This window comes from Stenotrophomonas sp. YJH_SMC_19, from assembly GCF_059367915.1.
Map to the genome: position 1 here is coordinate 452530 of NZ_JCAFRI010000001.1, position 93084 is coordinate 545613.

Sequence of the window (93084 nt, forward strand, 5' to 3'; positions counted from 1 at the left end):
GCTCGCGCCCGGTGTGCGACAGCAGCCACTCGATGGATGCCTCGTCGATCGCCAGGCCGCGTCGCAGCGCGCGTTCGCGCAGCACCGCTGCCCGCCCCTCCTCATCCAGCGGCTGCAGCAGCACGCGCACGCACTGGCCCAGCCGTGAACGCAGGTCCGGCAGCACCAGGCCCAGCGCTTCCGGGGCCTTCTGCGCCGTGTACAGCACGGTCACGCCTGCAGCGCGCGCGCGGTTGTGGAAATCGAACAGCGCGATCTCGTCGTCGCGGTTGCCGGCAACCTCGTCCAGGCCGTCCAGCGCCACCAGCTCACGCGCCTCCAGCCCATCCAGCGCCGCACGCACGCGGCCGGCGGCACTGGCCAGCGGCACATAGGTCGGCAGGCGCCCTGCCTGCTCGGCGCTGGAACACATCGCCAGCGCCTGGTGGGTCTTGCCCGTGCCCGCCGCACCTTCCAGGTAGACCCAATCGTGGCTGGCACCCACCGCGATCGCGCGCAGCTGCGCCAGCGCACCATCCGGCGCGCCGATGAAGGTCTCCAGGCGCTGGTCCCGCGGGTAATGCAGGGCCAGCGGCAGTTGCGGCACACCCATCACTTCAGGTCGGGGCCTTTTTCGTTCGGAACGATGATATGGGGCGCATCGACCACGCCGTCAAGCACGATTGCCGGCTTCTCGCCCACGTACAGCTCGCTCTGGCGGTAACGCTGGTGCGCGTAGCGCAGCAGCACGTTGGTCACCGCCGCCACCGGCAGCGCCAGCAGCATGCCGAGGAAGCCGAACAGCTGGCCGCCGGCCATCACCGCGAAGATCACCGCCACCGGGTGCAGGCCGATCTTGTCGCCGACGATGCGTGGGGTCAGTACGTAGCTCTCCAGCAGCTGGCCCACGGTGAACACCACGCCGACCAGGATCAGCAGCTTCAGGTCGAAGCCCTGTGCCTGCACCAGCGCGGCGATCACCGCCATCAGCACGCCGGTGGTCGCTCCCAGGTATGGGATGAAACTGATCAGACCGGCAATCAGGCCGATCAGCAGGCCCAGCTTGAGGCCGACCAGCGACAGGCCGCCGGCATAGATCACGCCCAGTGCCAGCATCACCAGGAACTGGCCGCGGATGAACGCACCCAGCACCTCGTTGGACTCACGCGCCAACGCGCTGATGGTGCCAATGTGGTTGCGCGGAATCACCGAGGCCACGCGCTCGACCAGCTTGTCCCAATCACGCAGGAAGTAGAACGCCAGGATCGGCAGCAGCAGGATGTTGACCACCCAGGTCACCATCGCGAAGCCGGAGCGCGAGACGTAGCCCATGAACGTGGTGGCGAAGCCGCCGGCCTGCTGCCAGTGGCTGCGCACCCATTCGATCAGGCGGTCCGGGTCCAGCCACTGCATCACTTCCAGGCCGGTCTTCTGCTCGAACCAGGGAATCCCCTTCTCCATCAGCCACGCCTGTGCCTGCGGGGCAACCGCGATCAGGGTGGTGATCTGGCGCTCGATCATCGGTACCAGCACCAGCAGCAGCGCCACGATCACCAGCACCATCGCCGCGAACACCAGCACCACGCCGGTCATGCGCGAGCGACCGGTGGCCTCGATGCGGTCCACCAGCGGGTCACCCAGCCAGGCCAGCGCCAGCGCCAGCACGAACGGGGTCAGGATCGGCGCCAGCAGCCACACCACCCAGCCGATCAGGCCGGCGAACAGGATGTATTTCAGGCGGCGCAGGAACTGCGCGATTTCCGCTTCCGGGGTCAGAGTCATCGCAGGCGGTACTCGTTGCTGACCGGGGCGGCCACCGGAGTACCGGTGGTGTCGTCGATCGGAGCGGGCAGGGCCGGCAGCGGAGCGCTCGGCGCCAGCACGCCGTTGTCGCCCAGCATGCGGTTGAAGCCGGCCAGGCCGGTGGTCATCTCCAGGTTCAGCTCCAGCTGGCCAGCCGAGGCATGCAGGGGGGTGACATTGCGCACCACCGGCACCTCGCGCAGGCCGGCGGCCAGACGCAGGTAGTCGTCGGCGCTGTTGATGCCGGTGACCACCACACGGTAGGTCCCGGCCTGGCCGACGGCGGCGCCGGCCTTGGCATAGCGTTTGACCAGCGCATCGGCGGCGCCGTCGGCACCGGCCGCCATCGCGCGCATGGCGTTGGCGTCCTTGCTGGTCCACTTGTTCAGTTCACGGCCGTTGTCGACGAACACCCAGTCCGCCTGCCAGCCGCCATTGGCGCGGTACAACTTGCCGATCAGCTGCATCGGCGGCGAGTAGCGCGAGGAGGCACGGGCCACGGCGGCACTGTCCTGGCGCCAGATCGCACCCGCCAGCGCCTGTTCAGCGGCGCCACCACTGGGCAGGCCCAGCTTGTAGCCGCGCTCGATGGCGCGGTTCAGCAACGGCCGGGCGGCGTTGGCCTGCTGCACGCTGACCAGGCGCGGGCCACTGCCATCGTCGACGGCCAGCCACAGCACCGGCTTCGGTCGCGGCTGCGGCCACAGCGGCAGGCCCAGCGCCGACACCAGCGAGTCGACATCATCCTCGCGGAAGCGGGCCACCAGCAGGGTACGGAAGCTGGGGGCGCCACTGGCGCCCACGCTCTGGTCCTGCTTGTAGTCGTAGCTGGCCACGTAGTCCTTGGCGTTGCGCAGCGCCTGCACCACGCCGGGGCGGGACATCACGCTGCGGTCGCCGGACAGCTTGCCCAGTACCACGCTCAGGGCGCGGGCCAGGGCGCCGTTGCGATCGGCCTCGGCTTGGCTGTTGACGGGCACTTCGGCCTCGTACGCGCCACTGGCGGTGGCGACATCACCCTCGGTGCGAAGGCCGCTCTGGGCCATCGTGGCCACCGGCAGGCTCAGCGCAAGGAGCAGGGTCAGAATCAGGCTGCGGCGCATCAGGACATCCATTGGCTCGACGTATCCGGGGGAATTGTTGCCCGAATACGGCCTTTGCGCCAATGCGGCCTGTTAAAATCGCCCGTTCAACCCCTGCCAGCGCCGACGCCCGTGACCAACACCCCGTCTTCCGCCCCCTCCCCCCTCACCTATCGTGACGCGGGGGTCGACATCGACGCCGGCAATGCGCTGGTCGAGCGGATCAAGCCCCTGGTCAAGCGCAGCTTCCGCCCGGAAGTGATGGGCGGCCTGGGTGGCTTCGGTGCCCTGTTCGACCTGTCCAACAAGTACCGCGAGCCGGTGCTGGTGTCGGGTACCGACGGCGTGGGCACCAAGCTGAAGCTGGCCCACCAGCTGAACCGCCACGATACGATCGGCATCGACCTGGTCGCCATGTGCGTGAACGACGTGCTGGTGCAGGGCGCCGAACCGCTGTTCTTCCTGGACTACTTCGCCACCGGCAAGCTGGACATCGACACCGCCGCAGCGGTCGTGGGCGGCATCGCCAACGGCTGCACCGAGGCCGGCTGTGCGCTGATCGGCGGCGAAACCGCTGAAATGCCCGACATGTACGCCCCCGGCGAATACGACCTGGCCGGCTTCACGGTCGCCGCGGTGGAGAAGAGCGAGCTGAAGGACGGCGCCAGCGTGGCCGCCGGCGACGTGCTGATCGGCATCGCCTCCTCCGGCCCGCACTCCAACGGCTACTCGCTGGTGCGCCGCATCTACGACCGCGCCGGTCGCCCGGCCGATCTGGAGCTGGAAGGCGGCGTGAAGCTGGTCGATGCGCTGATGGCACCGACCCGCCTCTATGTGAAGCCGATCCTGTCGCTGCTGAAGTCGCACGGCGAGGCCATCCATGGCATGGCCCACATCACCGGCGGCGGCCTGACCGAGAACATCATCCGCGTAGTGCCCGACGGCCTCGGCCTGGACATCCAGGCGTCGTCATGGGCCCTGCCGCCGGTGTTCCAGTGGCTGCAGAAGGAAGGCGCGGTGGCCGACAGCGAGATGTGGCGCACCTTCAACTGCGGCATCGGCTTCGTGCTGATCGTCGCAGCGGACCAGGTGGCTGCCGTTTCCGATGCAGTCAAGGCGCAGGGCCTGGAGCACTGGACCATCGGCCAGGTGGTCACCGCCGAAGGCGCCGAACGCGTCCACATCGGCTGACGCCGGCAACCCAGGAGCCCCGCATGGACGCAACGCCCCCTTTGTCGCCCGCCCCCGTGCCGCCGCCGCTGGCGGCGGTACCGCCGTTCAGCGCGCAGGATGCCGACCACCTGCGCATGCTGGCCATCGCACACTACGTGGTCGGTGGCCTGATCGTGCTGTTCTCGCTGATCTTCATCCTGCACATCGTGATCGGCATCGCCGCGTTGACCGGCAGCCTGCCGATGAAGTCCGGCGGCGAGCCCTCCTCGCTGGAGGAACAGCGCCTGATGGGCTGGGTGTTCACCGTTCTCGGCTGCGTCGTCGTGTTCGGTGGCATCACGCTGGGCGCGTTCGTGGCCTATGCCGGCCGCTGCCTGTCCCGCCGCCGTCGCCATCTGCTGTGCCTGATCGCGGCTGGCCTGGCCTGCCTGTTCACGCCGGTCGGCACGGTGCTGGGGGTGTTCAGCCTGATCACCCTGCTGCGCCCGCAGGTCAAGGCCGCCTTCGACCTTCCCGCCGCGACCGCATGACCGCCTCCGGCAATCCGCCGCCGCTGCCGCATCAGACCCTGGCACAGCTGCAGCTGACCAGCCATCTGCAGACACTGAGAGTGCTGTTCTACGCCTTGGCCGGTTTCCACTGGGTCGCCACAGTGGCGTTCCTCGGCCTCAGCGGCTGGGTGGCCCAGTCGCGCGGGTTGGAGGATGCCTGGATGCTGACCACGGTCTATGCGTCCATCGCCGTGCTGGCCGCCGTGCTGGGGTTCGTGCAGCTGCACACCGCGCGCCAGCTGTCACATCGCACCGGGCTGGCCTGGTGCCAGCGCGCGGCGTGGCTGGGCGTGCTGGCTGGACCATTGGGCATGGCGTTGGCCGCCTATGCCTGGGTGTTCCTGTCCAAGCCGGAGATGGCTGCGCTGTTCGACCGCGGTGATCACCTCAGTGCCTGAACCTGGCGGCAGACGCCGCGCCCTATCCTGATCGATTTCCCATGTCCGCGCCTGCCCTCCCGACGACCGCTTCGCCCACCACCCGCCGCTTCCCGGGCCCGAAGAAGTGGGCTTTCGCCGCCGTACTGGCTGTCTTCGCGATCAGCTGGATCCACCCGCTGTGGCCCACCGAGCAGGCCCTGCACAGCACGCTGACCGTGGTCGGTCTGGCCGCGCTGCTGTGGGTCGACCGCCGCGGCGGCTGGCTGGGCAACGGCGCCTTCATCGCCATCTGCGGCTTCATCGCCCTGCACTGCGTGGCGGCGCGCTGGCTGTATTCCAACGTGCCCTACGACGCCTGGGCGCAGATGCTGACCGGCTGGTCGCCGAATGCGGCCTTCGGCTGGCAGCGCAATCATTTCGACCGCCTCATCCACTTCCTGTTCGGCGTCTGCTTCACTCCCGCACTGCTGCAGCTGGCCCGTCACGCGTGGCCGGCGCTGCGCCTGGGCCAGGCCTTCACCCTGGCAGTGATGACGGTGATGTGTGCCAGCCTGGTCTACGAATGGTTCGAATGGGCCATCGCGCTGGCGCTGTCGCCGGATGCCGCCGAAGCCTACAACGGCCAGCAGGGTGACATGTGGGATGCGCATGCCGACATGCTGATGGCGACCGTCGGCAGCCTGCTGACCTGGCCTCTGATCCGCCGGAGTTCCCTGCAATGACCGCCCCAACCCGCATCGCCGTGCTCGCCTCGGGCCGCGGCAGCAACCTGCAGGCCATCCTCGACGCGATCGGCAGCGGCCGCCTGTCGGCCGCGGTGGTCGGCGTGTTCTCCGACCGCCCCGCCGCAGAGGCCCTGCTGCGTGTCGATGCCGGCCTGCGCTGGGCGCATGCACCGAAGGAATTCAGCGACCGCGCCAGCTACGAGCAGGCGCTCGGCGATGCGCTTGCCGCGGTACAGCCGGACTGGATCGTCTGTGCCGGCTACATGCGCATCCTTGGTCCGGCCTTCGTGCAGCGTTTCGATGGCCGCCTGGTCAACATCCACCCGTCGCTGCTGCCGCTGCACAAGGGCCTGGACACCCACGCGCGGGCGCTGCAGGCCGGTGACGCCGAGCATGGCGCCAGCGTGCACCTGGTGGTCCCCGAACTGGATGCCGGCGCGGTGCTGGCGCAGGCCCGCGTGCCGGTGCGGCCCGGCGATGACGCGCAGGCGCTGGCCGCACGCGTGCTTGCGGTGGAGCATCCGCTGCTGATCGCCACACTGCAGTTGCTGTGCGAGGGCCGCCTGGCTGAACGGGAGGGTCAGCCCTGGCTGGACGGTCACCCCCTGTTTAGCCCCTTGGCCCTAGATTCCGCCGGAAACCTGAACCGGTAACGCTCTTGCACACGCCCCGCTGACTGCGGGGCTGGCATCCTGCCCCCTCCCGCGGTTCCTGTCCTCCATGAAGACCACGACGCTGCTGTCCACTTCACTGCTGTTGTCGCTTGCCGTGCTTCCCGCTGTGGGCTGGGGCCAGGCGCAGCCGCCTGCGGCTTCGCCGCCGCCCACACCCGCTGCGCTGCCACCGAACGAGCCCAGTGTGCCGCTGTTGCCGGCACTGGCCTGGGAGCCGCCGCCGCTGCAGCCGTTCACCGCCACCTACCAGGCCTTCTACAAGGGCAAGGAAGCGGGTGATGCCAGCATGCAGGTCACCCACACCGGCGGCAGCCAGTGGCGCGTGGACATGCAGGTGGTCGGCCGCCGCGGCTTTGCCAGCGTGCTCGGCCTGAACATCGAGCAGAGCACGGTGTTCGAGGAGCGCAGTGGCGTCTACGCACCGCTCAGCCAGAGCACGGTGCGCAAGGGCCTGTTCCTGGGCAAGAAGGCCGTGGGCACTTACAACTGGCAGGCCGGCACCGCGCAATGGACCGGCGACGTCAAGAAGGAGCGCGCGCAGCCGATCCCGCTGCGGGCCGGCGACCAGAGCGCGCTGCTGATCAACCTGGCGATCATGCGCGATGCGCGTCCGGGCGCCACCATGCATTACCGCTACGTGGACATGGGCAAGGTCCGCGAACACGACTACCAGGCCGCGCCGCAGACCGAGAACGTCGAGGTCGGCGACCTGTCCTACAACGCGCTGCGGGTCTACCGGACCAACGGTGGCAGAAACGAAACCATTCTCTGGATCGCCAACGGTGTCCCCACCCCGGTGCGCATCCTGCAACGCGAAGACGGCGAAGACCGCGTCGACCTGCGCCTGATCGAATACCAAGGAGTCTGAGCATGAATACCCTGACCCGCCCCCTCACCTGGATCGCAGCCGCTGCCCTGACCGTGGCCAGCCTGCCGGCCATGGCCCTGGAACCGTTCAAGGCGGATTACCTGGCCAGCTACATGGGCATGCAGGCCAACGGCACCATGACCCTGGCCAGCGAAGGCAGCAACAAATGGCGCTACAGCCTGCAGGTGAAGAACCAGCTGGCCGACCTCAGCCAGAGCACGGTGTTCGAGGAAGTGCGTGGCCAGCTGCGCCCGCTCAGCAGCCAGGATCGTTCGGCACTGCTGGTGAAGAAGCGCAACGTGCAGGCCAACTACAACTGGACCAGCAACCAGGCCACCTGGACCGGCGACATCAAGCCGGACCGTGCGGGCCCCATCGCGCTGAAAGCAGGCGACATGGACGCGCTGCTGATCAACCTGGCGATCGCCCGTGACCTGGCCGCCGGCAAGCCGCTGACCTATCGCATGGTGGACGAAGGCCGGATCAAGAACATGACCTACCGCGTGATCGGCAAGGAATCGATCACCGTGGCCGGCAAGAGTTACGAGGCGACCAAGGTCTCGCGCGCCGATGGCAACAAGGAGCTGATCGCCTGGATCGTGCCGGACTTCCCGGTGCCGGCGCGCATGCTGCAGCGTGAGAGCGGCCGCGATGCGCTGGACCTGACCATCAAGGCGATGAACTGAGTGCCGGGGTCGGATCTCATCCCCTCGGGGATGGGCTCTGACCCCGGGCCCCGCGAAAAGAAAACGCCCGCTTTCGCGGGCGTTTTTCTTACTTCTTTTCCTCGGCCGCCGCCGGCTTGAACTCGGTGCGGCAGTCCACGCGGATCTGCTCACCGGTGCTGCGCCAGACAAAGGTGCGGCAATGACGGTTGCCGTCCTGGCTGTCGTTCACCGCGACCGCATAGAACGACTCGATGATCTCGTCACGCGTGACCGTGCCGTCGCCGTTCCAGTCCATGTCCTTCTGCTCGATGCCCTGGGTGATGGCGATGTTGGCGTACCAGGCATAGCCCAGCCACGCCAGCACGATCAGCACCAGGGCCAGCAGCGCCTTGCGACGCGGGCTGAACTTGCCGCGCAGGATCATGGCACGCGCCGGATGGTGGCGCCGAGCGAAGACAGCTTCTCTTCGATGTTCTCGTAGCCACGATCAAGGTGGTAGATGCGGTCGATGGTGGTATCGCCGCTGGCCATCAGGCCGGCCAGGATCAGCGAGGCCGACGCACGCAGGTCGGTCGCCATCACCGGTGCGCCGCTCAGGTGCTCGCTGCCACGCACGATGGCGGTGTGGCCTTCAACCTGGATGTCCGCCCCCAGGCGCAGCAGTTCGTTGACGTGCATGAAACGGTTCTCGAAGATCGTTTCGTTGATCACGCCCACGCCATCGGCCACGCAGTTGAGCGCCATGAACTGCGCCTGCATGTCGGTCGGGAATGCCGGGTACGGCGCGGTGGTCAGGTTGACCGCCTTCGGCCGCCTGCCCTGCATGTCCAGGGTGATGGTGTCGTCGGTGGTCTCGATCTTCGCACCGGCCTCGACCAGCTTGGACAGCACCGCGTCCATGGTGTTCGGGCGCGCACGGTTGACCGTAACCTTGCCACCGGTCATCGCTGCGGCCACCAGGAAGGTGCCGGTCTCGATGCGGTCGGGCAGCACTTCGTGGCGGCCACCGGACAGGCGCTCGACGCCCTCGATCACCAGGCGGGCGGTGCCCAGGCCTTCGATCTTCGCGCCCAGCGCGATCAGGCAGTGCGCCAGGTCGGTCACTTCCGGTTCCATCGCGCAGTTGTCGAGGACGGTGGTCCCTTCAGCCAGCACCGCGCCCATCAGCACGTTCTCGGTGCCGGTGACGCTGACCATGTCGAAGGTGAAGTGGCCACCCTTCAGGCGCTTGGCGCTGGCCTTGATGAAGCCGTTCTCGACCACGATCTCGGCGCCCAGCGCCTGCAGGCCCTTGATGTGCTGGTCGACCGGTCGCGAGCCGATCGCGCAGCCGCCCGGCAGCGACACCTCGGCGGCGCCGAAGCGGGCCAGCAGCGGGCCCAGCACCAGGATCGAGGCGCGCATGGTCTTGACCAGCTCATACGGTGCGACGTGCTGGTTGACCGGACGCGGGTCGACCACGATCGCGCTGCCGCGCGACAGCGTGCCCTGGTCGATGGTGACCTTGGCGCCCAGCTCGCCGAGCAGCTTCACCGTGGTGACCACGTCGTGCAGGTGCGGCACGTTGGTGATCTCCACCGGCGCATCGGCCAGCAGGGTCGCGCAGAGAATGGGGAGGACGGCGTTCTTGGCGCCGGAGATGCTCACTTCACCGTGCAGCGCAGCGCCGCCGGTCACAACGATCTTGGCCATGTATTCGGGATCTTCTGCGGTTCAGCCGGCTTCGGCCGGGGTCACGGTTTTCAGCGCCAGCGCGTGGATCGCGCCGCCCATCAGGTCGCCCAGGGTGGCGTACACCATGCGGTGGCGGGCCAGCGGCATCTTGCCGGCGAAGGCCTCGCAGACCACGGTCGCTTCGAAATGCACGCCGTCGTCGCCCTGCACGTCGGCGCGGGCGCCGGGCAGGCCGGTTTCGATCAGATTGCGGATGGTGTCGGCGTCCAACGGGCTTTCCTAATAAAATGTGGGTCCATTCTACTTCCGCTGCGTGGCGTCCGCATGGCCGAACCCCTGTTGCCCCCCCGTTCCGTCGACCCTGCCGGCCTGGTTGCCAGTGGCCGCCGCGTGTTCGAGATCGAGCGGCAGGCCCTGGATGCGGTGGCCGACCGCCTCGGCGAGGCCTTCCAGCAGGCCTGCCAGGCGATCCTGGCCAGCCGCGGGCGGGTGGTTGCCACCGGCATGGGCAAGTCCGGGCATATCGCGCGCAAGATCGCCGCCACCCTGGCCTCTACCGGTACGCCGGCGTTCTACGTGCACCCCGGTGAAGCCGGCCACGGCGACCTGGGCATGATCACCGAGGACGACGTCGTGCTGGCCCTGTCCTACTCGGGCGAATCGGACGAGGTGCTGATGCTGCTGCCGGTGCTCAAGCGCCAAGGCAACCTGCTGATCTCCATGACCGGCCGCCCGCAGTCCAGCCTGGCCACCGCCGCCGACATCCATCTGGATGTGAGCGTGCCGGCCGAGGCCTGCCCGCTGGCGCTGGCACCCACTTCCAGCACCACCGCCTCGCTGGCGATGGGAGATGCACTGGCCGTGGCCCTGCTCGATGCACGTGGCTTCACCGCCGATGACTTCGCCCGCTCGCACCCGGCCGGCAGCCTCGGCCGTCGCCTGCTGCTGCACATCACCGACGTCATGCACACCGGCGACGACCTGCCCAGCGTGGGCGCCGACGCCAGCCTCAGCGAGGCGCTGGTGGAAATGAGCCGCAAGCGGCTGGGCATGACCGCCGTGGTTGACGCCGACGGCGTGCTGATCGGCCTGTTCACCGATGGCGACCTGCGCCGTGCGCTGGACAGCGCGCTGGATGTGCGCACGGCGAAGATCGCCGACGTGATGACCCGCAACCCGCGCACCATCGGCGCCGACCAGCTGGCGGTCGAGGCCGCCCGCCTGATGGAGACCCACAAGATCACCGGCCTGATCGTGGTTGATGGCCAGGGCCGCGCGGTTGGCGCGCTGAACATTCATGACCTGTTGCGGGCCCGGGTGGTTTAACCGACAGTCCGTAGACCCCATTCAGTCTGTAACGCTGCACCCGCCCATAACGAGCCTGCCGCCCTGATGCCCTGGTCCCCCCTGCCCGCCTTCCCCGCCCACCTGCATGCCGCTGCGGCCCAGATCCGCCTGGCCTGCTTCGACGTGGACGGCACCCTCACCGACGGTCGGCTGTACTACGACAAGGACGGCAACGAGAGCAAGGCGTACTTCGTGCAGGATGGCCTGGGCCTGAAACTGCTGCAGCAGCACGGTATCCACCCCGTGCTGATCACCGCGCGCAACAGCCAGTCCGCGCTCAAGCGCGGCGCCGACCTCGGCATCGACACCCAGATCGCCGTGGGCGACAAGCTGGCCAGCGTGCAGGCGCTGTGTGCGCAGCACGGGATCGGCCTGGAACAGGTGGCGTTCATGGGCGATGACCTGCCCGATCTGGCGCCGCTGGGTGCGGTCGGCCTTGCGGTGGCCCCGGCCAATGCCCATCCGTGGATCGCCGAACGCGTGCATTGGCAGACCCGCGCCGAGGGTGGCCGTGGCGCCGCGCGCGAGCTGTGCGACATCCTGCTGGCCGCCCAGGGCCGCGCGGATGCGGTGCTGGCGAGGTTTGGCGCATGAACCTGCCCACCTTGAACTGGCGCACCGTGCTCGGCATCAGCCTGCTGCTGGCCGCCCTGCTGAGCAGCTGGGCGGCGCTGCGCAACCGCGACAAGGGTCCAGCCACGGGGGGCCAGGAAATCGGCGTGGATTACATCCTCCATGACTTCCAGATCGTTGCCCTGGATGAGCACGGCAAGGAATCGACCACCCTGCGCGCACCGCGGCTGGAGCGCCAGCGCGGCGACCAGACCATCAACATCGCCACCCCGCTGTTCGAGATGCCGGACAAGGATGGCAAGCACTGGACGCTGCGTGCCGAGACCGGCTGGCTCAGCGCCAAGGGCGACGAGATGAAGCTGCGCGGCAAGGTTGCCGGCGACAGCCCGGCGGGCCCGGGCGTGGTGCCGACCACCTTCCGCACCGACCACCTGGACGTGTTCCCGAAGGAGAACCGCGCCCGTACCGACGCCCTGGTGACCATGACCCGCCCGGGCATGGAACAGTCCGGCGTCGGCTTCGAAGTGGATTCGAAGAACAACACGTATCATTTCCTCAGCCAGTCCAAGGGCCGTTACACGCCCAGACGCTGATTCCGCCGCCAGCCCGCGACGTCTCCGGACAGGCGCAGGGCCGGCAGCCCCACCCTCCGCCCCCGGCCCGCCCGGCAGGCCCCCACCGGTAGAACGGACCCCGATGAAGATTCCCTTTGCCGCCGTACTCGCGCTCGGTCTTCTTGTCCCCAGCGCTGCCTTCGCCAAGTCCACCGACCGCAACGAAGACATGCACATCGATTCCGGCGCCCAGTCCGGCATGCTCACCGGCGACGGCAAGACCGTGCTGTCGCAGGGCGTGATCATCACCCAGGGCACGCTGGACCTGCGTTCGTCCGAGGCCGAGATCTACCTCAAGGACGGCGAGGCCGTGCGCGTGGTGTTCACCGGCAAGCAGGCCAAGATGAAGCAGCAGCTTGATGACGGCACCTGGATGGATGCGCTGGCTGATCGCATCGACTACGACATCAAGACCGAGATCATCACCCTGACCGGCAACTACAAGGTCACCAGCGCGCGCGGCACCAATGCCGGCCAGCGCATGGTCTACAACACCCGCACCGGCGAGATGAACTCCGGTGGTGACGGCAGCCGCGTGCGTACCGTCATCCCGCCGAAGAACAAGACCCCGGCCGCGCCTGCGGCACAGCCCAAGGCCACCACGCCGGCACAGCCGGCCGGGAGCAGGAAGTAATGCTCGTCGCCAAGGGCCTGCGCAAAAAGTACAAGCAGCGCGAAGTGGTCAAGGACTTCGGCCTGACCCTCGATGCGGGTGAAGTGGTCGGCCTGCTCGGCCCCAACGGTGCCGGCAAGACCACCTGTTTCTACATGATCGTCGGTCTGGTGGCCGCCGATGCCGGCAGCATCGTGCTCGACGGCAAGGACATCACCGGCGACCCGATGTACACCCGCGCCAAGCAGGGGGTGGGCTACCTGCCGCAGGAACCGTCGGTGTTCCGCAAGCTTACCGTGGCCGACAACATCCGCCTGGTGCTGGAACTGCGCGAGGACCTGGACTCGGCCGGCCGCGAGCGCGAATTGAACGGCCTGCTAGACGAACTGCAGCTGGGCCATGTCGCCGACCAGCTCGGCGCCAGCCTGTCCGGTGGCGAACGCCGCCGCTGCGAGATCGCCCGCGCACTGGCCGCACAACCGCGCCTGATCCTGCTCGACGAACCGTTCGCCGGTGTCGACCCGATTTCGGTCGGCGAGATCCAGCGCATCGTCACCCACCTCAAGCAGCGTGGCATCGGCGTGCTGATCACCGACCACAACGTGCGCGAGACCTTGGGTATCTGCGACCGCGCGTATATCCTCGCCGAGGGCAGCGTGCTGGCCCAGGGTTCGCCGGAGGCGATCCTGGACAACGCCGATGTACGTCGCGTCTACCTCGGGGATTCCTTCAAGCTGTGAAGCAGTCGCCGGGTCCCTTTCCTTCCTTTCGGCACAGGCATGAAGACTCGGCTGCAGACATCGTTGGGACAGCAACTGGTGCTCACGCCCCAGTTGCAGCAGGCGATCAAGCTGCTGCAGATGTCGGCCACCGAACTGGAGCTGGAGATCGCGCAGGCAGTGGAAAGCAACCCACTGCTGGACTGGGCCGACAGCAACGACAGCAGCGCCGCCAACGAAGGCAGCGATGGCAACGACAACGAAGCGCCTGCAGAGCGCAGCGATGAGGGCGACGACTGGGCGCCGACCGAACTGGACTGGACGACGACCGGCAGCGGTGGCAGCTTCGATGATGACGACGACAACGGCAGCGCTGCCGAGCGCGTAGCCGAAACCGAAACACTGGCCGACCATCTGCTGTGGCAGTTGCATCTGTCGCATCTGTCCTCGCGTGATCGCAGCATCGGTGCCGCGCTGATCGATGCACTGGACGACGATGGTTACCTGCGCGAGCCGCTGGCCACCATCGCTGAAACCCTGTTGCCGGCGATCCACGCCGACGAGGACGAGATCCTCGCCGTGCTGCATCGCATCCAGCGCTTCGATCCGGTGGGTGTGGCTGCACGCACGCTGGGCGAATGCCTGCTGCTGCAGCTGGATGTGCTGGCCGGCGACACGCCCGGCCTGCTCCTGGCGCGACAGATTGCCGCAGGACCCTTGGAACGTTTGCCGCGCAGCGGCGTCGCCGGGCTCGCCCATGAGTTGAAGCTGCCGCTGGACGAGGTCGAGACTGCCGTGGCGCTGCTGCGCTCGCTGGACCCGCGCCCGGGCACGCAGATCGCGCCGCTGTCGCAGGACACCTACGTGGTGCCGGACGTGGTGGTGTGGCGGCAGAACGGCGTATGGCGCGCAGCGCTGGCCGCGCATGCCGGGCCGAAGGTGGTGATCCACCGTGGCTACGAACAGCTGATCCGACGTTGTGGCGACGCCGATGCCGGCTACCTGCGTGCCCAGCTGCAGGAAGCGCGCTGGCTGCTGAAAGGGCTGCAGCAGCGTGGTGACACCCTGCTGCGCGTCGTGCGCAGCCTGATCCTGCAGCAGGCCGGCTTCCTCGAATTCGGCGAGCAGGCGCTGCGTCCACTGACCCTGCGCGAGATCGCCGCCGAGCTCGGCCTGCACGAATCCACGGTCTCGCGCGCGATCGCCCGCAAGCACGTGCGTACCCCGCGAGGCACCCTGCCGCTGCGCGCCTTCTTCGCTTCGGGCATCGATACCGAGAGCGGTGGCGAGGCGTCCAGCACCGCCATCCAGGCGATGATCCGGCGCCTGATCGACGACGAGAACCCGCGCAAGCCGCTTTCTGACGCCAAGCTGGCTGACCTGCTCAAATCGTCGGGAATTCCAGTAGCGCGACGCACCGTGGCGAAGTATCGTGAAGCCATGAACATTTCCGCCTCGCACGAAAGGGTCAGAATCGCTTGACGCGCCGCCGCGCCCGGCGGAGAGGTTCATTGGCACATCCGAACACAGGAGAAACCCGATGCGCATCGAAACGTTTGGCAAAGATGTCGAAGTCACCCCGGCCCTGCAGTCCTATGTTGAGGAGAAGCTGGCCCGGATCGGAAAGCACTTCGACCAGCACTGCGAAGCGCGGGTGACCCTCAAGCTGCAGAAGACCGAACACCACGTCGACGCCAGCCTCAACATTCCCGGCCAGACCCTGCACGCCGAGGCCAATGCCCAGACGATGTATGCCGCGATCGACCTGCTTGCGGACAAGCTTGACCGTCTGGTGATCAAGCACAAGGAGAAAAAACAGCAGCACGCACCGCTGCCGGTGGGCGACAATGGTGGCTGATCGCCACCGTTCCCCGCAGACATGCCCCTGACTGACCTCCTGGCGGCCGTGCAGACCCAGCTCTGCACGGCCACCGACCGTGACAGCGTCCTGCAGGCCGCCGCCGGGTTGCTGGCCTGCCGCCAGGCCAACGCCGAACAGATCTATCTGAACCTGTGCCAGCGCGAAGCGCTGGGCAGCACGGCCATCGGCCACGGCATCGCCATTCCCCACGGCCGCGCGCCAACCCTGGACCGCCCCCGCGGCGCCCTGCTGCGGTTGGCCACCCCGGTCGATTTCGGTGGCGAGGAGCCGGTGGACCTGGTGTTCGCGATGGCCGTCCCCGCCCACTACACCCACCAGCACCTGATGCTGCTGTCCGAGCTGGCCGAGCTGTTCTCGGCGCCGGACATCCGCCAGGCCCTGCGCGAAGCGGGCGATGCCCGGGCGCTGCGCGAGGCGCTGGACATGACCCCACCTGCGAGTGCCGCATGAATACCAGCATCACCGCCCGTGAACTGTTCGAACAGCAGCGCGAGCGGCTGGGACTGCGCTGGGCTGCCGGCAAGTCCGGCGAGCAGCGCGAGCTGGAGGCCGGCAACACGGTCTCGCGGCGCCCCTCGCTGGCCGGCTACCTCAATGCCATCTATCCCAACAAGGTGCAGATCCTGGGCACCGAGGAACTGTCCTGGCTGGATGCGCTGGAACCGCGCCAGCGTTGGGAGACCATCGAAAAGATCATGCAGTCGCACCCGCTGGCGCTGGTGCTGACCCGCAACCAGGCCTGCCCGGAAGACCTGCGCGCTGCAGCGGACGAATCCGGCACGCCATTGTGGCTGTCGCCCAAGCGCGGCCACGAACTGCTCAACCACCTGTCCTACCACCTCGCGCGGACGCTGGCGCCGCGGGTGATCCTGCATGGCGTGTTCATGGAGATCTATTCCATCGGCGTGCTGATCACCGGCGAAGCGGGATCCGGCAAGAGCGAACTGGCGCTGGAACTGCTCAGCCGTGGCCATCGCCTGGTGGCCGACGATGCCCCCGAATTCACCCAGATCGCGCCCGATGTACTCGATGGCACCTGCCCGGAGCTGCTGCAGGACCTGCTGGAGGTGCGCGGCCTGGGCGTGTTGAACGTGCGCGAGATGTTCGGCGACACGGCTGTAAAGAAGAACAAGTACCTTCGGCTGATCGTCCACTTGACCAAGCCGATGACCGAACCCACCCCGCATGGCTACGAGCGCCTGACCGGCGATTCGGGCACCCGCCATGTGCTGGACCTGGACGTACCGCTGATCACCCTGCCGGTGATGCCCGGCCGCAACCTGGCCGTGCTGACCGAGGCGGCCACCCGCCTGCACATCCTGCGCACCAAGGGCATCGACCCGGCAGCCATGTTCATTGCCCGTCACAGCAACCTGCTGGAACGGCGAACACCCTGATTTCCCTGCCCTTCGAAGAGCCTGTCCATGAGCACCGTCACCCCCTCCGCCCCGACCCTGATCATCGTCAGTGGCCTGTCCGGCTCGGGTAAATCCGTCGCCCTGAAGACCTTCGAGGACCAGGATTACTACTGCTCGGACAACCTGCCGATCAATCTGCTGCCCGACTTCGTGCGCAGCCTGCTGGCCAACCACGACGGCAGCGCACCACGGCGTCTGGCCGTAGGCATCGACGTTCGCGGCCAGGCCGACCTGAGCCAGCTGGGCGACTGGCGGCAGCTGGCGGCCGACGCCGGCGTGGACGTGAAGGTGCTGTTCTTCGAAGCCAGCGACGAGACGCTGCTCAAGCGCTACGCCGACACCCGCCGCCGCCATCCGCTGAGCCAGCTGGGCCTGTCGCTGCCTGAAGCCATCGCCCGCGAACGCGAGTTGACCGCACCGCTGCGCCGCGAGGCCGATGCGGTGATCGACACCAGCAGCCTCAACGTGCATCAGCTGCGGCGGCGGATCATCACCGAGTTCACGATGGACCATGCCACCGGCCTGTCGCTGCTGTTCGAATCGTTCGCCTACAAGCGCGGCGTGCCGGCCGAGGCGGACTTCGTGTTCGATGCGCGGGTGCTGCCCAATCCGCACTGGGACCCGGACCTGCGCGCGCTCAGCGGTCGCGAACCGGGTGTACGCGACTACCTGGAAGCGCAGCCGGACGTGCAGCGCTACCTGGCCCAGCTGATGGACTTCCTCGATACCTGGCTGCCGAAGCTGAGCGATGGCACCCGCAGCTATGTGACCGTGGCGTTCGGCTGCACCGGCGGCAAGCACCGGTCGGTGTTCCTGGCCGAGCGTCTGGCCCGGCATGCCCGCGAGATGGGCTGGGAAGACGTGGCGACGTACCACCGCGAACAGGATTGAGGGGGGTCGGCCGGGCTGCGCCCGGCACCCGCCGGTAGTGCCGGCCGCTGGCCGGCAACAGCAACAGCAACAGCAGAAGCGGCATTCCGTGGGATGGCGGGGCGGTGTGGGTCTGCAGGACACGCCGTGAACCCCGCTCCGCGGTCCGGCCCAGCCGCTGGCGGCTGGGCGTTCGGGCGCTTGCGAAGCAGTGCTTCGCAAGCAAAGCGCCCTCACCCCTGGGGGCTCGATGGCGCCATCCATGGCGCCAACGGTCCTGCAGACCCACACCGCCCCACCTCTGACAGATTTCTGCTGCGGGTGGGAGTCGACCCTGGTCGACACGATGGATCCACGCCTGCGTGGATGAATCGCTGTCAGGCATCGAAAAAACGGATGGGGTCGGATCTCTCTCTCAACGGAAAAGGCCTCCCCTGGGAGCAACGCTGAATACGGGACACAGTGCCCCTCTCCTGCTGCTATCGCCAATTCACCTTGACCTGTTAACGTGCAGTAATGACCTGTGGCATTCTCCTCGTAACACATCCCGGGGTCGGGACCGCCCTGCTTGACGTGGCGACCCGGCTCCTGCGGCAGTTGCCGCTGAAAACCGAAGCTTTCGAAGTACCGTTCGACGCAGACCTGGACGCCCTGCTCCCGCTCGCCTCGGCCGCCCTGCGGCGGGTTGACGGGGGTGATGGTGTGCTGATCCTGACCGACCTGTACGGCGCCAGCCCTGCCAACCTTGCCGGGCAGCTGGCCCGGCTGGGGACCCCGGTTCGCCGGGTGTCGGCGCTGAGCCTGCCGATGTTGCTGCGGGTGATGAATTATCCGGAACAGGGACTGGATCAACTGCCCGCCACAGCCGCGGCGGGTACCCGTAATGGAGTGATAGTCGACGATGCTTGAACGAGAACTCACCGTGAGCAACCGCCTGGGCCTGCATGCCCGGGCCACCGCCAAGCTGGTGCAGACCCTGGCGCCGTTCCGCTGCAACGTGACCATGGCCGCCAAAGGCCGTGAGATCAACGCCAAGAGCATCATGGGCGTGATGCTGCTGGCCGCCGGCCAGGGCACCCCGGTCACCGTGCGGATCAACGGCGAGGACGAAGCCGCCGCGATGGAGGCGGTGGTCGGCCTGTTCGAACGCCGTTTCGACGAGGACAGCTGAGCGTGCCACGCGCACGCGCCGGCCAACCCCCTTCCGGCCAGCGGCCGGTACTGCTGCTGGCCGGGCATGGTGCCGCCCGCGGCACGGCAATGGGCCGCGCCCGCGTGCGCCTGCCGCATGCACTGGAAGTGGCCGAGCAGCGCGTTGCCGCCCACCAGGTCGAGGCCGAGCTGGCGTGCCTGCATCGCGCGGTGGACGCCGCGCGCTCGGAGATGCACGAGCTGCGCCAGCGCCTGCATGGAGCGCTGAACCAGGAAGTGGGTGAGTTCCTCGACCTGCATGCGCTGCTGCTGGACGATCCCGAGCTGCTGTATGGGCTGGACGAACTGATCCGCAGCGGACCGTACAGCGCCGGCTATGCGTTGCGCCTGCAGCGCGACCGCCTGGCCAAGGTCTTCGACGGCATGGACGATGCTTACCTGAAGAGCCGCATGGACGACCTCGACCATGTGATCGGCCGCATCCATGCCTTCCTGCAGCCCGAACGCCCGCCAGCGGTGAAAGGCCTGGCCGGCGAGATCCTGGTCTGCGACAACATCGCGCCCTCCGAACTGGCACAGCTGCAGGCGCAAGGCGTGGTCGGCATCGTCACCGCCGCCGGCAGCGCGCTCTCGCACAGCGCGATCCTTGCGCGCAGCCTGCACCTGCCCTTGATCGTCAACGTGCCGCAGCTGCTCAGCCGCATCGCCGATGGCGACGTGCTGATCATCGACGGCGCCGACGGCAGCATCACCGCCAATCCACAGGCCGACAATCTGCGCGACTACCGCGCACGACTGAAGGAACACGCGCGCGAACAGCGCGAGCTCGGCCGCCTGCGCAGCAAGCCCAGCCGCACCCGCGACCAGGTCGACATTGCCCTGCTGGCCAATGCCGAGTCGCTGGAGGACGTGACCCAGGCGCATGCGCTGGGCGCCCACGGCCTGGGCCTGTACCGCACCGAATTCCTGTTCCTGCAGCGCAACGAGCTGCCGGATGAAGAAGAACAGTTCCAGACCTACCGCGATGCGGCACTGGGCATGAGCGGGCGACCGGTGACCATCCGCACCCTCGATCTGGGCGCGGACAAGGCCGACCGCACCGGCCTGACCCTGAGCAACGAAGAAAACCCGGCGCTCGGCCTTCGCGGCGTACGCCTGTCGCTGGCACGGCCGAAGGTAGCCGACACCCAGCTGCGCGCGATCCTGCGCGCCTCGGCCTACGGCAAGCTGCGGGTGCTGGTGCCGATGGTCAGCACCCGGGAGGAACTGCTGGCAGTGCGCCGCCGCATGCTCAAGCTGACCGAACAGCTGCGCGGCGAAGGCCACATGGTGTCCGACCACGTGCCACTGGGCGCGATGATCGAAGTCCCTGCTGCGGCGCTGGCGCTGGAGAGCTTCATCGACCTGGTCGATTTCCTGTCGATCGGCACCAACGACCTGGTGCAGTACCTGCTGGCGGCCGACCGCAACAATGAAGCACTGGGCGAGCTGTATTCGCCGTTGCACCCGGCGGTGCTGCGGCTGCTGCAGATGGTGATCGAGACCGGCGCGCGCCACCGCATCCCGGTGGCGGTCTGTGGCGAGATGGCCGGCGATGCGCGGATGACCCCACTGCTGCTGGCACTGGGCCTGACCGAGTTCAGCCTGCACCCGGGCACGCTGCTGGAAGTACGCCGCGCGGTCCGCGAGGCCGACCTGGCCATGCTGCGCGCGCGCGCACCGAAGCTGCTGGCCGCGCGCGACCGCCGCGCGATCGAGTGCTGGCTGGCGCTGGTGGCCGAAACGGCCTGATACCCCCCGCTCGCCGGGCATGCACGCCTGGGGTCAGATCCTTTTCCGCGGGAAAAGGGATCTGACCCCGTCTCGTTGAAGGCCAATACGTTGCCGGCCAGCGGCCGGCACTCCCGCCACCCGGCGGCTATGCGTTGAAACATCGCCTTGCGATAATGACGCGCTGAACACCCCTGTTGCCGCATCCTTGCCGGGATCGCGGCTTTTCTTATCCCCGCGGGAGCTGCGATGGCTGAAGCTGTACGCCACGACAAGACTGCGCGCCAACTGCGGATGCTGTCCGATGCACTGGACAGCGGCCGGCTGGGCCCGGTGCGTCGCCTGGTCAACACCCTGGCCCCGGCCGAGATCGGCAACCTGCTCGAATCGTTGCCGCCGGGCAAGCGCGAGGTGGTGTGGGGACTGGTTGATCCGGAAGACGACGGCGAGGTGCTGGTCCACGTCGGCGACGACGTGCGCGAAAGCCTGCTCGCGGACATGGACCCGGACGAGATCATCGCCGCGGTCGAAGACCTGGACATCGACGATCTGGCCGACCTGGTCGAAGACCTGCCGGACACGGTCATCGACGAAGTCCTCAAGTCGATGGACCGCGAGAACCGCGAGCGCCTGGAACAGGTCCTGTCCTATCCCGAGGACAGCGCCGGTCGCCTGATGAATCCGGACGTTGTGACCGTGCGCGCCGACGTCAATGTCGACGTCGTGCTGCGCTACCTGCGCCTGCGCGGTGAACTGCCCGACCACACCGACCACCTGTTCGTGGTCAGCCGCCGCCATCAGTACCTAGGCCGCGTGTCGCTGGCGGCACTGGTGACCCACGAGGACACCACCCCGATCAATCGCCTGATCGACGACGAGCAGCCAGCCATCGACGTCGGCGAGAGTGACCAGGAAGTCGCCCGCCAGTTCTCCGACCATGACTGGATCTCCGCGCCAGTGGTGGATGACAACAACATCCTGATTGGTCGCATCACCATCGATGACGTGGTCGACATCATCCGCGGCCAGGCCGAGCACCAGGCGCTGGGCGCCGCCGGTCTGGACGAGGACGAAGATCTGTTCAGCCCGGTCTGGCGCGCGATGCGCCGCCGCCTGATGTGGCTGTCGGTGAACCTGTGCACGGCCTTTCTGGCCTCCAGCGTGGTCGGCCACTTCGAAGGCACCATCGACAAACTGGTGGCGCTGGCGGTGCTGATGCCGATCGTCGCCGGCCTCGGCGGCAACGCCGGTACCCAGGTGCTGGCACTGATGGTGCGCGGCCTGGCGCTGGGCCAGGTGGGCGCCTCCAACGCCCGCACCCTGCTGTGGAAGGAAGTACGGGTCGCGCTGTTGAACGGCGTGATGCTGGGTTCGGTGCTGGGCCTGATCGTGCTCGCCTGGTTCCACTCGCCCGGGTTGTCGGCAGTGATCGCCATCGCGTTGACCTGCAACCTGTTGTTTGCTGCGTTGGCCGGCGTGCTGGTGCCGTTGACGCTGAAACGCTTCGGCTTCGACCCGGCGCTGGCCAGCGGCATCTTCCTGACCGCCGTGACCGATTCGATGGGCTTCTTCACCTTCCTCGGCCTGGCCACCCTGGTGCTGCTGCACTGACCGTCTCGAGGGTCGGATCCCCGCTGCGCGGCGCTCTGACCCGATCCCAACTGGATCCCCCATGGCAACGACAATCGAAAACTACTTCCAGCCCGGCTGGCGCGACCACCAGCACACCTGCCCGGCCTGCGAATGGAAGGGCAGCTCGCGTGCCATGGAGATGGAGCTGGACGAGGACGCCACCGAGTACGACTGCCCGGTCTGCGAGAACCCACTGCTGGTGGTCCTGCACCCGGACATTGCGCAGGTGCAGGCCGCCGCCGCCGAGGGCAATGCCGAGGCACAGGAGCAGTTGGAGATCATCGCCAGCTTCCCGCGCCCGCAGTGACGCGGCGCACGATGCCGGGCCGACGTCGGCGGACTACGATGCAGGCGATCTCGCCGCTTCGGAAAATCCCATGGTCCGTTTGCTGTCGCGCTGGCTGTCACTGCTGGCCCTTCTGATGATGAGCGGTTGCACTTCGCTGCCGGACAACGCGCGTGGCCGCTTCGAAGCACGTGCGGTGAAGGTGGACGGGCAAACGGCTTACTACCAGGTGTTCATTCCGGCCGGCGTGCAGGCCGCCGCTCCCACCCACCTTCCGGTCGTCCTGTTCCTGCACGGCTCGGGCGAGCGCGGCGCCGATGGCGTCAAGCAGACCCACGCCGGACTGGGGCCTTACCTGCGTGCGCATCCCGATTTCCCCGCCCTGGTGGTGTTCCCACAGGTGCCGGGCCACGAGGAATGGAGCGGCCGCAACAACCGTGCGGCAGTGGCCGCGCTGGACGCGACGATCGCCGAATTCGGCGCCGACCCGGCGCGGCAATACCTGACCGGCATGTCGATGGGCGGCTATGGCAGCTGGAACATCGCATTGGATGACCCACGCCGCTTTGCCGCGATCGTCCCCGTTTGCGGCGCGGTGCTCGCCCCGCGTGCGGTACGCCCGACCCTGTTCGTCGAGCAGGTCGCGCACGAAGCGGACCCGTACGCGGTGATTGCCCAGCGCCTGCAGCACACGCCGATCTGGATCTTCCACGGCGCACTGGATGACGTGGTGCCGCCGGACGACGACCGCAGACTGCATGCCGCATTCCAGCGCGCCGCCGCACGCGACGTGCGCTACACCGAATACCCGGAAGGCAACCACAATGCCTGGGACGCCACCTACGCCGACCCGGCAATGTGGGAATGGCTGTTCGCGCAGAAGCGCTGAACCGCAGCTTCTGCTGGGAAACACCTGTTGGTGGATGCCTACCGTTGGTCGGCTTGGGTATGGGTGGGTGCCGACCGTTGGTCGGCACTACCTCTCCGCTTCGGGGTAATCCATTGCCTGGTACCTCTCATCGATCTCCCATCGGCACCAGGCATACGGATACTCTCCCACGCAGCTCGCCAAGTTCGCCCTGACCGGGTTGGCGACGATGTACATCGCATGGCGAAACAGTGATTCTTCAGAACGAATGGCGTGATCGTGATAGCTCGATTGCCAGAATGGTCCTGTCCTACCCAGCATGCGGTTGATCCGCAATGCACTGCTCGATTTGAAGCGTTGCATGATGTAGTCCAGCGAGAACGCACGGATCTCCACAAGCCAATGGATGTGGTCCGGCATGACCACATAGGCAAGTGAGTGCGTCAGGCCCTCAGCATCAATGCGACGGAACACATCCATCACCTCCTGTGCCGCAGTGGCATCATCGAAGTAGCGTCGACGCTCCTGGATGACGGTGGTCAGGATGTAGGATTGTCCGATCCGGGAATGGCGGCCAAGGCGTAGGCGTGCGCGGCTCATGGGCCCAAGCGTGCGCCTGCCGCTACTCCGGTTCTATCGGGCAATCACGTCAGTACAGGTAGGCCCGGAACCATTCAATGGCTAGGCCCGCACTTCACCGCACTGACGGTTCCATGCCGACCAACGGTCGGCACCCACCGGATCGGATAAGGACAGATCAACCATGCCGACCAACGGTCGGCACCCACCGGATCGGATGAGGACAGATCAACCGTGCCGACCAACGGTCGGCACCCACCGGATCGGATGAGGACAGATCAGCCGTGCCGACCAACGGTCGGCACCCACCAGGGCAGGTCAGCCCAGCAGGGTTTCCAGCACGGCCATGCGCACGGCGACGCCGTTGGCGACCTGGCGCAGCACCCACGATTGCGGGCCGTCGGCCACCTCGTCGGTCACTTCCACGCCGCGGTTGATCGGGCCCGGGTGCAGCACCGCGGCATCCTTGCCCGCGCGCGCCAGGCGTTCGTTGGTCAGGCCGTACTGCGCGTGGTACTGCTCCAGCGACGGCACCAGGCCTTCTTCCATGCGCTCGCGCTGCAGGCGCAGCATCATCAGCGCATCGACGCCTTCCAGCATCGCGTCGAAATCATCGCCGACCACGCAGCCCTTCAGGGTCTCGTCGTCCGGCAGCAGCGACTGCGGGCCACACACGCGGATCTCGCCCACGCCCAGCGTGCGCAGCGCATGCAGGTCGGTACGGGCCACGCGCGAGTGCTTTACGTCGCCGACGATCACGACTTTCAGCTTCGAGAAATCCGGGCCCTTGGCCTGGCGCAGGGTCAGCATGTCCAGCAGGCCCTGGGTCGGGTGCGAACTGCGGCCGTCACCGGCATTGATCAGCGCGGTGCCCTCGCCTGCCGCATCGGCCAGTGCGGCCACGGCGCCGTCATCGGGGTGGCGCACCACGAAGCCGCGCACGCCCATCGCTTCCAGGTTGCGAAGCGTGTCGCAGGCGGTCTCACCCTTGCGGGTAGAGGAGGTGGAGGCGTCGAAATTCAGCACGTCCGCCCCCAGCCGCTGCGCGGCCAGCTGGAACGAACTGCGGGTGCGCGTGGACGGTTCGAAGAACAGCGTGCACACCGCCGAACCGGCCAGCACCTGGCGCTTGTTGCCGACGCGGCCCACTGCGGCATCGCGGATCTGCCCTGCGCGGTCGAGCAGCTGAAGCAGCGTTTCGCGCGGCAGGCCCTCCAGGGTCAGCAGGTGGCGCAGGCGTCCGGAGGCATCGATTTGCTGGGCGGTCATGGCGGTGTCGGGCAGTCAGGGAATGGGGGTGGCGTCGTCCGGCGACGACAGCCAGCGATCAATGATCACCGCTGCGGCGACGGCATCGAGGGCAGCCGCATCACGGCGGCGCTTGCGCCCTTCGGCGCGCTCGACGGCGAAGCGGCGTGCGGCCTCGACCGAGCTGGAACGCTCGTCGATCATCACCACCGGCAGCTTGAAGCGCTCCCGCAGCTGGCGGGCGAAGCCCTGCGCGCGCTTGCGGTTGGGCTGGTCCTGGCCGTCCAGGGTCAGCGGGTCGCCGACCACCAGGCCGTCGGGCTTCCATTCCTTGAGCAGGCGTTCGATCGCGGTCCAGTCCGGGCCGTTGCCGTGCACATCGACCACGGCCACCGCGCGCGCATGCGCGGCGAAGGCACTGCCGATGGCCACGCCGATCCGTCGCGAGCCGACATCGAAACCCAGAACGGTGCCATCACGACGGATCGCCGGGGCAGCAGAATCCGGCGCGGGCGTGATGGGCTCAGACATGGCCGCTGTAGTCGGTCAGCCGGAACAGGTCCACGCCGATGCGCGAGGCCGCACCCTGCCAGCGCTGCTCCAGCGGCAGCTGGAACACCAGCTCGGCATCGGCCGGCACGGTCAGCCAGCTGTTCTCGGACAGCTCGCTTTCCAGCTGCCCTGCGCCCCAACCGGCACAGCCGAGGGTGACCACGGCATTGGCCGGGCCTTCGCCGCGCGCCATCGCTTCGAGGATGTCGCGCGAGGTGGTCAGGTACAGGCCGTCGCCCACGGTCAGGCTGGAATCCCACGCCCGCGCGTCGTCATGGATGACGAAGCCGCGCTCGGGATGCACCGGGCCGCCGTTGAGCACCATGCGCGCCTGCAGGTCGCCATCACCGGTGGTGATGTCCATCTGTGCAAGCACTTCACCCAGCGTGTACTCGGAAGGCTGGTTGACCAGCACGCCCATCGCCCCGTTCTCGTCGTGCTGGCAGATCAGCGCGACGCTGCGGGCGAAGGTCGCGTCGAGCAGCGACGGCAGCGCGACGAGCAGGTGATCGGCAAGGGAGGTCGGCGTTACAGGCATGGCCCTATTCTACCTGCTGGGGGCGGGATGGTCGCGCGATGGCGTCGAACAGCGATGGGCTAGGATGGTGCTTTGCCATGGAAGGTCATCGATGCAGTCTTCAACGCCCCTGACCCTGCCGGCACGCAGCGCCATCGTCCTGCTTGCCCTGCTGCAGGGCCTGATGCTGTATGCCGCGCAGGAACTGTCCGACGCGTGGCCGTTCCGCGATATCGGCTGGCGCTACTGCTGGTACGCCTGGGTGCTGGCCATTCCCAGCGCGGTGGCGCTGAGCCTGGTGGAGCTGGGCCAGCGCCGCCTGTGGCTGCAGGCCGTGCTCGGCTCGACGGTGGTGCTGGCGCTGGCCGCCTGGATCGGCTGGAACCTCAATGGCGAGACCGCACTGGAATCGGGCGCGTTGCAGCTTCCGTTGACCCTGGGCATGGCCGTTGCGGTGTTCGTGGTCCTGCCCTGGTGGCAGTTCCAGCTGCAGCACGGGCACTGGCGTGCCAGTTACCCCGAGCTGTTCGAGCGCGCCTGGCAGAATGGTTTGACCCTGGCCCTGGCGGCACTGTTCACCGGGCTGACCTGGCTGCTGTTGTGGCTGTGGTCGGCGCTGTTCCAGCTGCTCGACGTGACAGTCTTCCGCGACCTGTTCCGGCAGGACGCGTTCATCGCACTGGCCACCGGCAGCCTGGCCGGGTTCGGCGTACTGATCGGGCGCACCCAGCACCGCGCCATCCAGATCACCCGCCAGGTGCTGTTCGCGATCTGCCGTGGGCTGTTGCCACTGCTCTCGTTCATCGCCGTATTGTTCGTGCTGAGCCTGCCGCTTACCGGGCTGGAACCGCTGTGGAAGACCCGCTCGGCCGCCGGCCTGCTGCTGGTGCTGTCGCTGCTGCTGGTGACGTTCACCAATGCGGTCTACCAGCAGGGGGAAGACAGCGCCCCCTACCCGCTGCTGCTGCGCCGGCTGGTTGAAGCCAGCCTGCTGGCACTGCCGGTCTACGCCGCACTGGCGCTGTACGCACTGGGGCTGCGCGTGGTGCAGTACGGCTGGACCGTGGACCGGTTCTGGGCGGTACTCGTCGCAGTGGCCGTGGCCGGCTATGCCGTGGGCTACGCGCTGGCGGTGCTGCGCCGGCAGCGCCGCTGGTTGCAGATGCTGGAGCCGGTCAACCGCTGGATGTGCTGGGCGGTGCTGGCACTGGCATTGCTGGGCAACTCGCCGCTGCTGGACCCGGTGCGGCTGACCCTGTCCAGCCAGCTGGCGCGCCTGCGTGCGGACCCGCCCGCGATCACCAGCAGTGACGTCAACGTGCTGCGTTTCGATCTTGGCCACCGCGGCGTGCGGGCGCTGCGCGAGCTGCAGCGTGATCCAGCCATCACCGCCGATGCCAACGCGCCGCAGGTGATTGCGGCTGCGCTGGCACGTACCTCACGCTGGGATGACGGCCACCGCCTCGACAAGGGGCCGCAGGACGTCGTGGCCCTGCAGCGCGCGCTGAAGCTGGCCAAGGGATCCAGCTCACCACCGGACGATTGGTGGCAGGCACTGGCCACGCGCGCGATCGATGGCGAATCCTGCGCCCAGAGCGAGCGCGACTGCCTGATCGTGCATCGCGACCTGGACGGCGATGGCACTGGCGAAGTGCTGCTGTGCGAGCTGTACACCCACCGTGGGCCGGACTGCGTGCTGTACGCACGTGGCAGGGATGCCCACTGGCGCCGGGCCGGTTCGCTGTTCGGCACCGTCAGCGGCCAGGCCGAGGCGATCAACCAGGCCCTGCGTGACGGCAAACTCACGCTCGTGCCACCGCGCTGGCCGATGCTGTCCATCGGCGGGCACCCTGCGCTGGCCATCGATCCCGAATCCGAATCCGAACCCGAATCCAACGAGCCTTCCCCATGAGCGGCTACTGCCTCATCGCCCCGGGCCATCCGGTGCACGACTACTACCACGCCAACGAGTACGGCTTCCCGCAGCGTGACGAGCGCGAGCTGTTCGAACGGCTGGTGCTGGAGATCAACCAGGCCGGCCTGAGCTGGGAAACGATCCTGAAGAAGCGCGAGGGCTTCCGCACGGCCTATGACGGCTTCGATGTGGACTGCGTGGCGGCGTACGCCGAGCAGGACATCGAGCGCCTGCTGTCGGACGCAGGCATCATCCGCAACCGGCTGAAGGTGCTGGCGGCCATCCACAACGCGCAGGTGATCCAGCAGCTGCGGGCCAGCCATGGCAGCTTCGCGGCGTGGCTGGACGCGCACCACCCGCGCAGCAAGGCCGACTGGGTGAAGCTGTTCAAGAAGACCTTCCGCTTCACCGGCGGCGAGATCACCGGCGAGTTCCTGATGAGCCTGGGCTACCTGCCCGGTGCGCATGCCGAGGACTGCCCGGTGCATGCGCGACTGCTGACGCTGTCGCCGCCGTGGCTGAGGGCCGCCGCCCGCTGATGGATATCTGCCGGGCATAGCCCGGCCTTGCCACGCGTGGGTTCCGGTAGTGCCGGCCGCTGGCCGGCAACCCCGTTGAACGGTCAAACGCCCATGTAGCGGCCGGGGCGGTGGTTGAACATCAGCACCAGGCTGAGCACCACCGCGCCGATGGCCGAGTACAGCACCTTCGACGGCGACAACACGAAGAACGCGGCCACCATCAGGCAGGCGTCGTAGGACATCTGCACCTTGCCCGCGCTCCAGCCACGGGTGCGCTGCAGGTACACCGCCAGGATGCCGATGCCGCCGAGACTGGCACGATGGCGGATGAAGAACAGGATGCCCAGGCCGGACAACGCACCGCCGACGATCGCCGAATACAGCGGGTTGATGTGCGAGAAGTCGATCCAGCGCGGCAGCAGGTCGGTCAGCACGCCACAGGCGGTGACCGCGGCGAAGGTCTTCAGGGTGAATTCCCAGCCCATGCGCCGCAGCGCCACCCAGTAGAACGGCAGGTTGACCAGCACGAACACCAGGCCGAAGTTCCAGCCCATCGCGTAGTGCAGCAGGAACGCCATGCCCGCCATGCCGCCGATCATCAGCCCGCCCTTGGCGAAGATGGCCAGGCCCAGCGAAGCCACCATCGTGGCCAGCACCATGCCTTGCACGTCCTCGGCGATCGAGTGGCGCAGCGCTTTTTCGTCGGCGGTGGTGCCGGCGCTGTCGGGCGGCGGGGTCAGCGGACCGGCGGTGACCAGATGGCCGTCAGCGTCGTCGCACGGCGCGGGGCCATGGGAGGGAAGGGACATACGGGTGGGGAACAGCAGGTGGGGAGCGGTATTAGACACGATCTGCATGACAGTTGCAGATGAAATCGTTCAGCTGAATGCGCCCCGCCCGATCTCCGGCCCGCCGCTGCTCAGCCCTTGCCGGCCAGATGGTGCGCCACCAGCGCATTGGCATGGCCATGGCCCAGCCCATGCTCACTTTTCAGGAAGCTGACCAGTTCCATGTGTTTCAGGCCCTTCTTCCCGGCCAGCAGCCCGAACCAGTGCGCCACCGGCTGCCCGTAGGTCTTCTCGATGGAGGGGAAGTACGAAGCCGGGCCCTTGGGCTTTTCAGTGCTCATGCGGAAGCTCCTTGCGTTGGATGTACCGGTACGACGAACAGGGGAGCCGGAAATCGACAGGTCCGTTCAATCCGGGAGCCGTATCATCCCGTCATGCCCCGCGAAAACCTCAACGACCTGCAGGCCTTCGTCCACGTTGCCCGCGAGGGCAGCTTCACCAAGGCCGCCGCCCAGCTGGGCGTGTCCCAGTCCGCGCTCAGCCATGCCATGCGCGGCCTGGAACAGCGCCTGGGCGTGCGCCTGCTGACCCGCACCACCCGCAGCGTGTCCACCACCGAAGCCGGTGCCCGCCTGCTCGACACCCTGGGCCCGCGCCTGGCCGAGATCGAGGACGGACTGGCCGCGCTGGCCGAATACCGTGAACGCCCGGCCGGCACCATCCGCATCAATGCCACCGGCCATGCCGCCGAGTACATCGCGTGGCCACGGCTGGCGCCGCTGCTGCAGCAGTATCCGGACCTCAAGGTGGAACTGGCCGCCGACTACGGGCTGGCCGACATCGTGGCCGAGCGCTACGACATCGGCATCCGCCTCGGCGAACGCCTGGCCCGCGACATGGTCGCCGTGCCGATCAGCCCGCCGCTGCGCATGCGCGTGGTCGGTGCACCCGGCTACTTCCGCCAGCACGTGGTCCCACGCCATCCGGACGAGCTGGCAGACCACAACTGCGTGACCCTGCGCCTGCCCACGCATGGCGGGCTGATGCCGTGGGATTTCGGCCAGGACGGCAACGAACTGAGCGTGCGCGTGAGCGGCCAGTGGACCTTCAACACCATGGGCATGACCCGCGCCGCTGCGCTGGCCGGCAGCGGATTGGCCTGGCTGCCGGAAGACCAGGTGCAGCCGATGCTGGACGACGGCCGCCTGCAGTCGGTGCTGGACGACTGGTGCCCGCACTTCGATGGCTACTACGCGTACTACCCGTCGCGCCGCCACGTCACGGTGGCGATGCGCACGGTGCTGGATGCGCTGCGCGGGCCGATGGCTGGATGAGGTGTGCGGACCAACGGTCCGCACCCACCTCGGTCCGCACCCGGTGATCAGCCCTTGGCCTGGGCCGCACGCTGTGCGTTGTAGCGCTCACCGACGATCGACACTTCATCCAGCGCCTGCGCGATGCGCTGCAGCTCCTCCGGCGCCAGCTGCAGGTCAGCCGCGCCCAGGTTCTCTTCCAGGCGGTGGATCTTGGTGGTGCCCGGAATCGGCACGATCCACGGCGCCTGCGCCAGCAGCCAGGCCAGCGCCACCTGCGCCGGGGTCGCGCCGCGTGCTGCAGCAATCGTACTGATGCGATCCACCAGCGCCTGGTTGGCGCGGCGGGCTTCCACTTCGAAGCGCGGCACGCTGTTGCGGAAATCGTTGGCGTCGAAGGTGGTGTCGGCGTTGATCGCACCGGTCAGGAAGCCACGGCCGAGCGGACTGAACGGCACGAAGCCGATGCCCAGTTCCTGCAGGGCCGGCAGCAGTTCGCGCTCCGGTTCACGCCACCACAGCGAATACTCGCTCTGCACGGCAGCCACCGGCTGCACCGCGTGCGCACGGCGCACGGTGGTGGCGCTGGCCTCGGACAGGCCGAAGTGGCCGACCTTGCCCTCGGCGATCAGGTCGCGCACGGTGCCGGCCACGTCCTCGATCGGCACGTTCGGGTCGACACGGTGCTGGTAGAACAGGTCGATATGGTCGGTGCGCAGGCGTTTGAGACTGGCTTCGGCCACGGCGCGGATGTTCTCGGGGCGGCTGTCCAGGCCGGTATCGGTGCGCGCATCCCTGAAGCCGAACTTGGTGGCGATCACCAGCTTGTCGCGGTAAGGCGCCAGAGCCTCGCCGAGCAAGTCTTCATTGGTGTACGGGCCGTACACTTCGGCGGTGTCGAAGAAGGTCACGCCGCGTTCAACGGCAGCGTGCAGCAGGGCGATGCCCTGGCTGCGCTCGACCGGCTGGCCATAGGCATGGGTCAGGCCCATGCAACCCAGGCCCAAGGCGGAAACCTTCAGGCCGCTGCGGCCGAGTTCACGTGTCTGCATCGTGGTGCTCCAGAGGGGGAACGCTGACGATACGCCTGCAGGGGCCGCCGATTGAATGGGCAGCATTGCAGTTGGTCATGACTGGAATTCATCAATCGCCAACGCGCCCGGTAGAGTCGACTGTTAGTCGACTGCTCTTTCACCGGCCGGGAAAATCCCGCGCTGCGCGCGAGAGTCGACTGACAGTCGACTCTACAGAGTCGCAGGTCACCGGATCTCGGAGATCTCCACGCCATCCAGGCCCTGTGACAGCGTGCGTGCGTCGCCGCCCTGGCTGAGCTTGATGCGCAGGCGCACTTCGTTCTGCGAATCGGCGTAACGCAGCGCGTCCTCGTAGCTGATCTCGCCGGCCTGGTACAGCTCGAACAGGCTCTGGTCGAAGGTCTTCATGCCCAGCTGGACCGAGTCCTTCATCACTTCCTTCAGCTTGTGGATCTCGCCGTCGCGGATGTAGTCCTGCACCAGCGGCGTGCCCAGCAGGATCTCCATCGCCACCTTGCGCGAGCGGCCATCGGGCGACGGCACCAGCTGCTGCGCGACCACGCCCTTGAGATTCAGCGACAGGTCCATCAGCAGCTGGTTGCGGCGGTCTTCCGGGAAGAAATTGACGATGCGGTCCATCGCCTGGTTGGCGTTGTTGGCATGCAGGGTGCACAGCACCAGGTGGCCGGTTTCGGCGAACGCGATGGCGTGGTCCATGCCTTCGCGGGTACGCACCTCACCAATCATGATCACGTCCGGCGCCTGGCGCAGGGTGTTCTTCAGCGCGGCTTCCCAGCTGTCGGTATCGATGCCGACTTCGCGCTGGGTGATGATGCAGCCCTCGTGCTTGTGCACGAATTCGATCGGATCTTCGATGGTGATGATGTGGCCGGTCGAGTTCTGGTTGCGGTAACCGATCATCGCTGCCAGCGACGTCGATTTACCGGTGCCGGTGGCGCCGACGAACAGGATGATGCCGCGCTTGGTCATCGCCAGCGTCTTGATGATCGGCGGCAGGCTCAGTTCTTCCACCGTCGGAATGCGCGTCTCGATGCGACGCAGCACCATGCCGACCTGGTTGCGCTGGTAGAAGCAGCTGACGCGGAAGCGGCCGACACCGGACAGGCCGATGGCGAAGTTGCATTCATGGGTCTTCTCGAATTCCTCGCGCTGCGCCGGAGTCATCACGTTGAGGACCAGGTCGCGGCTCTGCTGCGGCGTGAGCGGGGTCTGCGTGATCGGCGAGATCTTGCCGTTGACCTTCATCGCCGGCGGCATGCCGGCCGTGATGAACAGGTCCGAGGCGCGCTGGTGCGCCATCAGCTTGAGGAACGAAGTGAAATCGATGGTGGTCGCGGTGGTGTTCACGGCAGGCTCCCGGAAAGCGGTTTACCAGGTAACGGTCGGTGGAGGAAACAACACGGGAACAGCAGCGCACTGGCGCACGCTGCCCCGTTACTGCCCCGCCTTACTCGAACAGGCGCTTGTCCTTGGCGTACTCACGGGCCTGGTTTCGGGTGATCAGGCTGCGCTTGACCAGGTCCTGCAGGTGCTGGTCCAGGGTCATCATGCCGTACTGCTGGCCAGTCTGGATGGCCGAGTACATCTGCGCCACCTTGTCCTCGCGGATCAGGTTGCGGATGGCCGGGGTGCCGACCATGATTTCCCACGCTGCGGTACGACCGCCGCCAACCTTCTTCAGCAGCGCCTGCGAAATGACCGCGCGCAACGACTCGGACAGCATCGAGCGCACCATCGGCTTTTCGCCGGCCGGGAACACGTCGATGATGCGGTCGATGGTCTTGGCCGCCGAGCTGGTGTGCAGGGTGCCGAACACCAGGTGGCCGGTTTCCGCCGCGGTCAGTGCCAGGCGGATGGTTTCCAGGTCACGAAGTTCGCCCACCAGGATGATGTCCGGGTCCTCACGCAGCGCCGAGCGCAGTGCTTCATTGAAGCCATGCGTGTCGCGGTGCACTTCGCGCTGGTTGATCAGGCACTTCTGCGAGGTATGCACGAATTCGATCGGATCCTCGACGGTGAGGATGTGGCCGTATTCGTTCTTGTTGATGTAGTCGATCATCGCCGCCAGCGTGGTCGACTTGCCCGAACCGGTCGGGCCGGTCACCAGGATCAGGCCCTGCGGCTGCTGGATCACTTCGCGGAACAGCGGCGGGCAGGCCAGGTCCTCGAGGGTGAGCACCTCGGACGGAATGGTACGGAACACCGCACCGGCACCGCGGTTCTGGTTGAACGCGTTCACTCGGAAGCGCGCCAGCGATGGAATCTCGAAGGAGAAGTCCACTTCGAGGAATTCCTCGTAATCGCGGCGCTGCTTGTCGGACATGATGTCGTACACCAGCGCATGGACCTGCTTGTGGTCCAGGGCTGGGATGTTGATCCGGCGAACGTCGCCGTCGACGCGGATCATCGGCGGCAGGCCTGCGGACAGGTGCAGGTCGGACGCTTTGTTCTTTACGGAAAACGCCAGCAGTTCGGCGATATCCATGAGCGGCTACTCCCCAATAACGGCTTCGACTGGAAGGATCTTTCCCCGGGCGGCAGTATAGCCTCCTGATTCAACGGAACGCGTTACGTGGCCACTTCCCTGCCCCAGATCCTGAGCAACCTGCATGCCGCCGCCGAGGCCGCTGGCAGGCCCGACCCACGCCTGCTGGCGGTGTCCAAGACCCAGCCGGCCGAGGCCGTGGCCGCGCTGGCCGCGCAGGGCCAGCACGCCTTCGGCGAGAACTACGTGCAGGAAGCACTGGCCAAGATGCAGGCGCTGCAGCACCTGGCGCTGGAATGGCACCTGATCGGCCACCTGCAGTCGAACAAGGCCGAGGCCGTGGCCAGCCATTTCGACTGGGTGCAGAGCGTGGACCGCCCCAAGCTGGTGACCGCGCTGGCACGCCATCGCCCGGCCGCGCGAGGCCCGCTGAACGTGCTGATCCAGGTCAACATCGACGACGAATCCAGCAAGCATGGCTGTGCACCGGAAGAAGTGGATGCACTGGCCGCAGCGATTGCCGCCGAACCCACCCTGCGCCTGCGCGGACTGATGGCGATTCCCGCGCCATGGCCCGAAGCCGAGCGCCGTCGGGATGCATTCGTGCGCATGCGCACACTTTTCCAGTCGCTGGCTGCCCAGCACGCGCAGATCGACACGCTGTCGATGGGCATGAGCAGCGACTACGCCGAAGCCATCGCCGAGGGCGCCACCCTGGTGCGCATCGGCACCGCCCTGTTCGGCGCGCGCCCGCGCCCGGCCTGATTTTTCAAGGAGATTTCCATGGCAGCTGATTCCATCACCTTCATCGGCGGCGGCAACATGGCGCGCAGCCTGATCGCCGGCCTGATCCGCCAGGGCGTGCCGGCCGCGCACATCCACGTCGCCGAACCGGTGGCCGAACTGCGCCAGGCGCTGGCCGCCGACTTCGGCGTGCAGGTGCATGACAACGCGAGCGATGCCGCCGCGCAGGGTGGCACCTGGCTGCTGGCGGTGAAGCCGCAGGTGCTGCGCGAAGTCTGCCAGTCTCTGCAGGCGCTGGCACAGGCGAGCCGACCGCTGGTGGTGTCGATTGCCGCCGGCATCACCAGTGCGCAGCTGCAGCGTTGGCTGGGGGGCGACCTGGCAGTGGTGCGCGCGATGCCGAACACCCCTGCCCTGCTCGGCGCAGGTGTGACCGGCCTGTTCGCCACACCGTCGGTGGACATGCAGCAGCACGCGCGGGCCGAGCAGGTGCTGGCCAGTGCCGGGCGCACGGTGTGGATCGACAGCGAGGGGCTGATGGATTCAGTGACTGCCGTTTCCGGCAGCGGCCCGGCCTATGTGTTCCTGCTGGCCGAAGCGATGGAAGCGGCGGGTATTGCCCAGGGCCTGCCGGCCGACGCCGCGCGCACGCTGGTGGTGCAGACCCTGCTGGGTGCCTCGCGCATGCTGGATGAGGCTGGTGAAAGCCCGGCGGAACTGCGCCGCCGCGTGACCTCGCCCAACGGCACCACCCAGGCCGCGATCGAGAGCTTCCAGGCCGGTGGCTTCGAGGCTCTGGTGGATACGGCACTGCGCGCTGCGCAGGTGCGTGGGCAGGAACTGTCTGCGGTGAATGATTGACCCCGATGTGTGCCGACCAATGGTCGGCACCTACCATCATCCACGCATGGCGTGGATCTATTGATACCTGTCGCCGCTGGAATGCACGGTGCTCTGCTGTCTGCGGTGAATGATTGCCCCCGATGTGTGCCGACCAACGGTCGGCACCCACCATCATCCACGCATGGCGTGGATGCTCATTGCCCCAACGTCGTCATGACGAAATCGACGAAGCACTGCAACCGCGGGCGCGGTCTGCGGTCGGGCAGGTAGATCAGGTGCATCGGCCGCGGTTCGGGCAGGTAGTCGCGCAGCAGCGGCTTCAACCGCCCGGCTGCAATCTCCCCGGCCAGCAGTGCGGTCGGCTGCAGCACCAGCCCGGCTCCGGCCACGGCGGCTTCGCGCAGTGCAACACCATCATTGCAGGTCAGGCGCGCTTCCCAGTCCACCTGTTCACCGTTGGCCAGCTGCCAGCCGTGGCCACCGCGCCAGGCCAGATGGCTCAGGCAGTCATGCCCTTCCAGATCGGCGGGCGTACGCGGCGTGCCGCGCCGGCGCAGGTAGGACGGCGCCGCGCACAGGCTCATCGCATACGGTGGCAGCGGCCGCGCCACCACCTCCTGCGACGGCAGCGGCCCGACCCGGATCGCCACGTCGAAGCCGTCCTCGATCAGATCCACACGGCGGTTGCTCAGATCCAGTTCGACGTTCAGCTGCGGCTGCGCGCGCAGCAGGCCGGCGAGCTGTGGCGCCAGCACGCAGCTGCCCCAGGTGGTGGGTGCGCTGACCCGCAGCAGCCCGCGCGGTTGCACCTGCAGTCCAGCCACGTCGGCCTCGGCCTGCTGCACCTGCTCCAGCACCTGCCGGCACCCGGCCAGGTAGGCGCTGCCGGCTTCGGTCAGGCGCTGGCGGCGGGTGTTCCGTTGCAGCAACCCGGTGCCCAGGTGCGCCTCCAGCTGCTGGATGTACTTGCCGACCATCACCGCCGAGACCTGCAGCTGTTCAGCGGCCCCTGCAAAGCTGCCGCACTCGGCTACCGCGACGAAAGCCTGCATGCAGCGAAGGGTATCCATTGCTAATCCGGAGTTAGGAATCTGCAAAGCATACGCCGCTTACCTAACCCCGCTGTGACGGCGCAGACTGCGTTCACTCCCTCACGCAAGGAACGGCCATGAAGATCCTCCTCGTTGGTGCCAGCGGCACCCTCGGCCAGGCAGTCGCCCGCCAGCTCGGCCAACAGCATCAGATTCTCGCCGCCGGCCGCAACAGTGGCGAACTGCGCGTGGACCTGACCGACGACGCCAGCGTCGCCGAACTGTTCTCGCGTACCGGCCCGGTTGATGCGGTGATTTCCACCGCCGGCAAGCTGCACTTCGGTCCGCTGCAGGACATGACGCCGGCGCAGTTCAACCTCGGCCTGCAGGACAAGCTGCTGGGCCAGGTGCGGCTGGCACTGGCGGCGCAGCACCATCTCAACGCCGGCGGCTCGATCACCCTGACCAGCGGCATCGTCAGTGCACAGCCGATCCGCGATGGCGTCAACGCCACCTCGGTGAATGCCGCGCTGGAAGGCTTCGTGCGTGCCGCCGCGTTGGAACTGCTGCCGCGTGGCCTGCGCATCAACGTGGTCAGCCCGAACGTGCTGATCGAATCGATGGCGGCCTACGGACCCTACTTCCCGGGCTTTGAAGCGGTGAGCGCGCAGCGCGCGGCGCTGGCCTTCAAGCGTGCAGTGGAAGGCATCCAGAGCGGCGAGACGATCACGGTCTGGTAAGAAAAAAGGGACGGAGGGGATCAAGTCGTCAATGCACAAACGACATAATCCCCTCCGTCCCCTTTTCGCGGGTCATTCCCAGCGCATCGGGCCGTCGCCGCGTTCGCCAAGCACATCGCCGGGGTTGGCCAGGCGGCAATGCTGCAGCGACAGGCAGCCACAGCCGATGCAGCCGGTCAGTTCATCGCGCAGCAGCTGCAGCATGTGGATGCGCTCTTCCAGCTCGGTGCGCCAGCGCGCGGACAGCTTGGCCCAGTCGGCCTTGGTCGGCGCGCGGCCTTCAGGCAGGCTCTCGAAGGCGCGGCCGACCGCTTCCAGTGGCATGCCCACCCGCTGCGCCACGCGGATCACCGCCAGCCGGCGCAGCACGTCGCGGCTGTAACGGCGTTGGTTGCCCGAGGTGCGCAGACTGCTGATCAGCCCCTTGCGCTCGTAGAAATGCAGCGCGGAAACGGCCACGCCACTGCGCTGGGAGACCTCGCCAACGCTGAGTTCCTGGGATGCCATTGCTTGACCTCAACTACAGTTGAGGTGGCATGCTGCTATCTTCGCCGCCAGTTGACAAGCGCGGCCCGTATCTGACCTGTATGACCCCGACCCTCTCTCCCACTGACACCGGCCTGCCGGCTGAAACGTCGATCCTGTCCGCGCGTTACCGCGCCACGACCATCGGCATGGTCGCGCTGGTCGCGCTGCACGCCTTCGAATCACTGGCCGTCGCGGCCGCGATGCCCACCGTGGCCGAAGCACTCGATGGCCTGCGCCTGTACGCGCTGGCTTTTGGCGGCACCCTGGCCACCAGTGTGATCGGCATGACCCTGGCCGGTCGCTGGGCCGATCGCCACGGCCCTGCGCGGCCACTCTGGCACGGCCTCGGCTGCTTCGTGCTGGGCCTGCTGCTGGCCGGCTTTGCGACGCGCATGGGCATGCTGGTGGCCGGGCGCCTGATGCAGGGCCTGGGCGCGGGCGCGATTTCGGTCTCGCTGTACGTGATGGTTGGCCGCAGCTACCCCGAACACCTGCGACCGAAGGTGTTCGCCGCGTTCTCGGCCGGTTGGGTGGTGCCTTCGATGGTCGGCCCGGCGTTGAGCGGGCTGATCGTGCAGCATCTCGGCTGGCGCTGGGTGTTCCTGGCGGTACCACTGCTGGCGATACCGGCGGCACTGCTGCTGCGCCCCGCGCTGGCACGCATGCAGCCCAGTCCCGCCAGCACCGCCGACGATGGGCGTGGCAACGTGGTGCGCTGGGCCAGTGGTGCCTCGCTGGCCGCGTTGCTGCTGTACTTCGGCGGTCAGCAACAGGGCCTGCCTGCCCTGCTCTGCATCGGTGTGGCGATGCTGGCGCTGTTGCTCTGTGTGCATCGGCTGCTGCCGGCCGGAACCCTGATCCTGCGCCGTGGCCTGCCCAGCGTGATCGCACTGCGCGGCATCGCTGCGGCGGCGTTCTTCGCCTGCGAGGCCTATCTGCCCCTGCTGCTACAGCGCGAACGCGGGCTCTCGCCCAGCTGGGCCGGCGCAGTGCTCAGCCTCGGTGCGCTGGGCTGGTTCGCCGGCTCGTGGCTGCAGGGCCACCAGCAGCGTGGCTGGTCACGCCAGCAGCTGCTGCGCGCCGGCACGATGATGATGACGGTCGGCATCGCCGCCACGCTGGCCGTGCTGTTCAACGTAGTGCCACTGCCGGTGTCGCTGCTCGGCTGGGCCGTGACCGGCTTCGGTATGGGCATGATCTACGCCAGCCTGTCGGTGTTGACGCTGTCGTTGTCGGCGCCGCGGGAGCAAGGTGCCAACACCTCGGCACTGCAGCTGAGCGAGGCCCTGTCGGTGACCACCGCGCTGGCGGTCTCCGGCGCATTGTTCGCGTTGTTCGTGGAAAGCACCCCGCACACCGGCTACCTGCTGTGCCTGGCCATCACCTTCGGCCTTGCGCTGTTGGCCACGGTGATCGCGCGACGGGTGTAGCGCCGCCGCGCATCGCGGTAGTGCCGGCCGCTGGCCGGCAACCTCACGAACGCTGGAATGTCCAGATGATGACGGCCAGGGGCCGGCATTACCGCGTACCGGCCCCCACATCATCGATGTCCCGATGCAGGATGCGCCGCACTTCCAGCACCGCCTGCGGGGTCTCCTGCACGCTGTGGCCGGAGATGATCACCTTCTCGGACAATGCACCCGGCAGGTGCGCACTCCAGTACGGCACCAGCCCGTCATCGGATTTGTCCACCGGCAGTTCCGGTTTGCGCTGGGCGATGATCGAGTGGTACTTCAGGCCCGCTTCGATCGGCAGCTGTGCGGCGGCCTTCACGAACGGATCGCTGGCCTTGAGGTTGTCGATGCTGTTCGGAATCTTCGGCTTGGCCGTGCCATCGACCTGCTGTTCGGCCTGCGCCAGTGCCAGGAACACATCCTCGAATTTGCCGAGGATGGTCAGCGGCAGGCGTACCAGGCGACCGATCAGGCGCCCGACCTTGTTGCCGGCAATGTCGGTGCCCTGGTGCGGCGCGGCGATGAAGATCGCGCGTTCCACGTTCGGCTGCGCCTTGAAATGCAGCAACGGCCCCAGCTTGTTCTGCACCCGCTTCAGGCGCTCGCCCTTCAGGTCGTAGTTGGCCAGCAGGTCATTCCACAGTACGTCGCCCGAGTCACTGACCAGCAGGCGCGCCAACACGCCGCCCATGCTGTGGCCGATGTAGACCATGTCCTTCGATGCACGCGTGCTGCCGTTGGGATCGAAGTGCTTCAGCGTGTCGTTGAATGCATTGGCGATCTCGTAGCGGTTCAACGCGATCGGCGCATTGGTCGGGTAGTAGACCTGCCACACCTGGAACTGCTGGCGCAGCTCGGGGTCGCCCATGATCTCGTTGGCCAGGTTCACCCAGGCTTCCGGGCTGCTGGCCAGGCCGTGCAGCATGAAGATGATGCGACGATTCGGGTCCCACGGCTGCATCAGGTAGATGTGCGGTTCGCCGATGCCCTCGCTCATGCCGAACAGGGTGCGCAGCGATTGCCGGGCGAAACCGCTCTGCGCCAGCCACAGGCCATAGGCGGCGGTGAAGTTGCCGGCCAGCGGCACCTGCTCGCCATGCAGGGTGATGCGCTCGGTGGCTTCGGGCGAATAAGCGTCCAGCTCGACCCGGCGCGTGCGCATCACATCGTCCAGGTTGCTGCCCTCGAAGCGCAGCAGTGCGGTGACGTTGATCGAAGACATCTCGCTGAACTCGGGCACCGAATCGTCATGGCGATGACGGCGGCCACGGCGTGCGTCGTCCTCATCCTCCTGCGGTGTCTCGGCCTTGGGGCCCTCGGGTGCGATCACCGGTGCAACCAGCTTCGGCGGGTCCATCACCATCACCAGCTCGGCACCGAAGCCATCGCGGCGATAGGTACTGCGCAGGCCGACGAAGCTGACCGTGCCGGCCGGCACCAGCTGCGCGGGAATGCTCTTCAGGTTCAGCTGCTGGTAGTTGGAGGCCAGCGACCAGCTGCCGACCGTGAGCGGCTTCGTGTAGTCCTCGCCGGCCAGCGCAGCGGCGCGTGCGCGCACGAACAGCACCACTGCCGCCTTCTCGGCCGCGTAGTTGTAATAGTCGCGCACCTGCGTCTGGCGGTCCTCGAAGGCACGGTCGGACGGTGAGCGGCCGCTGTAGAACAGGTAGGCATAGGCATAGCGCGCCGCTTCCAGCCAGGCATCCAACGCCGCATCGCTCATCGGCGGATCGCCGGCAGCCGTCTTCTTCGGCGTCATCGCCAGCGCGGCCTTCACCCACAGTTCGGACAGCGCCGACAACCGCTGCTCGACATTGAGGTCGTCGGTCATCAGCAGCGTGCTGCGGCAGACCAGGAAGTCCTTTTCGCACTGCGACTCGTCCAGGCCTGCCGCGCTGAGCGTCTCGCGCGCGGCCGGGCTGAGCTTGCCCGTGTTGAGCACGTCGGCACGCTTGTTGACCAGCGAATCGCTGGACTTGACCTGCTTGACGGTAACCATCGCGCAACCGCTGCTACCCAGCAGCAGGAAGGCAGCGAACAACACCGGCAGCAGGCGCTGCCAGCGGCGTGGGAGGAATCGGGTCATTGCTGCGGGTCCTGCTCGGTGCCGGGCACGCCCTGGCGGATTACGGTGGAGAAGTGGTCGCCGCTGCCCAGGTCCAGCGCACGCTGGGTGATGCGGCCCTTGTCATGCAGCTCGGCGTACGGCACACCTGGAGCGAGCGCGCCGACCTCCTGCGCGTACTCGGCCAGGTAACCGGACAGCAGCAGGCGGTAATCCAGCGGCAGGCGCGGTGCGATGTGCCGGGCCAGGTCGAAGACGATGGTGGTGCAGTTGCTGGTCAGCGTGTTGTAGAAGCCGGGCTTGGCATCCAGTTCGCGTGCCTGCGCGATGTACGCTGCGAACAGCTCCTTCAGCTGCGCACGGTCCATGCCATGCAGGCGGTAGAGATAGACGTCCTCGCCGCGCGCGTTGGTGCGGGTGCGGATGATGTCGGTCTCCTCCGAAGCTACCAGGGTCATCTCGAACTTGCGGAAGAAGCCACCCAGCGCCGAGAACGATTCACCGCGCTCCTTGCGGATCTCCAGCGAGAACACCACGTGGCGACCGTCCTCGAAACCAAACGAGATCAGGGTGTGGGCGATGGCCGGGCCCATCCAGTACGACAGCACCAGATCGGCCGAGCGCAACTGGTCCAGGTCGTACTCGCGGCGCACCCAGCGGGCGTCGTAGTCGGTTTCGCTGCGCCAGGTGAAATCACGCACGTTGTCCAGCACGACGTGGCGGCCATCGAAAGACACCACGTGCAGGCGCTGGGCCACGTCATCGGCCCACACGCGGTCCTGGCGCGGGGTCAGCAGCAGCCACCACAGGCCGGCCAGCGCCAGCGATGCCCCGAACGCCAGGCCCAGGCGGCGCGAGGCACGGCCCCGCGCGACCCGCCACGACACCCACAGCGCTACCAGCAGCCACAGCCCGGCGACGCCGGTAGCCAGCCAGCCCGGCCCCGGCAACTGATAGGCCAGCAGCCCGGTCACCCACAGCGCCAGCAGCGCCATGGCACTTCCTGTCATCCATCGTCCTGCGGCTTTCACTGGCATCCTGTCGCGGTCCTGAAGCCGCATAGTTAGCCACAAGCGGGTTCACCGTGGCATCTACGGCCCGTTCAGGCACATCGGCGCACCGTCTGCGGCGGCCCCCGCGGCCAGACGGATCACACAGGAGCAATGATGGGCATCACTTCCGTGGCCGGCGTTCCGGTCCAACCCCAGCACCGCGCAACCTGCCACTGCGGCACCGTCGAGCTGCTGCTGGACCTGCCGGACGGCATCGTCGATCCCCGCCGCTGCGACTGCTCGATGTGCCGGCGCCGGGGCGCCATCGCCGCCAGCGTCCCCCGCCAGGGCCTGCAGGTGCTGCGCGGGCAGAACCACCTGCAGATGTACCAGTTCAACACCCATGTGGCCGAGCACTACTTCTGTGGCGTGTGCGGCATCTACACCCATCACCGGCGCCGCTCCAACCCCGACCAGTACGGCTACAACGTGGCCTGCCTGGAGGGCATCGACCCGTTCGCGTTGGGGGTGATCCCGGTCAGCGATGGGGTCAACCACCCATCAGACCGCACCGGCTAGTGGCGCGTGCGCCGCGGCGGCGTGGCCACCTTCTGCCAGGGCGCCATGCCGCTGCGCCCGGCCCGCGCCGGGCGTTTCAGCCAGGGCCGGCGCGGCGGTGCCGGTGGCGCATCCGCGGCCGGGGGAGGAAGCGGTCGACGGCCAGGCCAGAGATGATCGAGCAGCCACATGGCAGGTCTCCGTGGGGGACGGGGACGACCAAGCCTAGGCCCGGGTGGGCATAGGCAGCGTGAGCGGGACACGACAACGGGATGACGGCGAAGGCGGGCGATGAGCCTGCTACGCAGTACGCCCGACCAACGCGTCTTTACGTTTCCGCAGCAACAGGTGCAACAACGCAGCACATGCGGCGGTCAGCAGCGCCAGTACACGCAGCAGTGTTGCCAGCGCCTCGCTACTGGCGTGCTGCAGCTGCATGCGGCTCATCGCCGGTAGCAGTGCCTGCGCCTGTTCCCGCGCCCCGGTGGCCAGATAGGCACCGGCACGCGCCAGCGATGCCGGCGACGCGCCCTGCAGCTGATGGCCGATCAGCAGCGCGAGCAAGGCAGTGACTGCGGCCAATGCGATGCCTTCACCGGCTACACGCACGGTCCCGAAGATGCCGGCGGCCATGCCCGCACGCTGTACCGGCACCACGCTCACTGACAGCCCATCCATCAGCCCCCATGGCAAGGCCGTCCCTGCACCGACCAGCATCAGCCACGGCACCCACTGCGAAGGCGACGGCTGCGATGCATGGCGCGACAACAGGTACAGGCCAGAGGCACAGACCAGCAGTCCCAGCGTGCACAGCCGCGCACTTCCAACGCGCTCCGCCCAGCGCGCAGCCAGCATCGGCAGCACCAGCATCGGCGCGGACAGGGCCAGCATCTGCAGCCCCACCAGGGTCGCGCTCTGGCCGTGCACGCCCATCAACTGAAGCGGCAATACCACCAGCAGCACCACGTAGCCGAAGCAGGTTGCGACCGGCAGCAGCTGGACACCGAGGAACGCCGGTTGCGAGAACAACGAGAGGTCCAGCAGGGGTGAGCGGTGCAGTCGTTCGATGCAGATGAACGCTGCGCCCAACAGCAGCGTCGCCAACAGCGCCAGTTGCACGCGCACGGCATGCAGGCCGAACTCGCCCAGCCACAGCAGGGCCAGGGTCAACGCTGCCAGCATCAGGCTGAAGCCCAGCATGCCGCCGACATCCAGCCGCCCGCGTTCACCGTGGCTTTCGAGCAACACACGCGCGCCCAGTACGAAGGCGGCCAATGTCAGCACGCCGCCGACGGCGAACACACTGCGCCATCCCAATGCCTGCAGCAGCAGACCCGCAAGCAGCGGCCCCAGCGCCAACCCCGCACCGAATGTGGCGCCCAGCAGGGCGAACACACGGCCACGCATCGGCCCCTGCCAGGCATGCGCGAGCGCAGCCGTGCCGGACGCCAACGCCGCTGCGGCGGCAACGCCCTGCAACCCACGCGCCAGATCCAGCCACAGCAGCGTGGGCGCGAGGCAGACGACGATCGTGGCGACGGTGAAGCCTGCTGTGCCCAGCAGGAACAACCGCCGCCGGCCATAGCGGTCGGCCAGGCCACCGGCAGCGAGCAGCAGGCTGCCGAAGGTGAGCATGAAGGCGTTGGTCACCCAGGCCAGCACGCTCGGCGACGACGCCACGGAACGGGCCAGCGCGGGCACCGCGACGGCACCGGCAGAGAAGGACAACGGCAACGCCAGTGCGGCCAGGCAGACGGCAAGCAGGGTCCAGCGCTGCTGCGTCTGGACAGGTACAGGGAGCATCGAAACCGGGGCCATGCGGGCCTCCATCCATCAGGGGCATTGATGATGGACAGGCCGCTATTCCTGAAAAACAGGCTCGATGGACATTGATTGCGTCTCAATGTTCCGTAATCATGCCCCGCATGGACTCCATTTCTGCCCTGCTCGCCTTCGTCCGCACCGCGGAGGCCGGCAGCATCGTGGGTGCTGCGCGTGCACTTGGCCTGTCCGCGTCGGCGGTCGGCAAGCGCATCGCCCGCCTTGAACAGGAGCTCGGCACCCGGCTGTTCCAACGCACCACCCGCCGCGTGCATCTCACCGACGAAGGCGAACTGCTGCTGCAGCGCTGTCGGCGTGCACTGGACGAGCTTTCCGAAGCACAGGCGGACCTGGCGCAGCGACAGCATGCCCCCAGCGGGCTGCTGCGCATCGGCCTGCCCACCATCGGGTACCGCTTCCTGCTGCCGGTGCTGCCCGGCTTCCAGCAACGCTATCCGCAGGTGCAGCTGGAACTGGACTTCAACGACCGTATCGTCGATGTGGTCAGCGAAGGCCTGGACGCGGTGATACGCAGTGGTGAACTGGCCGATTCCAGCCTGACCGCACGGCGACTGGGCGGCTTTCGTTTCATCCTCTGTGCGGCGCCGGGCTACCTGCAGGCGCATGGCACGCCCGGTGATGTGAGCGAGCTGCGCATGCATACCGCGCTGCGTTTCCGTTACCCCACCACCGGAAAGCTGCATCCGTGGCAGCTGCCGGGCATCGAAGGCGATGCGGGGGCACGCCTTCCCACGGCGATGACCTGCAACAACATGGAGGCCGTGCTTGCCGCTGCGATCGGTTGCATGGGCCTGGCCTGGATGCCTGACTTCCTCGCAGCCGACGCGCTGGCCGATGGCCGCCTGCAACGGGTACTGCCTGCGCTGCCCACGCACCAGGGGCAGTTCTCGCTGCTATGGCCCGGTGGGCGCCATCCCAGTGCACGCCTGCGGGTGTTCATCGACTACGCCGTTGCGCATCTGTTCCAGGGCGACAAGGCGTAGCGGGTCCACAGAATCAGTTGGTGCCCGCCGTCTGCAGGAAATTGCGCAGCACCGGCGACGGCTGTTCCGGCTGCATGCAGAACGGCAGGTCGAAACGCGCTGCTTCGTCCTCCAGCACGCGATAGACGATCTCCTGCGGGCGGAAGCTGGCCATGCTGGCCGGGACGATCGCCACGCCGGCGTCCACCGCCACCAGCGACAACACCGCGTGCATGCCCTGCGCTTCCTGCACCACGCGCGGGGTGAACCCCGCCGCGGTGCACAGGCCCAGCACCTGTGCATGGAAGCCGATGCCCTCGCCCGCCGGCCATGAAACGAACGATTCGTCGGCCAGCATCGCCACACTGACCTCCGGCGCGTCGGCCAGCGCATGAGCGCGCGGCAGCGCAATCGCCAGGCGGTCGTGGTCGAAGTCGTGCAGCACCAGCTCGGCGGCGGGGATCGGTGGAATCAGCACGCCGACGTCGATGCGCTGCTCACGCAGCCACAACTGCTGCTGGCGTGATGTGGCTTCCTGCAGATGCAGCTGAACGTGCGGGTAAATCTGGCGAAAGCGGCGGATCAAACCTGGCAGTCGGCCATACAGCGCACTGCCGACATAGCCTACGCGCAGGCTGCCGGACTGTCCGGCAGCAGCTTCGCGCGTGCGCTGCAATGCCTGCTCGGCCTGCTGCAGCGTTGCCCGCGCCTCCACCAGCAAGGTCTGCCCGGCCACGGTCAGGCCCAGCGTGCGATTTCCGCGCACGATCAGTTCACTTCCGAGCTCGTCTTCCAGCCGTCGTATCGCCGCCGTCAGCGGCGGCTGTGACATGTGCAGGCGGGCGGCGGCGCGGTGGAAATGCAGTTCTTCGGCCACGGCGACATACTGGCGAAGCAGGCGCAGGTCGATCATCTCGAAGCAGGCAGTGGGAATCCGCCTAGGGTACGCCCTCAGCCACGCACGTCGACGCTGGCGCGGGCGATGGCCGGCCACTGCAGCGCCACCGACTCGATGCTGTCGGCACTGACCGCGCACAGATCCCTTGGGTACGCCACATGCTCGGCCTCCTGCAGGCGCAGTGCGTGGAACTGGCCATTGCTTGCGCGCAGCACCCAGCCGCCGTCCTGGCAGCGCGTGGATGCCAGATAGGCCACACCTTGCGCAACAGCTTCCGGATGCAGCTCATCGGGCTCACCCTCGATGCCCCACATGCGCGTCTTTGCCACCGGCGAAACCGCATTGACCACGATGCCATGCTCGGCGCCCTCCAGCGCCAGCACATTGACCAGGCCAAGCGCGGCCAGCTTGCCCATCGCGTAAGCGGACAGCCCGCGCTGTGCGTACTGCGGATACAGCGCGCGATCAGACGTGGTGATGACGATGCGCCCACCGCCCGCCGCGCGCATCGCCGGCCACGCCGCCTGCGCCAGCCACAGCGGCGTCTTCGCCGCCAGGCACAGCATCTGCTCCAACGCATCGTCCTCGATCGCTTCCAGTGGCTGGTACTCGACCCAGCCCGCGTTGTGGATCAGGAAGTCGATGCGGCCGTGCGCCTGCAGCAGTTCCTGCACCAGCGCATGGCAACCGCTGCGATGATCGATGGGACCATTTGCGGCCTGCACTGGCAAACCCTGCCGCTGCAGCGCTTCGACGCTGCGCAGGATGCGCTGTGGATCGGCGCCGCGGCCATCGGTACCGGCACCGACGTCTTGCATCACCACCTGCGCACCGCGCTCGGCCAGCAGGCGGCTGTAGGCCAGGCCCAACCCACCCGCGGCACCGGTCACCAGGCCCACCCGGCCCTTGAAGGAAATATGCGAAATCGGCTTCATGCGCACAGCTTCAGCCAAGCTCACCGCCCCCGCCAATACCGTTGACCATCGGCCACGATACGCTCTCGCTATCACCGGAAAAGGGGACGGAGGGGATTAAGTCGTAACTCGCCCTACCGTGCCTGAAACGACTTAATCCCCTCCGTCCCCTTTTTCGTTCAGCGGCTGAAGCGGCGCGCGCCGGCGACGCAGATCACCGCGACCACGGTCACCAGCACCATGCTGAGGCTGACCGATTCGTGCAGCAGCAGCGCGGCCAGGGCAAGGCCGAAGAACGGTTGCAGCAACTGCAACTGGCCGACGGCGGCGATGCCGCCCTGCGCCAGCCCGCGGTACCAGAACAGGAAGCCGATCAGCATGCTGAACACTGCCACATAGCCCAGCGCCCACCACGCCGAGGCACCGACCGCAGTGAACGAGGACGGGCGCATCAGCACCGTCAGCGGCAGCATCACCGGCAAGGCCAGCAGCAACGCCCAGCTGATCACCTGCCAGCCGCCGAGATGACGGGCCAGCCGGCCACCTTCGGCATAGCCCAGCCCACACACCACGATCGCCGCCAGCATCAGCAGGTCGGCCTGCAACGATGCATCGATGCCGTTGCGCACCGCATAGCCGACCACGCAGGCACTGCCCAGCAACGAAAACAGCCAGAACGCCGGGCGCGGCCGATCGCCGCCGCGCAGCACGCCGAACACCGCAGTGCTCAACGGCAACAGGCCGAGAAACACGATGGTGTGCGCCGACGATGCGTGGCGCAGCGCGAGTGCGGTCAACAACGGAAAGCCGACTACCACTCCGAGGCTGACCACTGCCAGGCCTGGCAGGTCACTGCGCCGCGGCAACGGCTGGCGCAGCAGAAGGAGCAGGCCGAGGCCGAGCACGGCGGCAATGGTCGCGCGTGCAGCGGTGACGAATCCGGCGTCCAGCTGCAGCACCGCCAAGCGGGTGGCCGGCAGGGAGCCGGCGAAGATCACCACACCGATGAAGCCATTGATCCAACCACTCGCCGACCGTTCCACGCCTGTACTCCTGAAGGTGCCGGACGATGCCCGGCTGGACCTGCATGGAAGCATCCGGCGCGGGAAGACCCCAGCTACAATCCAGTACAGTCGCAAGTAACTGTACTGCCCACACTTCCACTACGGTTCCACCATGCCGCGCCCGCTTACCCGCATCGAATCGGTCATCCAGACCGTCCGCACCCGCATCAGTGCACGGGTGGATGGTCCCGGCTCACGCCTGCCTTCGGTACGTGCGCAGGCTGCGACGATGGGAGTTTCAGTCTCCACCGTGGTCGAGGCCTACGAGCGCCTGGCGGCCGAAGGCCTGATCAGTGCGCGCGCAGGCTCGGGCTTCTACGTCAGTGGCCCGGCCGCACCGCTGGCGCTGGCCGAACTGGAGCCGCGGCTGGATCGCGCGGTGGATCCGCTGTGGGTATCACGGCAATCGCTGGAAACGCCCGCGGGCGACCTCAAGCCAGGGTGCGGCTGGATGCCCAGTGACTGGCTGTATCACGATGGCGTGCGCCGCGGCCTGCGCCGGCTGGCGCGCGCCGATGCCATGCAACTGGTGGACTACGCCGCCCCGCTCGGGCTGCCCGCGTTGCGCCAGCTGCTACAAAGGCGCAGCGCCACGCTTGGCATCGATGCACCGGTGGAGCAGATCCTGCTGACCGAATCCGGTACCCACGCGGTCGATCTGCTCTGCCGTTTCCTGCTCAAGCCCGGCGACTGCGTGCTGGTCGATGACCCGAGCTACTTCAATTACCACGCGCTGCTGAAGGCGCACCAGGTGCAGGCCATCGGCGTGCCGTACACGCACAGCGGCCCGGACCTGGAGGCGTTCGCGCAGGCCCTGCAGGCACATTCGCCGCGGCTGTACATCACCAATTCCGGATTGCACAACCCGACCGGCGCGGTGCTTTCCGCGAGCACCGCACACCGCCTGCTGGACCTGGCCGAACGCAGCGAACTGATCATCATCGAGGATGACATCTTCGCCGACTTCGAACTGCAGCCGGCACCGCGGCTGGCCGCGCTCGATGGACTGTCACGGGTGATCCACGTCGGCAGTTTCTCCAAGACGCTGTCGGCAGCGTCGCGCTGCGGCTACATCGCCGCGCGCCACGACTGGATAGAGGCATTGACCGACCTGAAGCTGGCGACCAGCTTCGGCGGTGGTCATCTGGCCGCGCAGTTGATGCACATCGCGCTGACCGACAGCGGTTACCGCCGCCACATGCAGTCGATACGTTCGCGCCTGGCCGATGCACGCCGGCACACACTGCGGAAACTGCAGACGCTGGGCATCATGCCGTGGCTGCAGCCGGAAGCCGGCCTGTTCCTGTGGTGCCAGCTGCCCGATGGCCGCGACGCCGCCGCACTGGCGCGGCAATGCCTGCGCGAGGGCATCGTGCTGGCGCCGGGCAACGCGTTCAGCCAGTCGCAGCGCGCGGCCGACTATGTACGTTTCAACGTTTCGCAGTGCCAGGACCCGAGGATCTGGCAGGTGCTGGCGCGCGCGCTGCGTTGAGCTGGTAATGCGCGACCAGCGCATCCACCACCACGCGCACGCCCGGCAGCTGGCCGCGGCGATGCGGCAGCAGCACGCTGGTGGTGACTTCGCCGGCATGCCACGCCGGCAGCACCTGCTGCAGGCGGCCGGCGGTAATGGCCGCAGCACACAGGCTGTGTGGCAGTACGGTGATGCCAAGACCCGCTTCTGCCGCCGCGATCAGCAGCTGCGATTCATTGCCGACCAGCGCCACCTGCGGCTCCACCTGCACGGTGCGGGCGCCGGCGCCGTGCAGCGTCCAGCGCGTTGCATGGCGCGCGGTCAGCAGGCCGGCATGCGCGCGTAGCTGTTCGGGCGTGTCCAGTGCCGGCGCGGCTGCCAGATAACCAGGGGACGCCACCAGCACGATGCGTTCGCTACCGAGCATGCGCTGCACCAACCCGGAATCCGGCAGCGGACCGAAGTGGCTGCGCAGGGCGATGTCGATGCCTTCCTGCGCCAGGTCGATGAAACGATCACTCACTTCAACTTCGATGCGCAGCCGTGGATAGCGGCGGGCCAGTACAGGCAGGCACGCGGCGAGCTCGCCCTGCACCACCGGAATCGAAGCACTGATTCGCACGGTGCCGCTGGGTTCGGCCTGGCGGTCGCGGACGATGGCCTCGGCGGCCTCGACCTCAGACAACGCTGCGCGTGCGCGCTCGAAGAACTCCTGACCGACCTCGGTCAATGCGAAGCGGCGCGAACTGCGCTGCAGCAGCCGCACCTGGAGCTGTTCTTCCAGCAGCGCCACGCGCTTGCTCAGGGTCGAGCGCGGCAGGCCCAGATGGCGCCCGCCTGCAGCGAAGCCGCCCTGCTCCACCGCGGTCACGAACAGGGCCAGATCGTTGAGGTTGAGCATGCGCAACGTCCACAGATGTGGACTTCAGGATGCCATTCAAGCGGCTTCCGGGGCAATGTCCACGCAGGCACGCTTTCCTCACCCGCCGCATCGCGGCTTGAACCGGAAACCTGCCATGACCCCGATCCTCTTCTACGGCGTGCCCTCGGGCTGCTCGTTCGGCTCCATCGTCGCCCTGGAATGGCTGCGCCAGCCGTATCACCTGTGCCGCATCGACATGCCCGGCCAGGTGCAGAGCGAAGACTACCGCCGCCTCAATCCGCTGGGTGAAACCCCGACCCTGCGCACCGCGCAGGGCGAGCTGCTCAGCGAGAGCCTGGCCATCCTCAACCATCTGGCCGCGAAGGGCATCGCGCAGGGGCTGGGCTTCGCACAGGGCACGCCCGGCTTCGATCGCCTCAACCACCGGCTGGCCTATCTCAACACCAGTTTCTTCGGTGCCTACGCGCCGCTCTGGCACGCACTGGAGCATGCGCAAGGCGATGACGGCGAGGCGCTGCGTGCCTATGGCACCACCAAGGTGCGCCACGCCCACCAGGCGCTGGAGCAGATGATCGGCACGGGCCCGTGGCTGCTGGGCGAACAGCGCAGCTTTGCCGATGCCTACTTCGCCGGCATCGCGCGCTGGAACGACTATCACCAGGTGGTCGATCGTCGCGAGTTCCCCAGGGTGCAGCAGCTGTTCGAGCGCCTGCAGGACGACGCCGGCGTGCAGTTCGCCCACGCCATCGAAGCGCAGCGGCCGGCAACCAGCAGCGGTGGCTTCCTCGGCGAGGTGCGGCTGGAAGACGTGCTTGAGGCAGCAGCGGCCTGAGCCCTGTCCTGCCCGTGTGGCAGCGGCGCGCAATGCCTCTTGCGCGCCGCGCTACAGTGGTATGTCCCCCGCCGCAGGAATCCGCGCATGTCCACGTTCTCCGATCCGCAGGCGGTGGCCCGCTATGCCGAAGCGCCGCTGCGCCAGGTGCCCGGTTTCCTCGCGTTGCAGCAGATGAGCCGCCTGCTGCTGGCCGAACGCGTTCCCGCGCAGGGCCGTGTGCTGGTGCTGGGCGCCGGTGGCGGGCTGGAGCTGAGGGCTTTTGCCGAGGCGCAGCCGGGCTGGCAGCTGCTGGGCGTGGATCCGGCCGCGCCGATGCTGGCCCTGGCCGAGCAGACACTGGGTCCGCTGATGCCGCGCGTGCAGCTGCTGGAAGGCTACATCGACGATGCGCCCGATCTGCGCTTCGATGGGGCCAGCTGCCTGCTGACTCTGCACTTCCTCGATGCCGGGCAGCGCCTGCACACGTTGCGCGAGCTGCACCGGCGCCTGCAGCCCGGCGCGCCGCTGGTTGTGGCCCACCACAGCGTGCCGCAGGAACCGGCCGGCAAGCTGCGCTGGTTGCAGCGCTACGCAGCGTTCGCCGAAGCCTCGGGCGTTGCCCACGCCGATGCACAGCGCGCGATCGAGGCCATCGCCGAGCGGCTGCCGCTGCTGGCCCCCGAACAGGAAGTGGCGCTGCTGCAGGAGGCCGGCTTCGACGGCGTGGAGCTGTTCTACGCAGGCTTCAGCTTCAAGGGCTGGGTGGCGTACGCCGGGTGATGCCTACGGCACCACGGTGATGCCGATGCGCTGCATCAACAGCGCCACCTGCTGCACGTCCAGCGTGGCACCACGCAGGTTGGTGCTGCGCAGGTCCAGCTCACCCAGCTCCGAGTTGGTCAGGTCGCAGTCGGTGAAGTTGGCGCTGTTCCAGTCGATGCCCTCGAACTGGCCGCCGGACAGGTCCGAGCCGGCGAAGCTGGCGCCACTCACATTCGCGCCATCCCATCGGTTTTCCCACAGCTCGCACTTTTCCAGCGCTACCCGCGAGAAATTGGCATAGCGCAGGTTCGACTTCTTGATGAACGCGCTGCAGAACCAGCTGCGCGTGGTGATCTGGTTCATGAAGCTGGCGTTGCTGAAATCCGCGCCCTGCGCGCGGCACTCGCTGATCTCCAGGCCCAGCGCCTTGATGAAATTGAAATGGCACATGCTGATATCGCAGCTGCGGAAACTGGCTTCCTTCAGCGTGGCGCCATTGAAGCGGCAGCCGGCGCGGCTGTCGGCATCGTAGAAACTGCAGTTGATGAACTCGGTGCCGGTCAGGTCCGCACCGGAGAAATCGCACTCGTGGAACTGCTGGTCGACCACTTTCTGGCCGGTGTACTGGTCCGCGCCGATGCGCAGCTTGCGGTGAACGGTGGGAGACATCAGGGATTCCATGCCAAGTGCCCCGCCATGATGCCGGGCCGCGAGGCCGATCCATAGACCCCGGGGCGGGCGGGTTCACCGGCAGTCCAGCCGCCCTGTGCCCTCCCGACCAATGCATGTTGTTGCATGATTATGCACGAACGTGCAGACTTGCGGCATGAGCGCCGACCCCAGCCCCCTACCCGCCCAGCGCACCCGGCAGATCCTCGAGGAGCTGCGCCAGCAGGGCCGCGTGGTCGCCGCCGAACTGGCGCGCCGTTATGCCGTCTCCGAAGATTCGATCCGCCGCGACCTGCGCGAGCTCGCCGCCCAGGGCCTGTGCCAGCGCGTCTACGGCGGCGCCGTGCTGCCGCCGCCCAAGGAACGGCCGCTGCGCGAGCGCCTGACCCGCGACCGCGGCGACAAGGCCGAGCTGGCCGCCCGCGTCTGCGCGCTGCTGCAACCCGGCCAGGTGGTACTGCTCGATGCCGGTTCGACCAATCTGGCGATCGCCCAGCAGCTGCCGGCCGCTCTCTGCCTGACGGTGATCACCAATGCCCCGCAGATCGCCACCGCCGCCAGCATGCTCGAAGGCACTCCAGTGCAGCTGATCGGCGGGCGCCTGGCCAGCGGTGGCGGTGCGGTCGGTGCCGAGGCGTTGGCCCAGGTGCAGCGCCTGCGTGCCGACGTGTACCTGCCCGGCCCCTGCGCGGTGGACGGCGACACTGGCGTGTGGGCGATGGATGCCGAAGAAGCCACGCTCAAGCGCGCGATGGTGGCCTGCAGCAGCCGCGTCATCGTCGCCGCCACCACGGAAAAGCTCGGTGCCCGCGGCAACTGGCAGATCGCCAGCCTGGACGAGATCGACGACCTGGTGCTGACCACCACCGCACCGCCCGCCTTGGCGGCTCGCTTCCACGCCGCCGGTATCGCGGTGCACCCCACGCCTCCCTGACCGTACTGCTCATGTCCCTTGCCAACCGCGCGCGTGCCGAACAGCACGCGACCCGCGCTGCGTTCTTCATTCCCGGCTTCGCCACCGCGTTGTGGGCCACCCTGGTGCCATTCGCCAAAGCGCGCACCGGAATCAATGACGCCACGCTGGGGCTGGTGCTGCTCTGCCTCGGAGCGGGTTCGCTGCTGGCAATGCCCTTGTCCGGCGTGCTGGCCGCGCGCCTGGGCTGCCGCCGGGTGATGGTGGCCAGCAGCCTGCTGATCTGCCTGACCGTTCCCGGCCTGGCATTGGCCAGCTCGGCGTGGGCGCTGGGCCTGGTGCTGTTCGTGTTCGGTGCGGCCGTGGGCGCGATGGACTGCACGATGAACGTGCAGGCCGTCATCGTCGAGCGCGAAGCACGGCGGGTGATGATGTCTGGCTTCCATGCCTTCTTCAGCATCGGCGGATTCCTCGGCGCGGCCACCATGACCGTGCTGCTGTCCGCACAGTTGCCGCCCTTGGCATCGGTGCTGATCGGTGCCGTCACCATGCTGCTGGTGACGCTGCTGTCGGCGACGTACTGGCACAGCGAACGCATGCCGCACGACACACCGATGCTGGCCCTGCCGCATGGCATCGTGCTGTTCATCGGCGTGCTGGCGTTCGTCGCCTTCCTCGGCGAAGGTGCGATGCTCGACTGGAGCGCGGTGTTCCTCAGCGATGTACGTCGCGTCGATGCCAGCCTCGCCGGCGTCGGCTATGTGACCTTCACCCTGACCATGACGGTCGCGCGCCTGTTCGGCGATGCACTGGTGGCACGCGTGGGCCGCCAGCGCGCGATCGTGTTCGGCGCGCTGCTCGCCGCTGCCGGCGTGCTGGTGCTGACCCTGGTCACGCCGTGGCAGGCATCATTGGCGGGCTATGTGCTGGTCGGCCTCGGTTGCGCCAACATCGCGCCCGCGCTGTTCTCGCTGGCCGGCCACCAGACCCGCATGCCCGGCGCGCTGGCCATCACCGCCGTTTCCACGCTGGGCTTTGCCGGCATCCTTGCCGGACCGGCGTTGATCGGCTTTGCCGCGAATCATTTCGGTCTGATTGCTGCGTTCATCGGTGTGGCCACGGCCTTGTTGCTGGTGGCCGCGTCCACACGTTGGCTGCGGGTTTAGTCCAAGGCATCAGCGCCGCCTGCGCCGCAGCTTCATCCGCAACCGGCGGTAGCCGATCACCGTGGCCGTTGCACACAACGCAGCGCCAGCCAGGCTCAGCAGCAGCAACACCGCCAGCCGGGCGGTGTCCTGACGCAGCATCGCCGGCAGGTCCCAGCTGTGCAGGAAGTAGAACAGCCAGCGACCCACGCGCTCGCGACGCCCCATCGTCAGCAACGGGTCGCCAGTGGCCAGATCGAGGTAGACCCGCGTCGCCTCGGCATCGCCGAAATCAGCCACCGCCACCGGGAAGCGGCGTACCGCTGCGCCGTTCATGGCTTCCGGTGCACGCGGGTAGAAGTACGCATCCGCTGCGAGCTGGACCCAGTACCCCTGCATGGGCGCATCCGACAACGCCCGCACCTTCTGCTGCAGCCATGCGGCCAGCAGCAACCGCGCAACCTGCAGATGACCATCACTGCCGGACACAATGCGGGTCTCGCCCTGCCCGTCCAGCAACACCGCGAACAGCTCACCACCGATGCGCCGCCACTGGATCTCCACCGGCCTGAAGTTCCGGGCGCCCGCCGTCGCCAGCAGCACTGCAGGTTCACCCAGCATTCCATCCACCGCTACCGCGCCGCCACGATAGCGTCCGCTGTCGATCGCCTCGCGCGTGCTGCTGAAGACGCCCAATGGATTCATCGACATCAGGCCGCTGAAGATCCAGGTGAACACGAATGCCGCTGCCACCAACCCGATCAGGTGGTGCCAGCGCATCCAGGGCTCGACATACGGCGTCTTCGCGCCAGTGCGGTAGTGCCCGCGGAAGCGCCAGCGCCACACACCCACCACGATGCCGCTGATCGCCGCCACCGTGCACAGCGCGGACAGCACGATCACCACCCACGTCCAGACCGGGTCCACCGACTGCATGCGCAGGAAGTACAACCAGTGCAGCCAGGCGCCCACATAGTTCCAGCGCTGCTGCAATTGCGGTGCGTCCTGCACCACTTCGCCGGTGTGTGAGGACACATACACATCCCCTGGCTGCGCGCCGCCCACTTCAACCCGGTACAGCGGCCGATGCGCATCCAGCGCACGCGAATGCGTCCAGCGGTCTTCATCCACGCGTGTCGCGCCGACGAAGGCTTGGCCGCCCGCGAACTGTGCGGCGGATGCTTCGGCTCGCTGTGCCGACACCGGCAGCAGCGCCTGGCCGGTCACGGCAGACCAGGCGCCCACGTTGCTGCCATTGCGCACCACGTACGCAGGCTCGCCACGCAGCGTCGTCAGCGCCACAACCTCCGGCTCGGCCTGCACCACGGCAGGCAGTACCGACAGCCCCTGCAGATCGCGAGCATCCCCCAGCACCGGCAACGCCGCCAGCCGCTCACCGGGTGTCAGCTTCGGGTAACCAATGAACAGCATCACCATGCCGCTGACAAACCACAGCAACATCAGCAGGCATCCGCCGATGCCCAGCCAGCGGTGCACCAGATAGGTCCAGCGCTTGGCGGTGGATCGCAACGTCATCGCCAGCCTCCTCAGAAGCGATGATCGACGGTGAATTCGACGCGCCGGTCCGCACCCAGCAGCCACTGCGTGCTGGTGTAGTACGCGGTGGCGTAGTACGCCTTGTCGAACACGTTGAACAGCCGCGCCGACAGCCGCGTGCGCGGTGCCGCCTGCCAGGTCAGTGCCAGGTCGGTGGTGCTGTAGCCGGGCAGCTCCAAGGTGTTGGCGTTGTCGGCGTAGCGCTTGCCGACGTAACGCACGCCGCCCGCCGCACTCCAGTCCGGTGCAAACTGCCAGCTCAGCCACACATTGGCCAGGCGCTCGGCCACGTTCGGTGGCACGTTGCCATCACGCGACACCAGCACCGCCGGCGAACCGGTGGTTTCCAGGAAGTCCTCGAACTCGGCCTTCAGCACCGTGGCATTGGCATCGAGCGACCAGCGCGGCGCGAAGTTCCAGTTCAAGGACGCCTCAATGCCACGCGAGGTCTGTGCGCCCACCTGCACGCGGCGATCCGGCACCAGCGGATCGCGGCTGAGCAGCCCGGTCTTGCGGATGCGGTACGCCGCCAGCGTCCACTCGCCGCCATCGAAGGGCTGCTTCAGGCCCACCTCGATCTGCCGGCCCTTGGCCAGGTCGAAGGCACCGTTGGCCGGGCTGATCATCAACAGGCCACTGACCGGGTCCGCCGCCTGCGAGTACTGCGCATACAGGCTCAGCGTCGGCCGCAACGCGAAAACCGTGCCTGCACGCCAGCCGGTGCTGCGGTAGGTCTTCGAGAACGCGTTCTGGCCGCTGATCAGATCGGTACGATCAATGCGCGCGCGGTCGTGGCGCAGCCCACCCAGCACCGACCAGCGCTCGCTCAGCGCCAAGCGGTCTTCCACGAACAGCGCGTACTGCTCGGCACGATTACGGTAGCGCGGCAGGTTCGGCGCGTCGCTGGTGAACTGGCCCGGCACCGGATCGAACGGATCGACCGGGCCCGAGCTGCCGGCATAGGTGTTGTTGGTGTGCTTGAAGTGCGCGCGGTTGGCATCGAGGCCCACGGCGAAGCTGTTGGCCAGGCCCACAATGTTCCCCTGTACCCTCAGCGTCGAGGTCAACCCGGTCTGGTCCTGGTCGTGGGTGATCTCGGTATTGCCTGAGCGATCGATCAAGCCGGTAGCGCGGTTGTAGACGTAGGCTTCGGCATTGCGCCAATCGCGCTGGCTGTCGATCTGGTAGAGGCGCGTGCGCCATTCGACGCTTGCATTCGGCGTCCACAGCGCATCGAGCTGGGTCCAGCGGTCGCGGTAGCGGATGTCGCTGTCTTCCACGTTGTAGTTGCGGTGGCGCAGCGCCTCCAGCTGGCGGCCATCCACCAGTGGCGTGCCGAAGTAGCGCATCGGTTGCTGATAGCCTTCCACATGGGTGAGCGACAGCTGCAGATCCGCACGCGGTTGCCACAGCAGTGCGCCGGAGAAGGTGGCATCACTACTGCGCCCGCGATCAACCCAGCCACCGCTGTAGTTGCCACTCACATCCAGCCGGTAGGCCAGCTCGGGCGTCAGCGCGCCGCCACTGCCGAAGCCCAGACGTGCGGTGTCCTCGCTGCCCACGGTCACGCTGATCTCGTTCTCGATGGCACCGCGCGTCGGCTTCTTCGGCACGATGTTGATGACCCCGCCAATGGCACCATCGCCATGGATGACCGAGGCCGGACCGCGCAGCACTTCGATGCGCTCGATGGACCAGGTATCGAACGGAAAGGTGATGCCCACGCCGCCATACTGGCGCAGCCCGTCATACAGGCGCATCACGGAAGCGCCATCGGTGAAGCCACGGCTGGACAGCGCACTCAGGCCGTTGCCCGGGTGCGGCATCGCACTGATCGCACCGGCGCGGCTGATCGCATCATTGAGGTTGGTGTCGCCGCGCTGTTCCAGCTGCTCGCGCGAAATCACCGTCAGGCTGGCCGGTGTCTGCAGCACGCTCAGGCCCAACGCAGAGCCTGCGCTGGAGGTGGAAGACAGCTCGCCGCTGCGGGTATCGACCACGCGCACGGTATCCAGCGTGGTCGGTGGTGCCGCATCGGCGGCAAGTACAGAGGCGGTGTGCAGGAGCAACGCGCACATGGCAGGCAGCGTCGCCCGGCGCAGGCGCGCGGAGTTGGGGTTCGTTTTCATCTGTTCACGGCATGCAAGGCCACCCTGCAATGGCAGGGCAGCAATCAGAAAGGGACAGACACGCGCGTGCGGGCACCGGCCGTGGCCGGCAACCTCATGAAAAAAGATCAATGCACCGCGCGTGTGGCTCAGGCAGCCATGAAGGCCGGTGGCCCGCGCGCTCCCAATGTGCCGCTGACCCGCTGCGGCAACGCCTGCACTGCACCACGCAGCGCACGGCATATCGATACCATCGGTGCCAACAGCAGCAATGCCGCCACCAGCAGGGTGATCAGCCGCGCGGCGATCAGGCAGTAGTCGCAGTCCACGCCCATCTCATGCGCGGCGTGTGGATCGGCGGGCGGCTTCTTTGAGACCTCGCCCTGCTGCATCGCCATCGCGTGGTGGTCGTGATGGCCCTCCATCGCATGCTGCGCATGCTGGGAATGGTCCATCGCCGCTACCGGCACAGCCGCTGCAACGTGACCATGCGCCAGCCAGCGGCTCACCAGCGGGGCAAGCAGCACCAGCAGCATGGCTAGCCATGCCAGGGCCTGGAACCGGCGGTGGAGGACAGAACGACGCACCCGGCCATTCTACGGGCCTGCGGTCAACCTTGGACCACGTTCAGGGTTGCCCGGCGGCCAGTGCGACGTTATGACGCAGCCTCCAGCGCAGGGGATCGTCCACTGCCCGAGGGGGACGGAAGGCAGCCTGGCCGGCCCCTTCCGCCCCCGCACCGGATGACTAGAACCGCGCCGGTTGCTGCACCGCGCGCTCCAGGAACATGAAACCCGCCTGCAGGCTGTTGCGGGCGTTCTCCAACCAGCGCTCCGGATCGGCTACCGCAAATCGCTCCTGTGCATCCACATCACCCGAGTCGGCCAGATCAGCCAGCTGCAGATGGATGTGGTTCTCCACCAGGCTCACCAGCACGGCGAGCTCGGCCGATAAACCGGCGATGCGTTCGGTGAAGCCAGCGTCGTTGCTGTTCAGAGACATGTCCCCTGTTCCTATGCGTTGCGGTGTTGATGGATGGCTTCGAAACGCTCGGCACAGGCAGGCCCGCAGAACAGTCTTGCCGGATCGTTGTCGAAGTCCTCGCTGCAGTCCGGGTTGTGGCATTCCCCCATGGGAGTGAGAGGGGCAACGTTGCTGGCCCGCGTTGCGTGCTGGGCCAGGGCGCGTTGCAGGTGGCGCGCTTCCATTTCCTGCGCTTCGTCGATGGTGTCCGTCATGCGGGTTGTATTTTATCGAGGGGTGGTCGCACCGGTTGAGAACGTCGCAACGACGGTCAACGACGCGGATTCCGCGGCGGATCGGCGTTCGTGGTTGCAGTGGATTTCAGGCATGCAGGCTCCTTGTGCACGGGCGCCCGAAGGCGCGATGGAGAGAAACGATGGGCCCTCGTTGACGGCGATCGCATCATCCGAAAACCGGTTCTCGCCAACTGCGACGCATCGGCACGATCACAGTGATCTGCGAACGCCATCGCAGATCCAACGGGTACTGGGTGGCGCCATCGCGGCCAGGGATGCAAGGTGTTGGAAGGTGTTGCAAATGAAGCCCCGTTCCGACACCATGACCGTATCACCACTCCCACCACATCCTGACCACACTGAGTCGGTCGGCCGCTGCGTGACCTGCGCACGCCGGACACTGCACAGCACGTTGGCCGCCATCGGCCGCGGTGGACCGATCCACGTTCCCAGGGGCCTTGTCGAATGCACACACCGCATCCCACGCAGGACATCGTTCCCGCGTTCCTGCAGGCCATGCACGCGCACGGCATCGTGCCGGACGCGCGCGGCCGCGACGCGCTCAACGCCGATGGCACGCTGGTGCGCTTCCATGTGGAAGGCGACCGTCGTGGCACGCGCAATGGTTGGGCGGTGTTGTTTGGAGACCACGTGCCGGCCGGCGAGTTCGGCAGCTGGCGGACCGGCACCCGCCATGCCTGGTGCGCGAAATCGCCGACCGCGTTGAGCGCCGCCGAGCAGCGTGCCATCAGGCAACGCCAGGAGGCGGCCCGCAGCGAGCGCGAACGGCATCAGCGCGAACGCGAGGACGCCGCCGCCAGGGCGGCCAACGTGCTGTGGAACCGAGCCATTCCTGCCGATGCCCACCACCCCTATCTCGTACGCAAGGGCATCCATGCACATGGCCTGCGTGTGGCGCCATGGCCGGTGCGCAACAGCGATGGCCTTGTCTTCCGCCACATCGACAACGCCCTGCTGGTACCGGTGATGAACAGCGCGGGCCGTATCGTCTCGTTGCAGGCGATCTTTCCCCGCGTGGATCCAGCACTTGGCCGCGACAAGGACTTCCTTTCCGGTGGCCGCAAGCAGGGCTGCTTCCATGTCATCGGCAAGCCGGTTACCGGCCAACCGATCGCCATTGCAGAGGGCTATGCCACCGCCGGATCCATCCACCAGGCCACGGGCTGGTGCGTGGTGGTGGCCTGGGATGCAGGCAACCTTGGCGCGGTCGCCCGAGCCTGGCGCGGCGCCATGCCGGACGGGTCATTCGTGCTGTGTGCCGACAACGATCAGTGGACGCGGCAGCCGCTGGACAACCCTGGCGTCACCCTGGCCACGCAGGCTGCCGCGGACATCGATGCCCGCGTGGTCTGGCCCGAGTTCGCCACGCTGCATGGCGACGATGACCGCCCTACCGACTTCAACGACCTGCATCTGCGCGAGGGGCTGGACACCGTGCGTGCCCAGTTGTTGCCCCCCATGCCGCCGGCAGTGGGCGACGACGTGGCACTGGACGATGCGCCGTCATCGGCCAGCGCGCGCTACCAGGTGCCTGGCAACCTGTCCGCATTCGATGCCTTCACCCCGTTTCCCGATACCAACGCGCGCGGGCGGCCGTTGCCAACTGCCCGCAACCTGGCCGAGCTGTGCCGTCGTACCGGTGTGACCGTGCGCTACAACGTCATCCGCAAGGATCTGGAGATTCTGGTCCCTGGGCTGCAGACGACCGTAGACAACGCCAAGGAGGTCGCGGCGGGCGAAGTGATGGATTGCATGCACCGCGCCGGCATGGCCACCGCCAGCTTCGAGACCAACCTGTGCCAGGTGGCCGAAGCCAATCCCTACAACCCGGTCGCCAGCTGGATCACCTCACGGCCGTGGGATGGCCAGTCCCGCCTGCAGGCGTTCTTCGATACCGTGCAGGAAGCCAAGCCCACGCACATGGCCGACGGCCGCGTGCTGAAGGAAGTCCTGATGCGGCGCTGGCTGATCTCCGGCGTGGCCGCGGCGTTTGAGCCCGATGGCGTGGTCGCGCGCGGCGTGCTGACGTTCGTTTCGAAACAGAACCTGGGCAAGACACGCTGGGCGCGGCAGCTGGCGCCGGTAGAGCTGCAACTGATCGCCGACGGGGTGGTGCTGGATCCGGCCAACAAGGACAGCGTCAAGCAGGTCATCTCCAGATGGATCGTCGAGCTGGGCGAAGTCGATGCCACCTTCCGCCGTACCGATATCGCGGCACTGAAATCATTCATCTCGCGCAGCCATGACGAGATCCGTCGCCCCTACGCGCGCACCGAATCCCGCTATGCGCGGCGCACCATCCTGTTTGCCAGTGTCAACGACGAACGCTTCCTCCGCGATGCCACCGGCAACACCCGCTGGTGGACCGTGCACGCCGTGGCGCTGGGCGAACCGGCGCGGATCGACATGCAGCAGGTCTGGGCTGAGGCCCATGCGTTGTACTGCAGTGGCGAGACCTGGCACTTGAGTGCCGAGGAACTGGATGCGCTCAATGCCACCAACAGCGAACACGAGCCCATCTCGCCGATCGCCGAACTGATCGATCGCCATTTCGACTGGTCGCTCCCTGCCGAACACTGGAGCGCGCATTACCGCGCCACAGAGATCGTCATCGCGGTGGGCATCGACAAGCCCAACCGTCGCGAGGTGAACGAGGCCGCCGCCTACGTGGTGAAGCGGCATGGCGTGCGCACCCGCGTGGTGGGCAAGGAGCGGGCCAAGGTCTGGCTGATGCCACAGCGCAGACGCAGTCTGGCCGAGCACGCGGCAGGGCCGTTCTAGATGCCGCGCCTCCATGATGGTCGCGACGTTGACAGCAGCAGCGGCGACTGGCGCCTGCACTGCGAAGCACGTCGCCTGCTGCAACTGGACGGCTACCGGCGCGTGGGCACCGACGGGCGCTGGACGGTGGTCAGTCCGCGCCGGCACCGCCAACAGTATCTCGAGGGTGTCCTGGCCGCACGCGGCCCGGTTGAGCGTGAGCGCCTGGCAGCAGCGGCATTGCGGCTGTGGATCGCCAGCCCGCCCGCCCAACCGCACCACACTGAAAGTAGATGGAAGGTGTTGACTAGGAGCATCTACAGGGGCAAGATGCAGGTATCGGCCCGCCACCTTCCAGGAGCGCTTCCGCCATGCCCCGTCCCCGACTGCATGCCTTCGAAGGTGAGCAGCTGACCGTGCAGCAGATCCAACAGCGGGTACCGGTGCTGTCCGAGCGGACCATCCGCGACCACCTTGCTGCCGGCCGGCGTACCCGCACCGCCATGTTGTGCTTTGACCCGATCGCCGCAGCGGCCCGGGGCGGACGCATCACCCAGCGCATCCTCCGCGCCCGCAGCATCGCCGGTCGCGATTCCTGATCCTCCGGCACCTGCCGCATTTCTCCAGGAGTAGATTCCGCATGATTCCCGCCTCCCTCGACAGCGGTCATCGCCTGATTGCCGACACACTGGCCGCGTTCCGTGCCGGCCCTGCACTGGGCAGCATCGCCCTGCGGCCGGCGCCACGCTCTCGTGTGCCGCTCTACATCGGCATCGCCGGCAGCAAGCGCTCGGGCAAGGACACACTCGCCAATGGACTGGCGTCGGCGTTGTCACTGCCATGCGACAGCTTCGCGGCCCCACTGCGGCAATTGGTCGCCTCCCTCCTCGGGCTCTCCCTGCACGAACTGGACAGCCGCAAGGAGGACGCCATCGACTGGCTGGCCGAACTCACCCCGCGCCACCTGATGCAGACCGCCGGTACCGAGTGGGGGCGTGACCGCGTCCATCCCGAGCTGTGGGTACGCTCGCTGTTCGCACGCCTGCCCGAGGGCGGGCTGGTACCCGACGTCCGCTTCGCCAATGAGGCCCGCGCGATCCGGCGTCGTGGTGGTGTCGTGATCCGCGTCAATCGCCCAGGCCATCGCAGCAGCGACCCTCATGCCAGCGAGCAGCCGCTGCCGCATGAGCTGGTCGACATCGAAGTCGACAATGACAGCACCCCGGCCGATCTGGTCCGCAGATCGCTGGACCAGCTGCGTTCGCGCGGTGTGATCTGATCCGGAATGCCGGCCCGCCATCCGGTCCATCCCCCGAACCCAGCGCAGGCCCCGACCCATCATCGGCGAAAATGATGTAAGGTCATCCCCCCATCACCGACGACACCTGTCGTCACCCTGCATCCCCAACCCATTTCGCAAAGAGGAAACGCCATGGAGGTCGAACAGTTCACGTCGACGCGCCTGAAGGCCATCGAGTTGTTCAAGTCCCAGCCCAAGGGCAGCAAGGACATCGTGAGCCTGGATGCGATCTTCATCTCGCTGTGCACGCTGGCCACTGCCCGGGCAGGCGCAGGCAGCGCCCAGCAGACGCGTACCGTGGCCCGCCCGGGCAGCCAGCAGCCGCCCGCGCCATGGTTCGTCGAAACCCTTGCGGCCCTGAAGGGCAAGGGCGAGTCGATCACCGTGGCGCGCTTCCTGATGTTCGCCAACCGCTTCCCGGTCAAGCGCATGGACCAGGTCAACGCGGCACGCTGGCTGCGCGACGCCGGGTACATCCCCCGCAAGACCGGCGGCAACCTGGTGTTCGATCTTTGATCCAGCGCCCCCTGCAGTCCTGAAGCCCCGGCATCGTCCGGGGCTTTTTCGTTTCCGGCCAGTACACGGCGCATGAGGCTGTGTGGCAGGTGGCCGTCCTCACCCTGTACCTGCCCCATCCCCTTGATCTGCCTCTGTTCCTGCCAGGTGAGGACAACGAGTACGGATGTACAGGAAAACACCAGCGGCCAGAGCAAGCGGATTCGGCTCACTGCAAGCAGGCGTGTCGTGCTCCTCCCCACTCCTCACGCACGACTGAACGTCTTCAGCGCGCCGATATAAAAGTAGATGAAAGGTGTTGACTAGTCATGCGGGATGGCAACAGTGGAGATCAATGCCACTGAAGACATCCTCCATGAACGCCCTGCCCGACAGCATCCAGACCCTGGCCGAGGTCATCGGCGAATCCGCAGCCCTCACGCTGGTGCGTGCCTGGCCGCCGACCACCTCCAGCACCACCGGCCGTCACCGCGTCATCGTCTACGTACCCTCCACCCTGCCCGACCAGCACCGGCTGATCGACATCCTTGGCCACGACGTCGCCCAGCGGCTGGTCGCGCACTTCGGCGGCGAACTGTTGTTCCTGGCATCCTGCTTCGCTGCCGGCGCGCACGAACGCCGTGAACAGATTGCCCGCGCGGTCGCCAGCGGCATGCCACGCGACCATGTTGCGCGTGAGTACGGCGTCTCACAGACCACCATCAAGCGCGCCCTGCGCGGTGCGCGCACCGCGTTGCCACCGGCTGTCCACCCGGCCCTGCTCAAGGGATACGCACGCGCATGAACGAGAGCGACCTGCTGGCCGGCGTGCCGGATTGGGCCAAGTACCTGGGCGGGACCTCGGGCGTGCTGATCGCGGTGTCGCTGTGGCTGCGCCAGTGGTTGTCGTCGGCCAAGGTCGACCGCACCGCCGATGAAGCCACCAGCAACACCCTGCGCACCCTGCAGGAACAGCTCGCGGCCGAACGTACACGCGCTGATGGGCTGATGCACGAGCGCGAGGCAATGGCCCAGGAGATCGGGCAGCTGCGCGGTGAAGTCAGCGCCCTGCGTGCACAGATCGCCCAGCAGAGCGTACAGATAGACGCCCTGCTGGCCCTGGTGCGCAAGCAGCCGGGGGCCGCCGCATGACCTCCGCTGCAGCCAGCGCCCTCGGTGGCACCAACGTTGCTGCGTTCCTGGACATGCTGGCGGTGTCCGAAGGCACCGATATACCCAGCCAGCGTTCGCGTGACCGCGGCTACGACGTCATCGTCGGTGGCCAGCTGTTCACCGACTACCGCGACCATCCCCGCGTGCTGGTGTCGCTGCCGCGCTACGGCATCAAATCCAGCGCCGCCGGCCGCTACCAGTTCCTGCGCAGCACCTGGGATGACCTGCGCGCGCGACTGGGCCTGCCTGACTTCGGCCCGGTTTCGCAGGACCGCGCGGCCGTGGCGCTGCTCAAGCAATGCGGTGCCTACGAGCTGATCCGGCTGGGCCGCTTCGATGCCGCCGTCACTGCGGCTCGGCGCATCTGGGCATCGCTGCCGGGCGCCGGCTACGGCCAGAAGGAGCACGCGCTGGAAACACTGCGCGCGGCGTACCGTGCCGCCGGCGGAGCCCTGCAGTGACGCCCGCGGCACTGAGGTTGGGCATCGGGTTGCTGGTCCTTGCCGGCAGCCACGCGAGCTGCGCCTGGCTGGGATGGACCCTGCGCGACCGCACTGCGGACCTTGCCGTTGCCACCACCCGGGCAGCGCAGCAGGAGGCCCGCACCGATGCAGTCCAGCGCGCGAACCAGCAGGCCCTCGCCAACAGCGCCGCAGGCGCGCAGGCCGAATCACAGCGCCTGGCCCACCAGGCCCGGCACACCGAACAGTTCAACACCCTGCAACGGGACATCGAGACCCATGCCAAGACTCCTGGTCGTGATCGCGGCGACGCTGACGCTGAGTTCGTGCGCATCTGGCGCGAGGCCAACGCCGGCCACGCCCTGCCGCGCTGACCTCAGCATCGCACCTGCCCAGCTGCTTCCCCCACCCCGCCTGCCGGACCTGCACGCAGCCAGCGATGACGCGCTGCTGCGCAATCACGTTGCGGTCGCACAGCAGTACCACGCGCTGGCCGACCAGCTGAGTGCGCTGCTGTGCAGCCTCGGCAGCCAGCGCGGCATCACCATCAATGGCGCCGTGCCGGCAGCACCCGCCGACTGCGGCAGCAGTGCCACTCCCACGCACTAAGCCTGCCGGATACGGCCACGCCTGCAATGCCACCCCACTGCGGTGATGGCAACACTGGCTGCAGACCGCGCGCGCCGCACGGGCCACGCCCTTCTTCCCTTCCCTGCATGAGCTGACATGGCGAACGATTCCTTCCCTCCCACGCTCGATCCGCTGATTGCCGCGATCGAAGCCGCTATCCGCGCACGCTTTCCGGGGTTTGCAAGCGTCGAGTTCCATCGCGACGCCAACGCTGAGGGGATGCCCTGCCGGCCTGCCTGCTGGCGATGACCCGCTGTGACCGCAGCAGGGACAACAATGATGGCAGTGGCCTGCTGCAGGCCACGCTGCGCTTCGAAGCGCGCATTGCGCTGCCGGCAACCGATGCAACCACAACGCTGCAGCTGCGCAACGCGGCCCTCGCCCTGGCGACCTGGCTGCACCAGCTCGGCCGCTTCCCCGGCGTTGCCAGCGGTGCGATCGATGTGATTGCAGCATTGCCGGAAGACCCCGCGGCGGCACAGCCGGGCCTGCGCACTTGGATCGTCGAGTGGTCACTGCCGGTCGCGCTGGGCGACAACCCGTGGGACGACGCCGGTGGCGTGGTGCCGCAGGCGTCCTACAGCTTCGCGCCGGAGATCGGCCGCGCCCATGAGTCCCGCTACCAGCCGTTGCCGGAGCGCGCACGATGAGCGCCGAACACGCGCGGCTGATCGGCAACCTGCTGATGATCGGCGTGGTGCGCGAACTGGACGAGGCGAACGGGCGCGTTCGCGTCGATGCCGACGGCATGCTTACCGACTGGATTCCCTGGCTGGAACGCGGCGCGGGACCGGGCGTACGCACCTGGTGCGCACCCGAACCCGGCGAGCAGGTCGTACTGGCGTGCCCCTATGGCGACCCGGGCCAGGCGCTGGTACTCGGCAGCCTGTACCAGGACCGCTTTCCGCCGCCGGCCGACTCGCGCCTGCGGCAGCGCACCGAGTTCGCCGACGGCAGCAGCGTCGAGTACGACCAGGAAACCACCACGCTCAACGTCCATGTCGGCAGCGGCAAGGTCATCGTCACCTGCGCGAATGCACAGGTGATCGCCAGCGAATCGATCGTGCTCGATACACCCTCGATCAAGGCGACCGGCGATCTGGATGTCAGCGGCGCGATCAGCGCCGGCAAGGACATCAGCACACCGGGCGAAGTCAAGGCCGGTGCCATCGGCCTGAAGGCACACAAGCACACCGCACAGGGTCCGACCGCACCCACCACGCCCGCGCAGCCCTGAGCGGCCACGCCTGCAATGCCCTGAAAACCCGCACTCCACGACGATAGAGGCCATGCGAGGAATCGACGCCAACACCGGCAAATCACTGGATGGGCTCGCCCATCTCCACCAGTCCGTGCGTGACATTCTCACCACGCCTCTTGGCTCCCGCGTACTGCGCCGCGAATACGGTTCACGCGTGTTTGAACTGATCGATGCGCCGACCAACCGCTCGCTGCGCATGGACCTGATCGCGGCCACCGTCGACGCGCTGGCGCGATGGGAACCGCGTCTCCACGTCGAGAACGTCGACGTCTCCCTCCCCGCCCCCGGCGTGATGATCCTGGCAGTGACCGGGATCCACCTGCCGGACGGCGAGGCCATCACCATCGAAGGAATCGAGGTTCGCTAACCGTGGCATCCGGCTCGTTCACCAGTGTCAATCTGTCCCAGCTGCCTGCCCCGGCGGTCATCGAAGTGCTCGATTTTGAAGCCATGTTCGATGAATCGCTGACCGCACTGCAGGCCCTGGATCCCACCTTCGACGCGCTGCTGCCGTCGGACCCGGCCTTCAAGATCCTGGAGGTCTGCACCTACCTGCGCCTGCTCGATCGCCAGCGTGTCAACGACGCCGCGCGTGGCGTGATGCTGGCCTATGCCGGTGGCAGCGACCTGGACCACCTCGCCGCGATCTTCGGCGTCGCCCGCCAGGTGCTCGACCCGGGCAGGCCGCAGGAAGGCATTCCACCGCGATATGAGAGCGATGAGGACTTCCGCCGCCGCATCCAGCTGGGCCCGGAAGGGTTCAGCGTGGCGGGGCCGGAAGGTGCCTATGTATTCCATGCGCTGAGCGCGGACCCGCGCGTGCTCGACGCCAGTGCGACCAGTCCCGCCCCCGGCGAAGTGGTGGTCTCGGTGCTGTCGCGCGAAGCGGATGGAACCGCCACCCAGGGGCTGCTGGACATCGTCGAGGCGAAGCTGAGCGCCGATGACGTGCGACCGCTGACCGACCACGTGCTGGTGAAGCCGGCCACGATCGTCACCTACTCGGTCGACGCCACGCTGTTCACCTTTGCCGGCCCGGATTCGCAGGTCGTGCTTGCCGAAGCGCGCACCCGCCTGGACCGCTACATCAGCGAGTCACATCGTCTCGGCCGCGATGTCACCCGTTCGGGGTTGTTCGCCGCATTGCATGCCGAGGGCGTGCAGCGCGTGGAGATCGTCCATCCGGCTGCAGATGTGGTGGTGGACCGAACCCAGGCCACGCACTGCACCGGCGTGACCCTGACCCACGGCGGCACCGATGAATGAGCCGAGCACGCGCCTGATCAACGCGCGCCTGCGCGGCGCGATCGATGGCCGCAACCGCACCTTCCGCCACCCCGGCGGCGCGCTGGCGAGCCTGCAGGCGGTGTACCGCACCGATGCACGGGGGCGGCAGCCGTTGCAGGGCAGCGTCATCGAGGGCAGCAGGGTCACCCTGGCCGCTGCACCGGCGCCCGGCGAGGTCATCGATGGTGACGCCCAGGTGGTGGTGCCCTCGGCGGCGAACCTGCTTCCCGCCAACGCCACCCACGCCGAGCGCGCGCTTGCCCGCGCCATCGTCGCACGTCCGTTGCCGGTGGACATCACCGCGCTGTGGGATGCCGATCGCTGTCCGACCGCACTGCTGCCCTGGCTGGCCTGGGCGCTGTCGGTGGACGAATGGAAGGCCTACTGGCCCGAGGCCGTGAAGCGCGCCCGGGTGCGTACGGCCATCGCCATCCAGCGACGCAAGGGCACCGCCGGCAGCGTGCGCGACGTGGTGGCCGCCTTCGGCGGCTCGGTGCTGATCCGCGAGTGGTGGCAGCTGCAGCCCAAGGGCGCGCCGCACACCTTCGAAGCGGTGATGACCATCGCCAACCAGGATGGCCAGTCCGCCACGGCGATGTTCGTCGAGGACGTCATCGGCGAAATCACCCGGACCAAGCCGGTGCGCTCGCATTTCACCTTTACCCAGGGCATGCAGGCCGACGCCGCCATCGGCGCACTTGCAGCCGCCCACGCCACGGCCTTCCGCCGCCTTCAACTGATCGGAGAGTAACCCCCGCATGCGCTTGAAAATCACCGATGCCGGCTTCGCCAAGCTGGTCAATCCGCCGAACACCGGCACCAACGCCGTGCTGATCACCCAGATCGGCCTGACCTCGACGGCCTTCGTGCCTTCCGCGGGGCTCACCGCACTGCCCGGCGAGATCAAGCGCGTCGCCACCTTCGGCGGCCAGGCCGTGGGCGATGACACCGTGCACGTCACCATCCGCGACGACAGCGCCACGTCCTACACGCTGCGCGGGTTCGGCCTGTACCTGGCTGACGGCACCCTGTTTGCCAGCTACGGCCAGGCCGATCCGATCATGGAGAAGTCGGCCGCATCGATGCTGCTACTGGCCACCGATACCCGCTTCAGCGGGATCGACACGACTCAGATTCAGTTCGGCGATGCCGGCTTTCTCTATCCACCGGCCACCACCGAGGTCGTCGGCGTGGTCGAGCTGGCCACCAGCACCGAAGTCGAAGATGCGACCGACACCCAGCGCGTGGTGACCCCGCGTGGCGTGCGTGCGTACACCGACAAGCGCTTCGGCGCCAGCGCCCCGACCGCGCTGGCGAAGACGCTGCTGTCTGCGGCGAACACCGCGGCGGCGCGCACTGCGCTGGAACTGAAGAGCGCCGCGCTGAAGGACACCGGGCATGGCAACGGCCTGGACGCCGACACCCTGGACGGCAAGCACGCCTCCGAGTTCGCCCTGGCCGGTGACTTCGCCACCGTGGGCCACAAGCATGTGATTGCCGATGTGACCGGGCTGCAGTCGGCACTGGATGGCAAGGCGTCCAGGAGCGGCAACACGTTCACCGACCAGCAGTTCATCAGCGGCACGTATCCGTTGCTGGGCTTCGGTGCCGCCGGTGCCGAGCAGTCCTTCATTGGCGGCTGGGCAAATTCCAGCCTGTGGCGCGTATGGAGCGCGGACCGCAGTGCCAGCAGCGAAATCACCATCAAGCATGGCGACACGCCGCGCTGGAACGGCTCGGCGATGTGGCATGCCGGGAACTTCGCGCCTGAAGCGAAGATGGACAAGACCGGCGGCACCTTCAGTGGCACCGTCACCATTTCCAACAACTCCCTGCGCCTGTCCGGCTGGGGCAGTACCGCGACCGATGGTGTCGTCTACTTCGGCACGGGTGACAGCTATCTCTTCAAGTCCGGATCCACGTTCACTTTCCGCAATCTGGAAGGGGCGTACACCGCTACGCTCAATGCAGGCGGAACTGTCTGGACCAGCGGCAATTTCGATCCAAGCAAGAAGCTCAGTATCACCGGCGGAGACCTGACCGGTCCGCTTCGGATGCGAGGCAATGCCGCAGGTCGTATCGCGCTCTATGACGACAACCTGGATGTCGCCAACCTCGAGATCGGTGCCGGTCTCAACACCGGCACCGACCGCAATGGCTTTCTGGTCAACCGAAATGCGAACGGCTCGCTTGCACTGCTTGGAGGCAACGGAAAAGCCAAGGTAACCGTGGATGGCGGCGTCGGGTACACCGTGCTTGCCTCCCCACCGCTCGGGACCGGATTGTGGAACAGCCAGACCGCCCTGCACTGCGTTATTCCACACGGCGGCAATGCAGACGGCATGAAGGCAACGCTGCTACGGACCGTAAATGGTGCAAATGGATGGTCCTCCGCGCGGTGGCGTCTGTACCGTGAGGTCGACGCTACGACGCAGGGCTACATCGACTTCCACGGTGACAGCACCGACGGCGACCGGGTCTTCACGTTCGCGGGTTATGGGCAGTCCTTCTGGCTTTCGAAGACAGGTGTCGTGGAAGCTCCCGCGGGGTTCAACCGCCCTTCGTCGCGCAAGCTCAAGTCGGACCATCCGTTGACACCACTGAGCTATGGCCTGGCGGAAATCGAAAAGATTGAGACCTATTTTGGCCAGTACAACTCCGATTTTGTAAACGATGAGCGACGCCGACTCTTCATGATTGCAGAGCAGCTCTCCGAAATCGTACCCGAAGCAGTCTTCGAGAATGCCGTCGACTACCGCGGTGAGAAAGTGCCGTCGATCCAGGAGTCGCAGCTGATTCCTGTCTTGGTTCGCGCCATCCAGGAACTGGCTGCGGAGATCAGGTCGCTAAAGGGAGGGAACTGACATGCCTTCAGGCTATGCCTCTGGTGGAGTCGACTTTGACGATCTGTTCGATCCCTACGCCGAGGGTCCGTTTGCTGCGGACTGCGGCTCCATGTTGGCGGGCGGCGACCTGAGCCGCCGCTATGCCCACATCCAGTACGGCAGCAAGCGTGCCGACGTAGGCCATCGCATCAACGGAATGGACGTGTCCAACCTGTGGGCGGCCCGGGGCACCGCAAGCTACCGGCTGCCCTTCCACGGCAAGGACTACTCAGCCGGCAATGGCGCCAAAACAAACTCATTCGGCGATGTCACGGCGTCGGTGCAGATCAGCCTGCTGTCCGACGGCAACTTCACCGTCCACAGCAACAGTTACGGCGGTGGCAACGATGCCACCGCCCAGGTGGATTCCGGTCGCTGGGCACCGGCGGGTGCAAATCCCGGCCAGTACGAAGTGCAGTTCACGGCCAGCAACACAGGGGCTGCTTCGTTCAGCACAAGCGCACCGTCATTCTCCTCACTTGCGACATCGCGCTCGGCAACCGTATCCATCAGCATTCCTGCGGCATCTTCCATGTACGAGAGCATCACGGTTGAGATAGCCGTTCATCTCCGTCGTTCCGGCAGCCCCGCTCAGGTTTCAACCGTATACGCCAACGTCGCCGTCTCGGGCTGGTACTGATTGCACATCGGGCCACCGCTGCAATTATCGCGACCGCCACATTCTCCGAACATTACCCCGTCGCCTGCACAAGCCGGCACACACCCACACCGAGGAAGAACCCCGAATGACCGAATTTCTCCATGGCGTACAGGTCGTCAACATCGATACCGGTGCCCGATCGATTGCCATCGCCTCCAGCAGCGTGATCGGCATCGTCGGCACCGCACCGCTGGCCGACACCGAAGCGTTCCCCTTCAACACGCCCGTACTGGTGACCTCGCCGTCGCAGGCCGCCAAGCTGTCGGCGACCACCGGCACCGATGCCGGCACCCTGCCCGGTGCGCTCGACACGATCTTCGACCAGTCCAGTGCCGTCGTCGTCGTCGTCCGCGTCGAGAAGGGCGCCAATGAAAGCGCCACCCTGGCCAACGTGCTGGGCGGCGTGAACGCCCAGACCGGCGCCTACGAAGGCGTGCATGCGCTGCTGGCCGCCAAGTCCATCGTCGGCGTCAAGCCGCGCATCCTGGTCGCACCCGGCTTCACCCATGTGCACCCGGCCGATCCGGCCAAGCCGGAGGCCGTGCTCGCCAACCCGGTCGTAGCGGAACTGCTCGGCATCGCCGACAAGCTGCGCGCGGTGATCATCAAGGATGGCCCGAACAGCAACGACGACGCTGCCAAGTCCACCGCCGCCCTGACTGGCTCCAAGCGCGTCTACGTGGTCGACCCCGCGCTGCTGGTGCAGTCCGGTGATGCCATCGTCACCTGCCATGCCTCCGGTGCCGTGGCCGGTGCCATCGCCCGCAGCGACAACGAGCGCGGCTGGTGGGCGTCGCCGTCGAACCTGGAACTCAACGGCGTGGTCGGTACCGCGCGTGCGATCGACTTCGGCCTGTCCGATGCCACCAGCCGCGCCAACCTGCTGAACCAGGCCAACGTAGCCACGGTCATCCGCGAAGGAGGCTTCCGCCTGTGGGGCAACCGCACCACCAGCATCGATCCGAAGTGGCAGTTCCTGTGCGTGGTGCGCACCGCCGACATCATCGCCGACAGTCTGGAAGCCGCCCACCTGTGGGCCGTCGACCGCGGCATCAGCAAGACCTACGTCGATGACGTGCGCGAGGGCGTCAATGCCTTCCTGCGCGGCCTGAAGACCCAGGGCGCGATCCTCGGCGGCAACTGCTGGATCGACCCGGAACTGAACGCAGCGGACAGCGTGGCCCAGGGCCGCTTCTACTGGGATTTCGACTTCACTCCGACCTACCCGGGTGAGCAGCTGACCTTCCGCATGCACATGAACAACAACTACGTCTCGGAGATCTTCTAAGCATGGCGCGCAACGTCCGAAAGAACTTCAACTTCTACGTCGACGGCAAGGGCTATGCCGGCAACGTCGAATCCTTCACCGCTCCGAAGCTGACGCTGAAGACCGAGGATTTCCAGGCGGGTGGCATGTTCGCCCCGACCGAAATCACCCTGGGCCACGAGAAGCTTGAAGCCGAGGCTGTCCTCATCGCCGATGACCCGGACATCATGGGCAAGTTCCATGTGGTGGAAAGCAAGGAGTACTCCTTCACCGCACGCGAGGCGCTGGAGTCCAGCGACGGCAGCATCACCGCCGTGGTCCACAACATGCGCGGCAAGGTCAAGGCCATTGATCGTGGCGAATCCAAGTCCGGCGAGAAGGGCACGGTGAAGATCTCGCTCGCACTGAGCTACTACAAGCTCACCCACGGACCGCTGGTCGTCCAGGAGTTGGACGTGGTCAACATGATCGCCAAGCAGAACGGCGTGGACATGCTGGCCGGCCTGCGCAGCGCCCTGGGCATCTGACCCCGCACGCGTCTCCACAGCACCGGGGGCGCCTCGCGCCCCCGCCTTCATCGCGCTCCCTCGATTTCCAGGAACACATCCATGTCCAGCAAGACCAAGACCACCAACGACCACGTCATCGAACGCGATGGCTATGCCGAAGTCACCCTCACCCGCCCGCGCCAGGTCAATGGCGTGGAAACCGCCGTGCTGCGCATGCGCGAACCCACCGTGGAAGACATGGAGCGGTTCCAGGATGACAAGGGCAGCGATGCACAGCGTGAAGTGCGGATGATCGCCAACCTGTGCGAGATCCCACCGGACGACCTGCGCAAGCTGCCGCTGCGCGATTACGCCCGCCTGCAGTCGGGAGTCGCGCTTTTTACCACCTGACCCTGCCGCAGATCAGGCAGGGAGTGCTCGCCCTGGCCGGCCATACCGGCTGGGGCCTGCGCGAAATCATGACGCTGCGGGTGTCGAAGTTCATCTGGTGGATACAAGGATTGCCGGTACATGGCGAGTAACGTTCAAACGACAACGATCACGATCGGTGGCTCGATCTCGGGCTCGCTGAAGTCCGCACTGTCCTCCACCGAGGACGGACTGAAGAAGATCGGCAGCGAACTGGACAGGCTGGAGCGCAAGCAGCGCTCCATGAGCAAGGCGAACCCCTCGCTGGTAAAGCTCAAGCAGAACGTTGCCGGGCTGCGCCAGGAGTACGCCAGGCTCTCCAGCGAGGGCGATCGCCTGCGCAAGGTGCAGACCGGCCTGGAGCGCATCGAGAAGGCAAGCACCGCCAATCTGCGTAACCGCAAGAAGCTGGGAACCTCCTTCAAGGAGTCACGCACCCTGCTCGGCAGCGCAGTGACCCAGCTGGCCAAGCCGGTCGAGAACGCCTCAAGCTTCGCCCGCCAGAACCAGCAGATCGGCAGCGCAGCGGGCCTGGACAACGGCCAGGTCAAAGCACTGGGCAGGACGATCCTGGCCGAGACCGGCAACACCAACCAGAAGGCGAATGACCTGCAGCGCGCCATCCGGCTGCTGGTCGACGCCGGCATGGATGCACAGTCGGCGCAGACCAGCCTGCGCGCCATCGGCCGCACCGCCACCATCACCGGTACCGGGATCGACGACGTCTCCAGCGCCGCCGTGGGCCTGCAGCAATCATTCGACATCGACCCTGCCAGCATGCAGTCGGCGCTGGATGTCCTGGTCGTCAGCAGCCACCAGGGCGGGCTGGGGCTGAAGGACATGGCCAAGGTAATGCCGGTGCTGGGAACGTCGTTCCAGGCGCTGAAGCTGCAGGGCAACGCAGCAGCGGCCACCATGGGTGCGGCACTGGAAGCCACGCGCCGGTCCGCGGGCGGCGCTGACCAGGCAGCCACCCAGATGAAGGGCTTCATGACATCGATCATGTCGCCCGAGCTGCAGGCCAAGGCCAAGAAGGGATTCGGCCTGGACCTGCGCAAGGTCATCAGCGACGCACAGAGCAGCGGTGGCAACCCGTTCGACGCTGCGATGCAGGCCATCGTCCAGGCCACGGCCGGCGATCAGCAGAAGATCGGCAAGCTGTTCGGCGATGCACAGGCGAAGAACTTCATCGGCCCGATGATCCAGAACTGGGATCAGTACACCCGGATCCGCGACAAGGCGCTCAATGGCTCTGCCGGAACCACCGATGCGGCGTATGCCAATGCCATGCAGACCGACCCGGAGAAGATCCAGGGCGCGAAGATCGCCGTGGACAACCTGTCCAAGGCTTTTGGTGCGGCGTTGCTGCCCGCGGTCGGCGACGCGGCGGTGAAGCTGACCGAACTGCTGAACGGCGTGACCACCTTCGTGACCGAGAATCCGAAGCTGATCGCCAATACCACCAAGGTGGTGGTGGGCATGCTCGCCATGCGCAGTGCGGTGCTGGGTGCCCGTTACGCCTGGACGTTCGTGAAGGGTCCGATCCTGGGTGTGCAGAAGGTCTTCCAGCTGTTCCGTGCCGGCAACCTGCTGGCCCAGCTGGGGCGCTTCGGCCCGATGGCCATGCGTATCGCCTCGGTGTTCCGCGTCGTCGCCACCGCAGTGGGCGCCATTGGTGGCGGCCCTATCGCGGTAGCTGTGGCCGCGCTCACTGCCGGTGCCCTGCTTGTCCGCAAGTACTGGGAGCCGATCAAGGCCTTCCTGGGCGGTGTATGGGAAGGTCTCAGCAGCGCGGGCACTTCCGCGATGGGAGAGCTGATGAATGCCGTTGCGCCGCTGCGTCCGGCCTGGGAGGCCGTGAGTGCCCTGCTGGGACAGGCCTGGGACTGGCTGTCGCGGATGCTGGCCCCGGCGCAGTACACCGGAAACGAACTCTCCCGCGTGGGCGAGATCGGCAAGCTGGTGGGCGAAGCGCTGATGTTCAACTTCCGCGCCGTCATCCAGGTCGCTGGCTTCGTCGCCGAGGTCTTCAGGATGATCGGTGAGGTCATCGGCACGGTGGCTGGATTCATCGTCGTCACCTTCGGCAGTGCCTGGGACTGGGTTTCAGCGAAGGTCAGCAGCGTGATCGACACGATGATGGCCAAGATCGCCCCCTTCATGGAGGTGGTGGGCACCATCATGGACAAGGTCGGGGGCGTGCTGGGCACCGCCAAGGACAAGATCGCGCTTGGTGTGAACACCGCGGCTGATGCCTACGGCGCGATACGCGCAAACGGCGGCATGCAGCTGCCTCCGGTGATGCTGGCGCCCGCCAGCATGCACAGCGCCAGCGTGCAGCCACGCATGCCGAATGCCTTTGGTACGCCGGCCGGGCGTGCCGCACCGGAGATGCCTTCGCCCACCCCGCGCAGCGCCACCACCGTGCAGCAGCAACAGACCAACAACATCACCATCCACCAGCAGCCAGGCGAATCCAGCGAGGCGGTGGCGCGCCGCACGGCCGACGAGCTGCAGCGTCGCAACGCGGTTGCCGCCCGTGGTGGCCTGGCAGACAGGAACTGAGCATGAAACGCGAATTCGTAACCGGCACTGTGGACAAGCTGCTGTCGCAGTTCAAAGCCAATGACTCCGGCAACGCCCCGGTCCTGCTGATGCTGGGCGGCTTCAAGTTCAGCCTCAACACCGCGGTCTTCCGGGAGATCCAGCAATCCAACGAGTATCGCTGGCAGGCGCAGGACCGCATCGGCCAGATGGCGGCCCTGCAGTACACCGGACCGGGCTCAGCCAGCATGACCCTGCCGGGCGTCATCTACTACCAGTTCCGCGGCGCCGGCAACGAGCTCTCACAGCTGCGCAAGCTGGCCGCGCAGGGCACGCCTCATCGACTGCTGACCGGCAAAGGCGGCAACCTGGGCCTGTGGGTCATCGAGAAGATCGATGCCACCGCCAGCGAGTTCACCGCCGACAGCGCGATCCTGAAACAGGAATTCACCCTTTCACTGCGGAAGCACAGCAATGGCACGAACGTATAGCACCCGCGACGGCGACGTCGTAGACCGTATCGCGTACGCGCATTATGGCGAGCAGTCACCGGCCATCCTGCGCGCGGTGTTCGATGCCAACCCGGGCCTGGCCGCACGCGGCCCGGTACTGCCTGCCGGCGTAGCGATCACCCTGCCGGAGGTGCAGCGCCCGGCCAGCGAGCGCAAGGGAGTCGCCCTGTGGGATTGAACATCACACCGGCCTTCCGCGTGGTGGCCAACAGCCAGGACATCACCGACAAGATCATGGCGCGCTTCAAGTCGCTGCGCATCACCGACGAGACCGGCAACACGTCCGACACGCTGGAACTGCAGCTGGCCGACCACGATCCGTCCGATCCGATCCAGCTGCCACCGGTTGGCGCGGAACTGGAGGCCTTCATCGGCTATGACGGCGAAGTGCGGCGCGTAGGCCTGTACATCTGCGACGAGGTGGAGATCTCCGGCTTTCCCGGCAGCATGACGCTGCGCGCCCGGGCGGCACCGTTCGAGACCAGCAAGGGGGGCAAGAGCGACCTGCAGACGCAGAAGACACGCACCTGGAAGAAGGGCACCACGATCGGCGACATGGTGCGACGCATGGCCGGCGAGCATGGGCTGAACGCAGCGGTGAGCGCATCGCTGGCGTCCATCGTGCTGCCGCTGACGGTGCAGTCGCAGGAGTCGGACATGAACCTGCTGCTGCGCCTGGCCAAACAGCACGATGCCATCGCCAAGCCCGGAGGCGGGCGCCTGGTGTTCGTGAAGCGGGGCGAATCCACCAGCGCCAGCGGCGAGCGCATTCCCGATGTCACCCTCACCCCGGCCGATGGCAGCGACTACCGGGTAAGCCTTGCCGCACGCGAAGATGCCGGTACCACCATTGCGTACTACCGCGACGTGCGCAGTGCCAAGCGCCAGGAAGTGAAGGTCGGCAGCGGTGAACCGATCATGCGCCTGCGCATGGCCTATGCCGACCGGGAGAGCGCAGAAGCGGCGGCGCGCGCCAAGCATCGCGAACAGGCACGGCAGACGCGGACGCTCAGCTACACCCTGCCCGGCCGCGAAACACTGATGGCCGAAGCCACCGTGGTGATGCAGGGGTTCCGCGAGGGCGTGGATGGCCAGTGGCTGGTCAAGCGTGCCGAGCACAGCATCGGCAGCGAGGGCTTTATCACCCGCATCGAATGCGAACAACCCAACAGCGCCGACGCAGTGAAAGCGGCCAGCAATGCCCCGGCCAGCGAAGGCGAACAGGTCGGCAGCGAAGTGTAGATTCACGCCATGCGTGGTGCTTTCCGCGCATCAACTCACGTACTGCGCCACGCCATTGCCGAACGACCAGTTCTCCTTCTTTACTTCAACAAGATTGATGAACACATCCTCGCGGCGGATGCCCACCGCCGCGTGCAGTCCATCGGCGATGCCGGCGTACAACGCCTTCTTCTGCTCCAGCGTACGCCCTTCGTTCCAGGTGATCTGGATGCAGATGAAATCGTCGGTGCGGTCCACCCCCAGATAGCCGGGGTCGTAGATCAGCGTGCCGGCGTCGTGCTGCTGGAAGATCTGGAAGCGGTCGTTCTCCGGCACGCCCACCGCGCGCATGGCCTGGTAGATGGCTTCGCCGACACGTTGCAGGTAGTCGGCGGATTTACCTTTGCGAAGATCGATGCGGGCGAGCGGCATGGTGGCACTCCAGGGAATGGGGGCACGGCACTGCCTCGAGAGTACGCCGGCCGTGAACCACGGAACAGCGCATGGATGGAATCCTGTGCCCGCATCGGTGAAGTGCGTCCCCCGAGCGCTTCGCGCGGTTGAGGGAGCCGGTGAGTCGCGCTTCCAACGATGCCGGAAGGCCGCGCTGATGGCCAGGCAACAAAAAAGCCCCCATTTCTGGAGGCTTCTTTCGTTCTGCAACATGGTGGGCGGTACAGGGATCGAACCTGTGACCCTTGCCGTGTGAAGGCAATGCTCTACCGCTGAGCTAACCGCCCGGTGTGTTGCTGAGCCGCTCATTATAGGGGCTTTTCAGAGGCCGTCAACACTTTTTCACATTGGTGTTCACGGGCGTTTCGAGGCATGCAGCCGCATGGCCCGGCGCTACCTCACATCGTGTGGGTCGGCTTGTCCGAACCGGTCAGGCCGGCCAGCAGGGTCTCGATCTTGTGGCGTACGCCCTCGCCTTCTGCACCGTCGGCCAGCTGCACGCCGATGCCGGCGGTACGGTTGCCCTGCGCGCCGGCCGGGGTCACCCAGATCACCTTGCCGGCCACCGGCAGGCGCTCGCTGGAATCGGGCAGCGTCAGCAGCAGGAACACCTCGTCACCGAGGAAGTAACGCTTGGGCGTGGGCACGAAGATGCCGCCGTTCTTCACGAACGGCATGTACGCGCTGTACAGCGCGGCTTTGTCCTTCACGGCCAGGGACAGGATGCCCTGGCGGGCGTTGCTGGCACTCATCGATTTCCCCTTGCGGCAGGCCGCTCGTTCACCTTGTTCCAGGCCAGCAGCAACTCGACCACCGCAAGGTCTGCACGCACCGTGGTGCGCAGCAGGTCGCGGGTGCGGTTGGCCGCATCGAACCAGGCTGCAAGCTTGTGCAATCGCTCCGGCGTGGTCAAGGCATCGGTGCTGGCCTGGGCCAGCGCCAGGTCGGCGGCAAAGCGCAGGCGCAGCGCCGCGTTGTCGTCACCACACCACTTCTGCGCCAGCTCCACCGCGCCGGTCTTGCCGGCGGCCAGCTGTTCCAGATCTCGACCGACTTCGCGGCGCAGGCTCAGGCCGTCTTCGCGCAGCCAGTTGTCGGCCTGGCCGGGATGGCCGCGGGCGGCCTCCAGCGCTTCGCGCGCCGATGCTTCGCTGTGGCCCTGCTGCTGCAGCCAGGCCAGCGCTTCGTGCTGCGGCGGCAGCTTGAATTCCAGGCGCTGGCAACGGCTGCGGATGGTCTGCGGCAGGCGCGCCGGGTCGCTGCTGATCAGCCACAGGTAGCGGCCGGGCTGCGGCTCTTCCAGCGTCTTCAGCAGCGCGTTGGCCGCCGAGCGGTTGATCGCATCGGCCGGGTCCACGATCACCACCTGCGCCACGCCGTACTGCGGGGTCAGCGCCAGCTTGTCGGTGATCTCGCGCACCTGCTCGATGACGATCTCGGTGCGCAGCTTGTCGCCGCTCTTGTTTGGAATGAAGCTGACCAGCTGCAGGTCCGGATGGGTACCGGCGGTGATCAGCTGGCGCGTGCGCGTGGCATGCGCGGCATCACCGCGCGCCAGCACGTGGTCGGCCAATGCCAGCGCCACCTCACGCTTGCCCAGCCCGGCCGGCCCGCAGATCAGCAGGCCATGGCCGAGGCGACCGGCATCGAGCGCGGCCACGGTCTGGTCGAACGCGCGCTGCTGCCAGGGCGAAAACGTGCTCATGCGCCCTCCCCGTCCTGCAGCCAGCGCTCGACACGCGCGACCACATCGGCGGCCACGCGCGCCTGCTCCTGGCCGGCGTCGATCAACGCGAAGCGCTGCGGGTCCTGCTGTGCGCGGCTGCGGAACACTTCGCGCACGCGCTGGAAGAAATCATCCTGTTCGCTCTCGATGCGGTCCGGCCACAGGTCACGGCCATTGGCGCGTGCCCGGCCGACGGCCACGTCCACGTCCAGCAGCAGGGTCAGGCCCGGCAGCAGGCCCACCGCGCGGCGCTCCAGATCGGCAATCCACTGCGGGTCGAGGCCACGGCCACCGCCCTGGTAGGCATAGCTGGAATCGGTGAAACGATCGCTCAGCACATAGGCACCGCGCTGCAGCGCCGGCTGGATCACCTGGCGCACATGCTGCGCGCGCGCGGCGAACACCAGCAACAGCTCGGCTTCGGCGCTGAGCGGTTCGGCGGCGATCTCGGCATCGGGCTTCAGCACCAGGCCGCGGATGCGCTCGGCCAGCGGCGTACCGCCCGGCTCGCGGGTCAGTACCACCTCATGACCGTGGCTGCGCAGGCAGTCTCGGATGGCATTGATGGCGGTGGTCTTGCCCGCGCCCTCGCCGCCTTCCAGGCTGACGAAACGCGGGTGGCGAAGCAGCGCGGGACTCATTGCGCCGGGGTCTCCTGGGTACGTTGCTGGCGCAGCTGCTGCAGGTAGCGGGCGACTGCGGCGTTGTGCTGGTCCAGGCTGGGCGAGAACACGTGCGCGCCGCTGCCATCGCCCACCGCGACGAAGTACAGCGCGTCGCCCGCCGCGGGTTGCGCGGCCGCCATCAGCGCGTCGCGGCTGGGCATCGCGATCGGGGTCGGGGTCAGGCCGGCACGGGTATAGGTGTTGTACGGCGTATCGGTGGTCAGGTCGCGGCGGCGGATGTTGCCGTCATACGCGGCACCGAGGCCGTAGATCACGGTCGGGTCGGTCTGCAGGCGCATGCCGATCTTCAGGCGGCGCATGAACACGCCGGCAATCTGCGGGCGTTCGCTGGCCAGCGCGGTTTCCTTCTCGATGATCGAGGCCATCGTCAACAGCTCGTAGGGCGTGTTGATCGGCAGGTCCGGCGCGCGGCTTTCCCAGGCCTCGTCCAGCGCCTTTTCCATTGCGGCATGGGCGCGCTTGAGCACGTCCAGATCGCTGTCGCCACGCTGGTAGACATAGGTCTCCGGCAGGAAGCGGCCTTCCGGATGCTGGCCACCAAAACCGAGACGCTGCATCAGCGCGGCGTCATCGAGATTGTCGGTGGTGTGCAGCAGCGGCTCGGCGCGCTTGAGCGCGGCACGCAGCTGGCGGATGTTCCAACCCTCCACGATGGTGACGCGGTGCTGCAGCACCTTGCCGGCACGCATGCGCAGCAGCAGCTCGCGCGGGGTCAGGTCGCCACTGAGCGCGTACTCGCCCACCTTCAGCTTGCCGGCGGCATCAAGCTGACGCGCCAGCAGCTGCCACTGGGTGTCCTGGCCCTCGTCCACGCCGGCATCGCGCAGCTTGCGCAGCACGCTGTTCATGCCATCGCCGCTGGCGATGACCATGCTCTCGGCAGTCGGGGTGATCGGGGCATCGGCGAAACGCGTCTGCTGGTAGAAGAACCACGCGCCCACGCCGGCCACGACGGCGCCCAGCACCACCACCAGCGTTACCACGAACAGACACCCGCGCTTGGCTCCCGCCATGGACTACCTCTGAACTCGATTCCGTCGTGCAGGATACCGTGCCGGTGGATTGGGGTCATGACCGGGGCCACGCAGCCGTGCCGACCAACGGTCGGCACCCACCGGAACAACGGCACCCGCCGGTACCGGTAGTGCCGGCCGCTGGCCGGCAATCGCGTGGACCGCGGATGAATGAGGTTGCCGGCCAGCGGCCGGCACTACCCCTGCTGGCCCAGTGCGCGCAGCAGGCCGCGGGCCTTGGCGCGGGTCTCGTCCAGCTCCTTGTCCGGGTCCGAATCGACCACGATGCCGGCGCCGGTGCGGAAGCTCACCTCGTGGCCATCCACTTCGGCGGTACGGATCAGGATGTTCAGGTCCAGGTCGCCATCGCGGTTCAGCCAGCCGAACGCGCCGGTATAGGCGCCGCGCGGCACCTGCTCCAGCTCGCTGATGATCTGCATGCAGCGCACCTTCGGGCAGCCGGTGATGGTGCCACCCGGGAACGTGGCGGCGATCACCTCGCCGGGCGTGACCTCCGGGCGCAGATGGCCGCTGACGTTGCTGACGATGTGGTGCACGTGCGCGTAGCTCTCCACGGTCATCAGCTCATCGACCACCACGGTGCCCGGCAGGCAGATGCGGCCCAGGTCGTTGCGCTCCAGGTCGATCAGCATCACGTGCTCGGCGCGCTCCTTGGGGTGACCGACCAGTTCCTGGATGCGCGCGGCATCGTCGTCGCCTTCGAAGCGTGGACGGGTACCGGCAATCGGACGGGTCTGCGCATGGCCGGCGTGCACCGACACCAGCCGCTCCGGCGAGGAACTGACCACATGGCGGCCGTGCGCGCTGAACAGGCCGGCAAACGGCGCCGGGTTGGCACGACGCAGCTGTGCGTACAGCGCCTGCGGGCTGACCGGCGCAGCGAACTGCGCGTTCCAGCGCCGCGACAGGTTCACCTGGAACACGTCGCCGGCGCGCAGATACTCGATCACCCGGCGCACGCCATCGGTGAAACGCTGCGGCGCGTCCTCGCCGACCGCCTGCGGTGGCTGCCAGCCCTGCCCGGCTTCGGGCAGCGCGGCCGAGGCCAGTGCCACCAGCGCATCCAGCAATGCCTGCTCGCCGGCTTCGGCAATGACGAAGCTGGCCTCGTTGTGGTGGTCGTGCAGCACCGCGGCCGGGCAGCGCAGCGCCAGCGCGGTCGGGCGGCCATCCCCGCGAGCACGCGCCGGCAGCACCGGTTCGATCTGGCTGGCCACTTCGTAATCGAGCATCAACGCCCAGCCGCCGCGGAACGGCAGGCTGTGGCTGCCGTCATGCGACAGGCGCTCATGCTGCCAGGCGCGATCCAGTGCCTGCAGGAACGTGCCGGGCTGCACCAGGTCGTGCTGGTCGCGCACCTGGCCGTCGGCATCCAGCCGCAGGCCATCGCCCTGCGCGACCAGCAGCAGGCTCCAGCGGCCCTGGGCGGTGCCCGAGGCGGTGGATTCCATCAGCAGCGGGAAACGCGCCGGGTCGTGCTGCTGCAGGGCCAGCAGATCGATCGGGTGCGGCAGCGGGTGGATCAGCGGTGCGTGGGTCATGGCAGCCAGTTCGGGAGTTCAGATGCACGGAAGCCGCCTTGCGGCGGCTCCGTGGTGCACGGCGTTGATCCGTTTGTCGGATTGCCGATGGGTAGAGTCGACTGTCAGTCGACTGCTTTCCCATCAACGATCACCGCGGCGGATCGAAAGGCAGTCGACTGACAGTCGACTCTACCAATGCGACGTCGAGCGTGGCGCGACGTCGCAACACCACTCAGACGCGCTTGAAGATCAGCGTGCCGTTGGTGCCGCCGAAGCCGAAGCCATTGGACATCACCACGTCCACCTTGGCCTGGCGTGCTTCGTTCGGCACGTAGTCCAGGTCGCAGCCTTCGCCCGGCTGTTCCAGGTTGATGGTCGGCGGAATGACGTTGTCCTGCAGTGCCATCACCGAGAAGATCGCTTCCACGCCGCCGGCAGCGCCCAGCAGGTGGCCGGTCATCGACTTGGTGGAACTGACCATCATCTTGTAGGCGTGGTCGCCGAAGGCGGTCTTCATCGCCATGGTCTCGCCCAGGTCGCCCAGCGGCGTGGAGGTGCCGTGCGCGTTGAGGTAACCCACCTGCTCCGGGGTCACGCCGGCGTCCTTCATGGCCATGACCATGCAGCGCGCGGCGCCTTCGCCGTTCTCGCTCGGTGCGGTCATGTGGTACGCGTCGGAGCTGGCGCCGAAGCCAGCCAGTTCGCAATAGATCTTCGCACCACGGGCCTTGGCGTGCTCGTACTCTTCCAGGATCAGGATGCCGGCGCCGTCGCCCAGCACGAAGCCGTCACGGTCCTTGTCCCACGGGCGCGAAGCCTGTTCCGGGGCATCGTTGCGGGTGCTCATGGCCTTCATCGCGCAGAAGCCGCCCAGCGCGGTCGGCGACGAGCCACGCTCGGCACCGCCGACCACCATCACGTCAGCATCGCCGTACTGGATCATGCGCATCGCGGTACCGATCGAGTGGTTCGAGGTCGCGCACGCCGAGACCGCCGAGAACGACGGACCCTTCAGGCCGGTGATGATGCTCAGCTGGCCCGGCAGCATGTTGATGATGGTCTTCGGTACGTAGAAGGGCGAGATCTTCTTGCCCTCGTGGAACTCGATGGTCTGCTCTTCGATGCCGAGCAGGCCGCCGATGCCGGCGCCGACGATGGCGCCGATGCGCTCGGCATTGGCGTCGGTGATCTCCAGGCCCGAATCATGCAGGGCCATGAACGAGGCACCGAGGCCGTAATGGATGAACGGGTCCATCTTCTTGGCATCCTTGCCGCTGACCCGGAACTTGCCGAACAGTTCATTGTCGGCGGTGATGTCGAATCCCTTGACCTCACCTGCAATCTTGGTGGTGAACCGATCCACGTAGGCATCAGCAACGTTGGTCAGCGGACCGATGCCCGAACGACCGTGGGTGATGCCTTCCCAGCTGCTGGCCAGATCATTGCCCAACGGCGAGACGATACCCAGGCCGGTTACGACGACGCGACGCTTCATTGCTGTTTCTCCTGACCCGGATGATTTCTACGGGTAACTCGGTTTGCTTCGATGTGATGCCCAAACACACGGGGCCGCAACAGCGGCCCCATGGGGTGCGGTGCGCGGCAAGGAAATACCTGCACGCGCACTGCCGTCTGACATCAGGCCTTGACGTGGGCCTTGACGTAGTCGATGGCGGCCTGCACGGTGCTGATCTTCTCGGCTTCTTCGTCCGGGATCTCGCACTCGAATTCTTCTTCCAGGGCCATCACCAGCTCGACGGTGTCCAGCGAGTCAGCGCCCAGGTCATCGACGAACGATGCGCTGTTGGTGACTTCTTCTTCCTTGACGCCAAGCTGTTCGACGACGATTTTCTTGACGCGTTCTTCGATGGTGCTCATGGGATCTCGCTCCAGATGGAGTTGTGGTTCAAAAGTGGTCGCCATCAAAGGCGATGGCCGTGGGATAGTGTAGTGGAAACCGGCGCGGCCTTGCATCGCAGCAAAAACCTCAGCAGATCAACCACTTGCGGCGCAATCCCTGCGCCCCTTGCTTACGGCATGTACATGCCACCGTTCACATGGAGGGTTTCGCCGGTGATGTAACCGGCAGCCGGGCTGGCCAGGAAGGCCACCGCATGGGCGATGTCCTCCGGCGAACCCAGGCGTTCGAGGGCGATGTCGTTGATCAGCGCGGTGCGCGCTTCTTCCGGCAACGCCTTGGTCATGTCGGTGTCGATGAAGCCGGGAGCAACCACATTGACGGTGACACCGCGCGAACCGATTTCCTTGGCCAGCGACTTGCTGAAGCCGATGATGCCGGCCTTGGCGGCCGCGTAGTTGGCCTGGCCGGCATTGCCGGTCACGCCCACCACCGATGCGATGTTGATGATGCGGCCCTTGCGTGCCTTCATCATGCCGCGCATCACCGCCTTGCTGGTGCGGAACACGCTGGTCAGGTTGGTGTCGATGATCGACGCCCAGTCCTCGTCCTTCATGCGCATCAGCAGGTTGTCGCGGGTGATGCCGGCATTGTTGACCAGGATCGAGATCGGGCCGAACTCCTTGGCGATGCCGTCCAGCACGCTGTCCAGCGCGGCAGCGTCGGTCACGTTCAGTGCACGGCCGTGGCCGCCGTGGGCGGCCAGGCGCTCACCGATCGCGGCAGCGCCGGATTCGGTGGTGGCGGTGCCGATGACGGTGGCGCCCTGGGCGGCCAGCAGATCGGCGATGGCGGCACCAATGCCACGGCTGGCGCCGGTGACCAGTGCGATTTCACCCTGCAGGGGCTTGCTCATGATGTTTTCCTCAGGCTGGGGCGGCCGCCGTACCCGTACCGCGTGCAGCGGCCACCGGTACGGTCGGCAGGAACAGGGGGAGTCAGGCCGACCATGCCTCGCGGGCGGCTTCGAAGTCGCCCGGGGTGGCCAGTGAACGGCCGTCGATGGCCTTGTCGATGCGCTTGACCAGGCCGGTCAGCACCTTGCCCGGGCCGCACTCGGCGATCCGGGTGATGCCACGGCCGGCCAGCGCCTGCACGCATCCGGTCCACTGCACCGGCTGGTACAGCTGCTGGACCAGCGCGGTACGGATCGCGTCGATACCGTCATGCACCTGGGCATCCACGTTCTGCACCACCGGCAGCTGCGGCGCCTGCCAGGACAGGCCGGCCATCACTTCGGCGAGGCGGTTGGCGGCTTCGCGCATCAGCGGGGTGTGCGAGGGCACGCTCACGGCCAGCTTGACGGCCTTGCGCACGCCCTTCCCGGCCAGCAGCGCCAGCGCGCGGTCAACCGCATCTGCGTCGCCGCCGATCACGATCTGGCCCGGCGAATTGAAGTTGGCCGGCACCACCACCTGGCTGCCCGCGGCTTCGGCGCAGACGTCCAGCACCAGCTGGTCTTCAGCGCCGAGCACGGCGGCCATGGCGCCGACACCGGCCGGTGCGGCTTCCTGCATCAGCTGGCCGCGCAGGCGCACCAGGTGCGCACCGTCATGCAGGCTCAGCGCGCCAGCGGCGACCAGGGCGGTGTACTCGCCCAGGCTGTGGCCGGCCAGCACCGACGGGCGCGGACCGCCCAAGGCGTTCCAGGCACGCCACACGCCGATGCTCGCGGCCAGCAGGGCCGGCTGGGTGTATTCGGTACGGTTGAGCATTTCCTCCGGGCCACCCTGGGACAGCGCCCACAGGTCGACGCCGGCACCATCGGATGCTTCGGTGAAGGCTTCACGCACCTGCGGGTGCAGTTCGGCCAGCTCGGCCACCATGCCCACAGACTGCGAGCCCTGGCCGGGGAAGACAAAAGCGAGGGTGGATACGGTCACGCGGTCATCCGCTTGTTGCAATCGAAGCGGGCCATGATAAGGGCGAATCCGCTGTGTCGTCTGTACGTGCGCGTATGCAGGCGTATGGAGCGCCGCCGCGGGACAACCCCGCATCCGGTGCGGTGCCCCGCCCAGGTAGAGTCGAGTGACAGTCGACTGCCCTTCGATCAGCCGCTGAAAACCTGCGCTGCGCGCGGAAGTCGACTGACAGTCGACTCTACCGCAGCGCCAACCTGCCAGCAGCGCGAACCTGCCATCAGCAGAACAGCTGCAGCACGTTCAGGTCGCCGTCGGCGAGGAAGTCCACGCACAGGCCCACCAGCATCAGTACGCCCGCCGTGCTGGCGCCATGGGCGATGAAGATCGAATGCGCCAGCGCGCGCGCTGAACGGCCCAGCTTCATGCAGACCCGGGCCAGGCTGCGCAGGCGGCCGCTGACCGCGTGCACGTGTTCGCGCACAGGCGCCTGGGCCTCGCCCATCGCCTCGGCCATCATCGCCTGCAGCTGCTCGGGGCGGTCGGCGTAGTACTTGGCCACGCCGTAACCGAACATCAGCCAGTCGCGGGCCTGCGCTTCGGACAGATCCATCACTTCCAGCGGATCTTCCTCGAAGTCGATGAAGCCCACCTTCTGCCCATCCCAGGTGAGGTTGCGCGGCAGCGGCTGGCCGAAATAGGCGCCGCGCGCATGCGCTTCGGCGATGGCCTGCATGGCCGCCATCACCAGCCGGTCGCGGCCGGCCTCATCGGCCTGGCGCAGGCAGGTATTGAACGAGCTGCCGTTGTCACCGATCACCAGCGCGGCGTGGCCGCTGCCCAGCACGTCGGGCACGTTCACGCCTTGCGCCTGCAGTTCTCCCAGGCGACGGGCTTCGGTTTCTCGCGCGGCATCACCACCACGGTGCGGCGGTGGCCGCAGGGCGTCCAGATGGAAACGGCGGGCAACGAAATTGAGCAGGCCCAGGGCCACTGCGCGGCTTCCCTTGCCGTACTGCTTCAGCCAGGCGCGCTGCCCTTCGATGACGATGGGCTCAACCATGACGTGTACTCCTTTAAACGCGTTACGGCCCCAGAGGGGCCGTAACGACAAAACTTCACATTGTCGTAACTTGCACTATCAATAGCGCAGCAGGGCCGAACCCCACGTGAAGCCGCCGCCGAAGGCTTCCAGCAGCAGCAGCTGGCCGCGCTCGACGCGGCCCGAACGCACCGCGGCGTCCAGCGCCAGCGGCACCGAGCCGGACGAGGTGTTGCCGTGCTTGTCGACAGTCACCACCACCTGGTCCATCGACATGTCCAGGCGCTTGGCGGTGGCTTCGATGATGCGCAGGTTGGCCTGGTGCGGAATCAGCCAATCCAGGTCGGACTTGTCCAGGCCATTGGCAGCCAGGGTCTCGTCCACGACCGAGTCCAGCGCCTTGACGGCGTACTTGAACACGTCGTTGCCCTTCATGTTGATGGTGCCACCACCGTTGGCGCCGTCCTTGAAGCCGGTCGAGACGCCCACCGGGTTCCACAGCAGCTCCTTCTTGCTGCCGTCGGCATGCAGGTGGGTACTGAGGATGCCGGTTTCCTCGTCGGCCTTGAGCACGACGGCGCCGGCGCCATCGCCGAACAGCACGCAGGTGGTGCGATCGTTCCAGTCGACCATGCGGGTCAGCGTTTCGGTGCCGATCACCAGCACGTGCCTGCAGTCGCCGGAACGGATGAACTTGTCGGCCACGCCCAGCGCGAACACGAAGCCCGAGCAGGCGGCGTTGACGTCAAAGGCAGGGCACCCCGCAACACCGAGCTTGGCCTGGATCAGGCACGCGGTGGAGGGGAAAATGAGGTCGGGCGTGGTCGTACCGACCACGATCATGTCGAGCTGCGAAGCGTCGATACCGGCCGCTTCAAGTGCGCGCAACGCGGCCTGGTAGCCGAGGTCGCTGGTGGTTTCGCCTTCGGCCGCGATGTGCCGTTCACGAATTCCGGTGCGCGACTGGATCCACTCATCCGAGGTTTCGACCATTTTTTCCAGGTCGGCGTTGGTCAGGACTTTTTCCGGCAAATAGCTACCGGTGCCCGCGATCCTCGAATAGATCCGCTTGCTCATCATGTTTCCTGTTGCGCGGGCCGCCGATCACCGGCACGCCCGGGAAAGAAGGCAAAGGCCGCTGCCCGGGGGCAGCGGCCTTCCCGGCACATCAATCTTCTTCGACGGCCGAGGTCTTGGTCTGGATGACCTTCTTGCCGCGGTAGAAACCGTCGGCAGTGATGTGGTGACGCAGGTGCACTTCGCCGGTGGTCGGGTCGGTCGACAGCTGCTTGGCGCTCAGGGCGTCATGCGAACGGCGCTGGCCGCGGCGGGACGGGGTAACACGGGATTTCTGCACAGCCATGGGATTGCTCCAAACTCGGTTCGTTTTGCTTCGTCGTATCGTCGCGCAGGACGCCAGCGCCCAGCACACTTTCGCTTTCGCCGCAGCCGCCGACGACAATCCGGCTGCTATTGTTTCTTCAATGCCGCCAATGCCGCGAACGGATTGGCCTTCTTTGTTTCTTCTTCGCTCGGCGCCCAGTCCTTGTCGACTGCTTCACCGTCGGGCGACAGTGGAACCACCGGCACCGCCAGCACCAACTCGTCTTCGACCAGGTCCAGCGGACGCAGCTGGCCGTCTTCCGGCACCAGCAACGCCTCGTACTCCTCCGGCAGGGACGATTCCTCGTCCTCGTCGCGGATCAGGCCAAGCCTCTGGGTCACCTTCACCGGCAACAGGAATCGCTGCATGCTGCGCTGACAGGTCAGCGGCAACGCGGTGTCGATGGTCAGTTCCACATAGGATACCCGCAGGACTTCGTCGCGACCGAATTCAAGCGAGTAGGAACACTCGCCGTCGGTATCTGCGACCAGCCCCTGCAGGCGGGTCAATTCAGCCAGGGAGACCTGGCCGTCGAAGCGCCTTCGCGCTACGACCATCCGCCAAGCATCCAGCGATTCGGGCACGTTCGCGGACATAAGCCGCTGAATACTAAGGATCGGGGGGGCTGCTGTCAAATGCCCGCCATACAGCACTTGCTGCTGGCGCTGCGCACAGGCCAGACTGCCGCACCCTGCCCCGGTATTCTCGCATGTCACTGGTCCTGGCCTCCACCTCCCGCTACCGCCGCGAGTTGCTGCAGCGGCTGGGCCTGCCCTTCGACTGCGCGCGCCCGGAGGTGGATGAAACCCCGTTGAACGGTGAGACGCCGCTGGCCCTTGCAACGCGCCTTGCCACGGCCAAGGCAACCGAAGTCGCCGCCCGCCACCCCGGCGCCTGGGTGATCGGCTCGGACCAGGTGGCGGACCTGAACGGGCGGCCGCTGGGTAAACCGGGCACGGCCGGGGCGGCCTGCGCGCAGCTGGCGGCGATGTCCGGGCAGACAGTACGCTTCCATACCGCCATCAGTCTCACGCGAGACGGAGAATCATTCAGTGCCGTGGATCTGACCGAGGTCCGTTTCCGCGCGCTGGGCCAGGAGGAGATCGCACGCTACGTGGCCACCGAACAGCCCCTGGACTGTGCCGGCAGCTTCAAGTGCGAGGGTCTGGGCATCAGCCTGTTCGAAGCGATCGACAACCGCGACCCGACCGCGCTGATCGGCCTGCCGCTGATCGCGCTGTGCGGGTTGCTGCGCCAGGCAGGGTTCGCGGTGCCCTGAAGGCGACACACTGACTGCCGGCACCGATCGCGGAAACAGGCCGGACACGGGCCGGGTAGGACCTGAGCCGGGTAGCGTCGACTGTCAGTCGACCATCGCGCGCAGCGCGGGGTTTTGCCGGCGGCTGGAAGAGCAGTCGACTAACTGTGTAAACCCACCACGTTGTTCAGCAGGACTCTGGAAATAGGTGGCTGGCCACCGATCCCCATGTGAGGGCGGTGCCAGTTGTAGTGGTGCAGCCATTGGGTCAGCACGGAATTGCGCTGGTCCGA

At 67.1% G+C, this 93084-nt stretch carries 106 protein-coding genes, 1 tRNA gene and 1 pseudogene (1 of these 108 only partly in view); 62 read left to right on the forward strand and 46 right to left on the reverse strand.

Annotated features, from left to right (window positions below; genetic code table 11):
* The 3 genes in view from hda to AC5P5R_RS02050 are tightly spaced (each overlapping or abutting the next) and all read right to left on the reverse strand, a layout consistent with a single transcriptional unit that may run on beyond the window.
* Nucleotides 1-592 carry the 5' portion of a DnaA regulatory inactivator Hda gene (gene hda, locus AC5P5R_RS02040; protein WP_005408408.1) on the reverse strand. The gene continues 116 nt to the left of window position 1, outside the view, so only the first 592 of its 708 coding nucleotides appear in the window; it begins with the start codon at nt 590-592; its stop codon lies beyond the left edge, outside the window.
* Nucleotides 592-1761, reverse strand: a complete 1170-nt coding sequence (locus tag AC5P5R_RS02045) for an AI-2E family transporter (RefSeq protein WP_005408407.1) — start codon at nt 1759-1761, stop codon at nt 592-594. Before AC5P5R_RS02045 ends, hda begins: the two co-directional genes overlap by 1 nt.
* Nucleotides 1758-2897 (reverse strand): DUF2066 domain-containing protein, encoded by a 1140-nt coding sequence (locus AC5P5R_RS02050; RefSeq protein ID WP_005412509.1) that lies wholly within the window; start codon nt 2895-2897, stop codon nt 1758-1760. The genes AC5P5R_RS02045 and AC5P5R_RS02050 overlap by 4 nt, the downstream gene beginning before the upstream one ends.
* Before the next feature lie 99 nt (nt 2898-2996).
* Here AC5P5R_RS02050 and purM point away from each other — a divergent pair, with 99 nt between their 5' ends.
* The 7 genes from purM to AC5P5R_RS02085 all read left to right on the forward strand — a co-directional run bounded on the left by purM (nt 2997) and on the right by AC5P5R_RS02085 (nt 7921).
* Nucleotides 2997-4055, forward strand: a complete 1059-nt coding sequence (gene purM / locus AC5P5R_RS02055) for a phosphoribosylformylglycinamidine cyclo-ligase (protein WP_043034199.1) — start codon at nt 2997-2999, stop codon at nt 4053-4055.
* 23 nt (nt 4056-4078) lie between these two features.
* Entirely contained in the window at nt 4079-4567 is a 489-nt protein-coding gene (locus tag AC5P5R_RS02060) for a hypothetical protein (protein ID WP_033835548.1), read from the forward strand.
* Nucleotides 4564-4986, forward strand: coding sequence for a hypothetical protein (locus AC5P5R_RS02065; RefSeq protein WP_005408403.1), 423 nt, complete (start codon nt 4564-4566; stop codon nt 4984-4986). The genes AC5P5R_RS02060 and AC5P5R_RS02065 overlap by 4 nt, the downstream gene beginning before the upstream one ends.
* A 41-nt stretch (nt 4987-5027) precedes the next feature.
* Nucleotides 5028-5690 (forward strand): DUF2238 domain-containing protein, encoded by a 663-nt coding sequence (locus tag AC5P5R_RS02070; protein ID WP_099561331.1) that lies wholly within the window; start codon nt 5028-5030, stop codon nt 5688-5690.
* The gene (purN, locus tag AC5P5R_RS02075; protein ID WP_012479348.1) at nt 5687-6346 is read left to right on the forward strand and encodes a phosphoribosylglycinamide formyltransferase; all 660 of its coding nucleotides are present in this window, start codon (nt 5687-5689) and stop codon (nt 6344-6346) included. The genes AC5P5R_RS02070 and purN overlap by 4 nt, the downstream gene beginning before the upstream one ends.
* Before the next feature lie 67 nt (nt 6347-6413).
* On the forward strand, nt 6414-7235 hold the full coding sequence (locus tag AC5P5R_RS02080) for a DUF3108 domain-containing protein (protein ID WP_005412504.1): 822 nt from the start codon (nt 6414-6416) through the stop codon (nt 7233-7235).
* Between the two features lie 2 nt (nt 7236-7237).
* Nucleotides 7238-7921, forward strand: coding sequence for a DUF3108 domain-containing protein (locus AC5P5R_RS02085; protein WP_005408399.1), 684 nt, complete (start codon nt 7238-7240; stop codon nt 7919-7921).
* An 88-nt stretch (nt 7922-8009) separates the two neighbouring features.
* Here the strand turns inward: AC5P5R_RS02085 and AC5P5R_RS02090 are convergent, their stop codons facing one another.
* Genes AC5P5R_RS02090 through AC5P5R_RS02100 form a run of 3 tightly spaced genes read right to left on the reverse strand, consistent with a single transcriptional unit; the run spans nt 8010 to nt 9847 of the window.
* On the reverse strand, nt 8010-8327 hold the full coding sequence (locus AC5P5R_RS02090) for a hypothetical protein (RefSeq protein ID WP_005408398.1): 318 nt from the start codon (nt 8325-8327) through the stop codon (nt 8010-8012).
* Complete coding sequence (gene murA / locus AC5P5R_RS02095) at nt 8324-9595, reverse strand: UDP-N-acetylglucosamine 1-carboxyvinyltransferase (RefSeq protein WP_099484943.1); 1272 nt, start codon at nt 9593-9595, stop codon at nt 8324-8326. The genes AC5P5R_RS02090 and murA overlap by 4 nt, the downstream gene beginning before the upstream one ends.
* Nucleotides 9596-9616: 21 nt before the next feature.
* Nucleotides 9617-9847 (reverse strand): BolA family protein, encoded by a 231-nt coding sequence (locus tag AC5P5R_RS02100; protein WP_005408396.1) that lies wholly within the window; start codon nt 9845-9847, stop codon nt 9617-9619.
* Between the two features lie 54 nt (nt 9848-9901).
* Between AC5P5R_RS02100 and AC5P5R_RS02105 the strand changes: the two genes are divergently transcribed.
* The 16 genes from AC5P5R_RS02105 (at nt 9902) to AC5P5R_RS02180 (ending at nt 23342) form a co-directional block, all read left to right on the forward strand.
* Nucleotides 9902-10903 carry a KpsF/GutQ family sugar-phosphate isomerase gene (locus AC5P5R_RS02105; protein ID WP_100437968.1) on the forward strand — a complete coding sequence of 334 codons (1002 nt, stop codon included), beginning with the start codon at nt 9902-9904 and terminating at the stop codon, nt 10901-10903.
* Nucleotides 10904-10969: 66 nt separating this feature from the next.
* On the forward strand, nt 10970-11518 hold the full coding sequence (locus AC5P5R_RS02110) for a KdsC family phosphatase (RefSeq protein ID WP_005408394.1): 549 nt from the start codon (nt 10970-10972) through the stop codon (nt 11516-11518).
* Nucleotides 11515-12090: an LPS export ABC transporter periplasmic protein LptC gene (lptC, locus tag AC5P5R_RS02115; RefSeq protein WP_012479345.1), complete on the forward strand. Its 576-nt coding sequence runs from the start codon at nt 11515-11517 to the stop codon at nt 12088-12090. Before AC5P5R_RS02110 ends, lptC begins: the two co-directional genes overlap by 4 nt.
* 103 nt (nt 12091-12193) lie before the next feature.
* A complete protein-coding gene (lptA, locus tag AC5P5R_RS02120) occupies nt 12194-12745 on the forward strand; it encodes a lipopolysaccharide transport periplasmic protein LptA (protein WP_005408392.1) in 552 nt (183 codons plus the stop codon).
* Nucleotides 12745-13464, forward strand: coding sequence for an LPS export ABC transporter ATP-binding protein (gene lptB / locus AC5P5R_RS02125; protein ID WP_005408391.1), 720 nt, complete (start codon nt 12745-12747; stop codon nt 13462-13464). The genes lptA and lptB overlap by 1 nt, the downstream gene beginning before the upstream one ends.
* 39 nt (nt 13465-13503) lie before the next feature.
* Nucleotides 13504-14925 (forward strand): RNA polymerase factor sigma-54, encoded by a 1422-nt coding sequence (locus AC5P5R_RS02130; RefSeq protein WP_012479344.1) that lies wholly within the window; start codon nt 13504-13506, stop codon nt 14923-14925.
* A 58-nt stretch (nt 14926-14983) separates the two neighbouring features.
* The gene (gene hpf, locus AC5P5R_RS02135) at nt 14984-15301 is read left to right on the forward strand and encodes a ribosome hibernation-promoting factor, HPF/YfiA family (RefSeq protein WP_004147311.1); all 318 of its coding nucleotides are present in this window, start codon (nt 14984-14986) and stop codon (nt 15299-15301) included.
* 21 nt (nt 15302-15322) lie between these two features.
* Nucleotides 15323-15775: a PTS sugar transporter subunit IIA gene (locus AC5P5R_RS02140; RefSeq protein WP_005408389.1), complete on the forward strand. Its 453-nt coding sequence runs from the start codon at nt 15323-15325 to the stop codon at nt 15773-15775.
* A complete protein-coding gene (gene hprK, locus AC5P5R_RS02145; protein ID WP_099484778.1) occupies nt 15772-16722 on the forward strand; it encodes an HPr(Ser) kinase/phosphatase in 951 nt (316 codons plus the stop codon). The genes AC5P5R_RS02140 and hprK overlap by 4 nt, the downstream gene beginning before the upstream one ends.
* A gap of 27 nt (nt 16723-16749) precedes the next feature.
* Nucleotides 16750-17634, forward strand: coding sequence for an RNase adapter RapZ (gene rapZ / locus AC5P5R_RS02150; protein WP_005412498.1), 885 nt, complete (start codon nt 16750-16752; stop codon nt 17632-17634).
* A gap of 495 nt (nt 17635-18129) precedes the next feature.
* A complete protein-coding gene (locus AC5P5R_RS02155; RefSeq protein ID WP_164281641.1) occupies nt 18130-18522 on the forward strand; it encodes a PTS sugar transporter subunit IIA in 393 nt (130 codons plus the stop codon).
* On the forward strand, nt 18515-18784 hold the full coding sequence (locus tag AC5P5R_RS02160) for an HPr family phosphocarrier protein (RefSeq protein ID WP_005408385.1): 270 nt from the start codon (nt 18515-18517) through the stop codon (nt 18782-18784). The genes AC5P5R_RS02155 and AC5P5R_RS02160 overlap by 8 nt, the downstream gene beginning before the upstream one ends.
* A gap of 2 nt (nt 18785-18786) precedes the next feature.
* Nucleotides 18787-20556: a phosphoenolpyruvate--protein phosphotransferase gene (ptsP, locus tag AC5P5R_RS02165; RefSeq protein ID WP_100437966.1), complete on the forward strand. Its 1770-nt coding sequence runs from the start codon at nt 18787-18789 to the stop codon at nt 20554-20556.
* A gap of 228 nt (nt 20557-20784) precedes the next feature.
* Complete coding sequence (mgtE, locus tag AC5P5R_RS02170; RefSeq protein ID WP_005408383.1) at nt 20785-22146, forward strand: magnesium transporter; 1362 nt, start codon at nt 20785-20787, stop codon at nt 22144-22146.
* Nucleotides 22147-22207: 61 nt separating this feature from the next.
* The gene (locus AC5P5R_RS02175; RefSeq protein WP_005408382.1) at nt 22208-22474 is read left to right on the forward strand and encodes a hypothetical protein; all 267 of its coding nucleotides are present in this window, start codon (nt 22208-22210) and stop codon (nt 22472-22474) included.
* A 70-nt stretch (nt 22475-22544) separates the two neighbouring features.
* Entirely contained in the window at nt 22545-23342 is a 798-nt protein-coding gene (locus AC5P5R_RS02180) for a carboxylesterase family protein (RefSeq protein ID WP_005408381.1), read from the forward strand.
* Between the two features lie 87 nt (nt 23343-23429).
* On the opposite strand, the gene AC5P5R_RS02185 is transcribed toward AC5P5R_RS02180, so the two are convergent.
* The 4 genes from AC5P5R_RS02185 to AC5P5R_RS02200 all read right to left on the reverse strand — a co-directional run bounded on the left by AC5P5R_RS02185 (nt 23430) and on the right by AC5P5R_RS02200 (nt 26238).
* A complete protein-coding gene (locus AC5P5R_RS02185; protein ID WP_005408380.1) occupies nt 23430-23921 on the reverse strand; it encodes an REP-associated tyrosine transposase in 492 nt (163 codons plus the stop codon).
* A gap of 297 nt (nt 23922-24218) precedes the next feature.
* Nucleotides 24219-25169 (reverse strand): aspartate carbamoyltransferase catalytic subunit, encoded by a 951-nt coding sequence (locus tag AC5P5R_RS02190; RefSeq protein WP_005412492.1) that lies wholly within the window; start codon nt 25167-25169, stop codon nt 24219-24221.
* 15 nt (nt 25170-25184) lie between these two features.
* On the reverse strand, nt 25185-25679 hold the full coding sequence (gene ruvX / locus AC5P5R_RS02195) for a Holliday junction resolvase RuvX (protein ID WP_005408378.1): 495 nt from the start codon (nt 25677-25679) through the stop codon (nt 25185-25187).
* On the reverse strand, nt 25672-26238 hold the full coding sequence (locus AC5P5R_RS02200; protein WP_005408377.1) for a YqgE/AlgH family protein: 567 nt from the start codon (nt 26236-26238) through the stop codon (nt 25672-25674). The genes ruvX and AC5P5R_RS02200 overlap by 8 nt, the downstream gene beginning before the upstream one ends.
* Nucleotides 26239-26329: 91 nt before the next feature.
* On the opposite strand from AC5P5R_RS02200, the gene AC5P5R_RS02205 reads away from it, so the two are divergent.
* Together AC5P5R_RS02205 and AC5P5R_RS02210 are read left to right on the forward strand one after the other, a co-directional pair.
* The gene (locus tag AC5P5R_RS02205) at nt 26330-28129 is read left to right on the forward strand and encodes a DUF4153 domain-containing protein (RefSeq protein WP_099561916.1); all 1800 of its coding nucleotides are present in this window, start codon (nt 26330-26332) and stop codon (nt 28127-28129) included.
* Nucleotides 28126-28671, forward strand: coding sequence for a DNA-3-methyladenine glycosylase I (locus AC5P5R_RS02210; RefSeq protein WP_005408375.1), 546 nt, complete (start codon nt 28126-28128; stop codon nt 28669-28671). The genes AC5P5R_RS02205 and AC5P5R_RS02210 overlap by 4 nt, the downstream gene beginning before the upstream one ends.
* An 83-nt stretch (nt 28672-28754) precedes the next feature.
* On the opposite strand, the gene AC5P5R_RS02215 is transcribed toward AC5P5R_RS02210, so the two are convergent.
* Together AC5P5R_RS02215 and AC5P5R_RS02220 are read right to left on the reverse strand one after the other, a co-directional pair.
* On the reverse strand, nt 28755-29462 hold the full coding sequence (locus AC5P5R_RS02215; protein WP_014036228.1) for a YitT family protein: 708 nt from the start codon (nt 29460-29462) through the stop codon (nt 28755-28757).
* A 110-nt stretch (nt 29463-29572) separates the two neighbouring features.
* Nucleotides 29573-29782 (reverse strand): DUF4287 domain-containing protein, encoded by a 210-nt coding sequence (locus AC5P5R_RS02220; protein ID WP_005412490.1) that lies wholly within the window; start codon nt 29780-29782, stop codon nt 29573-29575.
* Nucleotides 29783-29875: 93 nt separating this feature from the next.
* On the opposite strand from AC5P5R_RS02220, the gene AC5P5R_RS02225 reads away from it, so the two are divergent.
* Nucleotides 29876-30775, forward strand: a complete 900-nt coding sequence (locus AC5P5R_RS02225; protein ID WP_005412489.1) for a LysR family transcriptional regulator — start codon at nt 29876-29878, stop codon at nt 30773-30775.
* A 47-nt stretch (nt 30776-30822) separates the two neighbouring features.
* Here AC5P5R_RS02225 and AC5P5R_RS02230 read toward each other — a convergent pair whose 3' ends face one another.
* The 3 genes from AC5P5R_RS02230 to AC5P5R_RS02240 all read right to left on the reverse strand — a co-directional run bounded on the left by AC5P5R_RS02230 (nt 30823) and on the right by AC5P5R_RS02240 (nt 34294).
* Nucleotides 30823-31806 carry an aldo/keto reductase gene (locus tag AC5P5R_RS02230; protein WP_100437965.1) on the reverse strand — a complete coding sequence of 328 codons (984 nt, stop codon included), beginning with the start codon at nt 31804-31806 and terminating at the stop codon, nt 30823-30825.
* A 207-nt stretch (nt 31807-32013) separates the two neighbouring features.
* Entirely contained in the window at nt 32014-33156 is a 1143-nt protein-coding gene (locus AC5P5R_RS02235; RefSeq protein ID WP_005408369.1) for a PilT/PilU family type 4a pilus ATPase, read from the reverse strand.
* 100 nt (nt 33157-33256) lie between these two features.
* Nucleotides 33257-34294 (reverse strand): type IV pilus twitching motility protein PilT, encoded by a 1038-nt coding sequence (locus AC5P5R_RS02240; RefSeq protein WP_004147099.1) that lies wholly within the window; start codon nt 34292-34294, stop codon nt 33257-33259.
* An 87-nt stretch (nt 34295-34381) separates the two neighbouring features.
* On the opposite strand from AC5P5R_RS02240, the gene AC5P5R_RS02245 reads away from it, so the two are divergent.
* The gene (locus tag AC5P5R_RS02245) at nt 34382-35059 is read left to right on the forward strand and encodes a YggS family pyridoxal phosphate-dependent enzyme (protein ID WP_049397192.1); all 678 of its coding nucleotides are present in this window, start codon (nt 34382-34384) and stop codon (nt 35057-35059) included.
* An 18-nt stretch (nt 35060-35077) separates the two neighbouring features.
* The gene (proC, locus tag AC5P5R_RS02250; protein ID WP_060381039.1) at nt 35078-35899 is read left to right on the forward strand and encodes a pyrroline-5-carboxylate reductase; all 822 of its coding nucleotides are present in this window, start codon (nt 35078-35080) and stop codon (nt 35897-35899) included.
* A gap of 176 nt (nt 35900-36075) precedes the next feature.
* Here the strand turns inward: proC and AC5P5R_RS02255 are convergent, their stop codons facing one another.
* Nucleotides 36076-36951: a LysR family transcriptional regulator gene (locus tag AC5P5R_RS02255; RefSeq protein ID WP_060381038.1), complete on the reverse strand. Its 876-nt coding sequence runs from the start codon at nt 36949-36951 to the stop codon at nt 36076-36078.
* A 71-nt stretch (nt 36952-37022) separates the two neighbouring features.
* Between AC5P5R_RS02255 and AC5P5R_RS02260 the strand changes: the two are divergent.
* Nucleotides 37023-37652: pseudogene (locus AC5P5R_RS02260) on the forward strand (short chain dehydrogenase); the annotation flags it as partial.
* A gap of 72 nt (nt 37653-37724) precedes the next feature.
* On the opposite strand, the gene soxR reads toward AC5P5R_RS02260, so the two are convergent.
* Entirely contained in the window at nt 37725-38159 is a 435-nt protein-coding gene (gene soxR, locus AC5P5R_RS02265; RefSeq protein ID WP_005415534.1) for a redox-sensitive transcriptional activator SoxR, read from the reverse strand.
* A 29-nt stretch (nt 38160-38188) separates the two neighbouring features.
* Here soxR and AC5P5R_RS02270 point away from each other — a divergent pair, with 29 nt between their 5' ends.
* Nucleotides 38189-39610, forward strand: a complete 1422-nt coding sequence (locus AC5P5R_RS02270; RefSeq protein ID WP_164281640.1) for an MFS transporter — start codon at nt 38189-38191, stop codon at nt 39608-39610.
* An 88-nt stretch (nt 39611-39698) separates the two neighbouring features.
* Here the strand turns inward: AC5P5R_RS02270 and AC5P5R_RS02275 are convergent, their stop codons facing one another.
* Together AC5P5R_RS02275 and AC5P5R_RS02280 are read right to left on the reverse strand one after the other, a co-directional pair.
* Entirely contained in the window at nt 39699-41720 is a 2022-nt protein-coding gene (locus AC5P5R_RS02275; protein ID WP_012479329.1) for an esterase/lipase family protein, read from the reverse strand.
* Nucleotides 41717-42694 carry an Lnb N-terminal periplasmic domain-containing protein gene (locus AC5P5R_RS02280; RefSeq protein WP_100437964.1) on the reverse strand — a complete coding sequence of 326 codons (978 nt, stop codon included), beginning with the start codon at nt 42692-42694 and terminating at the stop codon, nt 41717-41719. Before AC5P5R_RS02280 ends, AC5P5R_RS02275 begins: the two co-directional genes overlap by 4 nt.
* Before the next feature lie 171 nt (nt 42695-42865).
* Between AC5P5R_RS02280 and AC5P5R_RS02285 the strand changes: the two genes are divergently transcribed.
* Nucleotides 42866-43270: a GFA family protein gene (locus AC5P5R_RS02285; RefSeq protein ID WP_033834825.1), complete on the forward strand. Its 405-nt coding sequence runs from the start codon at nt 42866-42868 to the stop codon at nt 43268-43270.
* A gap of 279 nt (nt 43271-43549) precedes the next feature.
* Here the strand turns inward: AC5P5R_RS02285 and AC5P5R_RS02290 are convergent, their stop codons facing one another.
* Nucleotides 43550-45067, reverse strand: a complete 1518-nt coding sequence (locus AC5P5R_RS02290; protein ID WP_043033790.1) for an MFS transporter — start codon at nt 45065-45067, stop codon at nt 43550-43552.
* A 107-nt stretch (nt 45068-45174) separates the two neighbouring features.
* Here AC5P5R_RS02290 and AC5P5R_RS02295 point away from each other — a divergent pair, with 107 nt between their 5' ends.
* The gene (locus tag AC5P5R_RS02295) at nt 45175-46074 is read left to right on the forward strand and encodes a LysR family transcriptional regulator (RefSeq protein ID WP_024956087.1); all 900 of its coding nucleotides are present in this window, start codon (nt 45175-45177) and stop codon (nt 46072-46074) included.
* A gap of 13 nt (nt 46075-46087) precedes the next feature.
* Here the strand turns inward: AC5P5R_RS02295 and AC5P5R_RS02300 are convergent, their stop codons facing one another.
* The 3 genes from AC5P5R_RS02300 to AC5P5R_RS02310 form a co-directional block, all read right to left on the reverse strand.
* Nucleotides 46088-46966 (reverse strand): LysR family transcriptional regulator, encoded by an 879-nt coding sequence (locus AC5P5R_RS02300; RefSeq protein ID WP_024956088.1) that lies wholly within the window; start codon nt 46964-46966, stop codon nt 46088-46090.
* Nucleotides 46967-47004: 38 nt separating this feature from the next.
* The gene (locus AC5P5R_RS02305; RefSeq protein ID WP_111722882.1) at nt 47005-47886 is read right to left on the reverse strand and encodes an SDR family NAD(P)-dependent oxidoreductase; all 882 of its coding nucleotides are present in this window, start codon (nt 47884-47886) and stop codon (nt 47005-47007) included.
* Between the two features lie 158 nt (nt 47887-48044).
* The gene (locus AC5P5R_RS02310; protein WP_100437962.1) at nt 48045-48908 is read right to left on the reverse strand and encodes a DMT family transporter; all 864 of its coding nucleotides are present in this window, start codon (nt 48906-48908) and stop codon (nt 48045-48047) included.
* A gap of 133 nt (nt 48909-49041) precedes the next feature.
* Between AC5P5R_RS02310 and AC5P5R_RS02315 the strand changes: the two genes are divergently transcribed.
* Entirely contained in the window at nt 49042-50421 is a 1380-nt protein-coding gene (locus AC5P5R_RS02315; RefSeq protein WP_164281638.1) for an aminotransferase-like domain-containing protein, read from the forward strand.
* On the opposite strand, the gene AC5P5R_RS02320 is transcribed toward AC5P5R_RS02315, so the two are convergent.
* Nucleotides 50360-51304, reverse strand: a complete 945-nt coding sequence (locus AC5P5R_RS02320) for a LysR substrate-binding domain-containing protein (RefSeq protein WP_100437961.1) — start codon at nt 51302-51304, stop codon at nt 50360-50362. The genes AC5P5R_RS02315 and AC5P5R_RS02320 overlap by 62 nt on opposite strands.
* A 115-nt stretch (nt 51305-51419) precedes the next feature.
* Here AC5P5R_RS02320 and AC5P5R_RS02325 point away from each other — a divergent pair, with 115 nt between their 5' ends.
* Both AC5P5R_RS02325 and AC5P5R_RS02330 read left to right on the forward strand, forming a co-directional pair.
* Nucleotides 51420-52118 carry a glutathione S-transferase family protein gene (locus AC5P5R_RS02325; RefSeq protein ID WP_100437960.1) on the forward strand — a complete coding sequence of 233 codons (699 nt, stop codon included), beginning with the start codon at nt 51420-51422 and terminating at the stop codon, nt 52116-52118.
* An 87-nt stretch (nt 52119-52205) separates the two neighbouring features.
* A complete protein-coding gene (locus AC5P5R_RS02330) occupies nt 52206-52880 on the forward strand; it encodes a class I SAM-dependent methyltransferase (protein WP_088431383.1) in 675 nt (224 codons plus the stop codon).
* Between the two features lie 3 nt (nt 52881-52883).
* On the opposite strand, the gene smqnr is transcribed toward AC5P5R_RS02330, so the two are convergent.
* The gene (smqnr, locus tag AC5P5R_RS02335) at nt 52884-53531 is read right to left on the reverse strand and encodes a SmQnr family pentapeptide repeat protein (protein ID WP_099527133.1); all 648 of its coding nucleotides are present in this window, start codon (nt 53529-53531) and stop codon (nt 52884-52886) included.
* A gap of 157 nt (nt 53532-53688) precedes the next feature.
* Between smqnr and AC5P5R_RS02340 the strand changes: the two genes are divergently transcribed.
* The gene (locus tag AC5P5R_RS02340) at nt 53689-54465 is read left to right on the forward strand and encodes a DeoR/GlpR family DNA-binding transcription regulator (RefSeq protein WP_099527132.1); all 777 of its coding nucleotides are present in this window, start codon (nt 53689-53691) and stop codon (nt 54463-54465) included.
* Nucleotides 54466-54476: 11 nt separating this feature from the next.
* On the forward strand, nt 54477-55610 hold the full coding sequence (locus AC5P5R_RS02345; protein WP_099527131.1) for an MFS transporter: 1134 nt from the start codon (nt 54477-54479) through the stop codon (nt 55608-55610).
* Nucleotides 55611-55619: 9 nt separating this feature from the next.
* Here AC5P5R_RS02345 and AC5P5R_RS02350 read toward each other — a convergent pair whose 3' ends face one another.
* The 5 genes from AC5P5R_RS02350 to AC5P5R_RS02370 form a co-directional block, all read right to left on the reverse strand.
* Nucleotides 55620-57125, reverse strand: a complete 1506-nt coding sequence (locus AC5P5R_RS02350; RefSeq protein WP_495226300.1) for a PepSY domain-containing protein — start codon at nt 57123-57125, stop codon at nt 55620-55622.
* Between the two features lie 11 nt (nt 57126-57136).
* Nucleotides 57137-59275 (reverse strand): TonB-dependent receptor, encoded by a 2139-nt coding sequence (locus AC5P5R_RS02355; protein ID WP_100437958.1) that lies wholly within the window; start codon nt 59273-59275, stop codon nt 57137-57139.
* 128 nt (nt 59276-59403) lie between these two features.
* Entirely contained in the window at nt 59404-59790 is a 387-nt protein-coding gene (locus AC5P5R_RS02360) for a DUF2946 family protein (RefSeq protein WP_099527128.1), read from the reverse strand.
* Between the two features lie 211 nt (nt 59791-60001).
* Nucleotides 60002-60256: a hypothetical protein gene (locus tag AC5P5R_RS02365; protein ID WP_012479313.1), complete on the reverse strand. Its 255-nt coding sequence runs from the start codon at nt 60254-60256 to the stop codon at nt 60002-60004.
* 11 nt (nt 60257-60267) lie between these two features.
* Nucleotides 60268-60492, reverse strand: a complete 225-nt coding sequence (locus AC5P5R_RS02370; RefSeq protein WP_005408344.1) for a hypothetical protein — start codon at nt 60490-60492, stop codon at nt 60268-60270.
* A gap of 486 nt (nt 60493-60978) precedes the next feature.
* Between AC5P5R_RS02370 and AC5P5R_RS02375 the strand changes: the two genes are divergently transcribed.
* The 24 genes from AC5P5R_RS02375 (at nt 60979) to AC5P5R_RS02490 (ending at nt 79929) form a co-directional block, all read left to right on the forward strand.
* Entirely contained in the window at nt 60979-63315 is a 2337-nt protein-coding gene (locus AC5P5R_RS02375) for a VapE domain-containing protein (protein WP_100437957.1), read from the forward strand.
* A complete protein-coding gene (locus tag AC5P5R_RS02380; protein ID WP_423164583.1) occupies nt 63316-63708 on the forward strand; it encodes a DUF7696 family protein in 393 nt (130 codons plus the stop codon).
* Nucleotides 63666-63893, forward strand: coding sequence for a hypothetical protein (locus AC5P5R_RS02385; RefSeq protein WP_099527126.1), 228 nt, complete (start codon nt 63666-63668; stop codon nt 63891-63893). Before AC5P5R_RS02380 ends, AC5P5R_RS02385 begins: the two co-directional genes overlap by 43 nt.
* A gap of 41 nt (nt 63894-63934) precedes the next feature.
* A complete protein-coding gene (locus AC5P5R_RS02390) occupies nt 63935-64573 on the forward strand; it encodes a deoxynucleotide monophosphate kinase family protein (RefSeq protein WP_049451083.1) in 639 nt (212 codons plus the stop codon).
* Between the two features lie 153 nt (nt 64574-64726).
* On the forward strand, nt 64727-65110 hold the full coding sequence (locus tag AC5P5R_RS02395) for a hypothetical protein (RefSeq protein ID WP_033835195.1): 384 nt from the start codon (nt 64727-64729) through the stop codon (nt 65108-65110).
* 355 nt (nt 65111-65465) lie between these two features.
* Entirely contained in the window at nt 65466-65894 is a 429-nt protein-coding gene (locus tag AC5P5R_RS02400) for a Mor transcription activator family protein (protein ID WP_227860074.1), read from the forward strand.
* Complete coding sequence (locus AC5P5R_RS02405) at nt 65891-66241, forward strand: hypothetical protein (RefSeq protein ID WP_043033662.1); 351 nt, start codon at nt 65891-65893, stop codon at nt 66239-66241. Before AC5P5R_RS02400 ends, AC5P5R_RS02405 begins: the two co-directional genes overlap by 4 nt.
* Nucleotides 66238-66723, forward strand: a complete 486-nt coding sequence (locus AC5P5R_RS02410) for a glycoside hydrolase family 24 protein (RefSeq protein WP_099527124.1) — start codon at nt 66238-66240, stop codon at nt 66721-66723. The genes AC5P5R_RS02405 and AC5P5R_RS02410 overlap by 4 nt, the downstream gene beginning before the upstream one ends.
* Nucleotides 66720-67097, forward strand: coding sequence for a hypothetical protein (locus AC5P5R_RS02415; protein WP_024956106.1), 378 nt, complete (start codon nt 66720-66722; stop codon nt 67095-67097). Before AC5P5R_RS02410 ends, AC5P5R_RS02415 begins: the two co-directional genes overlap by 4 nt.
* 352 nt (nt 67098-67449) lie before the next feature.
* The gene (locus AC5P5R_RS02420; protein ID WP_240458883.1) at nt 67450-67602 is read left to right on the forward strand and encodes a hypothetical protein; all 153 of its coding nucleotides are present in this window, start codon (nt 67450-67452) and stop codon (nt 67600-67602) included.
* Nucleotides 67599-68003: a hypothetical protein gene (locus AC5P5R_RS02425; RefSeq protein WP_240458882.1), complete on the forward strand. Its 405-nt coding sequence runs from the start codon at nt 67599-67601 to the stop codon at nt 68001-68003. The genes AC5P5R_RS02420 and AC5P5R_RS02425 overlap by 4 nt, the downstream gene beginning before the upstream one ends.
* Complete coding sequence (locus AC5P5R_RS02430; RefSeq protein ID WP_100437956.1) at nt 68000-68590, forward strand: phage baseplate assembly protein V; 591 nt, start codon at nt 68000-68002, stop codon at nt 68588-68590. The genes AC5P5R_RS02425 and AC5P5R_RS02430 overlap by 4 nt, the downstream gene beginning before the upstream one ends.
* Before the next feature lie 52 nt (nt 68591-68642).
* Nucleotides 68643-68981, forward strand: coding sequence for a GPW/gp25 family protein (locus AC5P5R_RS02435; protein ID WP_005408332.1), 339 nt, complete (start codon nt 68643-68645; stop codon nt 68979-68981).
* A gap of 2 nt (nt 68982-68983) precedes the next feature.
* On the forward strand, nt 68984-69880 hold the full coding sequence (locus tag AC5P5R_RS02440; RefSeq protein ID WP_049459408.1) for a baseplate assembly protein: 897 nt from the start codon (nt 68984-68986) through the stop codon (nt 69878-69880).
* 223 nt (nt 69881-70103) lie between these two features.
* Nucleotides 70104-70652: a phage tail protein I gene (locus AC5P5R_RS02445; protein ID WP_134948479.1), complete on the forward strand. Its 549-nt coding sequence runs from the start codon at nt 70104-70106 to the stop codon at nt 70650-70652.
* 7 nt (nt 70653-70659) lie between these two features.
* Nucleotides 70660-72765, forward strand: a complete 2106-nt coding sequence (locus tag AC5P5R_RS02450) for a tail fiber domain-containing protein (RefSeq protein ID WP_099474379.1) — start codon at nt 70660-70662, stop codon at nt 72763-72765.
* Between the two features lies 1 nt (nt 72766).
* A complete protein-coding gene (locus AC5P5R_RS02455) occupies nt 72767-73426 on the forward strand; it encodes a hypothetical protein (protein WP_099474382.1) in 660 nt (219 codons plus the stop codon).
* Between the two features lie 106 nt (nt 73427-73532).
* On the forward strand, nt 73533-74735 hold the full coding sequence (locus AC5P5R_RS02460) for a phage tail sheath C-terminal domain-containing protein (protein WP_099474384.1): 1203 nt from the start codon (nt 73533-73535) through the stop codon (nt 74733-74735).
* Between the two features lie 2 nt (nt 74736-74737).
* Nucleotides 74738-75241: a phage major tail tube protein gene (locus AC5P5R_RS02465; RefSeq protein ID WP_005408326.1), complete on the forward strand. Its 504-nt coding sequence runs from the start codon at nt 74738-74740 to the stop codon at nt 75239-75241.
* A gap of 81 nt (nt 75242-75322) precedes the next feature.
* The gene (locus AC5P5R_RS02470; RefSeq protein WP_005408325.1) at nt 75323-75613 is read left to right on the forward strand and encodes a phage tail assembly protein; all 291 of its coding nucleotides are present in this window, start codon (nt 75323-75325) and stop codon (nt 75611-75613) included.
* Between the two features lie 120 nt (nt 75614-75733).
* The gene (locus AC5P5R_RS02475) at nt 75734-78196 is read left to right on the forward strand and encodes a phage tail tape measure protein (protein WP_065183988.1); all 2463 of its coding nucleotides are present in this window, start codon (nt 75734-75736) and stop codon (nt 78194-78196) included.
* A gap of 2 nt (nt 78197-78198) precedes the next feature.
* On the forward strand, nt 78199-78666 hold the full coding sequence (locus AC5P5R_RS02480; RefSeq protein ID WP_005408323.1) for a phage tail protein: 468 nt from the start codon (nt 78199-78201) through the stop codon (nt 78664-78666).
* Nucleotides 78650-78865 (forward strand): tail protein X, encoded by a 216-nt coding sequence (locus AC5P5R_RS02485; RefSeq protein WP_005408322.1) that lies wholly within the window; start codon nt 78650-78652, stop codon nt 78863-78865. Before AC5P5R_RS02480 ends, AC5P5R_RS02485 begins: the two co-directional genes overlap by 17 nt.
* Nucleotides 78856-79929 carry a phage late control D family protein gene (locus AC5P5R_RS02490; protein ID WP_049397149.1) on the forward strand — a complete coding sequence of 358 codons (1074 nt, stop codon included), beginning with the start codon at nt 78856-78858 and terminating at the stop codon, nt 79927-79929. The genes AC5P5R_RS02485 and AC5P5R_RS02490 overlap by 10 nt, the downstream gene beginning before the upstream one ends.
* A gap of 30 nt (nt 79930-79959) precedes the next feature.
* Here the strand turns inward: AC5P5R_RS02490 and AC5P5R_RS02495 are convergent, their stop codons facing one another.
* The 15 genes from AC5P5R_RS02495 to AC5P5R_RS02565 form a co-directional block, all read right to left on the reverse strand.
* Nucleotides 79960-80340 carry a tautomerase family protein gene (locus AC5P5R_RS02495; protein WP_005408320.1) on the reverse strand — a complete coding sequence of 127 codons (381 nt, stop codon included), beginning with the start codon at nt 80338-80340 and terminating at the stop codon, nt 79960-79962.
* Between the two features lie 233 nt (nt 80341-80573).
* Nucleotides 80574-80648 (reverse strand) — tRNA-Val (locus AC5P5R_RS02500).
* A 111-nt stretch (nt 80649-80759) separates the two neighbouring features.
* Nucleotides 80760-81113 carry a PilZ domain-containing protein gene (locus AC5P5R_RS02505; RefSeq protein ID WP_005412452.1) on the reverse strand — a complete coding sequence of 118 codons (354 nt, stop codon included), beginning with the start codon at nt 81111-81113 and terminating at the stop codon, nt 80760-80762.
* Complete coding sequence (locus AC5P5R_RS02510; protein WP_012479293.1) at nt 81110-82066, reverse strand: DNA polymerase III subunit delta'; 957 nt, start codon at nt 82064-82066, stop codon at nt 81110-81112. The genes AC5P5R_RS02505 and AC5P5R_RS02510 overlap by 4 nt, the downstream gene beginning before the upstream one ends.
* The gene (gene tmk / locus AC5P5R_RS02515) at nt 82063-82728 is read right to left on the reverse strand and encodes a dTMP kinase (RefSeq protein WP_005412450.1); all 666 of its coding nucleotides are present in this window, start codon (nt 82726-82728) and stop codon (nt 82063-82065) included. Before tmk ends, AC5P5R_RS02510 begins: the two co-directional genes overlap by 4 nt.
* Nucleotides 82725-83786, reverse strand: a complete 1062-nt coding sequence (gene mltG / locus AC5P5R_RS02520) for an endolytic transglycosylase MltG (protein WP_012479292.1) — start codon at nt 83784-83786, stop codon at nt 82725-82727. Before mltG ends, tmk begins: the two co-directional genes overlap by 4 nt.
* Nucleotides 83787-83983: 197 nt before the next feature.
* The gene (locus tag AC5P5R_RS02525) at nt 83984-85348 is read right to left on the reverse strand and encodes an aminodeoxychorismate synthase component I (protein WP_012479291.1); all 1365 of its coding nucleotides are present in this window, start codon (nt 85346-85348) and stop codon (nt 83984-83986) included.
* Nucleotides 85349-85562: 214 nt separating this feature from the next.
* Nucleotides 85563-86825, reverse strand: a complete 1263-nt coding sequence (gene fabF / locus AC5P5R_RS02530; RefSeq protein WP_012479290.1) for a beta-ketoacyl-ACP synthase II — start codon at nt 86823-86825, stop codon at nt 85563-85565.
* A 143-nt stretch (nt 86826-86968) separates the two neighbouring features.
* A complete protein-coding gene (gene acpP / locus AC5P5R_RS02535; protein WP_005408313.1) occupies nt 86969-87208 on the reverse strand; it encodes an acyl carrier protein in 240 nt (79 codons plus the stop codon).
* A 152-nt stretch (nt 87209-87360) separates the two neighbouring features.
* Complete coding sequence (gene fabG / locus AC5P5R_RS02540; RefSeq protein WP_005408312.1) at nt 87361-88104, reverse strand: 3-oxoacyl-ACP reductase FabG; 744 nt, start codon at nt 88102-88104, stop codon at nt 87361-87363.
* 82 nt (nt 88105-88186) lie between these two features.
* Nucleotides 88187-89131, reverse strand: a complete 945-nt coding sequence (gene fabD, locus AC5P5R_RS02545; RefSeq protein ID WP_049419366.1) for an ACP S-malonyltransferase — start codon at nt 89129-89131, stop codon at nt 88187-88189.
* Between the two features lie 256 nt (nt 89132-89387).
* Complete coding sequence (locus AC5P5R_RS02550) at nt 89388-90170, reverse strand: BUD32 family EKC/KEOPS complex subunit (RefSeq protein ID WP_164281637.1); 783 nt, start codon at nt 90168-90170, stop codon at nt 89388-89390.
* A 78-nt stretch (nt 90171-90248) separates the two neighbouring features.
* Complete coding sequence (locus AC5P5R_RS02555; protein WP_005408309.1) at nt 90249-91226, reverse strand: beta-ketoacyl-ACP synthase III; 978 nt, start codon at nt 91224-91226, stop codon at nt 90249-90251.
* Between the two features lie 91 nt (nt 91227-91317).
* Nucleotides 91318-91512 (reverse strand): 50S ribosomal protein L32, encoded by a 195-nt coding sequence (rpmF, locus tag AC5P5R_RS02560; RefSeq protein ID WP_005408308.1) that lies wholly within the window; start codon nt 91510-91512, stop codon nt 91318-91320.
* Between the two features lie 107 nt (nt 91513-91619).
* On the reverse strand, nt 91620-92129 hold the full coding sequence (locus AC5P5R_RS02565) for a YceD family protein (RefSeq protein ID WP_012479287.1): 510 nt from the start codon (nt 92127-92129) through the stop codon (nt 91620-91622).
* A gap of 113 nt (nt 92130-92242) precedes the next feature.
* On the opposite strand from AC5P5R_RS02565, the gene AC5P5R_RS02570 reads away from it, so the two are divergent.
* Nucleotides 92243-92812 carry a Maf family protein gene (locus AC5P5R_RS02570; protein ID WP_012479286.1) on the forward strand — a complete coding sequence of 190 codons (570 nt, stop codon included), beginning with the start codon at nt 92243-92245 and terminating at the stop codon, nt 92810-92812.
* Nucleotides 92813-92952: 140 nt separating this feature from the next.
* Here AC5P5R_RS02570 and AC5P5R_RS02575 read toward each other — a convergent pair.
* Nucleotides 92953-93084: integrase core domain-containing protein (locus tag AC5P5R_RS02575; RefSeq protein ID WP_139338732.1), on the reverse strand; the 132-nt coding region annotated here is incomplete at its 5' end.

Bases quoted from the DNA above. Each gene is read 5' to 3' on its own strand.
- AC5P5R_RS02065 (WP_005408403.1), top strand. From the start codon at position 4,564: ATGACCGCCTCCGGCAATCCGCCGCCGCTGCCGCATCAGACCCTGGCA.
- AC5P5R_RS02130 (WP_012479344.1), top strand. From the start codon at position 13,504: ATGAAGACTCGGCTGCAGACATCGTTGGGACAGCAACTGGTGCTCACG.
- mgtE (WP_005408383.1), top strand. From the start codon at position 20,785: ATGGCTGAAGCTGTACGCCACGACAAGACTGCGCGCCAACTGCGGATG.
- AC5P5R_RS02105 (WP_100437968.1), top strand. From the start codon at position 9,902: ATGGCCGAACCCCTGTTGCCCCCCCGTTCCGTCGACCCTGCCGGCCTG.
- AC5P5R_RS02435 (WP_005408332.1), top strand. From the start codon at position 68,643: ATGCGAGGAATCGACGCCAACACCGGCAAATCACTGGATGGGCTCGCC.
- AC5P5R_RS02380 (WP_423164583.1), top strand. From the start codon at position 63,316: ATGCCGCGCCTCCATGATGGTCGCGACGTTGACAGCAGCAGCGGCGAC.
- AC5P5R_RS02230 (WP_100437965.1), bottom strand. From the start codon at position 31,806: ATGCAGACACGTGAACTCGGCCGCAGCGGCCTGAAGGTTTCCGCCTTG.
- AC5P5R_RS02475 (WP_065183988.1), top strand. From the start codon at position 75,734: ATGGCGAGTAACGTTCAAACGACAACGATCACGATCGGTGGCTCGATC.
- AC5P5R_RS02470 (WP_005408325.1), top strand. From the start codon at position 75,323: ATGTCCAGCAAGACCAAGACCACCAACGACCACGTCATCGAACGCGAT.
- AC5P5R_RS02240 (WP_004147099.1), bottom strand. From the start codon at position 34,294: ATGGATATCGCCGAACTGCTGGCGTTTTCCGTAAAGAACAAAGCGTCC.
- AC5P5R_RS02450 (WP_099474379.1), top strand. From the start codon at position 70,660: ATGCGCTTGAAAATCACCGATGCCGGCTTCGCCAAGCTGGTCAATCCG.
- AC5P5R_RS02485 (WP_005408322.1), top strand. From the start codon at position 78,650: ATGGCACGAACGTATAGCACCCGCGACGGCGACGTCGTAGACCGTATC.
- purN (WP_012479348.1), top strand. From the start codon at position 5,687: ATGACCGCCCCAACCCGCATCGCCGTGCTCGCCTCGGGCCGCGGCAGC.
- mltG (WP_012479292.1), bottom strand. From the start codon at position 83,786: ATGGCGGGAGCCAAGCGCGGGTGTCTGTTCGTGGTAACGCTGGTGGTG.
- AC5P5R_RS02550 (WP_164281637.1), bottom strand. From the start codon at position 90,170: ATGGTTGAGCCCATCGTCATCGAAGGGCAGCGCGCCTGGCTGAAGCAG.
- AC5P5R_RS02140 (WP_005408389.1), top strand. From the start codon at position 15,323: ATGCCCCTGACTGACCTCCTGGCGGCCGTGCAGACCCAGCTCTGCACG.
- AC5P5R_RS02460 (WP_099474384.1), top strand. From the start codon at position 73,533: ATGACCGAATTTCTCCATGGCGTACAGGTCGTCAACATCGATACCGGT.
- AC5P5R_RS02215 (WP_014036228.1), bottom strand. From the start codon at position 29,462: ATGTCCCTTCCCTCCCATGGCCCCGCGCCGTGCGACGACGCTGACGGC.
- tmk (WP_005412450.1), bottom strand. From the start codon at position 82,728: ATGAGTCCCGCGCTGCTTCGCCACCCGCGTTTCGTCAGCCTGGAAGGC.
- AC5P5R_RS02045 (WP_005408407.1), bottom strand. From the start codon at position 1,761: ATGACTCTGACCCCGGAAGCGGAAATCGCGCAGTTCCTGCGCCGCCTG.
- AC5P5R_RS02280 (WP_100437964.1), bottom strand. From the start codon at position 42,694: ATGGCGCTGCTGGCGCTGTGGGTGACCGGGCTGCTGGCCTATCAGTTG.
- AC5P5R_RS02305 (WP_111722882.1), bottom strand. From the start codon at position 47,886: ATGAAGCCGATTTCGCATATTTCCTTCAAGGGCCGGGTGGGCCTGGTG.
- fabG (WP_005408312.1), bottom strand. From the start codon at position 88,104: ATGAGCAAGCCCCTGCAGGGTGAAATCGCACTGGTCACCGGCGCCAGC.
- fabF (WP_012479290.1), bottom strand. From the start codon at position 86,825: ATGAAGCGTCGCGTCGTCGTAACCGGCCTGGGTATCGTCTCGCCGTTG.
- lptB (WP_005408391.1), top strand. From the start codon at position 12,745: ATGCTCGTCGCCAAGGGCCTGCGCAAAAAGTACAAGCAGCGCGAAGTG.
- AC5P5R_RS02425 (WP_240458882.1), top strand. From the start codon at position 67,599: ATGACCCGCTGTGACCGCAGCAGGGACAACAATGATGGCAGTGGCCTG.
- AC5P5R_RS02210 (WP_005408375.1), top strand. From the start codon at position 28,126: ATGAGCGGCTACTGCCTCATCGCCCCGGGCCATCCGGTGCACGACTAC.
- AC5P5R_RS02355 (WP_100437958.1), bottom strand. From the start codon at position 59,275: ATGAAAACGAACCCCAACTCCGCGCGCCTGCGCCGGGCGACGCTGCCT.
- rapZ (WP_005412498.1), top strand. From the start codon at position 16,750: ATGAGCACCGTCACCCCCTCCGCCCCGACCCTGATCATCGTCAGTGGC.
- AC5P5R_RS02070 (WP_099561331.1), top strand. From the start codon at position 5,028: ATGTCCGCGCCTGCCCTCCCGACGACCGCTTCGCCCACCACCCGCCGC.
- AC5P5R_RS02185 (WP_005408380.1), bottom strand. From the start codon at position 23,921: ATGAGCCGCGCACGCCTACGCCTTGGCCGCCATTCCCGGATCGGACAA.
- AC5P5R_RS02060 (WP_033835548.1), top strand. From the start codon at position 4,079: ATGGACGCAACGCCCCCTTTGTCGCCCGCCCCCGTGCCGCCGCCGCTG.
- acpP (WP_005408313.1), bottom strand. From the start codon at position 87,208: ATGAGCACCATCGAAGAACGCGTCAAGAAAATCGTCGTCGAACAGCTT.
- AC5P5R_RS02090 (WP_005408398.1), bottom strand. From the start codon at position 8,327: ATGATCCTGCGCGGCAAGTTCAGCCCGCGTCGCAAGGCGCTGCTGGCC.
- AC5P5R_RS02400 (WP_227860074.1), top strand. From the start codon at position 65,466: ATGAACGCCCTGCCCGACAGCATCCAGACCCTGGCCGAGGTCATCGGC.
- AC5P5R_RS02525 (WP_012479291.1), bottom strand. From the start codon at position 85,348: ATGACCCACGCACCGCTGATCCACCCGCTGCCGCACCCGATCGATCTG.
- AC5P5R_RS02325 (WP_100437960.1), top strand. From the start codon at position 51,420: ATGACCCCGATCCTCTTCTACGGCGTGCCCTCGGGCTGCTCGTTCGGC.
- AC5P5R_RS02555 (WP_005408309.1), bottom strand. From the start codon at position 91,226: ATGAGCAAGCGGATCTATTCGAGGATCGCGGGCACCGGTAGCTATTTG.
- lptA (WP_005408392.1), top strand. From the start codon at position 12,194: ATGAAGATTCCCTTTGCCGCCGTACTCGCGCTCGGTCTTCTTGTCCCC.
- AC5P5R_RS02255 (WP_060381038.1), bottom strand. From the start codon at position 36,951: ATGGATACCCTTCGCTGCATGCAGGCTTTCGTCGCGGTAGCCGAGTGC.
- AC5P5R_RS02385 (WP_099527126.1), top strand. From the start codon at position 63,666: ATGCCCCGTCCCCGACTGCATGCCTTCGAAGGTGAGCAGCTGACCGTG.
- AC5P5R_RS02205 (WP_099561916.1), top strand. From the start codon at position 26,330: ATGCAGTCTTCAACGCCCCTGACCCTGCCGGCACGCAGCGCCATCGTC.
- AC5P5R_RS02190 (WP_005412492.1), bottom strand. From the start codon at position 25,169: ATGACCGCCCAGCAAATCGATGCCTCCGGACGCCTGCGCCACCTGCTG.
- ruvX (WP_005408378.1), bottom strand. From the start codon at position 25,679: ATGTCTGAGCCCATCACGCCCGCGCCGGATTCTGCTGCCCCGGCGATC.
- AC5P5R_RS02225 (WP_005412489.1), top strand. From the start codon at position 29,876: ATGCCCCGCGAAAACCTCAACGACCTGCAGGCCTTCGTCCACGTTGCC.
- proC (WP_060381039.1), top strand. From the start codon at position 35,078: ATGGCAGCTGATTCCATCACCTTCATCGGCGGCGGCAACATGGCGCGC.
- AC5P5R_RS02395 (WP_033835195.1), top strand. From the start codon at position 64,727: ATGGAGGTCGAACAGTTCACGTCGACGCGCCTGAAGGCCATCGAGTTG.
- AC5P5R_RS02340 (WP_099527132.1), top strand. From the start codon at position 53,689: ATGAGCGCCGACCCCAGCCCCCTACCCGCCCAGCGCACCCGGCAGATC.
- AC5P5R_RS02050 (WP_005412509.1), bottom strand. From the start codon at position 2,897: ATGGATGTCCTGATGCGCCGCAGCCTGATTCTGACCCTGCTCCTTGCG.
- AC5P5R_RS02565 (WP_012479287.1), bottom strand. From the start codon at position 92,129: ATGTCCGCGAACGTGCCCGAATCGCTGGATGCTTGGCGGATGGTCGTA.
- smqnr (WP_099527133.1), bottom strand. From the start codon at position 53,531: ATGTCTCCCACCGTTCACCGCAAGCTGCGCATCGGCGCGGACCAGTAC.
- AC5P5R_RS02360 (WP_099527128.1), bottom strand. From the start codon at position 59,790: ATGCTGCTGGTGCTGCTTGCCCCGCTGGTGAGCCGCTGGCTGGCGCAT.
- lptC (WP_012479345.1), top strand. From the start codon at position 11,515: ATGAACCTGCCCACCTTGAACTGGCGCACCGTGCTCGGCATCAGCCTG.
- AC5P5R_RS02420 (WP_240458883.1), top strand. From the start codon at position 67,450: ATGGCGAACGATTCCTTCCCTCCCACGCTCGATCCGCTGATTGCCGCG.
- AC5P5R_RS02390 (WP_049451083.1), top strand. From the start codon at position 63,935: ATGATTCCCGCCTCCCTCGACAGCGGTCATCGCCTGATTGCCGACACA.
- AC5P5R_RS02290 (WP_043033790.1), bottom strand. From the start codon at position 45,067: ATGGCCCCGGTTTCGATGCTCCCTGTACCTGTCCAGACGCAGCAGCGC.
- AC5P5R_RS02175 (WP_005408382.1), top strand. From the start codon at position 22,208: ATGGCAACGACAATCGAAAACTACTTCCAGCCCGGCTGGCGCGACCAC.
- AC5P5R_RS02495 (WP_005408320.1), bottom strand. From the start codon at position 80,340: ATGCCGCTCGCCCGCATCGATCTTCGCAAAGGTAAATCCGCCGACTAC.
- AC5P5R_RS02315 (WP_164281638.1), top strand. From the start codon at position 49,042: ATGCCGCGCCCGCTTACCCGCATCGAATCGGTCATCCAGACCGTCCGC.
- AC5P5R_RS02320 (WP_100437961.1), bottom strand. From the start codon at position 51,304: ATGCTCAACCTCAACGATCTGGCCCTGTTCGTGACCGCGGTGGAGCAG.
- AC5P5R_RS02160 (WP_005408385.1), top strand. From the start codon at position 18,515: ATGCTTGAACGAGAACTCACCGTGAGCAACCGCCTGGGCCTGCATGCC.
- AC5P5R_RS02570 (WP_012479286.1), top strand. From the start codon at position 92,243: ATGTCACTGGTCCTGGCCTCCACCTCCCGCTACCGCCGCGAGTTGCTG.
- murA (WP_099484943.1), bottom strand. From the start codon at position 9,595: ATGGCCAAGATCGTTGTGACCGGCGGCGCTGCGCTGCACGGTGAAGTG.
- AC5P5R_RS02505 (WP_005412452.1), bottom strand. From the start codon at position 81,113: ATGAGTGCCAGCAACGCCCGCCAGGGCATCCTGTCCCTGGCCGTGAAG.
- AC5P5R_RS02270 (WP_164281640.1), top strand. From the start codon at position 38,189: ATGCTGCTATCTTCGCCGCCAGTTGACAAGCGCGGCCCGTATCTGACC.
- AC5P5R_RS02405 (WP_043033662.1), top strand. From the start codon at position 65,891: ATGAACGAGAGCGACCTGCTGGCCGGCGTGCCGGATTGGGCCAAGTAC.
- AC5P5R_RS02410 (WP_099527124.1), top strand. From the start codon at position 66,238: ATGACCTCCGCTGCAGCCAGCGCCCTCGGTGGCACCAACGTTGCTGCG.
- AC5P5R_RS02510 (WP_012479293.1), bottom strand. From the start codon at position 82,066: ATGAGCACGTTTTCGCCCTGGCAGCAGCGCGCGTTCGACCAGACCGTG.
- soxR (WP_005415534.1), bottom strand. From the start codon at position 38,159: ATGGCATCCCAGGAACTCAGCGTTGGCGAGGTCTCCCAGCGCAGTGGC.
- AC5P5R_RS02200 (WP_005408377.1), bottom strand. From the start codon at position 26,238: ATGCCTGTAACGCCGACCTCCCTTGCCGATCACCTGCTCGTCGCGCTG.
- AC5P5R_RS02300 (WP_024956088.1), bottom strand. From the start codon at position 46,966: ATGATCGACCTGCGCCTGCTTCGCCAGTATGTCGCCGTGGCCGAAGAA.
- AC5P5R_RS02455 (WP_099474382.1), top strand. From the start codon at position 72,767: ATGCCTTCAGGCTATGCCTCTGGTGGAGTCGACTTTGACGATCTGTTC.
- AC5P5R_RS02110 (WP_005408394.1), top strand. From the start codon at position 10,970: ATGCCCTGGTCCCCCCTGCCCGCCTTCCCCGCCCACCTGCATGCCGCT.
- AC5P5R_RS02275 (WP_012479329.1), bottom strand. From the start codon at position 41,720: ATGACCCGATTCCTCCCACGCCGCTGGCAGCGCCTGCTGCCGGTGTTG.
- AC5P5R_RS02220 (WP_005412490.1), bottom strand. From the start codon at position 29,782: ATGAGCACTGAAAAGCCCAAGGGCCCGGCTTCGTACTTCCCCTCCATC.
- AC5P5R_RS02330 (WP_088431383.1), top strand. From the start codon at position 52,206: ATGTCCACGTTCTCCGATCCGCAGGCGGTGGCCCGCTATGCCGAAGCG.
- AC5P5R_RS02295 (WP_024956087.1), top strand. From the start codon at position 45,175: ATGGACTCCATTTCTGCCCTGCTCGCCTTCGTCCGCACCGCGGAGGCC.
- AC5P5R_RS02350 (WP_495226300.1), bottom strand. From the start codon at position 57,125: ATGACGTTGCGATCCACCGCCAAGCGCTGGACCTATCTGGTGCACCGC.
- AC5P5R_RS02085 (WP_005408399.1), top strand. From the start codon at position 7,238: ATGAATACCCTGACCCGCCCCCTCACCTGGATCGCAGCCGCTGCCCTG.
- hpf (WP_004147311.1), top strand. From the start codon at position 14,984: ATGCGCATCGAAACGTTTGGCAAAGATGTCGAAGTCACCCCGGCCCTG.
- rpmF (WP_005408308.1), bottom strand. From the start codon at position 91,512: ATGGCTGTGCAGAAATCCCGTGTTACCCCGTCCCGCCGCGGCCAGCGC.
- AC5P5R_RS02370 (WP_005408344.1), bottom strand. From the start codon at position 60,492: ATGACGGACACCATCGACGAAGCGCAGGAAATGGAAGCGCGCCACCTG.
- AC5P5R_RS02285 (WP_033834825.1), top strand. From the start codon at position 42,866: ATGGGCATCACTTCCGTGGCCGGCGTTCCGGTCCAACCCCAGCACCGC.
- AC5P5R_RS02480 (WP_005408323.1), top strand. From the start codon at position 78,199: ATGAAACGCGAATTCGTAACCGGCACTGTGGACAAGCTGCTGTCGCAG.
- AC5P5R_RS02430 (WP_100437956.1), top strand. From the start codon at position 68,000: ATGAGCGCCGAACACGCGCGGCTGATCGGCAACCTGCTGATGATCGGC.
- AC5P5R_RS02345 (WP_099527131.1), top strand. From the start codon at position 54,477: ATGTCCCTTGCCAACCGCGCGCGTGCCGAACAGCACGCGACCCGCGCT.
- AC5P5R_RS02365 (WP_012479313.1), bottom strand. From the start codon at position 60,256: ATGTCTCTGAACAGCAACGACGCTGGCTTCACCGAACGCATCGCCGGT.
- hprK (WP_099484778.1), top strand. From the start codon at position 15,772: ATGAATACCAGCATCACCGCCCGTGAACTGTTCGAACAGCAGCGCGAG.
- AC5P5R_RS02180 (WP_005408381.1), top strand. From the start codon at position 22,545: ATGGTCCGTTTGCTGTCGCGCTGGCTGTCACTGCTGGCCCTTCTGATG.
- AC5P5R_RS02465 (WP_005408326.1), top strand. From the start codon at position 74,738: ATGGCGCGCAACGTCCGAAAGAACTTCAACTTCTACGTCGACGGCAAG.
- AC5P5R_RS02080 (WP_005412504.1), top strand. From the start codon at position 6,414: ATGAAGACCACGACGCTGCTGTCCACTTCACTGCTGTTGTCGCTTGCC.
- AC5P5R_RS02375 (WP_100437957.1), top strand. From the start codon at position 60,979: ATGCACACACCGCATCCCACGCAGGACATCGTTCCCGCGTTCCTGCAG.
- AC5P5R_RS02155 (WP_164281641.1), top strand. From the start codon at position 18,130: ATGACCTGTGGCATTCTCCTCGTAACACATCCCGGGGTCGGGACCGCC.